Raw genomic sequence first — 115,343 nt, 5'->3', positions numbered from 1 at the left:
ACACTCCGGAAATCGAGCAGGGCCTGTCCAACGCGGCGGGGGAGCAGGTCACCGTATCGTTCACGCCCACCCTTGCCCCGATGAGCCGCGGCATCCTGACCACCGCCACGGCCAAGGTCAAGGCCGGCACCACGGCGGCCGAGTTGCGCCTGGCCTGGGCGGAGGCGTACGAGGATGAGCCGTTCGTCCACCTGCTGCCGGAAGGCCAGTGGCCCACGACCAAATCGGTCCAGAGCTCCAACCATGCCGCCATGCAGCTGGCCTTCGACGCCCACACCGGACGGGTGATCGTCACCTGCGTGATCGACAACCTCACCAAGGGCACTGCCGGCGGCGCCGTGCAGTCCATGAACATTGCACTCGGCCTGCCGGAAACCGCCGGCCTCAACCTGCAGGGAGTAGCCCCGTGACCATCACCGCACCCCAAGGATTCCGCGCTGCCGGCGTCACCGCCGGGCTCAAGGCCTCCGGCAACCCGGACCTCGCCCTGGTCGTCAATGACGGACCGTCCAAGGCCGCCGCCGCCGTCTTCACCAGCAACCGGGTGGCAGCAGCCCCCGTGCACTGGTCCCGCCAGGTGGTCTCCGACGGCCGGGTGGACGCCGTCATCCTCAACTCCGGTGGAGCCAACGCCTGCACCGGCCCCACCGGTTTCCAGAACACCCACAGCACTGCGGAAAAGGTGGCAGAGGTCCTGGGGATCTCCGCTACCGACGTCTTCGTCTGCTCCACCGGGCTGATCGGCGAGCAGCTGCCCATGGACAAGATCCTGCCAGGGGTGGAGGCTGCCGCAGAAGCGCTCAGCACCGACGGCGGACCGGACGCAGGCACCGCCATCATGACCACCGACAGCGTGCCCAAGTCCGCCCTCTTCATCGGTACCGACGCCGACGGCCAGGAGTTCAGCATCGGCGGCATCGCCAAGGGCGCCGGCATGCTGGCACCCGGGCTGGCCACCATGCTGGTGGTGCTCACCACCGACGCCGATGTGCAGCCGGAAATGCTCGACGTCGTCCTGCGCGATGCCACCCGCGTTAGCTTTGACCGCGCAGACTCGGACGGATGCATGTCCACCAACGACACCGTGGTCCTGCTGGCGTCCGCGGCTTCCGGTGCCGTCCCCTCCGCCGAAGCCTTTGGAGCCGGGCTCACCCAAGTCTGCGCCGAGTTGGCCAGGAAGCTGATCGCCGATGCCGAGGGCGCCAGCCACGACATCGCCATCCGGACCTTCAACGCGGCCAGTGAAGCCGACGCCGAGACGGTCAGCCGCTCCGTGGCCCGCTCCAACCTCTTCAAGGCCGCTATCTTCGGCAAGGACCCCAACTGGGGACGTGTGCTCTCCGCCGTGGGCACCACCGACGCCGCCTTCGAGCCGGACAAACTCAACGTGGCCATGAACGGCATCCAGATCTGCCGGAGCGGCAGCATCGGCGATGACCGCAGCCTGGTGGACCTGGAACCCCGCGAGGTCCTGGTGGAGATCGACCTGCAGGCAGGCGACGCCGAGGCCACCATCTGGACGAACGACCTCACCCACGACTACGTCCACGAAAACAGCGCCTACTCCAGCTAGCCAGGGCCCGGGTACCAACCGCTGTGGAAAGTGACTCCATGAACACCCAGACGCGTGAAACCACCACCATGTCCGCCGCGCAGGACAAGGCTGAAACCCTGATCGAGGCCCTGCCCTGGATCCAGCGGTTCGCCGGCAGCATCATGGTGGTCAAGTACGGCGGAAACGCCATGGTCAACGACGACCTCCGGCGCGCCTTCGCCGAGGACATCGTCTTCCTCCACCACGTGGGCATCCACCCCGTTGTGGTCCACGGCGGGGGCCCGCAGATCAACTCCATGCTGGGCCGGCTGGGCATCGAGTCCGAATTCAAGGGCGGCCTCCGGGTCACCACACCAGAGGCCATGGAAGTGGTCCGCATGGTCCTCACCGGGCAGGTGGGCCGCGAACTGGTGGGCCTCATCAACTCCCACGGGCCCTACGCCGTCGGCATGTCCGGGGAAGACGGCGGCCTGCTCCGCGCCGTCCGCACCGGCACCGTGGTGGACGGCGAGGAAGTGGACCTTGGGCTGGTGGGCGAGGTGGTCGGCGTCGACCCCGCCGGCATCATGGACATCCTCGACGCCGGACGCATCCCCGTGATCTCCACCGTCGCCCCGGAGATTGTCGACGGCGGAGAAGGCGTAGCGGGCGCCGTCCGGTTCCAGCCCACCGGCCAGGTCCTGAACGTCAACGCGGATACCGCAGCGGCAGCCGTCGCCTCGGCGCTCGGTGCCACCAAGCTGGTGATCCTGACCGACGTCGAAGGCCTTTACGCCAACTGGCCGGACAAGTCATCCCTGATCTCCTCCATAACGGCCTCCGAACTGCGGGAAATGCTGCCAAGGCTCCAATCCGGCATGATCCCCAAGATGGCCGCCTGCCTGAAGGCCGTTGACGAGGGCGTGGAGCGGGCACACATCGTGGACGGGCGCCTGGCGCACTCCATGCTTCTTGAAACATTTACGACGGCGGGCATCGGCACCCAGGTAGTCCCGGACGAGGAGATCAACGGATGAACACCGTGGAAAAATCATCAGTGAATGAGCTGGTGGAAACCACCGGCCACGCCGGCTCCGAGTGGCTGGCCCGCTACTCTTCTTCGCTGATGAACGTGTTCGGAACGCCGCAGCGCGTCCTGGTCCGCGGCGCCGGTTGCCTGGTGTGGGATGCCGACGGCAAGGAGTACCTGGACCTCCTGGGCGGTATCGCCGTGAACGCGCTGGGCCATGCCCACCCCTTCGTGACGTCGGTCATTGCCAGTCAGCTGGCCACGCTGGGCCACGTCTCCAACTTCTTTACCAGCCCCACCCAGGTGGCGCTGGCCGAAAAACTCCTGGAACTGGCCCATGCCCCGGCGGGCTCCAAGGTGTTCTTCAGCAACTCCGGCACCGAAGCGAACGAGGCCGCTTTCAAATTGGCCCGCCGCAACACCGGGGATGGCCAGATAAAGCGGACCAAAATCATCGCCCTCGAAGGCGCCTTCCACGGCCGGACCATGGGCGCGCTGGCGCTGACCGCCAAGGAGGCCTACCGGACGCCCTTCGAGCCGCTGCCCGGCGGCGTGGTGCACATCCCGTTCGGCGACATCGCCGCGCTGGAGGCAGCCGTGGACGAAACCGTCGCTGCCGTCTTCCTTGAGCCCATCCAGGGCGAGGCCGGCGTCCGGCCGCTGCCGCCGGGCTACCTGAAGGCCGCGCGGGAAGCCACCAGCAAAGCGGGTGCCCTGCTGATCCTGGACGAGGTCCAGACCGGCATCGGCCGGACCGGGAAGTGGTTGGCCAGCGAGGATGCCGGGATTGTTCCCGACGCCATCACCCTGGCCAAGGGACTGGGCGGCGGGTTCCCCATCGGTGCCCTGATCACCTTTGGTGAGGCGGCGTCGTCGTTGTTGTCCGCCGGCCAGCACGGCACTACGTTTGGCGGCAACCCGGTGGCAACGGCCGCCGCCCTCGCCACCCTCCACGCGCTCGAAAGCCAGAATGTGCTCGCCAACGCCGTGGACGTGGGGGAGCACCTGCGCTCGGCGCTGGCTGCAATCCCCGGCGTCACCGAAGTCCGGGGCGAAGGACTGCTCATCGGCTTCGACCTGGACGCTGACGTTGCCCCGGCCGCGGTGCAGGCTGCCCTCGACGCCGGTTTCATCATCAACAGCCCTGGCCCTCGCACCATCCGCCTGGCACCCCCGCTGATCCTCACCACCGCGCAGGCCGACGCCTTCCTGACCGCATTCCCGGCAATCCTCCAAGCAGCAAAGGACGCCCAGTGACAACCGCAACCCGGCACTTCCTCAAGGACACCGACCTCAGCCCCGCCGAACAGGCAGAGGTGCTGGAACTCGCCGCCCGCATGAAGGCCGCCCCCTACAGCGTCCAGCCGTATGCCGCGGAGGGCAGCGGCCGCAAGACCGTGGCCGTCATCTTCGACAAGACCTCCACCCGGACCCGCGTCTCCTTTGCCACCGGGATCGCGGACATGGGCGGCAACGCCCTTATCATCAACCCCGGCGAAGCGCAGATCGGGCACAAGGAATCCGTGGAGGACACCGCCAGGGTGCTCGAACGGATGGTGTCCACCATCGTGTGGCGCACCGGAGCGCACGCCGGCCTGGTGGCCATGGCGGAGAACTCCAGGGTGCCGGTCATCAACGCCCTCTGCGACGACTACCACCCATGCCAGCTCCTGGCGGACCTGCTCGCCGTCAAGGAACACAAGGGCGAACTCAAGGGGCTCACCATGAGCTACCTGGGCGATGCCGCGAACAACATGGCCAACTCCTACATGCTGGCCGGCGTCACGGCCGGCATGCACGTCCGGATCGCCGGACCGGAGGGTTACCTGCCGGCTGCGGAGATCGTGGCGGCCGCCGAGGAGCGTGCGGCGGAAACCGGCGGCTCCGTGCTCATCACCGCTGATGCCAGGGAAGCCCTGAAGGGCGCCGACGTCGTGGCCACCGACACCTGGGTCTCCATGGGACAGGAAGCCGAGAAGGAAGCCCGGCTGCAGCTGTTCCGGGACTACTCCGTGGACTCGGGCGCCATGGCACTGGCTGCGGATGACGCCGTCGTACTGCACTGCCTGCCTGCCTACCGCGGCTACGAGATCTCGGCGGACGTCATCGACGGCCCGCAGTCCATCGTCTGGGACGAGGCGGAAAACCGCCTGCATGCCCAGAAGGCGCTGATGGCCTGGCTGATGCACCGCTCCGGGCTGGCTTTCGTTGACGGCCTTTCGCCGGTGGAAGGCACCGGAGAGAGCACGTTCTAGTGTCCGCGCAGCCGTCCTCCCCGGGCACCAGCCCGGCCACCAAGACCGCCCGGCAGGCGCGCATCACGGCCATCCTCACCGGGCAGTCCGTGCGTTCCCAGGCGGAGCTTGCGGCGCTGCTGGCGGACGACGGCGTGCAGGTCACCCAGGCCACCCTGTCCCGGGACCTCGTGGAACTGGGCGCCGTCCGAGTCCGCGGCAAGGAAGGCGTGCTGGTGTACGCCGTCCCTGGTGAAGGCGGCGAACGAGCGGCGAAGAGCGGGGTGACGCAGGAAATCCTGGACGCGCGGCTGGCCCGGCTGTGCAGCGAACTGCTGGTTACGGCGGAAGCCTCCGCCAACATCGCCGTCCTGCGGACCCCGCCGGGAGCCGCCAACTTCCTGGCCCTGGCCATCGACCACTCGGTGATGCCGTCCATCCTGGGCACCATCGCCGGTGACGATACCGTCCTGCTGGTCTCCCGCGACCCGCTGGGCGGCCCGGACCTCGCCGCCCGCTTCCTGCAGCTGGCCGAGGAAGCCGGGCAATAAGCTTGAAGACAAACAATCAACCAAACCCCAACAAGGAGCATTTAAAGTGACTGAACGCATTGTGCTGGCCTACTCCGGCGGCCTGGACACGTCCGTCGCCATCGGCTGGATCGGTGAAGCCACCGGTGCCGAGGTCATCGCCGTGGCGGTGGACGTCGGACAGGGCGGCGAATCGCTGGAAACCATCCGCCAGCGCGCCTTGGGCTGCGGCGCCGTGGAGGCCTACGTGGCCGACGCATCGGACGAGTTCGCCAACGAATACTGCGTCCCCACGCTGAAGGCCAACGCCCTCTACCAGGGCCACTACCCGCTGGTCTCCGCCATCTCCCGCCCGGTCATCGTCAAGCACCTGGTGAAGGCAGCCCGCGAATTCGGCGCCACCACCGTGGCCCACGGCTGCACCGGTAAGGGCAACGACCAGGTCCGCTTCGAAGTGGGCATCCAGACCCTGGGCCCGGACCTGAAGTGCATCGCACCGGTCCGCGACCTCGCCCTGACCCGCGACAAGGCCATCGCCTTCGCCGAGGAAAAGGGACTGCCCATCGAGACCACCAAGAAGAACCCGTACTCCATTGACCAGAACGTCTGGGGACGCGCCGTGGAAACCGGCTACCTCGAGGACATCTGGAACGCCCCCACCAAGGACATCTACGACTACACCGCCACCCCGGAGTTCCCGCCGGCACCGGATGAGGTCACCATCTCCTTCGAAGCCGGCGTGCCGGTCGCGATCGACGGCGTCAAGGTCACCCCGCTGCAGGCCATCAAGGAACTGAACCGCCGCGCCGGTGCCCAGGGCGTGGGCCGCATCGACGTCGTCGAGGACCGCCTGGTGGGCATCAAGTCCCGCGAAATCTACGAGGCCCCCGGCGCCATGGCGCTGATCACCGCCCACAAGCACCTCGAGGACATCACCGTCGAGCGCGAGCAGGCCCGCTTCAAGGCAACGGTTGGCCAGCGCTGGGCCGAGCTGGTCTACGACGGCCAGTGGTTCTCCCCGCTGAAGCGCTCCCTGGACGCCTTCATCGAGGACACCCAGAAGTACGTCACCGGCGACATCCGCATGACCCTGCACGGCGGCCAGGCCATCGTCAACGGACGCCGCTCCGACACCTCGCTGTACGACTTCTCGCTGGCCACCTACGACACCGGTGACACCTTCGACCAGTCCCAGGCCAAGGGCTTCATCGAGCTGTGGGGCATGTCCGCCAAGGTCGCCTCCGGCCGCGACATCCGCGTCGCAGGGAAGTAGCCCCTGTGGCTGAGCAAAAAACCGAGGCGACTAACGCAGGTGCCCTGTGGGGAGGCCGGTTCGCCGGCGGCCCTGCGGACGCCCTCGCGGCGCTGAGCAAGTCCACCCACTTCGACTGGCGGCTGGCACGCTACGACATCGCCGGCTCCAAGGCGCACGCCCGGGTGCTGCACAAAGCAGGCCTGCTGGACGACGCCGAGCTGGAAGGCATGCTTGCCGCCCTGACGCAGCTGGACGAGGACGTGGCCTCCGGCGCCTACCTGCCGGCGGAGTCCGATGAGGACGTGCACGGTTCGCTGGAGCGTGGGCTGATCGAGCGAACCGGCGCCCAGCTGGGCGGCAAGCTCCGGGCCGGCCGGTCCCGCAACGACCAGGTGGCAACGCTGGGCCGCATGTTCCTGCGCGACCACGCCAGGATCATCGCCCGCGGCGTGCTGGCCACGGTCGACGCGCTCGTGGAGCAGGCCAAGGTGCACCATGGTGTTGCCATGCCGGGCCGCACCCATCTGCAGCACGCCCAGCCGGTCCTGCTCAGCCACCACCTGCTGGCCCACGCCTGGGCGCTGCTGCGCGATGTGCAGCGGCTGCAGGACTGGGATAAGCGGGCAGGGGTGTCGCCCTACGGTTCCGGTGCGCTGGCCGGTTCCTCGCTGGGCCTGGACCCGGAAGCAGTGGCTGCGGATCTCGGATTTTTCTCCGCCGTGCACAACTCGATCGACGGCACCGCGTCCCGCGATGTCTTCGCCGAGTTCGCGTGGGTCTGCTCGATGATCGGCGTTGACCTGTCGCGGATCTCCGAGGAAGTCATCTTCTGGGCTACCAAGGAGTTCTCCTTCGTCACGCTGCATGACTCCTACTCCACGGGGTCCTCGATCATGCCGCAGAAAAAGAACCCGGACGTCGCCGAGCTGGCCCGCGGCAAGGCGGGGCGCCTCATCGGCAACCTGACCGGTCTGCTGGCCACGCTCAAGGGCCTGCCGCTGGCGTACAACCGAGACCTGCAGGAGGACAAGGAGCCGGTGTTCGATGCCGCAGACACCCTGGAGCTGCTGCTCCCGGCCGTGTCCGGCATGATCGCGACGCTCAAGTTCAACACGGAGCGGATGGAATCGCTGGCCCCGCAGGGGTTCGCGCTGGCCACCGACATCGCCGAATGGCTGGTCCGCCAGGGCGTGCCGTTCCGCGAGGCGCACGAGCTGTCCGGTGCCGCCGTCAAGCAGGCCGAGTCCCGCGGCGTGGAGCTGTGGGACCTGACGGACGACGAGTACGCGGCGATCTCGGAGCACCTCACTCCCGAGGTCCGCACCGTCCTCTCCACCGAGGGCTCGCTCAACAGCCGCAACTCCCAGGGCGGGACGGCGCCGGCCGCCGTCGAACGCCAACTGGCCGCGCTGGAAGGCGAACTGGCCGGGGTCCGGGAGTACGCCGGCTGAAACGCCCACTCACTTCCTGCATATTTTGGGCCAACGCCCGCTCACTCTCCTTAGGAAAGTGAGCGGGCGTCGTCCTTTAACCTGCGATACCTGAGCGGGCGTTGGGGGTTGAGGGCCGTTACCCGCCGCTAGGCTGGGGCCATGAGCGAAACCTTCCGCAAGTTCCTTCGCACCCTGCCCGACTTTCCGTCAGACCTGCCTGGCTTCGACCCGGAGAACGCACCGCAGGACCCGGCATTGCTCTTCAAGCAGTGGCTGGACGAGGCGCTGGACGCGGGGGAGCAGCAGCCGCACGCCTTCAGCCTGGCCACAGTTGGGGAGGCCACCGACGGCGGCACGCAGCCGTCCTCCCGGATGCTGATCCTGAAAAACATTGGCGACGACGGCTGGCACTTCGCCACGTCCCGCACCTCCCGCAAGGGCCGGGAGCTGGAAAAGTCACCAAGGGCAGCGATGAATTTCTACTGGGCAGGCCTGGGCCGGCAGGTCCGGGTGGCAGGTACCGTCACCGAGCTCTCCGCCGAGGCGTCCGCCGTCGACTGGCACGAGCGGCCGCGGGCAGACGGCAGCGACAATCCGGGGTGGCAGCTCTACGCCGTTCAGCCGGTTGAGATCGAGTTCTGGCAGGCCAGCAATGACGGCCGGCATGTGCGCCACCGGGTTGGGCCTGACGGAAGCCCCTTGGACGAACCGCTCGGCTAGGCTGGCCGCATGACCTCTCCTTCCCCTGCAGACCTGCTCGCCGGAATCCATCAAGCCGCCGTCGCCGTCGCCTCCGATGTCTCCAAGCTCACCGACGAGGACGTGAAGGCTCCGTCAGCCCTGCCCGGCTGGACGCGGGGGCACATTCTGGCCCACCTGACGGGCATCTCCAATGCCATGGCGCGCCAACTTGAGTACGCCGCGCGGGGAGAGACCATTGAGCTGTACGACGGCGGCATGGAGGGCCGGAACAAGGCCATCGACATGGCTGCCGGCCACGATGCCGCCACTCACCGGGAAGACCTGTCCGCCGGCCTCAAGCGTGCACTGCACGCGTTCGATGCGTTGCCCGGCGTCAAGGATTCGTCCGCGAACCAGACCGGCTGGTGGGCGCCCATTTCCTTCAGGCGGGGAGTGGTCCTGGACGGCGGACTGGCGCTGTGGCGCGAGCTGGTCATCCATAATGCCGACCTGCTGACGGGCCGGGGACCGGAGACCTGGAGCCGTCCGTTCTGTGAGCACCTGTTCGACTTCCTGGCCGCCCGCGTGCCCCAAGAGGAGAAAGTGTTGCTGCAGCCGCTTGGCCTGACTCCGGTGAGTATCGGCAGCGGCACCCGCTCTACCGTAGTCAGCGGCATGATCACCGACATCGCGGCCTGGCTCGCCGGGCGGCAGCCGTCGCTGGACAGCCTCCGGGCCACCGCTGCCGGGGACGGCGCAGACCTTCCCGGCCTGCTGCCCTGGCCCTCGGCGATGCCGGACCCCAAGTAGCGATTCGTTGCTCCAGCACTTCTGGTCCCTAAACCGGGGTTTTAGGGACCAAAAGTGATGGAGCAACCCAGGGGGCAGGGGAGGGAGTGGTCAGGCGGCCTCGCGGGCCAGCAGGCTTTCCTTGATGCGCAGGCCCCAGCGGAAGCCGCCCAGTGAACCGTCCGTCCGGATCACGCGGTGGCAAGGCACGAACAGGGCCGCTGCATTGAACGCGCAGGCGCTGGCGGCGGCCCGGACTGCACGCGGGTTACCGGCCAGGGCCGCGTACTCGGTGTACGTGACGGGTGAACCGGGCTTGACCTGCCGCAGCACGTCCCAGGCGTGGGCGCGGAACGGGCCGGACTGCTGAAGGACCGGCACGGCCATGGCCGGTTCAGGGTCACCGGCATAAAAGGCCTCGACGGCGGATGAGATCCCGCCCAGGTCTGTCACCTCTTCGACGGTGGCGGGCCGGAGCGTGGGGTGGACCTGTCCGGTCAGTTCGGCAAGGCTGGCGGTCCAGCCCGAGGCCAGGACCATTCCGTCCCGGGCGAGGACGGTGAAGGGCCCGTCCGGTGTGGCCAGCTGCAGGAGTTCGGCTTTCATGGCATTCCTTTCTCAGGAACGGTGGTTGTCGGGGCGGGCAGGGCCGCAGCGCGCCAGAGGTGCATGGTGGCGTAGGAACGCCACGGGCTGGTTTCGCGGAAGTCGGGGCTCAGGGCGTTGTTCCCATTATCGAGGGCGCGCATTCCGTTCCGGACCGCGGCGTCGTTGGCAAGGAAGATGTCCGGGGCGCCGAGGACGCGCATCGCCACATACCCCACGGTCCATGGCCCCACCCCGGGCAACGGCAGCAGTTTCGTGCGAAGGCTGGCAAGGTCGTCGCCGTACCCGAACTCGAGGTGCCCTTCAGCCATCCCTGCCGCGGCCTGCAGCAGCGACTCGATCCGGCGCCGGGGACCGCGCAGCAGGTGTCCGGCCGCCGCGATTTCCGGGGGAGTGGGAAACATCCGGTCCAAACCCTCGCCGGGAGCACTGGAAGGACTGCCGGCCGCCGACAGCTGAGTCAACGCCGTCCGGGCTGCCGCCACCGTGATTTGCTGGCCCACCATGGCCCGGACCAGCAGTTCCTGTGGATCCAGCGCGCCCGGCAGCCGCATCCCCGGGGCATCAGCTACGGATGCGGCGAGCCTGGGATCGGCGGCGAGGGCGCTGTCGATCGCTTCCGGGTCGGCATCGAGGTCGAAGAGCCTGCGCACGCGGCTCAGCAACGCCGGAAGGTCGCGCAGGTCCACCGCGCCGACGGTGAGCGTCAGCGGCCGTTCCCGGCTGCCGCCGTCGTACTCCACCTTGAAGCGCGCGTCGCCGTGGGGGAGCCGGAGGGTCCGGCCGTAGGAGGTGGCGGTGCCCTCCTCAATCCCTGGGACGGCGCGGACTGCAAGGAAGGAGAAGATGCCCGGGTCGAAGGGTGTGCGGTAGGGCAGTCCCAACGTCAAGGCAGTGCTGCCGCCGCCGGGCGCCGGATGCCGGACCGTTTTGCGCACTGCCGTGGGCGTCATGGCAAACACCTCGGCAATGGTCTCGTTGAACTGCCTGATGCTGCTGAAACCGGCCGCAAAGGCGACATCGGCGAGTTTCATGGAGGTGGAAACCAGCAACGTGCGGGCTGTCTGGGCCCTTGCCGCGCGGGCCAGGGACAGCGGACCGGCGCCAAGTTCCTGGCCCAGGATCCGGTTGAGCTGCCGCGGTGAATAGCCCAGGCGGGAGGCAAGGCCCGCCACCCCGTCCCGGTTGATGACACCGTCGTTGATCAGCCGCATCGCGCGCCCCGCCACGTCCTGCCGTACGTTCCATGCCGGTGTGCCCGGCACCGCCTCCGGCAGGCAGCGCTTGCAGGCGCGGTAGCCCGCTTCATGTGCCGCGGCGGAGGTCTCGTAGAACGTCACATTCGCCGCCTTGGGGGTCCGGGCCGGGCAGGAGGGGCGGCAGTAGATCCCGGTGCTCCGGACGGCGGTGAAGAACTGGCCGTCAAAGCGGGGATCACGGGCATCGATTGCCCGGTAACGCTGCCAGAAGTCCATTCCTCCATCCTGCCAGCCAGGGTCCCCTGCTACTAGCGGAAATCGGACATGGCCGTGGCAGCGAAAACCTCCGCCGGGCCGCGCTTCAACGCAGATGAAATCCGCAGCATCTGGGTAAGGTCACATGGTGAACGAAAGCACTCTTGGCGCGGAACGGCTGCGGGACTTCCTCTCTGCGGACGCCCGCGAGCTCGCCCCGCAGCTGCTGGGCGCCGTGCTGACCCATGAGTCGCGCGACGGCGCCGTGTCCGTCCGGCTTACCGAGGTGGAGGCCTACATGGGGCCCGAGGACTCCCTGCACCCCGACCCCGGCTCCCATACCTACCGCGGCCCGACACCCCGCAACGCACCCATGTTCGGTCCCGCCGGGCACCTCTACGTCTATTTCACCCTACGGCATGCACCACTGCACCAACATCGTGTGCGGTCCGGCCGGCGTCGCCTCCGCTTTACTGCTCCGGGCAGGGGAAATCGTAGACGGACTTGAGCTGGCGCAGCGGCGCCGGCCGACGTCGAAAAGTCCTTCCGACCTGGCCAGCGGTCCCGCCCGCCTTGCCAAAGCGCTGGGATTGACGACGGCGGACAGCGGCCGGGATGCGCTGGCTCCGCCTTTCGGCCTGGAGCTTCCGTCCGGGCCAGGGAGTCCCGTCAGCGCCGGCCCGCGGGTGGGCGTGGCAGGAGCGGGAGGATCCGACGAATACGCCTGGCGGTTCTGGTTAACCGGCGACCCCACAGTCTCCAAGTACAAGGCCGCGAAGCCGCGGAACCGCAAGCGGACGGCCAGTGCGCCGCCCGGTGCAATGTGACAGCGGCGTTAATCGAAATGGTAGTAGAATGGACGGTCTGTCTTTCGCGATAGGGGAACGTTAATGCTCGACGCCGAATTGGCCCACGAACGGGAGTATGTAGCCGGGTTGTACGCCCGGCTGGAGGAACTCCGGGAGGAAAAGCGCCGGCAGCTGGCGCAGGTCCGTCGTGCCGGAGCCGTGGGCACCATGCAGAACGTTTCGGAACGTGACGCGTTCGCCGCACTGTATGAGGACCGCCTGGCGCAACTGGACGCGGTGGATGACCGGCTGGTCTTCGGCCGCCTGGACCTTGACTCCGGCGAAGCGCAGTACATTGGCCGCATCGGACTCACCACCGAGGACCTGCAGAGGCTGATGGTGGATTGGCGCGCCCCCGAAGCCGGGCACTTCTACCAGGCCACCGCCTTCGACCGCCAGGGTGTACGCCGCCGCCGGCACCTGATCCTGCAGGGACGCGACGTCAAAGCCATCGAGGACGATGTCCTGGACGCCTCCATGCTCACGGACGCCGATGCCCTGCAGGGCGAAGGCGCCCTGCTGGCCGCGCTGAACTCCAAGCGGACCGGCCGCATGTCGGACATCGTCAGCACCATCCAGTCCGAGCAGGACCGCATCATCCGGTCCTCCATCTCCGGTGCCGTCGTGGTCCAGGGCGGGCCCGGTACCGGTAAGACCGCCGTAGCACTGCACCGTGCCGCCTACCTGCTCTACACGCACCGTGACCGGCTCAAAAGTGCGGGCGTGCTGCTGGTGGGGCCGTCGTCGTCGTTCATGAAGTACATCGAACGGGTGCTGCCCTCGCTCGGCGAGACCGGCGTGGTCATGGCCAGCCTGGGCCGCCTGATGCCCGGCATCAACGCCGTCCCCGAGGTGAACCCGGACGTGGCCGCCATCAAGGGACGGCTGGACATGGCCGCCATCGTGGCCAACGCCGTCTCCAACCGCATGCGCGTGCCCGCCCAGAACCGGATCCTCGAGGTGGACGGCCGCAAGCTGACCCTTACGCCCCGGCAGGTGCGCCGCGCGCGGGAACGCGCCCGCGCCACCGGAAAGCCCTACAACGAGGCACGGGTGACGTTCGTCAAGATCCTGCTGCGCGAACTGACCGAGCAGATGACTGAACTCGTCGAAGCCGGAAACATCGGCAACAACGCTGACCGCTCGTACCTTGCGGAGGACGTGCGGACCGCCCGGGACGTCCGGATCGCGCTGAACCTGTGCTGGATGCCGATGACGCCGGAGAAGCTGATCTCCGACCTTTTCAGCAAGCCGGAGATCCTGGAATTCTGCACCCCCAGCCTGACCCCGGCTGAGCGGGCACTGCTGCAGCGCCCCGCCGACGCCCCGTGGACCGAATCCGACGTCCCGCTGCTGGACGAGGCCGCCGAACTGCTTGGCGAGCTGGACCCTGCGGCCGGGCGCGGGCTGGCGCAGCAGGAGCACGACCGTGCCCGCGACCTGGCCAACGCAAAGCAAACCCTGGTGAACATGGAGGCCGCCGGCGTGGATCCGCTCATGTCCGCTGAAGAACTGGCGGAGCAGAACCGTGAGCAGGAAGCGCGTCAGAGCGCAGCCGAGCGCGCTACCAGCGACCGCACCTGGGCCTACGGGCACATCGTGGTGGATGAGGCCCAGGAGCTCTCGCCCATGCAGTGGCGGCTGCTGGTGCGCCGCTGCCCGCTGAAGTCCTTCACCATCGTGGGCGACATCGCGCAGACCAGCTCCGTGGCAGGTGCCAATTCCTGGCAGGGTGCGCTGGCCCCGATGTTCGGTGACCGCTGGCAGCTGGAGGAGCTGACGGTCAATTACCGCACGCCGTCGCAGATCGCCGAGGCAGCCGTCCGGATGGCCAACGCGGCCGGGCTGGTGGTCTCCGCCCCCAAGGCTGTCCGCGAGGGCCGCTGGGAACCCATCATCGACCAAGTGCCTGCCGGTGCCGTGGTGGACCGGCTCGTTGAGGTCCTCCCCGAGGAAATTGAAGCGCTCGACGGCGGACTGCTCGCCGTGATTGCCGACGGTGACCTCCTGCCCCAGGCCACCGCAGCCCTGCGTGCTGTCTACGGACGCAGGATCGGCAGCGGTGCCGGCAGCTACGAGCAGGACATCGTGGTCATCAGCCCACGTGAGGCGAAGGGCCTGGAGTTCGACGGCGTGGTGGTCCTGGAACCGTCCGTGATGCTCAACCACGAACACGGCAAGGTGGGGGACCTCTACGTGGCCATGACCCGCGCCACGCAACGGCTGCGCCTGATTGCGGCGCAACCCGTCCCTGCCGGCATTGCCCGCTGACAGGGCCCTTCAGCGTTACTGCTAACTTAGGAAGCGTGCCAGAACTGAACAACCTCGAACCGCAGCGCAACGACCCCACTTTCGCCAACATTTGGCAGGAACTGAAGTGGCGTGGGCTGGTCCATGTCTCCACCGACGAAGCAGAGCTCGAAAAGCTCCTCGCCAACGGGCCGGTCACCTACTATTGCGGCTTCGACCCCACCGCGCCGAGCCTGCACCTGGGCAACCTGGTCCAGCTGCTGGTCATGCGCCGGCTCCAGCTGGCCGGACACAAACCGCTGGGCCTGGTGGGCGGATCCACCGGCATGATCGGCGACCCGCGCCCGACGGCGGAACGCACCTTGAACACCAAAGAGACGGTGGCGGAATGGGTTGGCTACCTCCACGCCCAGGTCAGCCGCTTCCTGAGCTTTGAGGGAGACAACGCTGCCAGGATGGTGAACAACCTGGACTGGACGGCGCCTTTGAGCGCCATCGACTTCCTGCGTGAGGTGGGCAAGCACTTCCGGGTGGGCACCATGCTGCGGAAGGACGCCGTGGCGTCGCGCCTGAACTCCGATGAGGGCATCAGCTACACCGAGTTCAGCTACCAGATCCTGCAGGGCATGGACTACCTGCAGCTTTACCGCGACTACGGTTGCATGCTGCAGACCGGCGGCTCGGACCAATGGGGCAACCTCACCAGCGGCACCGAGCTGATCCGCAAGGTGGAGGGCAAAAGCGTCCACGCGTTGGGAACGCCGCTCATCACCAACTCGGACGGAACCAAGTTCGGCAAGAGCGAGGGCAATGCCATCTGGCTCGATGCCGGCATGTGCAGCCCGTACGCGTTCTACCAGTTCTGGCTCAACACGGCCGACGCCGACGTGGTGGACCGGCTCAAGGTGTTCACTTTCCTGACCCGCGCCGAGATTGAAGAGATCGCGGTGTCAGTGGCTGAGCGGCCCTTCGCGCGGGAAGGGCAGCGGAAGCTCGCGTTCGAGGTGACGTCACTGGTCCACGGCGTGGAGGCCACCGAGAAGGTCATCGCAGCTTCGGCGGCACTCTTTGGCAACGGCGATTTGGCTGCCCTGGACAAGGCGACCCTGCAGGCGGCAACCTCCGAACTTCCCTCCACCACAGTGCAGGTGGATGAAATGGGGATCGTGGACCTGCTGGTGGCGTCGGGCCTCTCCGAAAGCAAATCCGCCGCCCGCCGCACAGTGGGGGAGGGGGGCGCCTACGTGAACAACGAGAAAGTGTCGGATCCCGAGGCCGTGATTTCTGAATCTGAACTTCTGCACGGGCAGTACCTGCTCCTGCGCAGGGGCAAGAAGAACCTTGCCACTGTTGAGGTGCTGGTTCCCTAGCACCTTCGGGTCCTTGATGCACGCCTCCCGGCAGCCGATTTGCACGGTCGCTGGGGGGCGTGTATTGTTTTCTGAGTCGCCGCCGCTGAGTGGTGACAAACCCCCAACTAATGAGAAGCAATTCTCACCGCGCAGTGCGTGGGTCGAGAAAATTGCTTCGCATTCTGCTGGGCGGATTCATTCCACCGAGTAAATTCCGGGAAAACAACCGGATTTGCAAAAGTGAATATGAATGAAATAAGATAAAAACATCGCAGCGAAGAAATACGGAATAGAAATTCAATTCTGAATTGTTTCCGGGAATATTCGAATGTGTCTGTTGTTTGAGAACTCAATAGTGTGCCAAGTTTGTTGATACCGATTATGTAATGTGATTGGTTGAATTTGCCGAATCGTGCCGCCCCTGTGGTATTGGTTTGGTGTTTTTGGCTGGTTTCAAATTTTGTGCAGCCTGGTTCCGCGTTATTTCCGTGGTGCTTGGTTGTGTCTGTTTTTCTTCAACGGAGAGTTTGATCCTGGCTCAGGATGAACGCTGGCGGCGTGCTTAACACATGCAAGTCGAACGATGAAACCAGCTTGCTGGTGGATTAGTGGCGAACGGGTGAGTAACACGTGAGTAACCTGCCCTTGACTCTGGGATAAGCCTGGGAAACTGGGTCTAATACCGGATATGACCTTCCATCGCATGGTGGTTGGTGGAAAGCTTTTGTGGTTTTGGATGGACTCGCGGCCTATCAGCTTGTTGGTGGGGTAATGGCCTACCAAGGCGACGACGGGTAGCCGGCCTGAGAGGGTGACCGGCCACACTGGGACTGAGACACGGCCCAGACTCCTACGGGAGGCAGCAGTGGGGAATATTGCACAATGGGCGCAAGCCTGATGCAGCGACGCCGCGTGAGGGATGACGGCCTTCGGGTTGTAAACCTCTTTCAGTAGGGAAGAAGCGAAAGTGACGGTACCTGCAGAAGAAGCGCCGGCTAACTACGTGCCAGCAGCCGCGGTAATACGTAGGGCGCAAGCGTTATCCGGAATTATTGGGCGTAAAGAGCTCGTAGGCGGTTTGTCGCGTCTGCCGTGAAAGTCCGGGGCTCAACTCCGGATCTGCGGTGGGTACGGGCAGACTAGAGTGATGTAGGGGAGACTGGAATTCCTGGTGTAGCGGTGAAATGCGCAGATATCAGGAGGAACACCGATGGCGAAGGCAGGTCTCTGGGCATTAACTGACGCTGAGGAGCGAAAGCATGGGGAGCGAACAGGATTAGATACCCTGGTAGTCCATGCCGTAAACGTTGGGCACTAGGTGTGGGGGACATTCCACGTTTTCCGCGCCGTAGCTAACGCATTAAGTGCCCCGCCTGGGGAGTACGGCCGCAAGGCTAAAACTCAAAGGAATTGACGGGGGCCCGCACAAGCGGCGGAGCATGCGGATTAATTCGATGCAACGCGAAGAACCTTACCAAGGCTTGACATGAACCGGTAATACCTGGAAACAGGTGCCCCGCTTGCGGTCGGTTTACAGGTGGTGCATGGTTGTCGTCAGCTCGTGTCGTGAGATGTTGGGTTAAGTCCCGCAACGAGCGCAACCCTCGTTCTATGTTGCCAGCACGTGATGGTGGGGACTCATAGGAGACTGCCGGGGTCAACTCGGAGGAAGGTGGGGACGACGTCAAATCATCATGCCCCTTATGTCTTGGGCTTCACGCATGCTACAATGGCCGGTACAAAGGGTTGCGATACTGTGAGGTGGAGCTAATCCCAAAAAGCCGGTCTCAGTTCGGATTGGGGTCTGCAACTCGACCCCATGAAGTCGGAGTCGCTAGTAATCGCAGATCAGCAACGCTGCGGTGAATACGTTCCCGGGCCTTGTACACACCGCCCGTCAAGTCACGAAAGTTGGTAACACCCGAAGCCGGTGGCCTAACCCCTTGTGGGAGGGAGCTGTCGAAGGTGGGACTGGCGATTGGGACTAAGTCGTAACAAGGTAGCCGTACCGGAAGGTGCGGCTGGATCACCTCCTTTCTAAGGAGCACCTACAACCATCCGGCCTGGATGTATGTCCGGGTGTGGGGGTTGTCAGGAAGCAAGCCCGTTGCGCAGGCGATTGTCCTGCGGCGGGTGCTCATGGGTGGAATATCAACAAATAGCGGCTGTTTCTTTCTGCGCTCTTCTCTAGTACGAACCCTGGTGGTTCTGGAACGGTGGGGTGCGGGGTGGGGATGGTTTAGTGTTTGGCACACTGTTGGGTCCTGAGACAACAGGGCCACGGGTTCGCTGTCTGCGCCTTTCGGGGTGTGGGTGGTGTTCTGGTGGGTTTGTTTGTTTCTGGTTTCCCTGCCATGACGGTCCACGCGTGTTGATCCCTTTGGGGGTTTGTGTGTGGGGTGTGTGGTGTGGGGTTGTTGTTTGAGAACTACATAGTGGACGCGAGCATCTTGTATAAGAAGCAATTTCCAAGATATATGAACCTGGATCTGGCTGCGCGTGGTGGTGCTGCTCCTTTGTGGGTGGTGTTGATTGTGCGTGGTTGGTTTCTGTGGTTCTCTCGAAAATGTTTTTGATCTTTGTGGTCAAGTTTTTAAGAGCACACGGTGGATGCCTTGGCATTAGGAGCCGAAGAAGGACGTAGGAATCTGCGATAAGCCTGGGGGAGTCGATAACCGGACTGTGATCCCAGGGTGTCCGAATGGGGAAACCCCGTCAAGCGCGCGAGTGACTTGGTGACCCGTACCTGAACACATAGGGTGCGTGGGGGGAACGCGGGGAAGTGAAACATCTCAGTACCCGCAGGAAGAGAAAACAATAGTGATTCCGTTAGTAGTGGCGAGCGAACGCGGATCAGGCTAAACCGTTCCATGTGTGATAGCCGGCGGGCGTTGCATGGTCGGGGTTGTGGGACTTTCCATACCAGTTCTGCCGGGCTGGTGGGGTGTGATGTGCGCGCATAGGTGAACGGTTTTGAAAGGCCGGCCAGAGAGGGTGTTAGTCCCGTAACCGTAATGTGTAGCACCGCCTGTGTGAGTATCCCAAGTAGTACGGGGCCCGAGAAATCCCGTGCGAATCTGTCAGGACCACCTGATAAGCCTAAATACTCCCTAATGACCGATAGCGGACCAGTACCGTGAGGGAAAGGTGAAAAGTACCCCGGGAGGGGAGTGAAACAGTACCTGAAACCGTGTGCTTACAATCCGTCGGAGCAACCTTGTAGTTGTGACGGCGTGCCTTTTGAAGAATGAGCCTGCGAGTTAGTGTTACGTCGCGAGGTTAACCCGTGTGGGGCAGCCGTAGCGAAAGCGAGTCTGAATAGGGCGTGTGAGTGGCGTGATCTAGACCCGAAGCGAAGTGATCTACCCATGGCCAGGTTGAAGCGACGGTAAGACGTCGTGGAGGACCGAACCCACTTCAGTTGAAAATGGAGGGGATGAGCTGTGGGTAGGGGTGAAAGGCCAATCAAACTTCGTGATAGCTGGTTCTCCCCGAAATGCATTTAGGTGCAGCGTTGCGTGTTTCTTGCTGGAGGTAGAGCTACTGGATGGCTAATGGGCCCTACAAGGTTACTGACGTCAGCCAAACTCCGAATGCCGGTAAGTGAGAGCGCAGCAGTGAGACTGTGGGGGATAAGCTTCATAGTCGAGAGGGAAACAGCCCAGACCACCAACTAAGGCCCCTAAGCGTGTGCTAAGTGGGAAAGGATGTGGAGTTGCGAAGACAACCAGGAGGTTGGCTTAGAAGCAGCCACCCTTAAAAGAGTGCGTAATAGCTCACTGGTCAAGTGATTCCGCGCCGACAATGTAGCGGGGCTCAAGTACACCGCCGAAGTTGTGGCATTCACATATTCTCCAAGCCTTCGTGGTTCAGGAGTGTGGATGGGTAGGGGAGCGTCGTGTGGGCGGTGAAGTCGCGGTGTAAACCAGCGGTGGAGCCTACACGAGTGAGAATGCAGGCATGAGTAGCGAAAGACGGGTGAGAAACCCGTCCGCCGAATGATCAAGGGTTCCAGGGTCAAGCTAATCTGCCCTGGGTAAGTCGGGACCTAAGGCGAGGCCGACAGGCGTAGTCGATGGACAACGGGTTGATATTCCCGTACCGGCGAAAAACCGCCCATGCTGAGCGGGGGATACTAACTGCCCGAAACCTGCCCGACACCCCTTGTGGGTGAAGGGTTTTGGTGGAGCGCAGGACCTGATCCCGGGAGGCAAGCGTATTAACAGGTGTGACGCAGGAAGGTAGCCGAGCCGGGCGATGGTTGTCCCGGTCTAAGGATGTAGGGCGAGTGGTAGGCAAATCCGCCACTCACATAGCCTGAGATCTGATGGGACCCCCGTTTGGGGGGATTTGGTGATCCTATGCTGCCGAGAAAAGCATCGACGCGAGGTTTTAGCCGCCCGTACCCCAAACCGACACAGGTGATCAGGTAGAGAATACCAAGGCGATCGAGAGAATTATGGTTAAGGAACTCGGCAAAATGCCCCCGTAACTTCGGGAGAAGGGGGGCCCCAACCTTGAACACCACATCGCTGGTGGGAGGGGATCGGGGCCGCAGAGACCAGGGGGAAGCGACTGTTTACTAAAAACACAGGTCCGTGCGAAGTCGCAAGACGATGTATACGGACTGACTCCTGCCCGGTGCTGGAAGGTTAAGAGGACCGGTTAGCCGCAAGGCGAAGCTGAGAATTTAAGCCCCAGTAAACGGCGGTGGTAACTATAACCATCCTAAGGTAGCGAAATTCCTTGTCGGGTAAGTTCCGACCTGCACGAATGGAGTAACGACTTCCCCGCTGTCTCAACCATAAACTCGGCGAAATTGCAGTACGAGTAAAGATGCTCGTTACGCGCAGCAGGACGGAAAGACCCCGAGACCTTTACTATAGTTTGGTATTGGTGTTCGGAGTGGCTTGTGTAGGATAGGTGGGAGACGTTGAAGCCCGGACGCCAGTTCGGGTGGAGTCATCGTTGAAATACCACTCTGGTCACTTTGGACATCTAACTTCGGCCCGTAATCCGGGTCAGGGACAGTGCCTGATGGGTAGTTTAACTGGGGCGGTTGCCTCCTAAAAAGTAACGGAGGCGCCCAAAGGTTCCCTCAGCCTGGTTGGCAATCAGGTGTCGAGTGTAAGTGCACAAGGGAGCTTGACTGTGAGAGAGACATCTCGAGCAGGGACGAAAGTCGGGACTAGTGATCCGGCGGTACATTGTGGAATGGCCGTCGCTCAACGGATAAAAGGTACCTCGGGGATAACAGGCTGATCTTGCCCAAGAGTCCATATCGACGGCATGGTTTGGCACCTCGATGTCGGCTCGTCGCATCCTGGGGCTGGAGTAGGTCCCAAGGGTTGGGCTGTTCGCCCATTAAAGCGGTACGCGAGCTGGGTTTAGAACGTCGTGAGACAGTTCGGTCCCTATCCGCTGCGCGCGCAGGAAATTTGAGAAGGGCTGTCCTTAGTACGAGAGGACCGGGACGGACGAACCTCTGGTGTGTCAGTTGTACTGCCAAGTGCACCGCTGATTAGCTACGTTCGGATGGGATAACCGCTGAAAGCATCTAAGCGGGAAGCTCGCTTCAAGATGAGATTTCCATACACATTTATGTGTGAGAGGCCCCCAGCCAGACCACTGGGTTGATAGGCCGGATGTGGAAGCGAGGACTAACGACTCGTGAAGCTGACCGGTACTAATAGGCCAACAACTTACACCACACAGAAACATACAAATTCTGCTTGCGTCCACTATGTGGTTCCCAACCAACAACCCCCGCAACACACGGGTTGCACAGGGAACCAACACAACTGAATACAACACCACATGTTGTAACCACAGTCTTCCCACCCCCAAAGCAACACCAACGCGGGGGAGCGGGTGAAAGGGTTACGGCGGTCATAGCGTGGGGGAAACGCCCGGTCCCATTCCGAACCCGGAAGCTAAGACCCACAGCGCCGATGGTACTGCACCCGGGAGGGTGTGGGAGAGTAGGTCACCGCCGGAACAATCATTGAGGTCGAGGCCCCAACCACACGGTTGGGGCCTCCCACATTTAACAACACACCACCCAAAACGAACCCAATACCGGGACCAGCCCCAGGACCCCCGCTCACCCCTGACAGCTAAACGATCAACCCCCGCTCACCCCTGACAGGTAAACCATCGACACCCTCTCATAGCTATCAAAGCCATGAGAGCCTGCGTTCAAGATGAACCTGCCAGACATGAGCGGGCGTCGGGGAGGAACCTGCCAAACGTGAGCGGGCGTTCGTTGAGCTGTGAAGCTGGCCACGATGCCGCTCCCAGGGCTTCCGCTGTCCCGCGGCATTTTGCGGCTCCACTAGAATTGATGAAGATGTACGGACTTCGAAGCGCTTGATTTCGGGTCGCGTAGGAAACGAAACGAGCGGCTGCAGTTGCGCCAGTGGTCGGCTCACAACAGGAGGAATCCATATGGCCGAGCACAACGGTGGCAACCGCGGCAACGACCGCGGCGCGTTCCGCGGCAACAACAACTCCGGCGGTGAGCCGCGTGGGTTCAGGTCCCGGTCGGACCGTGAGGGTAACAACTTCTCCCGCGGAGGAGCTACCGGTGGCGGGGAGCGTAAGTCTTTCGACGACCGGGACCGTAAGCCGTTTGGTGATCGTCCGCGTCGTGATGGGGAAGGTGATCGCCGTGGTTTCGGCGGCGGTGCCGGCGACCGTGAGCGCAAGCCCTATGGCGATCGTCCGCGTCGTGATGGGGAAGGTGATCGCCGTGGTTTCGGCGGTGCCGGTGACCGTGACCGTAAGCCGTTTGGTGATCGTCCGCGTCGTGATGGGGAAGGTGATCGCCGTGGTTTCGGCGGTGCCGGTGACCGTGAGCGCAAGCCGTTCGGTGACCGCGACCGCAAGCCCTACGGCGACCGTCCCCGCCGCGACGGCGAAGGCGATCGCCGTGGCTTCGGCGGTGACAACCGCAAACCGTTCGGTGACCGTCAAGAGCGGGCGCCCCGCAGCTTTGACCGCGACAACAACCGCGGCGACAGCCGTGCTGACTCCGGCCGCGGATCCGGTCCCCGCAGTTTCGGCCGCGACCGCCAGGAGGAACGCCCCGCCCGCGTGCCCAACGCTGCCGACCTTCGCAGCGCCAACCGGCCGGACCGTGAACGCTCGCCCGAAATCGACGAGGACGTCACGGGCAAGGAATTGGACCGCGCCACGCAGCACCAGATCAAGACCCTCGAGTCCAAGAGCGCGGAGTGGGTGGCTCGCCACCTGGTCATGGCCGGCCGCCTCATCGACGACGAGCCCGAACTGGCCTTCCAGCACGCACTTGCCGCCAGCCGTCGTGGCGGTAGGCTCGCTGCTGTTCGCGAAGCCGTTGGCCTGACCGCCTACGCTGCCGGCCACTACGGTGAGGCGCTGCGCGAGTTCCGGACCTTCCGGCGGATCAGCGGCTCCAATGTGCATCTGCCCGTCATGGCCGACTGCGAACGTGGCCTGGGCCGCCCCGACCGGGCCCTTGATGTTGCCCGTTCCGAGGAAGCCCAGGATCTCGACGCGCCCGGGAAGGTAGAGCTGGCCATCGTGGCCGCCGGAGCACGTACCGACCTCGGCCAACTGGATGCAGCGGTGGCGGAACTTGAGATCCCGCAGCTGGACATCAACCGCGCGTTCTCCTACAGCCCGCGTCTCTTCCGTGCCTACGCCGACGCCCTGGCAGCGGTGGGACGCGACGAAGAGTCGCAGAAGTGGAGCCGTCAGGCCGTGGTGGCGGAAAATGCCCTGGGCCAGGGTGTGGACCAGGAACCCGAGATTATCGACCTCGGCTGGGACGAGGAAGAGGAGGCCCGGGAAGAGGCTGAGCGCCGCCGGATGCTGGACCGTGCTTCCACTGCCTCCGCCCCGGAAGCCGAAGCCGGAGCCGAAGCCGGAGCCGAAGTCACGGCAGCGGCTCCCGCTGCCCCTGCCGCCGAAAGCGCCCGCGTTACAGACGCAAGGGAAGCCCAGGACAGCAGCTTCGATGACCAGGACGCCGACTACTTCGTTTCGGACGACGCGGAATCGGACCAGGACTCGGTGGAACACGACGAGCTTGAGGCTGCGGCACCGGAAGAGGCAGGCGACGACGTCCTCGAAGACTCGAACACCCTGGACGATGAAGAACGGCGGGACTGACCGCCCATGAGTGAGGCTTCCCTGGTTTCCCGCTTCGATGCCCTGCTGGCAGACCTGGACGGCGTGGTGTACGCAGGTCCGCACGCAATTCCCGGAGCTGTTGAATCGCTGAAACAGCTCGCCGGGCTCGGCATCGGCTTGGGGTACGTAACCAACAACGCCTCCCGTTCGCCGGCAGAGGTTGCAGCACACTTGCGTGAACTCGGTGCACCCGCCGAGGACAACCAGGTGGTCAGTTCCTCGCAGGCGGCGGCGGACCTGCTTGCTTCGCTGCTGGCGCCCGGGTCGCGGATCCTGATTACCGGCAGCCCGGCGCTGGCCCGGGAAATCGAGCTGGCGGGCCTGGTCCCGGTGGGCAGCCAGGACGAGGAGCCGGTGGCCGTGGTCCAGGGCTTCAGCCCCGCCATCGGCTGGAAGGACCTGGCCGAAGCCACCTATGTTGTGAACGCCGGCGCCCTGTGGGTGGCCACCAACACGGACATGTCCATTCCCCAGGCACGCGGGATCGCCCCCGGGAACGGCACCTTGGTGGCCGCCGTCGCTGCCGCCACCGGGCAGCAGCCCCAAGTCGCGGGTAAACCCGAGGCGCCGCTGTTCCACTCCGCCGCCAAGCGCCTGGGGGCCGAGCGCCCCCTGGTGGTGGGGGACCGGCTGGACACAGACATCCTGGGCGGCAACAACGCCGGCTTCGCCACCGTGGCGGTGCTGACCGGCGTCGACACCCGCGAAACCATCCTTGCAGCCCGCTCCCCGGAACGGCCCAACTACATCATCGCGGACCTGGGGGACCTGCACCGCCCGTACCCGGAGGTGACGCTCGACGACGGCACCTACATTTGCGGGGAAGCGACCGCGCGCGTAGCCAACGGAGCGGTGGGCATCATTGGCAGCCAGGACGACCTGAACTCCTGGCGCGCTGCGTGCGCGGCCTGGTGGGCGGAGACACCGGAGGCCGCAACTGCCCAGGCACCCAAGCTGGTGTGGCTGGATCACTAGACTGGTTCAATGACTGAGCTGACCGAACCGGACGACTCGACAGCCCAGCCCGCCCCGGAGTGGCCGAACGCGGCCATGCGGGACATCGGGCAGGACGGCGCTGATCCGCAGGTGGGACGGGCCATGGCCAGGCTTCTCGACATACCCGGCCTTCCCGCCGCGGACCACGAAAGCGTCTACAACGAACTCCACGACGAGCTGCTGGCGGCACTCAACAGCGATCCTATCGACCAGGTCCGGGCGGCAGCCAATCGCGCCGGCGGGGCAGCCTGATGCCCGTCCGCCTCGACCAGGCGCTGGTGGCCCGCGGCCTGGCGAGGTCGCGGACCCACGCGGCCTCGCTCATCGCCGACGGCAAGGTCACCTCCGGTGGCCAGGTCCTGGCCAAAGCCTCCCAGCAGGTTGACGACAGCCGGGACCTCGCCGTCGAACTCGATGACAACGACACCTACGCCAGCCGTGCCGCGCACAAGCTGGCCGGCGCCCTCGACGCCTTCCCCCAGGTCTCGGCGCAGGGCAAAAGGTGCCTCGACGCCGGTGCCTCCACCGGGGGCTTCACCGACGTCCTCCTTCGGCGAGGTGCCGCGCAGGTGGTGGCGGTCGACGTCGGACACGGCCAGTTGGTGCCGCACCTCCGCAACGACCCCCGCGTGGACGTCCATGAGGGCATGAACGTCAGGTACATGGACCCGGCTGACATCGCCGGCCCTGCCGCCCTGACCGTGGCGGACCTGTCCTTTATCTCCCTCACCCTGGTGGTGCAGCCGCTGGCCGACTGCACCGAACCCGGCGGTGACCTGGTGCTGATGGTCAAGCCGCAGTTCGAAATAGGAAAGGACCGGCTGGGCCGCACGGGGGTGGTTACGTCGGAACGCGAGCGGCGGATGGCCGTCCAGAAGGTTGCCGGCGCAGCGCTCGACGCCGGGCTGGACCTGTGCGGGCTGGCGGCAAGTCCGTTGCCGGGACAGGACGGAAACGTCGAATACTTCCTGTGGATAAAACGCAGGATCACCAAAGACTTGCCTAAGATCGAAGAGCGAGAGGCAGCAGCAGCTGCATTGCTCGGACAAATCTGGCCGAACCACTAGAGAGCGGAACCTGATGAGCAGGCGTGTACTGGTCCTTGCCCACACCGGCCGCGAGGAGTCACTGAAGGCCGCCTGGGAAGCCTGCGCCCTGCTGCAGGCGTCGGGCATGGTCCCCGTGATGCAGGAGTCCGAACTGGGTGACATGGAGCGGTTCTTTGGCCACCTCGCCCAGCCGGTGGAGGTGCTCCACGACCACGTCCAGCTGCCCGACGTCGAACTCGTCATGGTCCTGGGCGGCGACGGAACCATCCTGCGGGCCGCCGAACTGGTCCGGGAAGTTGATGTGCCCCTGCTGGGCGTCAACCTGGGCCACGTGGGGTTCCTGGCCGAAAGTGAGCGGGCGGACCTGGCCCAGACCGTCGAGTGGATCGCCAGCCGGGAATACACGGTGGAAGAGCGGATGACCATTGATGTCCAGGTCTGGGTCCGCGGCCAGAAGATTTGGCACACCTGGGCTTTAAACGAAGCCGCCATCGAAAAAGCCAACCGCGAACGGATGCTGGAAGTGGTGACGGAGGTGGACGAGCGACCGCTGACCTCCTTCGGCTCCGACGGCATTGTGCTCGCAACCCCCACGGGTTCCACTGCCTACGCGTTTTCCGCCGGTGGACCGGTGGTATGGCCCGAGGTGGAGGCGCTGGTGATTGTGCCCATCAGCGCCCATGCGCTCTTCGCCAAGCCGCTCGTCGTGTCGCCCAGGTCCAAGCTCGCCGTTGAGGTGCTGGGCCGGACTGACGCCCAGGGGGTCCTCTGGTGCGATGGCCGGCGCTCGGTTGACCTGCCGCCCGGCGCACGCGTGGAAGTGACCAAGTCGGCCACCCCTGTCCGGCTGGCCCGCACGCACCAGACCCCGTTCTCAGCCCGCCTGGTCCGCAAGTTCCAGCTGCCAATCCACGGCTGGCGCGGCCCGGTGCCCAAGTCCGACGCCGTGCACACGGGCCCCATTCCCGTGGTGCGGACGCCCCGGCCCGTGCCGCCGCTGCCCGCGCGTCTTGAGGGCCCCGACAGCGATCCCGATCCGTCGACTGCGAAGTGAATCAATGCTTGAAGAACTGAGAATCCGTGATCTCGGCGTCATCACCGACGCAACGCTTCCGCTCGGCCCGGGGCTGAGCGTGGTCACCGGCGAAACCGGGGCGGGGAAGACCATGGTGGTCACCGCCGTCGGACTGCTGCTAGGCGCCCGCTCGGACGCAGGGGCTGTCAGGAGCGGTGCCAAGAGCGCCACCGCCGAAGCGGTGCTTAAGCTCGACATCGGACACCCAGCCGTCGCACGTGCCCTGGATGCCGGCGCTGACGCCGAGGAGTTCGACGGCGGCACAGAGCTGATCCTGGCCCGCCGGCTGGGCGCGGACGGACGGAGCCGCGCGTTCCTGGGTGGCCGGGCCGCCCCGGTGGGTGTCTTGGCAGAAATCGGTGAATCACTGGTGGTGGTGCACGGCCAGTCGGACCAGATCCGGCTTAAGGGTGCCACGGCGCAGCGCGAAGCCCTGGACAAGTTCGCCGGGGAGACGCTGGCCGGGCCGTTGGCGGCGTACCAGGAGCTCTACGGCCGCTGGAAGGCGAGCCAGGCGGAACTGGACAGCCTGCGCAGCGCCGCGCGGGACAGGCTCCGGGAAGCCGAATCCCTGGAGGCCGCCCTTGCTGAGATCGATGACGTGGACCCCCAGCCGGGGGAGGACGAACTGCTGAAGGCCGAGGCCGTGAAGCTGGCGAACGTCGAGGAGTTGCGGATCGCCGCCAGCACTGCGCACCAGGCCCTCATTGCCGAGGACTTCGGTGAGGCAGGTGACGCCACCACCTTGGTGGACTCCGCCAAACGGACCCTGGAGCACGTGGCGGAGCACGACGCCGAGCTGGGGTCCGCTGCCGCCCGGCTGGCGGAGGTGGGCTTCCTGCTCAACGACATCGCCACCGAGCTGGCGAGCTACCAGGCGGGCCTGGACTCCGAGGGCCCGGAACGGCTCGCCGAGATCGAGGACCGGCGCGCCGCCCTGGCCAAGCTGGTGCGCAAATACGCCCCCACCATTGACGAGGTGCTGGAATGGGCGGAGAAGGCACGCATCAGGTTCGACGAGCTGCAGGACGATTCCTCCCGCATCGAGTCCCTGGACGCGGAGGTGGTCCGTGCCGAAGCGGAGCTGAAGAAGCAGTCGGCAGCCATCAGCAGGATCCGGGCCAAGGCCGCCAAAGACCTGTCAGCCAGGGTCAGCGCCGAGCTCAAGGCCCTGGCCATGGCCGACGCCACCCTGGTGATCAACCTGGATTCCGCAGGGCAGCTGGGCCCGTACGGCGCGGACGAGATCAGCTTCCTGCTGCAGCCGCACTCCGGCGCCCCGGCCCGGCCGCTGGGCAAAGGTGCGTCCGGCGGTGAGCTGTCCCGCGTGATGCTGGCCATCGAAGTGGTGCTGGCCGCCGTCGATCCCGTCCCCACGTTCGTCTTCGACGAAGTGGACGCAGGCGTGGGCGGGCGCGCCGCCGTCGAGATCGGCCGCCGCCTTGCCATGCTGGCACGCCACGTGCAGGTGCTGGTGGTGACGCACCTGCCGCAGGTGGCCGCCTTCGCGGACCAGCACATCACCGTGACCAAGACCTCAGTCAGGGGAGCCGACGGCGGCACCTCCACCGGGTTCACCTCCAGCGACGTCCGCCTCCTCGACGAGGCGGAGCGGGTGCGTGAGCTCGCCCGGATGCTGGCCGGCCAGGAGGACTCGGAGTCGGCCCAGGCGCACGCCCGGGAGCTGCTGGACGACGCCAAGCTCCTGCCGCAGCGGGCCTGACCGGCACCCACGGGAAGGCGCAAATGATGATAGGCTCGAACTCCGTGGTGCAGCGATCAAATTCCCGTGTAAATTCCCGGTTCCCGGGTTCCTCCAAGATGACAAAGCACATTTTCGTTACCGGTGGTGTGGCGTCCTCGCTCGGTAAGGGTCTGACGGCGTCCAGCCTCGGTCACCTGCTCCGGGCACGCGGCCTGTCCGTCACGATGCAGAAGCTCGATCCCTACCTCAACGTGGATCCGGGCACGATGAACCCCTTCCAGCACGGTGAGGTCTTCGTCACCGACGACGGCGCCGAGACGGACCTGGACATCGGGCACTACGAGCGTTTCCTCGACGAGAACCTCGAAGGTTCCGCGAACGTGACCACCGGCCAGGTGTACTCCACGGTGATCGCCAAGGAACGCCGCGGCGAATATCTGGGGGACACCGTCCAGGTCATCCCGCACATCACCGATGAGATCAAGCGCCGCATGCGCCTGCCCGCCGAGGGCAAAAACGCCCCGGACGTGATCATCACCGAAATCGGCGGCACCGTTGGCGACATCGAATCCCAGCCGTTCCTCGAATCCGCCCGCCAGGTCCGCCAGGACGTGGGCCGCGGCAATGTCTTCTTTGTCCACGTCTCGCTGGTCCCGTACATCGGGCCCTCGCAGGAACTGAAGACCAAGCCCACCCAGCACTCGGTGGCAGCCCTGCGCTCCATCGGCATCCAGCCGGAAGCAATCGTCATCCGGTCTGACCGCGAAATTCCCGAGGCAATGCGTGCCAAGATCGGCCGCATGTGCGACGTCGACCTTGAAGCCGTCATCGGGTGCCCGGACGCCCCCAGCATCTACGACATCCCCAAGACCCTGCACACACAGGGCCTGGACTCCTACATCGTCCGCGCCCTGGACCTGCCGTTCAAGGATGTCGACTGGACCAGCTGGGACCGCCTCCTCGAGGCTGTCCACAACCCCAAGCACCAGGTCGAGATTGCCCTGGTGGGCAAGTACATCGACCTGCCGGATGCCTACCTCTCGGTCACCGAAGCGCTGCGCGCCGGCGGCTTCGCCAACGAGACCAAGGTGAAGATCCGCTGGGTCCCGTCGGACGAGTGCGAGACCCGTGAAGGCGCCATCAAGGCGCTCGACGGCGTGGACGCCATCTGCGTGCCGGGCGGCTTCGGCATCCGCGGCCTCGAAGGCAAGCTGGGCGCCCTGAAGTTCGCCCGGGAAACCAAGCTGCCGGTCCTGGGCCTGTGCCTTGGCCTGCAGTGCATGGTCATCGAGTACGCCCGCAACGTGGTGGGCCTGGAAGGCGCCTCCTCCAGCGAGTTCGAGCCGGACTCCAAGTACCCGGTGATCGCCACCATGGAGGAGCAGCTGGAGTACGTCGAGGGCCGCGGCGACCTGGGCGGAACCATGCGCCTGGGCCTCTACGAAGCCAAGCTCGACGAAGGATCGGTCATCGCCGGAACCTACGGCAAGACCACAGTCAGCGAACGCCACCGGCACCGCTACGAGGTCAACAACAAGTACCGCCAGCAGATCGCGGACAAGGGCCTGGTCTTCTCCGGAATGTCCCCGGACGGCAAACTGGTGGAATTCGTCGAGCTGCCTGCCGACGTCCACCCGTACTACGTGGCCACGCAGGCCCACCCCGAGCTGAGCTCGCGGCCCACCCGCCCGCACCCGCTGTTCGCCGGACTGGTGAAGGCTGCCCTGGACCACCAGAACGCGAACCACCAGGACACGGGTCAAGCCCCTGCCGACACGGCTGCGCCCGCGGACGGCGAGGCTGCAGCATCGGGTAGCGTTACCGCTAAGTAGCCAAGAGATGAAAAAGGACGGCGCGATGCCTGGTACACCTGAAGCCACCCCTGCGAAACAGGTTTCGGATGCACCAAGCCCGCGCCGTCTTTTGTCTACGGAGAAGGTCTACCAGGGCCGGATCTGGGACGTCGTCAGCGACACCTTCCAGCTCTCCGAGTCAGGGGACGCCCTCACCCGCGACTACATCGACCACCCCGGCGCCGTCGCCATCCTGCCCATGAACGCCGAAGGCGAGATCCTCCTCCTGAAGCAGTACCGGCACCCGGTGGGCATGGACCTCTGGGAGGTCCCCGCGGGCCTGCTGGATGTTGAAGGCGAAGACTTCGTCGTGGGGGCAGCCCGCGAACTCGCTGAGGAGGCCGACCTCGCCGCCGGGACGTGGAACGTGCTGGCAGATGTCTTTAACTCCCCGGGATCCTCCAGCGAGGCCATCCGCATCTACCTGGCCCGCGACCTCACCGAGGTGCCGCACCACGAACGGCACGAGCGCACGGAAGAGGAAGCGGAGATCGAATTCCACTGGATCGCCCTGGACGATGCCGTGGCATCCGTCCTGGCGGGCCGCCTGCACAACCCGTCCGCCGTCGTCGGAATCCTTGCCGCCGCGGCCGCCCGGACCGGCAACTATGAAGACCTCAGGCCCGCCGACGCGCCCTGGCCCGCACACCCAAGCCAGCGCTGATGGTCCCGGGTCCCGCGGCTGAAGCGGCACCGTCTGTCCAACCGGCTGCGGAAGTGCGTTCTGCCGGCGCGGTCCCTGCGGACATTCCGCCCGCCATCGACCGGGCCATCACCGATTACCTGCAGCACATGGGCGTGGAGCGCGGCCTGGCCGTGAACACGCTGGCCGCCTACCGCCGTGACCTGGCCCGCTACGCCCGATACCTCACCGCCGCCGGCTGCACCCGGCCCGAGGAAATCACCCGCCACCACGTCACCGGTTACGTCCGTGCGCTCTCCGACGGGTCCGACGGCGGTTCCACCCTTGGCGTACGCTCGGCAGCCCGGACCGTCGTGGCTGTCCGGGGGCTGCACAAGTTCTGGGCCCTCGAGGGGTACACCCCGGCCGATCCGGCCAGCGAGGTCCACCCGCCGATGGCCGGCAAGCGGCTGCCGAAGGCCATCAGCGTTGATGAGGTGACGCGCATCCTGGAGGCCGCTGGAACGGACACCGCCACGGGACTGCGGGACCGGGCACTCCTCGAATTCCTTTACTCCACCGGCGCCAGGATCAGCGAAGCCGTGGGGCTGGACGTGGACGACATCTCTCTGGCGGAACCGGAGTCCGGGCCAGCCGTTGTCCGGCTGTTCGGAAAGGGTTCGAAGGAGCGGCTGGTCCCGTTGGGTTCCTATGGGGCCCGAGCGCTGGACGCCTACCTGGTCCGCGGCCGGCCGCTCCTCGCCGCCAAGGGGAAGGGCACGCCGGCGCTGTTCCTCAATGCCCGCGGCGGCAGGATCAGCCGGCAGAGTGCCTGGACCATCCTGAAGGCGGCCGCGGAGAAGGCCAACATCACCCGGGATGTTTCCCCGCACACGCTGCGGCACTCGTTCGCCACCCACCTGCTCGAAGGCGGGGCGGACGTCCGGGTGGTGCAGGAACTGCTGGGCCACGCCTCCGTGACCACCACCCAGGTGTACACGCTGGTCACTGCCGATACCCTGCGCGAGATCTACGCCGCGGCGCACCCGAGGGCGTTGGGCTGAGGCGAGTCCTGCCCCTGACGCTGCAACCAATCCCCAGAATAATTTTCCCCCCGCTGTAAGAACCAGCCCCGCCCGGAACACTTAGTCTTCAAGAAGAAGTCATCACGTGTCCGGGGGGAAATACCATGTTGACAGCGGAAGAGCAGGCATTCATCGATCTGCATTCCCGGCATTCGGGGCGGGTCTACCGGTACATCGCGTGCCGCATCAGCGACACGGGACGGGCCGAGGAATTGGCGGCCGATGTGTTCCGAATTGCCTGGCAGAAACAACTTCCCGAGCCACCCGGCATCGGCTGGCTGATCGCCACGGCCCGGCATGTGCTCGCTAACGAATACAGGGGGCGCCGTCGCCGCCAGGAACTCCTTGACCGGTTGCAGGACGAGGCAGGCCGCAACGTCCTGCAGGAAGAAACCGGGGAACAAGCCGCGGTAGCGGAAGTACTTGGCCACCTTCGCGAGCGGGACCGCGAGATCCTCATGCTCAGTTATTGGGATGACCTCACCATCCCCGAACTTGGCCAGGCCCTTGAATGTTCCCCCTCAACTGCTGCCGTACGGCTGCACCGTGCACGCCGGGCATTCGCCAAGGCGGCACCGGCACATCTCATGACCGAACGGAAGGACTAGCCATGGATCGCATCGAGCAGTTGATGAAGGCCGCCAAACCCCGGCCGACGCCACCGAACACGGTGGCCGGAAGCGAAGCTGCCCCGTCCGTTGCGCCAACTGCGGAAACCGAAGTCATCCGTTTGGCGGCACCGGCACCGGAACGCGGCAACCAGCGGGGACGGACAGCCGTCCGGACAACGGCCGCGACCGTCCTCGCAGCCGCAGCTGTGGCTGGTGCGGTGTACGTTGGCGGAACCATGACACAGCGGCCCATGCCGACACCCGGCGTGGCGCCCTCGGAGTCAGCCGGAAACCCTGCGCCCGCCAGTCCGCATGCCACACCTTTTGCGAGTGAACAACCCACCGCCACCGCATCACCCTCCACGGCTCAACCTGGGAACCCTGCGGCCGGTGGCTTGAGCACCGGCGGCGTGCCCTGCACCATGGACAACGTGGACCTGCAGCGAAGCGACCAGCAGCGCATAATCTTTCCGATCCCCGCCGACCAACAACATCTCTACACCGTCCTGGGTTGTGCCGGCGGGTGGCTGGCCTTCTCCATCTCGGATGAGGGAGCCAAGGCCCTCCAGCTCGATGGGGGCAACGCGTGGTACCAGATTGCCAAACTGCGGGATGGCCGGTTCCTTTGCGACTTCCAGCAGACCTACTCCAGTGTCTTCAACTGGGAATTCCAAGCCTTGAACAACCAAAGCCTGACCCCCCAGCAGGCGATGGACAAAGAATTCGGGCAAAAAGGAATCCCGGTGGAACTCCGGCCGGAACTCGTTGGCGACGGCCCTGCGGCTGGATAGCCTCGCCGCCTCGTACCCGGCTATAGGGTTGGGCACATGGAATTCGCTTCTGTCACACTCTGCTTCCTCCTGCGGGAAGGTCCCACCGGGACCGAGGTATTGCTGGGATTGAAGCAAACCGGGTTCGGCAAAGGAAAGATAGTGGGCATCGGTGGCCATGTGGAGCCGGGGGAGACTCACGCGCAGGCGGTGATCCGTGAGGTGCTTGAAGAAACCGCCGTGGTGCTCCGCCACGAAGATTTGGCGGATGCCGGAACCGTCCGGTTCGTCTTCCCCGCGCGGCCCGAATGGAACATGGCCACCCGGCTCTTTACCGCGCGCACCTGGCAGGGCGAACCGGAACCCAGCGACGAGATCCTGCCCGAGTGGTTCCGGGTGGACACCCTGCCGGTGGACCGCATGTGGCAGGACGCCGACCACTGGCTGCCGGTGGTGCTGGAGGGCCGGAGGGTCAACGTGGTGGTCACCATGCACACCGACAACGAATCCGTCGCTTCGTCTGAAAGCCTCCTGGGTTAGCTGCCAACCGCCAAGCCGTTAAACGCCCGACGGCGGGAGGGCACCAAAGTGCCCTCCCGCCGTCGGGCGTTCCTGCCCGGCGCTACGGAAGGTGCCGTTCCTCCACGCCGTTGTACTCACTCAGCGGCCTGATCAGCGAGTTGGCATCGAGCTGCTCCATGATGTGCGCGGTCCAGCCGGTGATCCGGCTGGCCACGAACAGGGGAGTAAAAGTGGGTGTATCGAAGCCCATGAGGTGGTACGTGGGCCCGGCGGGGTAGTCGAGGTTCGGCTTGATGGCTTTGGCCTCGTCCATCGCCGTTTCCAGGCCGTTGTACAGCCCCAGCAGCTCGGGGCGGCCGTAGTGGGCGATCATCTTGTCCAGGGCGGCCTTCATGGTGGGGACCCGGGAATCGCCGTGCTTGTAGACGCGGTGGCCGAAGCCCATGACCTTTTTCTTCTGCGCCAGGGCATCCTCCATCCAGGCCTTCGCCCGCGCGGCAGCCTCCTCGAGGGACTCCTCCTGCCGGATGCCGATCTCGTCGAAAGTGTGCATCACGGCTTCATTCGCACCGCCGTGCAGCGGACCCTTCAAAGCCCCGATGGCTCCTGTCACTGCTGAGTGCAGGTCGGACAGTGTGGACGTGATGACGCGGGCGGTGAACGTTGACGCATTGAAGGAGTGCTCGGCGTAGAGGATCATCGAGACGTTGAAGGCCTCCACCACTTCCGGCACCTGTTCTTCTCCGAAGGCCATCCACAGGAAGTTCGCCGAATAGCCCAGGTCGTCGCGCGGCTCCACGAGTTCCTGGCCGTGGCGGCGGCGCTGGTCATAGGCCACCACCGCTGGCATGGCCGCGAACAGGTCCACGGCCTTGGCCATGTTCGCTTCCCGGGAGGAGTCCTCGGCCAGCGGGTGCCGGGCGCCCATCACGGATGCCGCGGTCCGGCAGACATCCATCGGGTGCGACGTCACCGGCAAGGCGTCGATGACCTGCTTGACCACGGGGTCAAGAGCCCTTCCGGCCCGCTCCCTCGCGGTGAATTCGGCCAGCTGCTCCTTGGTGGGCAGCTCGCCGTTCCAGAGCAGGTAGGCGACTTCCTCGAAGCTGCACTTGGCCGCCAGCTCCTGGACGGGATAGCCCCGGTACAGCAGCGAGTTCGTGTCCGGGTTGACCTTCGAAACCGCGGTGTAGTCAACCACGACGCCGGCAAGGCCCTTTTTGATCTCATTTTCAGCCATGCTGAAACTCCTTCGTTCTTGCGGGGATCCCGGGTCCTACCGGACGCCGGGGATCCGGAAGTTGAACACCCCGGTGTCAAAGTGGTTGTAGGCCTCGTAGTCAACGAGGTCATAGAGCCGGGCACGGGTCAACATGCTTGGGACCTGTGCCTCCTGGGTGCCGTCGGACTTGATCGATTCCAGAGTACGCTCAGCAGCGCCCATGGCACTACGGAGCAGGGTGACCGGATAGATGATCATGTTGACGCCGACGCCGGCCAGCTGGTCCACGGAGAACAGGTCACTTTTGCCGAACTCAGTCATGTTGGCCAGGATGGGTACGTCCACCGCGTCCCGGATGGCCTGGAACTCGCTGAGGTCCTTCATGGCTTCCGGGAAAATCGCGTCCGCCCCGGCTTCCACGAGAGCCCGGGCCCGCTCCTGGGCTGCTTCCAGGCCGTCGGTGGCGCGGATGTCGGTCCGCGCCATGATCAGGAAGTTCGGGTCACGCCGCGCGTCAGCGGCGGCCCGGATCCGCTTGGTAGCGGTGTCCAGGTCCACCACGTTCTTGCCGTCCAGATGGCCGCAGCGCTTGGGGTTGAACTGGTCTTCGATGTGGCAGCCGGCCAGGCCGGCGTTTTCGAGTTCCTGCACGGTGCGGGCCACGTTCATGGGCTCGCCGAACCCGGTATCGGCGTCGACGATCGAGGGCAGGTCCGTCATGCGGGCGATTTGGCCGGCGCGGGTGGCCACCTCCGTCAGCGTGGTCAGCCCGATGTCCGGCAGGCCCAGGTCGTTGGCCAGGACGGCGCCGGAGATGTAGACCCCGGCGAAGCCTTTTTCCTCGATCAGGCGGGCCGAGAGCGGGTTGAACGCGCCCGGGAACTGCTGGATGGTGCCGGAGGACAGCAGCTCCCGGAAACGGATCCGTTTCTGCTCCGGGGTGGTCTTGGAGTACAGCATCAGAAGAGTCCCTTCGGTGCCGCGGCCAGGTCGATGACGCCCGGGGCGGCTGTGATGTTCAGCTGGTCCAGTTCGCCCGCGGCGAGGTGGGGGAGGCGTTCGACGGCGGCGAGGAACCTTTCGATTTCGGCCTCCTCCACCAGCCCCGCGGCGAGGGTGCGGAACTTGTTGACATACTGTTCCCGGGCGAATGGCCGGGCACCCAGCGGGTGCGCGTCGGCCACGGCGATCTCGTCGGTGATGACTGAGCCGTCCTTGAGCGTAATCTCCACTGACCCGCCAAAGGCCTTCTCGGCGATGTCCAGGGAGTGGTACCGGCGGGTCCATTCGGGATCCTCCACGGTGGTCACCTTGTGCCAGAGCTCCACGGTGTCCGGCCGTGCAGCGCGCTGCGGAGCGTAAGAGTCCACGTGGTGCCAGGCGCCGTCCTGCAGGGCGACGGTGAAGATGTACGGGATGGAGTGGTCCAGGGTTTCCCGGCTCGCGGTGGGGGAGTATTTCTGGGGATCGTTGGCGCCGGAGCCGATCACGTAGTGGGTGTGGTGGCTGGTCTTGATCAGGACTGATTCGACGTTGGCCGGGTCCGTCACCTCAGGGTGTTCGCGGTGCAGCTTGCGGGCCAGGTCGATCCAGGCCTGCGCCTGGTACTCGGCCGAGTGTTCCTTGGTGTAGGTGTCCAGGATGGCGCGCTTGGCTTCGCCCGGAGTGGGGAGCGGCACCATGTAGGACGCGTCCGGGCCGTCCAGCATCCAGGCGATGACGCCGTCTTCGCCTTCGTAGATGGGCACGGGAGAGGTCTGGCCGCGCATGGCCCGGTCTGCGGATTCAATGGCCATCTTGCCGGCGAACGCCGGGGCGTGCGCCTTCCAGGTGGAAATCTCGCCCTTGCGGGACTGCCGGGTTGCGGTGGTGGTGTGCAACGCCTGCCCCACGGACTGGAAGATGGTTTCGACGTCGAGTCCCAGCAGGCTGCCGATTCCGGCAGCCGCGGAGGGGCCAAGGTGCGCCACGTGGTCGATCTTGTGCTTGTGCAGGCAGATCGCCTTGACCAGGTTCACCTGGATCTCATAGCCCGTGGCGATGCCGCGGATCAGGTCGTGCCCGCTGGAGCCGACGTGCTGGGCCACGGCGAGAATTGGGGGAATGTTGTCGCCGGGGTGGGAATAGTCGGCGGCGAGGAAGGTGTCGTGATAGTCCAGCTCGCGGACGGCCACTCCGTTGGCCCAGGCGGCCCATTCCGGTGCCACGCGCTCGCCGATGCCGAAGACCTTGGAGCCCTTGCCGCCGGTGCTGGGGCCATGGGTCAGCGCCTGGGCGCGGGCCGCGACGATGGGAGCCCGGTTCAGGGAGGCGATGGCCACCGACGCGTTGTCGATGATGCGGTTGATCACCATGTCGGTCACTTCACCGGAGACAGCAACGGGGTCCGCCGCGACCTGGGCGATCTTGTAGGCAAGCTGGTCCTCGCGGGGCAGGTTTTCTTCGCTCTTGTAGACGCGGACGTGGTGTTCCTTAACCATGGTGCTCCTTCGGGTGGGGTGTGTGCGTTGCTTTGACGTGGGAGAGGCTGCGGTGCAGGTGGACGATGGTGGCCGCCTCGGCGAGCTTCGGATTGCCGGCTGCGATCGCTTCTGCGATGGCGGCATGCTCGGCGGCTGCGGCCGTGAGGCGGCGCGCGTCGTCGGCTGCCAGCCGCCGGATGCGGACCAGGTGGACGCGCAGGCTGCGCATGGCCTGGGCCAGGTAGGAATTGGAGATGGCGGCATCAATGGCAGCGTCCAGCCTGCCCACCAGTTCGTAGTAGTCGTGGAGTGCCGGCTCGTCGCCGCTGACAAGCTCCGGGGCCCGGAGCAGCTCGTGCTGCAGGCGCTCGAACGTTGCCGCGTCCCCGCGCCGGGCGGCCAGTGCCGCGGCCCTGCCCTCAAGTGTTTCGCGCAGCTCGAAGAGCTCATCGATGTCCTCAAGGGATATATCGGTAACGACGACGCCGCGGCCGCCCGCCGTCGTCAGCCCTTCCGCTGTAAGGCGGCCCAGCGCTTCCCGCAGCGGCGTGCGCGAGACGCCGAGGCGTTCGGATTGTTCCACTTCGGCGAGGACCGTTCCGGGGGCCAGGCGCCATTCGATGATGTCGTCGCGCAGGGCGGCGTACGCCTTGTCACTGGCACGCATGGCTGGCTCCTTCCACTGATAACCCAACCAGTGTATACAGGAGCGGCCGCTTGGGACAGTACTTTGGGCAGAAGAGTCCCGGGTGGTGGCATTTCTGTATACAGACCTCTTGTCGGCCGCACTGTCTTGCCACTACCATGAGCTGCATCACAATGTCGTGGATGGGATTACCTCATGGTCACCAACAGCTATCGGGACAGCTACCAGCGCAGCGTTGAACAGCCCGAATCTTTCTGGCTGGAGGCAGCGCATAGCATTGCCTGGACTTCTCCGCCAAGCAACGCCCTGGATTCCAGCCGGGCGCCACTGTACGGCTGGTTCCCGGACGGCATCCTGAACACCTGCTACAACGCGCTGGACCGGCATGTCGCCGAGGGGCGCGGAGGGCAGGACGCCCTGATCCACGACTCCGCCATGCTGGGGACCCAGCAGCGTTATACCTACGCGGAACTCCTGGACCTGGTTGAGCGCTTTGCCGGTGTGCTCCGCGGCAACGGCGTGGGCAAAGGGGACCGGGTGGTGATCTACATGCCGATGATCCCGGAAGCGGCCATCGCCATGCTGGCCACTGCCAGGCTGGGCGCGGTCCATTCCGTGGTTTTCGGCGGCTTTGCGCCCAAAGAGCTTGCAGCCCGGATCAGGGACGCCGCACCTGCCGCAGTGGTGACCGCTTCGGGCGGCATTGAACCGGCCCGCCGGATCGAGTACCTGCCGGCCGTCGCCGAGGCGCTTGAGCTGGCGGGGACGCGGGACATTCCCGTGCTGGTCAAAGCGCGCGGGGGATTTGCGTCAGCGGCGGCGGACCACGCCGGCTGGCTGGACTGGGACGAGGCCATGGCCTCGGCTGAGCCCGCTGGCCCGGTCGACGTGAAGGCGACGGACCCGCTGTACATCCTCTACACGTCCGGAACCACCGGTACGCCCAAGGGGGTGGTGCGGGACAACGGAGGCCACGCCGTCGCCCTGCGCTGGACGCTCGAGAATATCTACGACGTCGGGCCCGGCGACGTTATGTGGACCGCCTCGGATGTCGGCTGGGTAGTGGGGCACTCCTACATTGTGTACGGACCGCTGCTGGCTGGAGCCACCACGGTGATGTACGAAGGCAAGCCGGTGGGGACCCCGGATGCCGGTGCTTTCTGGCGGGGTTGTCCAGGACCACAAGGTCAGCGTGCTCTTTACCGCGCCCACGGCGCTGCGGGCCATCCGCAAGGCGGACCCGGACGCGTCCTTGCTCACGAACTATGACGTGTCCAGCCTGCGGACGCTGTTCACGGCCGGTGAGCGGCTGGACACGGACACGTTCCACTGGGCCTCGCGGGTCCTGAGTGTGCCGGTGGTGGACCACTGGTGGCAGACCGAAACCGGCTGGGCTATATGTGCCAACCCGCGGGGGCTGGAGCCGCTGCCCATCAAGGCCGGGTCCCCGAGTGTTCCGATGCCCGGCTTCCGGCTGCGGATCCTTGATGGCGCCGGCATGGAAGTGGAGCCCGGCACCGAAGGCAACATCGTGCTGGGCCTGCCGCTGCCACCGGGCACCCTCACCACCCTGTGGGGAAACGACGAACGCTTCATCTCCTCCTATCTCCAGGCCTTTGAAGGCTGCTACGCCACCGGCGATTCCGGGTACCGCGACGAGGACGGCTACCTGTTCGTCATGGGCCGCACCGATGACATCATTAATGTCGCCGGCCACCGGCTCTCCACCGGCGCCATGGAACAGGTGATCGGGCAGCACCCGGCCGTTGCCGAGTGCGCCGTGGTTGGCCTCGCAGACCCCCTCAAAGGCCAGCGTCCCAGCGGCTATGTGGTGCTCAAATCCGGGGTCGACATCCCTGAAGACGTCCTCGCCAAGGATCTGGTGGCACTGGTCCGCCGGGACATCGGTGCCGTGGCGGACTTCAAGCATGTAACCGTGGTGGATGCCCTGCCCAAGACGCGCTCCGGCAAGATCCTCCGAAAGACCATGCGGCAGATAGCCGACGGCGAGGAGTATACGGTGCCCTCCACCATCGAGGATCCAGGGGTCATCGAGCAGTTGGTTGGAGTGCTGCGGGTGGGACGGGGCCAGGCCGGCTGAGGGCACGGCAAGAGTGTTCTGGCCGCCGATACGGGGTCAGCGGGCGTTCCAGCGGTATTCGTTCTCCGGCCTTCCCGGCGTGCCGTAACGGGCAGTCCGGGACACCGTGCCGGCGTCGGCAAGGTACTCGAGGTAGCGCCGCGCCGTGACGCGGGACATGCCCAGGGCGTCCATGACCTCGGTGGCGGATACAGCCTCGGGTTGTTGGCGCAGGAACTCCTGGACGGAGCCGAGGGTCGAGGTGGAGAGGCCCTTGGGCAGCGGGAGTTCGGACGGTGCCCTAAGGCTGGCGAACGCCCGGTCAACCTCACTCTGGGAGGCGCCTCCTTTGCCGGGGCCCACGCTGGAACCGGCCAGCTGCTGACGGAACTGGCGGTAGTTTTCCAGCTTGTCGGAGAACGTGGCGAACGTGAAGGGCTTGATCAGGTACTGGACCACGCCGATGGCGACGGCGCTGCGCACAATTGCCAGCTCCCGGACGGCCGTGATGGCGATGATGTCCGCAAGGATCCCAGCAGAGCGCATCCGCCTGGCGATGTCCAGGCCGTGGAGGTCCGGCAGGTTCATGTCGAGCAGGACCAGTTCCACGGGCTCGCCCGCGGCCACGAATTCGTTCAGCAGCCGCAGGGCGGACTGGCCGTCGGGTGCAGTCCCTGCAAGCTCAAACCCTTCCAGCCGCCCCACGTATGCGGCGTGGGCCGCCGAAGCGATGGCCTCGTCTTCGACAACGAGGACACGGATGTTGCTCACTGTCTTTGCTCCTTCTCCACGGACACCGCCGCAGGCAGGAATACTTCGAACTTGGCGCCGCGCCGACCATTAGTGGCCAGCGTACCGCCCAGTCGCTGCACCGCCTGCCGGACCAGCGCCAGGCCAATGCCCCGGCCGCCCGTCCCTGCGGGCTTCGTGCTGTATCCATGCCGGAAGATCTTCTCGGAATCCCCGGGATCGATGGCCGCCCCGGAATCGTTGACGGCGATGTCCAGGCCTTCCTCGTCCGCCTCCAGGGTCAGCACCACCCGCCTTGGCGGCGGTGCCTCGGCGGCAGCATCGATGGCGTTGTCCAGCAGGTTGCCCAGAATCGTCACCAGGTCCTGGACAGCCAGGCCGGGGGCGGTGCCGGAGTTGAGGGTGGACACCTCCAGCTGGACACCGCGCTCGTGGGCCTCGGCCACCTTCCCCATCACCAGGGCGCCCACCACCGGCTCGTCGATCGATCTCACCATGTCGTCGGTCAGCTGCTGGCTCAGGGCAAGGTCCTGCGTGGCAAAGTCCAGGGCTTCCCCGGTCCGGCCCAGCTCCAGGAGCGAAACCATGGTGTGCAGCCTGTTGGCGTGTTCGTGGGTCTGTGCCCGGAGCGCATCCGAAAGGGTCCGCATGGTCTGCAGTTCGTTGCCCAACGCTTCGATCTCTGTCCGGTCCCGGAGGGTTGCCACGGTTCCGTACACTGGCACTTTCCCGCGTGACCCGGGGGTGTCGGGACCCCGCGCCGGGCCCTGGTTCACCACCAGCACCCGGGATCCGGCCAGGACCATCTCGTCCTTGGTGGTCCGCCCGGAGTCGAACAGGCTGCGCAGTTCACTGTCCAGGGGCAGTTCCGCCAGCGAGGGAGGACGGGTGGGATCGTTGCTGCCCGTCTCCGGCAGGCCGAGCAGTTCGGCAGCCTGGTCGTTGTACATCACCACGCGCTTCCTGGCGTCGATCAGTATGAGGCCTTCGCGGACCGAGTGCAGGACGGATTCGTAGTACGCGAACAGCTGGGCGAGTTGTTCGGGCCCCCACCCGCGGGTCACCTGCCGCAGGTAGCGGCCCAGCAGCCAGGATGCCAGGGAACCTCCCACCAGCAGGGCGATGCCGACGGCCAGCAGGACCGGGAGGCGGCCGGCCAGGGCGACGTCGACGTTGCGGACGGTAACCCCGGCCGCCACGAGGGCCTTGACCGTCCCCGTGGAGTCTTTGACCGGCACGATGGTCCGGACGGAGGGTCCAAGGGTGCCTGCCGTCACTTCCGTGAACGCCTGGCCCCGCAGCGCGGCGTTAATGGAGCCGATGTAGGGGCGGCCCAGCTCCTCGTCCCGCGGGTGCGTCCACCGGGTCCGGTCCGGAGCCATGATGGTAATGAAATCGATGTGCGCCGCAGTGGATACATCGCTGGCGTAGGGCTGCAGGAGGGCGGACGGATCCGGCGTCGTTGCGGCCTGCAGCACCAGGGGATTGGCGGCGATGGAGGCGGCCACCCCTTCCATCCGGCGGCCTGCTTCGTCGTAGGTGCGGTCCCTGGCGTCCACGTACGCGGCCGTTCCCACAATGGCGATAAAGGAGACGACGATCAGCAGGTTCGCCAGGAAGAGCCGGCGGGCAATGCTCCAGCGGTGGATCATGCGTACCTCCAGTTGACCCTGCGGGTGCCGCGACCAATATGAACGCAACGGTGAGCTGAATCACGGGGTGCCGAATGATGGGTATCACATTGCAAGGACGTGTTGAGCCCAGAGACTGCGCCGCAGCGTCTATCAGAATATCCACAAGGAGACACACATGGCTTCTCAACGAGGAGAGTCGCTCGAGACCGCGGCCCCGCGGCGCAAGGGACTGGACAAGTCCCACTACCTCTACATCGCCGTTATCGCGGCCGTCATTCTGGGCGCGCTGGTTGGCCTGATCTTCCCCGAGGTCGGCAAATCCCTCAAGCCCCTGGGCGACGGCTTCGTCAAGCTCATCAAGATGATGATCGCTCCGGTCATCTTCTGCACCATCGTCCTGGGCATCGGCTCCATCGCCAAGGCAGCCACCGTGGGCAAAGTCGGCGGCCTGGCGCTCGGTTACTTCATCATCATGTCCACCTTCGCCTTGGCCATCGGCCTGGTGGTGGGCAACCTGATCCACCCGGGTGAGGGCCTGAAGCTCACGCCCTACGATCCCAACAAGAAGGCCGCCACGGACAGCACCGTGGACTTCCTGATGGGCATCATTCCCGGCGACATCCCCGTCCTGCCCACCCTCCTTGCCGCCATCCTGGTTGGCTTCGCACTGCAGAAGATGGGCGCCCAGGGCACACCGATCCTCAAGGCCATTGGCCACGCCCAGGCCCTCGTGTTCCGCATCCTCATCATGATCATGTGGCTCGCTCCGGTGGGCGCCTTCGGTGCCATCGCCGCCGTCGTCGGCGCTACCGGATTCCAGGCCATCGTGAGCATGTTCACCCTCATGATCGCCTTCTACATCACCTGCGCACTCTTCATTGTGGTCATCCTGGGCGGCCTGCTCCAGGTGGTTGCCGGGGTGAACATCTTCAAGCTCATGAAGTACCTGGCCCGTGAGTACCTCATTATCTTCTCCACCTCGTCCTCCGAAGCTGCCCTGCCGCGCCTGATCGCGAAGATGGAGCACCTGGGCGTCTCCAAGCCTGTTGTTGGCGTCACCGTCCCCACCGGCTACTCCTTCAACCTGGACGGCACGGCCATCTACCTGACCATGGCCTCCCTCTTCGTGGCCAACGCCATGGGAACGCCGCTGGACCTCGGGGCCCAGATCTCCCTGCTGGTCTTCATGATCATCGCCTCCAAGGGTGCGGCCGGCGTGACCGGCGCGGGCCTGGCCACCCTCGCCGCCGGCCTGCAGGCACACCGTCCGGAACTGCTGGGCGGCGTGGGCATGATCGTGGGTATCGACCGCTTCATGTCCGAGGCCCGCGCCCTGACCAACTTCACCGGCAACGCCGTAGCAACGGTCCTGGTGGGAACCTGGGTCAAGGAGATCGACGGCGGGCAGGTCGCCCGGGTCCTCTCCGGCGAAGTGCCTTTCGACGAGCAGACCATGATCGCCGGGCACGGCGAAATGGCGCCGAAGGAAGAAGGCGCACGCGAGGCAGCAAAGGCCTAGCACCACGCACCCAGCCGATCCGAAACCGCCCCTGCAGCCACGCTGCGGGGGCGGTTTTGTGTTCCCGTCCGCCTCAACCTTCGACCTCAGCTAGAGGGTCAAGGCTCAACATCCGGGGAAAGTCAAGTTCCGTCGAATACCGTGTCGGGCGCTGTAACCTAGGGAGCAGAACGATCGGCGCTGGCGAGCCAGCGGCAGGAAATCACCGTCATCGAAAGTGTGGACAAATACGTGAGCAGCGAACAGGGTTCAGCAACTCTGGAGGGCACGGAATTCGACCTCGAAAACACGGTGATGGGGCCCACGGGGCGCCCATACCGTGAGTTCCCGGACCCCGCGCCGCTGTCCTCCCACGGTCCGGCCCGCGTGATCGCCATGGTCAACCAGAAGGGCGGCGTGGGAAAGACCACCTCCACGATTAATCTCGCGGCGGCGCTCGCCGAATACGGCCGCCGCGTCCTGCTGGTGGATTTCGACCCCCAGGGTGCCCTGTCCGCCGGTCTGGGCGTCAACCCGCACGAGCTGGACCTCACGGTGTACAACGTCCTGATGGACCGCAAGGTGGACATCCGCGACGCCATCCACCAGACCGGCGTGGAAAACGTGGACCTGCTGCCGGCCAACATCGACCTCTCCGCCGCGGAAGTGCAGCTGGTCAACGAGGTGGCGCGTGAACAGGTCCTGGACCGTGCGCTGAAGAAAGTCGAAGACGACTACGACGTCGTCCTCATCGACTGCCAGCCGTCCCTGGGCCTCCTGACCGTCAACGCCCTCACCGCGGCCCATGGCGTCATCATCCCGCTCATCTGCGAGTTCTTCGCGCTCCGCGCCGTGGCCCTCCTCGTTGAAACCATCGACAAAGTCCAGGACCGGTTGAACCCCCGCCTTCAGGTGGACGGCGTGCTGGCCACCATGTATGACGCACGGACCCTGCACAGCCGTGAAGTCATTACCCGGCTGGTGGAAGCGTTCGGTGACAAGGTCTTCGAAACCGTCATCAAGCGCTCCATCAAGTTCGCGGACGCCACCGTGGCCGCGGAGCCCATCACCAGCTACGCCGGGAACCATGTGGGTGCTGACGCCTACCGCCGGCTCGCCAAGGAGCTGATCTCCCGCGGCGGCGCACCCTAACCACGCCGTGGCCGAAACCAAGCCCGGCTTCGAGGTGCGGCTGGCCAACTTCACGGGTCCGTTCGACCTCCTCCTCGGGCTGATCGCCAAGCACCAGCTGGACATCACCGAAGTGGCCATCGCCACCGTCACGGATGAGTTCATCAAGTACATCCGGAAGCTGCAGCAGCTCGGCGAGGAATGGGCGCTGGATGAGGCGAGCGAGTTCCTGGTGATTGCCGCCACCCTGCTTGACCTCAAGGCGGCACGGCTGCTCCCCGCCGGTGAAGTCGAGGACGACGAGGACATCGCGCTGCTGGAGGCGCGCGACCTCCTCTTTGCCCGGCTGCTCCAGTACAAGGCCTTCAAGCAGGTGGCAGGCATCCTGGGCGAAACCCTGCATCAGGAAGGCCGGCGCTTTCCCCGGCAGGTGGCGTTGGAGGAACACTTTGCCGCGATGCTGCCCGAGCTGGTCTGGAAGCACACGCCCCAGCAGTTTGCGGCTTTGGCTGAAGCCGCGCTCCGGCCCAAGGCGCCCGCGCAGCCACCCCAGGTGGGGCTTGGCCACCTGCACGGCAGCAACGTCAGCGTCAAGGAGCAGGCAGAAGTGCTGGGCCTCAGGCTCCAGCAGGAGTCGCCGCTGACCTTCCGTTCCCTGATCGCAGACGCCGGGTCCACCCTGGTGGTGGTGGCCCGGTTCCTGGCACTTCTGGAACTGTTCCGGGACCGGGCTGTCTCGTTCGACCAGCTCTCCCCGCTGGCGGACCTTGCCATCCACTGGACGGCCGACCGCCGGGACTGGTCGGCGGAAAACCTAAGCGAAGAATTCGAGGAGCAACTGTGAACCCGTCGCAGGATACGCAGCAGCAGGACGACACCGGCCACGGGCCGGACTTCGCCGACCTTCCCGGGGGAGCCAAGGCTGCCCTGGAAGCCGTCCTCATGGTTTTGGACGAGCCGGCCACGGAGGAGGAGCTGGCCGCAGGGGTGGGGCTGACGGTGGACTCGGTCCGCTCCCTGCTGGCCGAACTGCAGCGTGAGTATAACGGCTATACTGTTAAAGCCCCGGAGATGGAGAGTGCCAGCCACGCTGGTATCGGTTCCAGCCCCCGGGGTTTTGACTTGCGGAACATCGCCGGCGGCTGGCGGATCTACTCCCGCGCCGAGTTTGCCGACATTGTGGGCAAGTACGTGCTTGAGGGGCAGACGGCCAGGCTCACCCAGGCGGCGTTGGAAACACTGGCGGTCATCGCGTACCGCCAGCCCGTTTCCCGGGCGCGCGTGTCCGCAATTCGCGGGGTCAATGTTGACTCTGTCGTACGGACGCTGGCCCAGCGCGGGCTGATCGAGGACGCGGGAACAGATCCCGAGTCCGGCGCAATCCTTTACCGAACTACTTCCTACTTCCTCGAACGGATGGGAATTGGTTCAGTGGAGGAGTTGCCCCAGCTGTCACCGCACCTTCCGGGGCTTGACGGGATCGCAGAGTTCTACGACGCCGACACCATGTAGGCAGGCCACCCCTGCCTGCAGCACGTATTTACCAGTTTTAGTTATCAGGGCAGACGAAGTCTGCGCGGCTGGCTAGGGTTGTCCTTGGACATCGCTGCCGGCCAAAACACATTGAAGGACGGGTCATGACACAGGCGGGACGCCAGGGTTCACCACGTAACAGTTCGGGACGCGGCGGAAACGAACGCAACAACTCCCAGCAGCGCAGCCCACAGGGCGGCAGCTTCAGCGGGGGCTCCCGCGGGGGCACAGGAAAACGGGTTGCAGGATTCGGTGGGGACCGTCCCCACCGCGCTCCCAAGCCCCGCGAGGAACGCTTCATCGACCCCGACCTCGCCGGGAGCCAGCCCGGACAGGGGACGGAGGGCACCAGGGGTGCCAAGCCGTCGTCGCGCAAGCCTGCCGCCCGCAAGCCCGGCGCCAAGAAGGCCCCGGGTACTCCCGGCGCCCCCAAGCCCAAGGCCCGCACCGGCGCCCCCAAGCCCAAGGCCCGCACCGGCGCCCCCGGCGCAGCCGCTTCCCGCGCGTTCGGCAGCGAACGCTTCGGCCAGAACCTGGGCCCGGTCCGCAAACCGGCCCGGAAAAAGCACCCCCGCGGCAACGTTCCCCAGTCGGACCTCCACGATTCCGACGGCGTCCGCCTCCAGAAAGTCATGGCGTCAGCAGGAGTCGCCTCCCGCCGCGTCTGCGAGGAGATGATTGCCGAGGGCCGCGTGGAGGTGGACGGCCAGGTGGTTACCGAGCTCGGCGTCCGCGTCGACCCCAAGACCGCCGTCATCCACGTTGACGGCCTGCGGATCCAGCTGGACGAGAACCTGGTGTACATGGTGTTCAACAAGCCCAAGGGCGTGGTGTCCACCATGGAGGACCCCGAGGGGCGGCCCTGCATCAGCGACTTCCTGAAGAGCAACAAGAACACTGGCGAACGCCTCTTCCACGTTGGCCGGCTCGACGTCGCCACCGAAGGCCTGCTGCTGCTGACCAACGACGGCGAACTGGCAAACCGGCTGACCCACCCGTCCTACGAGGTGCCCAAGACCTACCTGGTGCAGGTGCGCGGGCCGTTCCCGCAGGGTGTCGGTGCCCAGCTGAAGGCAGGCGTTGAGCTGGAGGACGGCGTCGCTGCCGTGGATTCCTTCCGCCTGGTCGATTCCACGCCCGGCCACGTGCTGATCGAAGTTGTGCTCCACTCGGGCAAGAACCGCATCGTGCGCCGCATGTTCGATGCCGTCGGCTTCCCGGTCCAGCGGCTTGTGCGCGTCAAGGTGGGCCCGATCGGGCTCGGCGACCAGCGCCAGGGCAGCATCCGCAACCTGGGCAAGCAGGAAGTCGGCCACCTGCTGGCATCCGTAGGACTCTGACGCATGTCGGCGTTCAAAAGCCAGGGCCGCGGCCACCTGGACGGCCCGGTGGTGGTCATCGGTACCGGGCTGCTGGGCACCAGCATCGGGCTGGGCCTGCGGGGGCGCGGTGTGCCCGTATTCCTTTCCGACCCGTCGCCCACCAACCAGGCGGTGGCCGTGGACATCGGTGCCGGCCGCCCGTTGTCCGAACTCGGCGACGCGTCGCCGCAGCTTGTGGTGGTGGCTGCTCCGCCTGACGTGACGGCCGACGTCGTCCTCGCCGCCTTGTCCACCTACCCGGATGCTGTGGTCATCGATATCGCCAGCGTGAAGGCGCACATCCTGGCCCGGCTGCGGGAATCCGGCGTGGACCTGTCCCGCTACGTGGGGACCCACCCAATGGCGGGACGGGAAAAGTCCGGCCCGGTGGCGGCACGCGGTGAACTTTTCACCTCCATGCCCTGGGTGCTCTGCCCCTCGGAGGAAACGTCCGGTGCCGCCTTGCAGGTGGCCCGCTCGCTCGCCTCGGACCTTGGGGCCGTCGTCTCGCAGTTCACGGCGGACGAACACGACGAAGCTGTTGCGCTGGTCTCGCACCTGCCCCAGGTGATGTCCTCGCTGCTGGCCAGCCGGCTGCAGGGAACTCCGCTGCATGCGCTGTCCCTGGCGGGCAACGGCCTGCGCGACGTCACCAGGATCGCAGCCAGCGACCCCACCCTGTGGGTCCAGATCCTTGGCGGCAACGCGGACAAGGTGGTGGAGATCCTTTACGGTGTCCGGGAAGACCTGAACCGGTTGATTGGAACCCTGGAGGACCCCACCGCACCCGGGGCACGGCTGGACCTCGCGCAGCTGATGAGCGAGGGCAACGCCGGACAGGCGCGCATCCCCGGGAAACACGGCGGCCCGCCGCAGGCCTACGCGTGGCTTACCGTCCTGGTGGATGACAAACCCGGCCAAATCGCCCGGCTGCTCACCGAGATCGGGGAGATCGGCGTCAACCTGGAGGACCTGCGGCTTGACCACTCGTCGGGCCAAAACGTGGGTATGGTGGAAATCTCCGTGTTGCCGAACAAGCACGACCACCTGATCGAAGCTCTCAACGACCGCGGATGGCGGGTACTTCAGTAATGACACAGGAACTCCTCGAATCCATGCGCGCCCTGCGCATCGGCCGGCCGCTGGTGGTTGCCATCGACGGGCCCTCAGGCTCCGGAAAGTCCAGCGTGAGCAAGGAAGTTGCCCGCAGGCTCCGGCTGGCCTACCTGGACACCGGCGCCATGTACCGTGCCCTGACCTGGTACTGCGTCACCGAAGGCGTCGACCTGGAAGACGGCGCTGCGGTGGAGCAGGCGTCCCGCGACTTCGTCCTGGAACTGAGCACCAGCCCCTTGGAGGAATATGTCCGGGTCGGTGGCGTGGACGTCACTGATGCCATCCGGGAGCCGGCCATCTCCTCCGCCGTCAGCGCCGTCGCCACCACGCTCGGTGCCCGCACCGAACTGATCCGGCGGCAGCGGGACCTGATCGAAAAGCACCACCGCCGCATGGTGGTGGAAGGACGTGACATCACCACCGTCGTCGCCCCCGGGGCCGAGGTGCGCATGCTCCTCACCGCCAGCGAGGAAGCCCGCCTGCGCCGCCGGGGCATCCAGCTGGGCGGAACGCAGAACGCCGAGCAGCTGGCAGCCCAGGTAACGCACCGCGATGCCCAGGACTCCCACCGTGGTTAACTTCACGCAGGCCGCTTCCGGGGTAGTGACGCTGGATTCCTCTGACCTGGACTTCGAGCAGACCGTCGATGCCGCCCTCGTGATTGTCACCAAGGTCCTCAACCGTGACTGAGTCCGTGGCCGTCCTGCCGTCCAACCTGACCATGGCGTGGAGCAGGCCGGTGGGCTGGATCCTCGACCATCTGGTCTACCGGACCAGTGTGACCGGCAGAAGCAACGTGCCCACCGGCGGCCCGGTGATTTTCGCGGCCAACCACATCAGTCTCCTGGACGGGCCAGTGATGTTCGGCGCCGCGCCCCGGCCCATGCACATCCTGGTGAAGCAGGAGATGTTCAAAGGTCTCCTGGGCAAGGTTCTGACCGCCTCCGGCCAGCTTCCGGTGGACCGCCGGGGCGACCGCGCTGCGCTGCAGCGCTGCAAGGACGTGCTCGACGCCGGGCGGTGCGTTGGGATCCTCCCTGAAGGAACCCGGGGGAGCGGGGCAGCCGCGGACATCAACGGCGGCGTGGCCTGGCTGGCGCTGAACTCCGGGGCGCCGGTGGTGCCGGTTGCCATCCTGGGCACCCGCCGGGGCGATGAGCACCTGGACTTTGTTCCGCGGCCCGGGCGCCGTTTCCACGTCAGCTTTGGGTCCGCCCTCACATTGGCCCGCCGGGCAGGCGAAACCGGGCGTGCTTCAATGGACAGGGCGGCGCGGGAGATCCGTGCAGCGCTGGCAGGGCACGTCCAGGACACCATCCAACTCAGCGGGCAGCCCCTGCCTTTCGCTGACACCAAAGATTTGACAGCAGTAGCCGGGACGCCGGCAGATGACCACTAAGGACTTGCAATGAGCGACACCACCCAGACCTCCGGGCATTCCGGCGCCGAAGACGAATACAGGCCCGCAGGCACCGACCAGGTTGCCGAGCGCCTGGCAGCGATTGACGACGACGAAGCGGAGCTGCGTGCCGCCTCCCTCAGGGCCGGCCTGGAGGACTATGAGCTTGACGAGGACGACGCCGCCCTGCTGAGCGGGGAGTACGGCGACGAGGACCTCGAAGGCCCCCTCAAGCTGGACCCCGTCCTTGCCATTATCGGCCGTCCGAACGTGGGCAAGTCCACGCTGGTGAACCGCATCCTGGGCCGCCGTGAAGCGGTGGTGGAGGATACCCCCGGCGTTACTCGCGACCGCGTGATGTACTCCGCGAACTGGAACGGCCGGAACTTCACTCTGGTGGACACCGGGGGTTGGGAACACGACGCCCGCGGCATCCACGCCAGGGTTGCCGAGCAGGCCGAGATGGCAGTCGAACTCGCCGATGCCGTCCTTTTCGTGGTTGACTCCGCCGTCGGCGCCACCGCCACCGATGAAGGCGTCATGAAGATGCTGCGCCGCAGCAAGAAGCCGGTCATCATGGTGGCTAACAAAGTGGACGACTTTGCCCAGGAAGCCGACAGCGCAGCACTGTGGGGCCTTGGTTTCGGCGAGCCGTACCCGGTCTCGGCACTGCACGGCCGCGGGGTGGCCGACCTCCTGGACCATGTCATGGATGTGCTGCCTGAGTTCTCCACCGTTGAAGGTGTGGAGCGTTCCGGCGGTCCCCGCCGCATTGCCCTGATTGGCCGCCCCAACGTGGGCAAGTCCTCGCTGCTGAACAAGCTGGCAGGATCCGAACGCGTGGTGGTGGACAACACCGCCGGCACCACCCGGGACCCCGTGGACGAATTCATCGAACTTGGCGGCCGCACCTGGCGCTTCGTGGACACAGCCGGCATCCGCCGCCGCCAGCACATGGCCCAGGGCGCGGACTACTACGCCTCCCTCCGGACGCAGGCCGCGCTCGAGAAGGCGGAGGTCGCCGTCGTGCTCCTTGCCGTGGACGAGGTCCTCAGCGAGCAGGACGTGCGCATCCTTCAGCTGGCCATCGAGTCCGGGCGCGCCCTGGTCCTGGCCTTCAACAAGTGGGACCTGCTCGACGACGAACGCCGCCGCTATCTGGAGCGCGAGATCGAGCAGGACTTGGCCCACGTCGACTGGGCTCCGCGCGTCAACATCTCGGCAAAGACCGGCTGGCACAAGGACCGCCTGGTTCCTGCGCTGGACCTGGCCCTGGAGAACTGGGACCGGCGCATTGCCACAGGACGCTTGAATGCCTTCCTGGGTGAACTTGTGGCCGCGCACCCGCACCCGGTCCGCGGCGGCAAGCAGCCGCGCATCCTCTTCGGCACCCAGGCCTCCAGCCGGCCGCCGAAGTTCGTGCTGTTTACCACCGGATTCCTCGACCCCGGCTACCGCCGGTTCATCACCCGCCGGTTGCGCGAAACATTTGGATTCGAAGGCACGCCCATTGAAGTCAGCATGCGCGTGCGTGAGAAGCGGGGCCGGAAGCGTTAAATCCGACACACCTGGGAGCTGATCACGGGAAAGTGTCACAGGCACCCCTCCGGATCGTGTAAGCTCTTCTAGGTGGTTCGGCCGGACTGCTGATGAAAACCTACGGGTTGAGTTCAGCGGAGAACGGCGGAACCAGCGGGCTGTAGCGCAGCTTGGTAGCGCACTTGACTGGGGGTCAAGGGGTCGCAGGTTCAAATCCTGTCAGCCCGACCACAAAGCCGCGGAAACTTAAGGGTTTCCGCGGCTTTTGCGTTGTCGGGATTAAACCACCCGGCCAAGCCCCTTCCACGCGTGGCCAGCCCCGGGGGCCAGCTAACCGAGGGCGGCGTCGAGGGTGACGAAGCCGTAACCTGCCGCCCGGAACTGGGAGATCACCTGGGGGAGGGCTGCGGCGTCGAGTGTAGAGCCGTCGTCGGGGTTCGAGCCGAGGTGCATCAGGATGATCTCCCCGGGCTGTGCTGATGCCATGACGCGCTGGACGATGAAGCCCGGGCCGCGCGTTCCGTTCATGGTTCCTTGCCAGCCCAGGGTGTCAACGGTCCACCGGATTCCCGTGTAGCCGGCGGCGTTGACGTCTGCGATCGTGCGGGAGTCCCGGGCGCCAAACGGGAAGCGGAAGAACGGGAGCGGGTTGCCTCCGGCCGTCTCGATCGTCCTCTGCGCGTTGCCGATCTCGGCCGCAATCTGGGCGTCGGTCAGGGTCGTGAAGTCCGGGTGGGTCATGGAGTGGTTGCCGATCCGATGTCCTGCGTTGTAGATCAGCGCGGGGTCGGAGGGGAACTGGTTGACCCAATCTCCGGTGAGGAAGAACGTACCCGGGACGCCGTTCGCTGCGAGGGTGGCAAGGATCGATCGGAGAGCGGCGTCCTTGGCGCCGGCGTCGAACGTGAGCGCGACAACCTTCTGCGTTGTGGGAATGCGCTCGAGGTCAACGCCCAGGAGCGCCGACGGGACGGTGGTGTAGATGACCTCGGTCCTGCCGCTGGCCCCGTGCCACAGGATCGAACCGTGCGCGAAGTCGTTGCGGCGCCCGTCCGTGATGCCATACTCGCCGGTTGTCGGGTAGCCGAGCCGGCTGCGCTCCCAACCGAGGGCCGCCCACTGGGCCCGGATGGCTCCATACACCTCGTGGGCTCCCGTGGTGGGCGACCAGTAGATCGATGAGCCGGCGCTCGTGCCGCTGAAGTGGTTGTACCGGCCGACCCCGTCCGGGGTGCCGGTCTCGTCCGTCGCGGGGAATCCGAGCGCGCCGGACGGGCCGCCGAGCTCCAGGTAGCGTCCGCGGACCGCCCCGTGCACCTCGTGCGCCCCAGTGGCGGGGCTCCAGTAGATCGTTCCGCGGGCGAAGTCGTTGTACTGGCCAACGGCGCCCGGAGTGGCGGTCTCGTCCGTCACGGGGAAGCCAAAGAACCCCGCTGGCCCGCCGAGCTCCAGATAGCGTCCGCGGATCGCCCCGTGCACCTCGTGTGCGCCGGTGCCGGCGCTCCAGTAGATCGTGCCGCGGGCGAAGTCGTTGTACTGGCCGGCGGCGCCCGGGACGTTGGTCTCGTCGGTGAGCGGGAAGCCCAGGTACCCGGTTGGTCCGCCCAAGGCGAGATAGCGTCCGCGGATTGCCCCGTGCACCTCGTGCGCCCCGGTGCCGGGGCTCCAGTAGATCGTGCCGCGGGCGAAGTCGTTGTACTGGCCGGCGGCGCCCGGGGCGGCGGTCTCGTCCGTCAGGGGGAAGCCAAAGAACCCGGCTGGGCCGCCCAAGGCGAGATAGCGTCCGCGGATTGCCCCGTGCACCTCGCGCGCTCCGGTGCCGGCGCTCCAGTAGATCGTGCCGGCGGTGTAGTCCTGGGCGCGGCCCCCGGCGATGTCGTACGCGCTCCCCACTGGCGGGCCGAGAAACGATGCGCTGCCGCCGAGCTGCTCATAATGCTGGACGATCGCGTCGTCGCCGGCCTGCTGCACCGCCATGGATGCCGGAACGCTCTGCTGCGCAACCACCGCTGATGCAACGGCCCCCGCCGGGGCCAGGCCAGTGCCCCCGGGTCCACCGCCGAGGGCGAGGGCCAAGGCCATTACCAGGACGGCGGGACGAGAGCTGCGCATTGTGGCCCCCTTGTGCTGATCGAGAGTTGCGAGCCTTGATCAAGACGCTACGCTCCGAGGGCGTGCCCGGGCAGGACCGGAAGTCCCGAATCGCAATCCTTTCACCCGGGATACTGTCCGCTCGGCTGCCACAGTCGCCGGATGACGCCCCGGGTGCCGGATCTTGTTACTTCAGGAACTTCGACGTCCTGCGGTCCGCCAGCATCTTGCCTTTGGTCTGGCAGGTGGGGCAGTACTGAAGGGCGGTGTCCGCGAAGGACACCTCCCGGACGGTATCACCGCAGACCGGACAGGCCTCGCCGGTGCGCGCGTGCACGCGCATGTGGCTCCGCTTGACGTCCTTAAGGTCCTTGGGCGGCTTGCCGGCCGCTTCCGCCAGCGCCTCCCCAAGCACGCTGTGGATGGCGTCGTACAGCACCTGCACCGTGCCACGGTCCAGGGACTTGGCGACGGCGAACGGCGAGATTCGCGCGGCGTGCAGGATTTCATCGCTGTAGGCGTTGCCGATGCCCGCGATGACGCTTTGGCTGCGCAGGAGTCCCTTGATCTGCTGGGAACTGCCGGCCAGGATCTCTGCCAGCATGTCGGCGTCGAACGCCTCGGTAAAGGGATCCGGGCCCAGCGCGGCGATGCCCGGCACCTCCTGCGGATCCCGCACCACGTAGACGGCCAGGCTCTTCTTGGTGCCCGCCTCGGTCAGGTCCAGCCCGCGCGGCCCCTGGGGACCCGAGAACGCTGCCCGGACCGCGATGAGGCCCTTGCCCATCCTGAGCTGGCTGTCGGCAGGGGAGTCGGTGAAACGCACCCATCCTGCCCGTGCCAGGTGGAACACCAGGGAAATACCGTCCGTGTCGACGCTGATGAACTTCCCGAACCGGCGCACGCCTGACACCGTCCGTCCCTCGATGGCGTTGTAGGGCGGGTCGGCGGTCTTGAGCACGGCAAAGGAGACGATCTGCAGTTTGGTGACCACGCAGCCCCGCAGCTGTTCGTCCAGGAACCCAGCGAGGCCGGCGACTTCAGGAAGTTCCGGCATGGCCTACCCGCCCAGTTCCAGGGACGCTGCACCGATGCTTGCATTCATGGCCCCATCTTGTCAGAAAGCCCCCGTGCCGGCCCCGGCAGATATGCCTATACTTTCAGCGGCGGCCCGTTTTGCGTGCCCCTTTTGACATTGGCGTGTACCCCGATGAAAGGCCTCCCATGAGCAACATTCCCGAAGACCTGTCCTACACCGCCGAGCATGAGTGGGTCACCGCCCCGAATGCCGACGGCGTGGTCCGCGTGGGAATCACCGACTTTGCCCAGGATGCCCTGGGAGATGTCGTGTACGCCCAGATGCCTGAGGTCGGCACGAAGATTACGGCAAACGAAGTGGTGGGCGAAGTCGAGTCCACCAAGAGCGTCAGCGACATCTACGCGCCCGTTTCCGGTGAAGTCGTGGCCAAAAACGACTCCCTCGACACCGATTCGGCCCTGATCAACACCGATCCCTACGGTGACGGCTGGCTCATCGAGGTCAAACTCGCCGAACCTGACGCCGTTGAGTCTTTGCTCAGTGCATCCGAGTACGAACAACAGGTAGGCTAAAGCTAACGGGTAATTCCGGTCCGGCCCCGCGCCGCAGGCAATGCGTCTCCGCACGTCAAAGCCGGGAACGGGTGCCGGTGCCGGACCTGCAGGCAGGGCCGGAGAGCAAATGTTGGTTGCGGGTTCGATGCCCGCAACGTCTAAGAGGAGGAATCCATGGCTGGCCACAGACACAACCCTGCCGATGGGGATTACGGCACGGGTGCGGCTAGGGCGTCGGAGACCACCTCGATCCATCTCACCCCCGTCACCGACGAACCCACCATCGCCCCCAAGTTGTCCTCGGACGAGCGCAACTCGGTTGAAGCGCTGCCCGCCGGTTCGGCGCTGCTCGTGGCCCACAGCGGCCCGAACGCCGGTGCCCGGTTCCTGCTGGACTCCGATGTCACCACCGCAGGCCGCCACCCGGACGCGGATATTTTCCTGGACGACGTCACGGTATCGCGGCGCCACGTCGAATTCCGGCGCACCCCGCGCAGCTTCGAGGTCGTTGACAAGAACAGCCTCAACGGCACCTACGTCAACCATGACCGGGTGGACCGGGTTGAGCTGAAGTCCGGCAGCGAAGTCCAGATCGGCAAGTTCCGCCTCACCTTCTACCTGAGCCCTGCCACGGCGGCAGGCCGCAGCTGACCGGGGGACCGCTGCCTGTGGCAATGGCACAACCGGAACGCCGGGGTCCCCAGGTCCTGAACATCGGCGAAGTCCTGGCCCAGCTGAGCGCCGACTTCCCGGGCATGACCGCGTCGAAGATCCGGTTCCTCGAGGAGAAGGGGCTCATTAACCCCCGCCGCACGCCTGCAGGCTACCGGCAGTATTCCGACGGCGACGTCGAGCGGCTGCGCTTCGTGCTGGCGCTGCAGCGGGACCAGTACCTGCCCCTGAAAGTCATCAAGGACTACCTTGACGCCATCGACAGGGGAGAGAGCGGCCGGAGAACCTGCCGCCCGGCGTCGTGGTGTCCCCACGCATCGTCTCCGATGAGCTGGCCGCCGAGCTGCAAAACCGCGGCCGCAAGCTCAGCGAGGAACAGCTCCGCACCGAATCCGGCGCCAGCGTTCCCCTGCTGCAGTCACTCCTGAGCTTCGGCCTCATCAGCCACAGCAACGGCCAGTTCGACGAGCACGCCCTCCAGGTTGCCCGGGCCTGCGTACAGCTGGAAAGCCACGGCCTGGAACCCCGCCACCTGCGGCCCTTCCAGGCGGCGGCCGAACGGGAATTCGGCCTGGTGGAACGTGCAGTCGCGCCGCTTGCCTCCCGCAAGGACTCGGCATCGCAGGCGCGGGCAGCGGAGGCCGCCCGTGAAATCAGCGACCTCTGCCTCACCCTGCACAGGGCCCTGGTGCAGGACCACATCTCACGCATGGACATCTGATGATCGAAGTCGAGATTGTAGGCGTTCGCATCGAACTGCCTTCCAACCAGCCCTTGGTCCTGCTCAAGGAGATGCACGGCGAACGCCATGTGCCCATCTGGATCGGCACACCGGAGGCCAGCGCCATTGCCCTGGCACAGCAGGGCGTCGTCCCGCCCCGGCCCATGACGCACGACCTCCTCGTGGATGTCGTGGAGTCCCTGGGCCACTCCGTGGTCAGCGTCAATATTGTGGCCGTGGAGGACAACATCTTCTACGGGCAGCTGCAGTTTGAAAACGGAACCACCGTGAGCTCGCGGGCCTCCGACGCGCTTGCGGTTGCGCTGCGCGCCAAGTGCCGCATCTGGTGTGCTGATTCCGTGATGGACGAGGCCGGGGTCCGTATCACCGAGCACGACGAGGGTGAGGACGCCGAGCCCGGCCCCACGGTTGACGAGGAACGCGAGCTGCGCCGCTTCCGCGAGTTCCTGGACGACGTGGAACCCGAGGATTTCGACGGTTAAGGTCACGTTAAGGTTAAAGTTAAGGCTGAAACTTTCGACACGCCTCTTCCAAGCCCCGAAGGTCTTTGACCTCGGGACCCGCCGGGCCTAACGTCGAAGTATCAAGTTTCCTTGCTAACGGCAGCCGCGCAAGTCACACTGGAAAGTGCGCCCCGCGGAAAAATTACACGCATGGTCTTCATGCACATGCTGCCGTATCAGTACCAAGGGAGCGTACGACAAGGAGGATCCAGGTGAGTCCCAAAGGCGAAGCAGGCGGGCTAAAGCAGCCCAAGGCTGGTGTTGCTGTGCCCGTGAGTGGTGCCCAGGGCCTCCTGTTCACCGAGGATCTTCCCGTACTCGACGAAGACGCCGGCTACCGCGGCCCCACCGCCTGCAAAGCCGCCGGAATCACCTACCGCCAGCTCGATTACTGGGCCCGTACCGGTCTCGTTGAACCTGCCGTCCGTGGCGCTGCAGGATCCGGTTCGCAGCGGCTCTATGGATTCCGCGACATCCTGGTGCTCAAGGTGGTCAAGCGGCTCCTGGACACCGGGGTATCCCTCCAGCAGATCCGTACCGCGGTGGAACACCTGCGGGAGCGCGGGGTTGAGGACCTGGCCCAGATCACGCTCATGAGCGACGGCGCCAGCGTCTACGAGTGCACGTCCGCCGATGAGGTCATTGACTTGGTCCAGGGCGGCCAGGGAGTTTTCGGCATTGCGGTTGGGCGGGTTTGGCGCGAGGTGGAGGGCAGCCTGGCTTCGCTGCCCAGCGAACACGCGGCCGAGCAGTCCTTTCCCGACGACGAATTGAGCAAGCGCCGGGCCGCGCGGAAGATCAGCTGACCCGAACAGCCAAGCAGATAAGGGGCGCCCTCCGGCTGGAGGGCGCCCCTTATCGTTCAAGTGTCGTTGCGCGCTGCGGGCGTTGCAGCCGCTTCAGCGGGCGCGGCTCCGCAGGCCGCTGCCGGTGGCCATCAGGTTGGACAGCAGGTCGTCAAACAGGCCGGCAGCCGACTTGGCCGAATCCCCGGGCCAGTGGTGGACGGGGTGCGCAGCGCCCTGGATCTGCTGCCAGTTGGCCTGTTCCGGAATCCGCGGACTCAAGAGGAGCTCGCCGAACATAGACTCCATCTCGGCCAGGCGGTACGTGTGCTCGGACGAGCCGCTCCGGACCCGGTTTGCCACGATCCCTGCCGGTGAGAGGCTCGGGGCGAACTCCTGCTTGAACAGCTGGATGGCCCGCATGGTGCGTTCGGTGCCGGCAACCGAAAACAGGCCGGGCTCGGCAACCAGGGCAACTTTGTCGCTGGCAGCCCACGCCATCCGCGTCAGCCCGTTAAGGGACGGCGGGCAGTCGATCAGCACCAGCTGGTAGTCATTGGCGCCGGCCAGCACGGCGGAAAGCCGGCGGAGGTCACGGCGGCCCAGGTCCGGCCGGTCATAGATACCCGTGTAGGCGGAGCCGACGGCGACATCCAGGACGGCGGGCCCGGAACCGTTCGAGGCGGTGCGGTCAGCCCAATTGCTGCGGACCACGTTCTCCGCCAGTTTTGCCCTGCGGGGGCTCTTGAGCATCCTGCCAATATCCAGCTGTTCGCCGGGCTGGACACCCAGAGCGGTAGTGGCATCAGCATGTGGATCCAGGTCCACCACCAGCGCGCGTACTCCCGCGGACAGCGCCGCAGACGCCAATCCTGTGGTGACGGAAGTCTTGCCGACTCCACCCTTAAGGCTGCTGATGCTGACTACTTGCACTTGAGAGACCAAAACCTAACGCCGGATGCCGTGTTGGGGGTAATGTTTGCCTCGGCAGAGCCAAAGCCGGACGGTCCTGCCGCCCTACACATCATATGTTGATGCGCCGGCGAATCCTGCTTTATCGGGCGTCGGCATGGCACCGGCTGTGCTGCCGGGGCCGTTTCCGCCAGCCAGGCTGAAAGCGTTCAGGACATGACGGAAAAATCTGTGACCGTGACCACAAAGATTTGTGTTTGTCCTTGTAGGTCCTAGACACTGTGACCACTCATCGATCCACCCGCAATGATGCAGGAGAAGTATGTTTTCCAAAGTTCTGGTGGCCAACCGCGGTGAAATCGCGATCAGGGCCTTCCGCGCCGGCTACGAGCTGGGCGCCAAGACCGTTGCCGTCTTTCCCCAAGAGGACCGAAACTCGATCCACCGCCAGAAAGCGGACGAGGCCTACCTGATCGGCGAGGAAGGACACCCCGTCCGGGCATACCTTGACGTCGCGGAGGTGGTACGGGTGGCCAAGGAGTCCGGTGCGGACGCGATCTACCCCGGCTACGGATTCCTCTCCGAAAACCCGGAACTGGCCCGGGCAGCAAAGGAAGCAGGCATTACCTTCGTGGGCCCGCCCGCCGAAGTGCTGGAGCTTGCCGGAAACAAGGTTGCGGCCCTGAAGGCCGCCCGCGCGGCCGGCGTACCGGTCCTGAAGTCCAGCGAGCCGTCCAAGGACCTGGACGAGCTCCTGGCCGCGGCCGACGAGATCGGATTCCCTATTTTCGCCAAGGCTGTGGCCGGCGGCGGCGGCCGCGGTATGCGGCGGGTGGATACCCGCGAGGCACTGCCCGAAGCCCTGAAGGCGGCCATGCGCGAAGCCGACGCCGCATTCGGTGACCCCACCATGTTCCTTGAGCAGGCGGTCCTCCGCCCCCGGCACATCGAGGTGCAGATCCTCGCCGACGCCGAGGGCAATGTCATGCACCTCTTTGAGCGCGACTGCTCCATCCAGCGGCGGCACCAGAAGGTCATCGAGATCGCTCCTGCCCCCAACCTGGACGAAGGCATCCGCCAGGCCCTCTACCGGGATGCGGTCAAGTTCGCCCAGGCCCTGAACTACGTCAACGCCGGTACGGTCGAGTTCCTGGTGGACACCGAGGGTGAGCGGGCAGGCCAGCACGTCTTCATCGAGATGAACCCGCGCATCCAGGTGGAGCACACTGTCACCGAGGAAGTCACGGATGTGGACCTGGTCCAGGCCCAGATGCGGATTGCCTCCGGTGAAACCCTCGCCGACCTGGGCCTCTCGCAGGACACCGTCAAGCTGCGCGGCGCCGCCCTCCAGAGCCGCATCACCACCGAGGATCCCGCCAACGGGTTCCGTCCGGACGTCGGAAAGATCACCGGGTACCGCTCGGCCGGCGGCGCCGGTGTGCGGCTCGACGGCGGCACCGTCTACTCCGGCGCCGAGATCAGCCCCCACTTCGACTCCATGCTGGTCAAGCTCACCTGCCGCGGCCGGGACTACCCAACGGCGGTTGCCCGTGCCCGCCGCTCCCTGGCCGAGTTCCGCATCCGCGGTGTCTCCACGAACATTCCCTTCCTCCAGGCTGTGCTGGATGACCCTGATTTCATCGCCGGCGACGTGGCAACGAACTTCATCGACCAGCGCCCGGAACTGCTCAAGGCCCGCGTCTCCGCGGACCGCGGTACCAAGCTCCTGACCTGGCTGGCCGACGTCACCGTCAACAAGCCCAACGGCGAGCTGACCCTGCATTCCGATCCCGCCCACAAGCTGCCCGACGTCAAGGACAAGCAGGCGGCACCCGGTTCACGCCAGAAGCTCCTTGAGCTGGGCCCGGAAGGTTTCGCACGCGCGTTGCGGGAGCAGAACGCCGTCGCCGTCACCGACACCACCTTCCGCGACGCGCACCAGTCCCTGCTGGCCACCCGTGTCCGCACCCGGGACCTCGTTGCCGCCGGCCCCGCCGTGACGGCCCTCATGCCGCAGCTGCTGTCCGTCGAGGCGTGGGGCGGTGCCACCTACGATGTGGCGCTGCGCTTCCTGGGCGAGGATCCCTGGGACCGTCTCGCTGCCCTGCGCAAGGCCCTGCCCAACGTCTGCATCCAGATGCTGCTGCGCGGCCGCAACACGGTGGGCTACACGCCCTACCCCGAAGAGGTCACCGAAGCCTTCGTCAACGAGGCTGCGGCCACCGGCATCGACATCTTCCGCATTTTCGATGCCCTGAATGACGTCAACCAGATGGCTCCGGCCATCCGCGCAGTCCGGGCCACCGGTACCGCGGTGGCGGAAGTGGCGCTCTGCTACACCGGCGACCTGCTGGATCCGGCAGAGAAGCTCTACACCCTGGACTACTACCTGGGGCTGGCGCAGAAGATCGTTGACGCCGGAGCGCACATCCTGGCCATCAAGGACATGGCAGGACTGCTGCGGCCCGCCGCCGCCGCCAAGCTCGTTGCTGCGCTCCGCGAACGCTTCGACCTGCCCGTGCACCTGCACACGCACGACACCGCAGGCGGCCAGCTGGCCACCCTGCTGGCGGCTGTAGACGCAGGCGTGGATGCTGTGGACGTGGCATCCGCGTCGCTTGCCGGCACCACCAGCCAGGTGTCGGCGTCGGCCCTTGTTGCTGCCCTGGCCCACACGCCGCGGGACACCGGCCTCAGCCTGGAAGCCGTCAGCTCGCTTGAGCCGTACTGGGAAGCTGTCCGCCGCGTCTACGCGCCCTTTGAGTCCGGCCTGCCCGGCCCCACCGGACGCGTGTACAAGCACGAGATCCCCGGCGGCCAGCTGTCCAACCTGCGCCAGCAGGCCATGGCCCTGGGCCTGGGGGAGCGGTTCGAGGCCATCGAGGACATGTACACCGCCGCCGACCGGATCCTGGGGCACCTGGTGAAGGTGACGCCGTCCTCCAAGGTGGTGGGCGACCTCGCCCTGCACCTGGTGGGCCTCAACGCCGATCCCGCCGACTTCGAAGCCAACCCGCAGAACTACGACATCCCCGACTCCGTCATCGGCTTCCTGTCCGGCGAACTCGGAGATCCTCCCGGCGGCTGGCCCGAACCCTTCCGCACCAAGGCCTTGCAGGGCAGGAGCGTGAAGGTACGCGACGTCGAGCTAAGCGCGGAGGACAGCGCTGCGCTCAAGTCGGATTCCAAGACCCGCCAGCACACGCTGAACCGGTTGCTCTTCGACGGTCCCACCAAGGACTACCTGAAGAGTGTGGAGACGTACGGCAACATCTCCGTCCTGGACACCCGCGACTACCTATACGGCCTGCAGCGCGGCACCGAGCACGAAATCCAGCTGGAGCGCGGCGTCCGCCTCATCGCCTCCCTGGAAGCTGTCTCGGAGCCGGACGAAAAGGGCATGCGCACCGTCATGTGCACCCTCAACGGACAGTCGCGCCCGGTCATGGTCCGCGACCGATCCGTGGTGAGCAACGTCAAGGCCGCCGAAAAGGCCGATCCCGCCCAGCCCGGCCAGGTGGCCGCCCCCTTCGCCGGCGCCGTCACCGTCACGGTCAAGCCGGGCGACACGGTCAAGGCAGGAGACACGGTGGCAACCATCGAGGCAATGAAGATGGAAGCATCAATTACGACGCCGGTAGCCGGCAAGGTGTCCCGCCTCGCCATCTCCGCAGTCGAGCAGGTCCAGGGTGGCGACCTGCTGCTGGTCATCGAACAGTAAGCAGCACTACGGACGGCAATATCGTCCACGCGTGCTGGACTGTTCCCCGTAAGTTGGACTGAAATTCTCCAACTTACGGGGAGCAGTCAGACCAGCCAGCGCCACCATCGTGGCTGCTCCGGTTCCGGCGGCTCTGTCGGTTCCGGCTCCGGCTCCTCGCCCAAAGCCAGCGCGGCCTCGACGATGTCCTCCGTGGTGAGCGTCATGACGGCCTCGCGGTCGAGCGCGTCCAGGCTTTGTTCCTCGTCCCGCGACAGCCGCAGCGCCTGCCGGTTGAGCGCCTGTTCAAAAAGTGTTCGGGCGAACCGTGCGTTGCCGGAGTCCTCGCCCGCGTGGAGCCCGGTGAGGATGCGGCGCAGCATCTGGTCCGCACCCGGCTCCAGCGTGTACTCGTGCTGGGCCAGCATTTGGTGGAAGATCGTCTGGAGTGCCTCGACTGAGTAGTCGGGGAAAGTGATCTCGCGGGCGAACCGGGAACGCAGCCCGGGGTTTGAGAGCAAGAAGGCCTCCATCAGCCGCGGGTACCCGGCCACGATCACCACCAGGCGGTGGCGGTGGTCCTCCATCCGCTTGAGCAGGACCTCGATCGCCTCGGGGCCGAAGTCCATCCGGCCGTCCTCCGGGGCCAGCGCATAGGCCTCATCGATGAACAGGACGCCGTCCAGGGCACGCCTGATGACCCGGTCCGTCTTGATGGCAGTCTGCCCGACGTACTGCCCCACCAGGCCCGAACGGTCAACCTCCACCAGGTGGCCTTTCTGCAGCAGGCCGACCGCGCGGTACATCTCGGCCAGGAGCCGCGCCACGGTGGTCTTGCCCGTGCCCGGGTTTCCGAGGAAGACCAGGTGCTGTGATGTGGCAACCTCCGGAAGGCCGTGCGCCTTACGGCGGGCCTGGACCTGGAGCAGCGCGACGAGGGCGCGCACCTGTTCCTTCACGGTCTCCAGTCCGACCAGCGCATCGAGTTCGGCCTGCACCTCGGACAGCGGCCGGGCCGGACCGGGCCTGGTGCCGATGAGATCGCCCACCAGGTCGTCAACGCGCTCCGAATTGGGCAGCTTGAGTTGATCGGCCAGATGGCCGATGGTTTCGCGCAGGTCGTCGAGCGGACGGCGGCTGGGAGCCATGCATCCACTGTAGTACCCGGCTCCAAACCGCAGTGGCGATGTCAGTGAAACAACGAAAGGGACCTCCCGTGGCGGGCGGTCCCTTTCGCTGTCATGGGCCTCAGGAGCGCGGTGCTGAGTACATTTCCTCGATGACTGTTTCGAAGTCCTTCATCACCTGCGCCCGCTTCACCTTCATGGAGGGGGTGAGGTGGCCGGAGGCTTCGGTAAAGTCGGCCGGCACGATGCGGAAGGACTTGATGGCCTCGGCCTGGGAAACGGAGGTGTTTGCCGCGGTGATGAGATCCTGCACTGCTGCCTTCACCACCGGATTGGCGGCGGCCTGCTCCAGCGTGGTGTCCGCGGGCAGCCCGTGGCGCTGGAGCCAGCCCGGAAGGGCTTCCTGGTCAAGGGTTACCAGGGCCCCGATGAAGGGCCGGTTGTCGCCCACAACCAGCACCTGTGACACCAGGGCATCAGCCCGGATCTGGTCTTCGAGCAGGGCGGGGATGACGTTCTTGCCGCCTGCGGTGACGATGATTTCCTTCTTGCGGCCGGTGATCCAGACGAAACCCTCGTCATCCAGCCGGCCGATGTCCCCGGTGTGGAACCAGCCGTCCGTGAAGGCTTCCCCGGTAAGGTCGTCCCGCTTGTAGTAGCCCTGCATGACGCAGACGCCCTTGGCCAGGATCTCGCCGTCGTCGGCAATCTTGACGGCGTTGCCGGGCAACGGTTTGCCCACCGAGCCGATCTTGATCCGCGACGGGGTGTTCACGGTGATGGGTGCGGTGGTCTCGGTGAGGCCGTATCCCTCCAGCACCTGCAGGCCGATGCCCTGGAAGAAGTGCCCCAGCCGCTCGCCCAGGGGGCCGCCGCCGGACACTGCGTGTGCCACATGTCCGCCCATCGCCGCACGCAGCTTGCCGTAGACCAGCTTGTCGAACAGTGCGTGCCGCAACTTCAGGCCCAGCCCCACCCGTCCGTCCTGCCGGGCCTTCGAGTAGGCAATGGCGGTTTCGGCAGCCCGGTGGAAGATGGCACCCTTGCCGCCGTCCTCGGCCTTGGTCAGCGCGGAGTTGTAAACCTTCTCGAAGACCCGGGGCACCGCCAGGATGAATGTCGGTTCGTAGCTTTGAAGGTCGGCAAGGAGATTCTTGATGTCGGGGGTGTGGGCCACGGTGGTTCCTGCGGCCATGGCCAGGACCGAGATGAAGCGGGCGAACACGTGGGCCAGCGGCAGGAACATGATGGTCTTGGCGTTCTCGTGGACAATCTCGCCGATGATGGCCAGGGCGTTGTCCGAGAGCTCCACGAAGTTGCCGTGCGTGAGTTCGCAGCCCTTGGGGCGTCCTGTGGTTCCGGAGGTATAGATAATGGTGGCCACATCGCGGAGGCCGGCGGCGCTGCGGCGGGACTCCAGTTCTTCGTCGCTGACACCGCGGCCCGCCTCGCGGAGGGTGTCCAGGCCCTGGCCCTCGAGCTGCCACACGTGCTGGACCGCGGTGAGCCCCTCGGCGGTAACGGCTTGGCGGATGACGTTCTCATGGTGGGCGGACTCGCCGAAAGCGGCCACGGCGCCCAAGTCCCCCAGGTTCCAGGCAACCTGGGAGGGGGAGGAGGTCTCATAAATCGGCACTGACACGGCGCCGGCAAACCAGATGGAGAAGTCAACGAGGGACCATTCGTAACGGGTGCGGGACATGATGCCAACGCGGTCCCCGGCGCCCACTCCGCTGGCGATCAGGCCCTTGGCCAGCGCCGTGACGTCAGCGAGGAACTCGGTGGCGGGCACGTCGCGCCAGGCACCTGCCGCGTCCAGGCGGGAAAACAGTGCCGGGTTGCCCGGCTTGGCCGCCTGCCGCAACACCAGGTCGGTGATGTTGGTTTCCGGTGGGACAACAACCAGGGGCGGAACACTGAATTCGCGCACTATAGCTCCTTTGATATCTGAAGTCCCGCGCAGGGGGTTGCCTAAAGACTAGTACCCCCGGCGGAACCGTGCAGTACATAAACCTACTGGCGAGTAACTTAGTCGTCAATGGACGCCGCGTGCGGGGTTATATGTCAAGACAATCCTGCCGCCCGCCTAGAATGGTGGACTATGTACGGACCGTTGCCCGGCGATCAGGCCGGCCCCCTGAAAAGACCAGCCCCCTGGCGCCGCCGTCCCGCTTCCTACCGGGCCGGGCAGCTCCATGGCGGTACGGGCGGACACCTTCGCCTGGGCCGCAAGGGACTGGCTATCGGGATAGATATCGGCGGTACCAAGGTGGCCGCGGGAGTGGTGGACGCTGAAGGAAGGATCCTCAGCGAGGCCCGCCGCTCCACCCCCGGAACGGATCCACGCGCAGTGGAACAGGTCATCGTGGAACTGGTGGAGGAACTCAGCCGGGGCCACCGCATCTGGTCGGTGGGCATCGGTGCCGCCGGGTGGATGGACCTGGCCGGCGGAACCGTTCTTTTCAGCCCGCACCTGGCCTGGCGCAACGAGCCGCTGCGTGAAAACCTCCAGCGGCTCCTTCGCCGCCCGGTGCTCCTGACCAACGACGCCGATGCAGCAGCGTGGGCTGAGTGGCGCTTCGGCGCGGGCCAGGGGGAGGACCGGCTGGTGTGCATCACCCTTGGGACCGGCATCGGCGGCGCCATGGTGATGGACGGCAGGGTGGAGCGCGGCCGGTTCGGCGTGGCAGGGGAGTTCGGCCACCAGATCATCATGCCGGGCGGGCACCGGTGTGAATGCGGCAACCGCGGATGCTGGGAACAGTACGCGTCGGGCAACGCCCTGGGCCGTGAAGCAAGGCTCCTGGCCCGGTCCAATTCCCCGGTGGCCCAAGACCTGCTGGCAGCCGTGGGCGGACATCCGGAAGCCATCACGGGAGCCATCGTGACCGACCTGGCACTGGCCGGCGACCGGGCCTCGCGCGAACTGATCGAGGAAGTCGGGGAGTGGCTGGGGCTTGGGCTGGCCAACCTGGCAGCGGCCCTGGACCCGGGCCTCTTCGTGATCGGCGGCGGCCTGTGCTCAGCGGGTGACCTGCTGGTTGAGCCGGCCCGCAAGGCCTTCGCCCGGAACCTGACGGGCCGGGGGTTCCGCCCCGCTGCGGGAATCGAGCTCGCGGCACTGGGCCCCAACGCGGGCCTCATCGGTGCGGCGGACCTTTCGCGCGTCAGCAGCCGCGTCCGCAGTTAACGACCAGGGCAGTTAACGACGACGGCGGGCCGCCGGGTGTGTTACACTCTGGCGCCGTCGTCGTCCCCGTTCTTTTCCTGCGGCAGCTTCATGATCAGGTACACCGTCCCCAGGACGAACGCGGCAACGATGCCCACGATGGCAAGCAGGGGCGCCGAGCGCCAGAACATGGCCGACAAGAGCAGCGCCACCGGGCCCCCCACGGCCCCGAGCCAGGCCAGCATGGTCAGCGGCTCCGTGCCGGCCAGGCTGGGTGGCTCCTCCGGCACGAACTCTTCGTCGCCGTCGTCCACCTCATAATCCCTGGGGCCCTCCGTGGACCCTGCCGCACCGTGGCTGTCCTGCCCTCCCGCCTCCGCCTGGCGTTGCGCCGCCGACGGTTCGGCAGGCGGCCGTCCCGCCAGGCCCAAGGGATCGAAGTCGCCGAAGGAGGCCCGCGTCGGTGTTTCCGGAGCCGCTTCCGCCCCCGCGGCCGGTCGTTGTTCCGTGCCGGGGGAATCGGGGCGTGTCGCCACCGTGTCTGATTCCAGCCGGGCCACCAGGTCCAGCCATACGGCGTCGTCCTGGTTGGCGCCCTGGTCGGGCTGTTCCGAGTCAGGCCTGTTCACGGTGGACCTCCTGTCCTGAACCCGCAGGGCTGGCCGGCGTTTCCTGCAGCACCCGCCGGATAAAGTCCACCGACCCCTCGAAGATCCGGTCGGCGTCGTTGTCCAGCGTGGCGACGTGGTAGCTGTTTTCGAGCCGGACCACTTCCAGGGGAGCATGCTCCAGCCCGCGCCGAAGGACGTCCATGCTGGAGTCGGACACCACGTGGTCCACGGCGGAACGGTAAACCTGGACGGGCGCTGTGACCCGGGGAAGCAGCCGGACCGTGTCCTTGAACATCTTGTTAAGTTCATGGGCAGCGGCCACGGGGGTGCGGGCGTAGGCGCCTTCGTCCACACCCGCCTTGAGGATGTCGTTGCCGATGGACGGGGTGCTCTTCAGCACCAGCTTGAGAATTCCGGCCAGCGGTGCCCGCGGATCGTCAATCACCAGCCCGGGGTTCACCAGCAGCACTCCGGCCACCGGGCGGGTGGCGGCAACGCGCAGGGCCAGTGCACCGCCCATGCTCAGGCCGGCTGCGAAGACCTGGTCGCACTCGGCGTCCAGTTCCAGGAAGGCATCATCCAGGGCGCCGTGCCATTGCTGCCAGCGGGTGCGTGCCAGGTCCTGCCAGGTGGTCCCGTGCCCGGGCAGCAGCGGCATCCGGACGGCGAAGCCGGCCGCGGCGAAGGCCGTGGCCCAGGCGCGCAGGCCATGCGGGCTGCCCGTAAACCCGTGGGACAGCACTACTCCCGTGCGGGGTCCTTCGCCGCTGAAGGCGCTGCTGAACGGGCTGTGGTCCGGACCGGAGGTCATGGCGTCTCCAAGGAAGTGGTGCGGCGGGCGTGTGCGGCGAAAAATTCGCCCGACCTGGCGAAGATCGCAGGCGCGTCAACGTCCAGAGTAGCCACATGTCCGCTGCTGGCAAGGTCCATCACTTCCGCCAGGTTCGCGCCCAGTCCTTTCCGCAGCAGCGCCATTGATGTGGGCGGGACCACGCCATCGGTGCGTGACTTGAAGACCTGGACCGGGGCATCCACCCTGGGCAGGCCGCGTACGGCGGCGGCGAACAGCTTCTTAAGCTCGTGCACGGCAGACAGTGGAGTCAGCGAGTAGTCGCCGTCATCCGTTGCAGGGGCGTTGGTCTGGTCCTCCTGGAGGGGGACGGTGGTGCGCTGGACGTACTTAAGGAGGCCGATGATCCGCACCCGCCAGTCGTAGAAGCTCAGACCCGGGTTGACCACGCTGACCCCCGCCACTGGATAACGGGCTGCCGCGAGCAGTGCGATGGCACCGCCCATCGACAGGCCCGCGGTGAAACACGCGTCCGTCCGGCCGGCAAGGTCGAGGAAGGCCTTTTCGTAGCTGCGGTACCAGTCCTTCCAGCCGGTCAACGCAAGCTGGCGCCAGTCCGTCCCGTGGCCCGGGAGCAGGGGGACGGTCACTGCGTACCCCAGGTCCGCCAGGTGCTGCGCCCACGGCATGATGCTCAGCGGGCTGCCCGTAAACCCGTGGCACAGGGCGACGCCGATGCGGGCGTTGGGGCCGTGGCCTGGATAGCTGAAAGCGGCCGGACGGGGCGGAAGGCTGCTTTCAGTCATGACTCCATCGTGTCACTGTTCCACCCAAATCTCACTAGAGTAGGGTTGCATTGAATCGCTGGCCAGGCCCGACGCGGGGACTGGAAGCCGCCTTCCGGAGAGGTTCGCCACGTGTTCTATTGGGTCATGAAAAGGATCTTCCTCGGTCCGGTGATCAAGCTGCTTTTCCGGCCCTGGGTCAAAGGCCTGGACAACATCCCGGCGCAGGGAGCTGCCATCATCGCTTCCAACCACCTGTCTTTTTCCGATTCCATTTTTATGCCGCTCATGGTGCACCGGCCCGTGGTCTTCCTGGCAAAGTCGGAATACTTTACGGGCACGGGCATCAAGGGCAGGCTGACGGCCGCGTTCTTCCGCCTCACCAACCAATTGCCCATGGACAGGTCCGGAGGCGCGGCCTCCGCGGCGTCGTTGAATGCAGGAATGGAAGTACTCAACGCAGGCGGCCTGCTGGGCATCTACCCGGAGGGTACGCGGAGCCCCGACGGGCGGTTGTACCGCGGCAAGGTGGGTGTGGCCAGGCTGGCGCTGCAGGCCGGGGTCCCGGTGATTCCCGTTGCCATGATCGGCACCGACAAAGTCCAGCCCATCGGCAAACGGCTGCCCAACATCCGCAGGATCGGCATGATCTTCGGTGAACCCCTTGACTTCAGCCAGTACCCGGAGCAGGCAGAGGACCGGGCGGTCCAGCGCAAGGTCGCCGATGAGATCATGTCCAGCCTGCTGCGGCTTTCCGGGCAAGAGTACGTGGACGAATACGCGGCCGTGGTGAAGCTTCGGCTCGTCGGCAAGCCCGGGGAACCACGGGCCGCAGCGGAGCCCCTGGCGGCCCCGGTGGCTGACGGGGGCGGATTTGTACAGGACGGCATGCCCGGCAGTCCGACCGCCGGGCATGATGGCGCAGAGGACGACGCCGGCACCACAGCCGCCGGATAACCGAACCTTCGAAGAGGACGCACCCCAGTTGTGACGGGGAGACGCGGCAGCGTGACGGCCCGGTGCCCTCCGGTGCCGCCCTGCCGTTAGTCTTAGAGGGTGACTGAGCTATCTGCAAAACCCGCCTTTTCGCTGTCCAGTACCGCCCAGAGCGGAGCGGCCAACTATCCCGGACTCGACAACTGGCGGGACCTTCCCATTTCCCAGCAGCCCAGCTGGCAGGACCGGGATGTTTTTGAAGCTTCCGTAAAGGAATTGTCCGTCCTTCCGCCGCTGGTATTCGCAGGCGAAGTGGATGTGCTCCGCGAGCGGCTTGCTGCTGCAGCCCAGGGCAAGGCGTTCCTGCTGCAGGGCGGCGACTGCGCAGAAACCTTCGAGGCTGCCACCGCGGACAAGATCAGTGCCCGCGTCAAAACCATCCTCCAGATGGCAGTGGTCCTCACCTACGGCGCGGCCATGCCCGTCATCAAAATGGGCCGGATGGCAGGCCAGTTCGCCAAGCCGCGCTCCTCCAACGACGAAACCCGCGACGGCGTTACCTTGCCCGCCTACCGCGGCGACATCGTCAACGGCTACGAGTTCACCCCCGAGTCACGGGGCCACGACGCCGCCCGCATGCTCCGCGCGTACCACACGTCCGCCTCCACCCTGAACCTCATCAGGGCCTTTACCCAAGGCGGCTTCGCGGACCTTCGCTCCGTGCACCAGTGGAACAAGGGCTTCACCGAGAACCCGGCGCACGCCCGCTACGAGTCGCTGGCCCGGGACATCGACCGTGCCATCAAGTTCATGGACTCCTGCGGCGCCGACTTCGAAGCCCTCAAGCGCGTCGAGTTCTTCGCAAGCCACGAGGCCCTGCTGCTGGATTACGAACGTGCCCTGACCCGCATCGACTCCCGCACCGGTTTCCCCTACGACACCTCCGCGCACTTCCTGTGGATCGGGGAGCGGACCCGCGAACTTGACCACGCGCACGTCGACTTCCTCTCGCGGGTGCGCAACCCCATCGGGGTCAAGCTCGGCCCGTCCACCACCGGCGACGACGCCCTGCGCCTGATCGACAAGCTGGACCCGGACCGCGAGCCCGGCCGCCTGACTTTCATCACCCGCATGGGCGCCGGAAACATCCGCGGGAAGCTGCCCGCCGTCGTCGAAAAGGTCACTGCCTCCGGCGCACAGGTCCTGTGGGTTACCGACCCCATGCACGGCAACACCGTCACCTCGCCCAACGGCTACAAGACGCGCAATTTCGACGACGTCATTGACGAAGTGCGGGGCTTCTTCGAGGTGCACCACGGCCTGGGCACGGTACCCGGCGGCCTGCACGTTGAAATGACCGGCGACGACGTTGCCGAATGCCTGGGCGGCGCGGACCCGATTGACCAGGAAGCGTTCCTGGACCGCTACGAGTCAGTCTGCGATCCGAGGCTGAACCACATGCAGTCGCTCGAAATGGCCTTCCTGGTGGCCGGCGCCCTCGCCAGGCACTAGGGACAAAGCCATACGGCTCAGGTGGGCCGGCAGCGCCGGCCCACCTTGCCTACACCACGGTGATGGTGACGACCGAGCCCTCCGGGACTTCCCGGTCCACCGGTGACTGGTCCCGCACGGTTCCGAAGAAACCGCCCAGGATGTTGTTTACCCGGACCTGGAAGCCCAGCGCCTCCAGCGCCTTGCGTGCCTCGGTGGCCTGCTTGCCGATGTAGCTGGGGACATTCACCATCTTGGGGCCCTTGGAGATGGTCAACGTGACCGTGCCGCCCCGGGTCAGTGTCCCGTTGGCAGGGGACTGGCGGACGACGTCGCCCGCCGGGACGTCCCGGTCGAACACCTCGTCCGGGGCCACTTCGGCAGTAAGCCCGGCTGCCTCGACTGCCGCCACGGCGTCATCCTCGGACTTCCCGATGACTGAGGGAACGGCGATGGGCTGTGGACCCTTGGAAACAACAATCGCCACGGGGGTGCCGTGGCGGGCGGGGGTGCCGGCTGCCGGGTCCTGCGACAGGACGATGCCCGCCGCCGCATCCTCGTCAAACTTTTCGGTCACCGTTCCCATCGCCATCTCCGCCGCGTTCAGCGAGCCCTTCGCTTCCTCCAGCGTGCCACCGCTCAGTGTGGGCAGGGGGAACAGCTGCGGACCCTTCGAGACCAGCAGTGAGACGGGCTGGAACTTCCGGATCTGGGTCCCCGCGGCGGGCTCACTGCCCACCACCAGCCCGGTGGGAACCTCGTCGTCGAACACGTCGCTCGTTGTTGAGCGGAAACCAACTCCGCTGAGCACCTGCTGGGCCTGGGCTACCGTCTTGTTGGCCACCGCCGGTACCGCGGCTGCCGCACCGGGACCCATGCCGAAGAACCATCCGGCGCCCGTGGCCAGGAGCGCGGCGACGATCAGGACCAGGATCCAGAGGACGCCGCGGCGGCGTGGATTTCCCTCCCGGAGCGTACGCACCGGCGTTGCGGCGGCCAGGGCCCTCAGCTTCTCGTCTTCCTTGTCGGCGCGCCGCTGGGCCCGCTTCCCCAGCCGGGGCGGCGGGGGAGACCAGCCGCCGTCGGAATCGTCGTCGTCGGGCAGCGCCAGACCCGGCCGCTGATAGTGGGCCACCTGGGCGGCTGGAACCTGTCCTGCGTCCGACCGGTCCTGCGCCCGCACCGAGTGCCCGGGCGGGTAGGCGGGCGCGGCGGGCCGCGAAGGGGGCAGCAAGGTGGTGGGATTGCTGGCGCGCCCCAGGACCTCGGTCTGGTGCTGGGAGGCGGAAGCCACTGCTGCAGGGGGCTGCAGGTCAAGCTCCGCATCCGTGAGGTGGGTCCGGATATGCCGCAGCTCCTGGAGCAGCGCATTGCCGTCCACCGGCCGGTTTTCGGGATCATTGGCAGTACACCACTGCACCAGTTCATCGACCTCGCCGGCCAGCCCGGGTACCTGGTCCGACGGCGGACCCACAGCGCCGTTGACATGCTGGTAGGCCACCTGGATGGGCACCTCACCCTCGAACGGCTGCCGGCCAGTCAGCATTTCATACAGCATGATCCCCACGGAGTAGACATCGCTGCGAGCGTCCGCGGGTTTGCCCAGAACCAGTTCCGGCGAGATGTAGGCCACTGTTCCGATCAACGCACCGGTGCTCGTTGAGCTGGTGACGGCGCGTGCCAGGCCGAAGTCGCCGATCTTGATCCTGCCGTCATCGGCGATCAGGACATTTTCTGGCTTCACGTCACGGTGGATGAAACCGGCTGCGTGCGCTGCGCCCAGCCCCTCCACCACCGGATCGATCAGTGCCAGGGCGAGCCTGGGCGGGAGGGCGCCCCTGTCCCGGATGACATCCCTGAGCGTATGGCCCTTGATGTACTCCATGACGAGGTAGGCCGTGTTGCCGTCGTGGCCCTGGTCGAGGACCCCCACCACGTGGGGGTGGGACAGCCGGGCAGCGGCTTTGGCTTCCCGCCCCAGCCTGTCCAAAAAGTTCTCGTCGGCAGCGAGGTGGGGGTGCAGCACTTTCAGTGCCACTTCGCGGTCCAGCCTCTGGTCCACTGCGAGATAGACGGTGGACATTCCGCCACGGGCAAGCCTGGAGGTGACGGCGTAGCGGTTGTCCACCAGCGTCCCTGCAACTGGGTCTGACACGTGTTCCTGCACCTTACGATCCTAATCCCGCAGCAAAACGCGGCCGAAACGAAAACGGGTCCGAACCGGTAACGGTTCGGACCCGTGCCACTGAAATGGTCAGGGGCAGGAGCTCAGCGGAAGCTCTTCTGGTGTGCCCTGATCGCGGCAACATATGCCTTGGTGTCGTCGTACAGGCCGTACTTGCTCACCGAGTACTGGCCCTGGTAGTAACCGGCGATTGCTGTGTCCTGGTCCTTGCTGGTGGCCAGCAGCTGCCGGATGATGGCCACGCCGGCCGCTGCATTGTCGTACGGATCCAGCAGGTTCAGTTTCCGTCCCACGAGGTCTGATGCCCACTGGCCGGAGCTGGGAATGACCTGCATGGTGCCGATCGCGTTGGCGGGTGACACGGCCCGCTGGTTGAAGCTGGACTCCTGGAAGGCAAAAGCAAGGGCCAGGGAGGTGTCCACTCCCATGCGGCGGGCCGTATCGGCAACGATGTTCTTCATTTCCTCCCGTGAGGGAACGGGAGAAGCATTCAGCAGGGCCTTGTTCTCATTCGCCGAACTGACCACGGCGGCCGGGTAGCTGAATCCCAGGAAGGAACTGGGCACCAGGGGAGCGGCGGACGGCTGCGCTGCCGCGGGCTGCGGGGCCGGCTGGCCGGAGCCGCCAGGGATGACCAGTTTGCTGCCCGGGTAAATAATGGAGGCCATGCCCAGCTTGTTCGCGGAGAGCAGGTCGGACAACTTCACCCCGTGCCGGGATGCGATCGCCGAGAGTGTATCGCCGGGCTTGATGGTGTAGGAGCCTGCCGCCGGAGCCGAGGTGTTTGCCAGCGCGGGTGCAGGTGCCGGTGCCGCGGGGGCCGCCGGGGCGGGCGCGGAGCCGCCGCCCACCTTGATTTTCTGTCCCGGATAGATGATGGAACGCATGGAGAGGTTGTTCCAGTTGAAGAGATCAGAGAGGGCCACGTTGTGCCTCGCGGCGATGGCGCCCAACGTATCGCCGGACTTTACCGTGTAGGTTGCCCCGCCGGCAGGTGCCGGCGCCGGAGCGGCGGCGGGTGCGGGTGCGGGTGCCGCCGGCGCGGCCGAGCCGGAAAGCTTGAGCTTCTGGCCGGGGTAGATGATGGTGTTGGCCTGCAGGTTGTTCAACTTGAGGATTTCCCCGGTGTCCAGGCCGAAACGGCCCGCGATGGCGCTGACCGTATCGCCACGGACGATCGTGTACTCCGCAGGCGCCGCCGGCTGTGCAGGTTGGAAGGCTGCCGGAATGGTGGTTGAGACGACTGCAGCGGGGATAACTGCCCCCGCCGTCTTTGCGGCCGCCTGGGCCTTCATGGCTGCTGCGAGGCTGCTGGGGATGCTCCGCACCGGCTGCTGCGCTGCGGCCGGCTGGGCAAGGGCCAGGGATGACAGGACGACCGCTGGCAGTGCCGCAGTAGTGGCGGCAATCATTGGCAGACTCGGTTTGGGGGGCTGCTTGGGCGAGCGGGACATCGTCATCGGAAGGAATCCTCTTCTCAACTGCGGGTGCGGACGCGGGCGGGGATGCCGCTGTCAATCTTGATACTACTGTGACTTAAGTTATCAGTGTTACAACTGTGATGAATGTGAATCTCTCACGAATTTCGCGTTAGCACAAGAAATTCATGAACTCCCGCAATGCCTTCTTTTCGGGAGTGTCCGCAGGCCAGGGGCGGAACGGGTTGGCTCGACTAGGCGTCGGGCTGGGCTGCGTGGCAACCTTGATCCGTGAGTAATGTAGAAAACCTGGTGGGCGAGTGGTTGCCACTGCCCGATGTCGCCCGTTTATTAGATGTCTCCATCACCAAGGTCCACAGCCTGATTGACGAAAAGTCCCTGGCGGCACTGCGGGTCGGGGAACGCAACATCCGGTCCGTTCCCGCCGAATTCATCCAGGACGGCCAGGTGGTGGACAGCCTCAAGGGGACCATTGTGGTCCTGGCAGATGCCGGCTACTCGGATGAGGACCTGATCGTCTGGCTGTTTACGGCCGATGAGTCACTGCGTGGGCGCCCCATTGACGCGTTGCGGGAAGGCCGCAAAACCGAAATCAGGCGCAGGGCCCAAACCCTGGCCTGGTAGGTCCCGGCTTCAGGAGGCTCGGCTGACGGTTGCTTCAGTCAGCTTCCGCAGCGCAGTCTTGGCCAGATCATCCAAGGGGAGCCCGTCAAGGGCATCGAATGCCGCGGCACCGAATTCACCAATGAGGACTTCGGTGGCCTGCAATGCTCCCGAATCCTCGATGATGCGCCGGATCTCCACGATGTCAGCTTCGGACAGATCGGGGCTGCCCAGGCGCGCGTCAATGAACGCGGACTCTTCAGGGGAAGCCTGGTCCAGGGCCAGCGCCACCAAAACAGTGCGCTTTCCTTCACGCAGATCGTCCCCTGCCGGCTTGCCGGTGGTCAGCGGATCGCCAAACACGCCCAGGACGTCGTCGCGGAGCTGGAAGGCTTCACCAAGCGGAAGGGCGAATGCCGAGTAGCCGCGAAGCAATTCATTCGACGCTCCAGCCAGGGCTCCGCCGAGCGCCAGGGGGTGCTCCGTGGAGTACTTGGCGCTCTTGAACCGGATGATGGAGTGCGCCCTGCTGACCGCTCCCGCCCGGTCCCGGACAGGACCGGCCACTTCTTCCAGGATGTCCAGATACTGTCCGGCCATGACCTCTGCGCGCATGAGGTTGAAGATCAGCCGTGCCCTGCTTCCCGCCGCCGCCCGTTCACCGATGTCGGTGAAGGCCTCCTCGCTGAAGGACAGGCAGAGGTCGCCGGCAAGGATGGCTGCGGCCTGGCCGAACCGCTCGCTGTCCAGTGCCCAGCCCTGGGACGTGTGCAGCTGGCTGAAGCGGCGGTGGACACTGGGACCGCCCCGCCGGGTGTCGGAGCGGTCGATGATGTCGTCATGGATCAGGGCAGCAGCTTGGAACAGCTCCAGCGCGGCCCCCGCCGTGACAACCTGGCCGGCCCCGGCTTCCCCGCCGGCGCCCCGCCAGCCCCAGTAGCACATCAGGGCACGGAGGCGCTTCCCGCCGGTGACCAGGTTGGAGATTGAACCCATAATCGGTTCAATGTCCGGGGAAATGCCGGACATCACGGACTGCCGTGCGGCCAGGAAGCCGGTAAGCTCGCCGGCTACCCCTGCCACGAAGTCGGCTTGTTCATTCCGTAGCTGCTCTGCCGCTGTCACTTGGCTGACTCAGCTGCCACGTTGGCACCGATGGTGAAGGTGGAAACACCTGCGGCCTCCACCACCGAAAGGTTCACAGTTTCGTTGTCACCGCGGACGAAATCCTTTGAAGCCACCCCGCCTACCTTGTCACCGGGCACGGCCTTGAAGCCCTGGCCTTCCAGCGCCTTCGTATAAAAGTCCACGACGGAGGCGGTGGGGGCGGTTACAGTCCCGACCAGGGCGGCTGTGGCGGGGGCAGAGGCTTTGTCGAAGCTGCTGGACACCACTGACGCCCCCGTCATGAGGGGGAGGAGCTGTTGCGGAAAGCCCGCCACGACCGCGCCGACAGTGGCGGAGGTATGGGGCGACGCCGAAGGGCTGGGGGAGGCCGTGAGGCTGGACTGGGTGGCAGCAACGGACGCGGACTGGGATGGCTCTGCCTGCCCGGACGGGGTCTGGCTGCAGGCGGCCAGGGCCAGAACCGCTGCCGCGGCAAGCGCGGCCAAGCCGGCGGGCCTGAAGTTTCCAATAGCCGTCACAGAGACTTTCCTCCTGGTGTTGTTGGCGAACCAGCCTCCAGTGTAGCCAGCCTCCATAACGCTCCTGACAAACGGTGCTGCGCCTGCAAGCCGATAGGATTGCAGGCGTGGGGCCCGCAGGTATGAACCAGCCATCGGCCGCGCGGTCCCAGGGCCGCCGGCGCACGTGCATCATGCACGTGGATATGGATGCCTTCTTTGTTTCGGTGGAGCTCAGGACACGTCCCGAACTTCGCGGCAAACCTGTGATCGTGGGCTTCCCAGGGGAGCGGTCCGTTGTGCTCTCCGGCTCCTACGAAGCCCGCGCGTTTGGCGTCAAGTCCGCCATGCCCATGGCAGTGGCAATGCGGATGTGCCCGCAAGCCGTTGTCATTGAACCCCGGCACAAGCTCTACTACGAGGTGTCCGGGCAGTTGATGGCCATCTTCGAATCCATCACCGGCCTCGTGGAGCCCCTCAGTGTGGATGAGGCCTTCCTGGACGTCACCGGTGCGCTCCGGCGGCTGGGTCCCCCTCGGGGAATCGGCGAGCTGATCCGCCGTCGGGTGGCAGCCGAACTGGGCATCACCGCCTCCGTGGGAATCGCGGAAACCAAGTTCGTGGCCAAGATTGCCTCCACCCGGTGCAAGCCGGACGGGCTGTTGCTGATCGGACCGGATGAAACCGTTCCTTACTTGCACAGCCTCCCGGTGGGGGCCCTCTGGGGTGTGGGCGCCAAGACCGGGGAGGTTTTGGCAAAGATGGGAATCAGGACGGTAGCGGACGTTGCGGCAACACCCTTGTCCTCATTGAAGAAGGTCCTTGGGGCCACCGGGGAGCATGTGCACCAGCTTGCCTGGGGAATAGATCCCCGGCCGGTCACACCGGTGCGGCTGGAGAAGAGCATTGGGGCAGAAGAGACCTTTGCCACCGATACCGGCGACGAAGCCCTCCTCCGCCGCGAACTGCTGCGGCTCTCACACCGCACCGCAGCCCGGTTGCGCAGTGCCGGAATGGTGGCCAGGACGGTGGCGCTGAAGCTGCGCTTCGCCGACTTTTCCACCGTCGCCCGCAGCAGGACGGTGCAGACCCCGGTGGACAGCGCCCAGCTGATCTACGCCGTGGCGCTCCAGCTCCTGGAGTCCCTCGGGACAAGGTCCATGGCGGTACGGCTCGTGGGCGTCAGGGCGGAGCAGCTCGAGGAGGCGGCGCGCACCTCCCTGCAGCTGAGCTTCGACCGTCGGGACGAAAACTGGAGGGCGGCGGAACAGGCCCTGGACCAGGTGACCCGCAGGTTCGGCAGCAAGTCCGTCCTGCCCGCCCGGTTGATGGAGCCGGAGAACCGGTCCGGAGACGGCGCACAGCGACCCGCCTGAAGCGTCCGCCGAAGTCATTGCCGTCTTTCAGATCGGCCCTCAACAATCTATCCTTAGAGGTACATAGTTTCGAGTGAATGGACTTACTGCCGGACCCCTCTTGGACATGCTCCCGCTCCGCGAACGCATGCTGAAACCCCGTTTTTGCCACGGCCGGCGAAAACGGGAACTTCCCAGCAATGGAAGGCGTTCTACGGAGTAGAAGTAGTGGCTGGGATCAGCCCGGACGTTGGCCTACAAAAGGAGGTCGTGATGCCGCTGTCGGAGCACGAACAGAAGCTGCTTGAGCAGCTTGAGAAGCAGCTTCACGAGGACGACCCGAAGTTCGCGAACTCGATGGGTTCGGACCCCGGGCGTTCATGGTCTACGAGGCATGTAGTTATTGGGGTCCTCTGCGCGCTTGCCGGTGTCTTCCTGTTGCTGGTCGGTGTCACCCTCCAAAACATCTTCGTCGGAGTCCTGGGCTTCGTTGTCATGGGTGCCGGAGTGTATTTCGCCACCATGAAAAGTTCCCGCGGGGGCGCCGGGGCCAAGGCCGGGGGAACGAAGCCAGGCAAGCAACGGAGTTCGTTCATGAGCAGCCTGGAAGAGCGCTGGGACGAGCGCCGCCGGGGAGAGCCCTAGGAGGTTTGGCGCGTGGTCATTTAGGCCCCTCCATTCCGCTCCCCCTTGATAGGGGAATTGCACGAAAAGACCCGCTGCGGCGGGTCTTTTCGCATTTAAGGAACATTTTCGAGGGCGTAGACCGGTCGAGGGGGGCTGATCAAATGCGCCAGCGCTGGCGATGCCAAAAGTCCTCCACTTTCCACCACTGCCGTAAATCCGCGCCATTTCACGCCTCTTTTCCCATAATCGCAGCGCCGCGCGGCCCTTTCTGCGTTGACTGTGGTGGAAAGTGGAGTAATGTGGAGGACATAAGAGGGTGGTTGCAACATAGGGGATGTGCAGTTCCTGACAGCGGACAGGCGGTGGGCCAGTGTTTCTGGGCACTCACTCGCCACGTCTGGATGAAAAGGGGCGGATCATTCTCCCCGCTAAGTTCCGCGAGGAACTTGCCAGCGGCTTGGTGCTCACAAGGGGCCAGGAACGTTGCATCTACGTCTTCAGTGAGAAGGAATTTGCACGGGTCCACGAGCAGATGCGGGAGGCGCCAATCTCCTCCAAGCAGGCACGTGACTACATCCGCGTATTTCTCTCTGGAGCCTCTGACGAGGTACCTGACAAGCAGGGGCGCGTGACCATTCCACCGGCGCTCCGGGAGTATGCAGGACTCGGAAGGGAACTTGCCGTTATCGGCGCCGGTACCCGCGCCGAGATCTGGGACGCCCAGGCTTGGAATGAATACCTTGCGGAGAAGGAGACGGCCTTTTCCGAAACTGACGATCCCATTCCCGGCATTCTCTGAGTGCCGGAGCGGGGCTGCGTGGTTTCTTGGATGAGATCTCCAGCCGGCCCATCGGCTGCCAACCTGGCTCACCTTCCCCGGAGCCAGGCGGGCGGAACGGTAGGCGCGGATGGGGATCTGGTCCCAGAAGCATCAGGTGACAACGACGGCGGGAAAGGACCAGGCGTGACCGATCAACCCAAACCCACGTCCGAACGCCATGTGCCGGTCCTCCGCGACCGGTGCATTAATTTGTTGGCACCGGGATTCGAAGCGGCCAGACTGCGCGGCGAGACCCCCGTCGCGGTAGATGCGACGCTGGGGATGGGCGGGCACTCGGAAGCCATGCTCCAGAGGTTTCCCGACCTCCACCTCATCGGCATTGACCGTGACGAGGAAGCGCTGGCCCTCGCGGGGGAGCGGCTGGCTCCTTTCGCCGCCCGGACCGACCTGGTCCATGCGGTCTATGACGAGATCCAGGACGTCCTGGCAGACCTCGGCGTGGCCGAAGTACACGGCATCCTGATGGACCTGGGTGTCTCCTCCCTCCAGCTGGACGAACGTGAGCGCGGCTTCGCCTACTCTTTCGATGCCCCGCTGGATATGCGGATGGACACCAGCAAGGGCCAAACGGCAGCCGATGTGGTCAATACCTACAGCGAAGCGGACCTGGTCCGGATTATCCGCAAGTGGGGCGAGGAGAAGTTTGCCGGACGGATCGCCAACAGGATCGTCACAGCGCGTGCCGTCAAGGAATTCGCCACCACGGGCGAACTCGTCGAGCAGATCCGTTCCGTAGTGCCTGCCTCCGCCGCGAAATCCGGCGGACATCCTGCCAAACGTACTTTCCAGGCCCTGCGCATCGAGGTCAACGAAGAACTTGATGTCCTGGAACGGGCCGTGCCCGCCGCCGTGGACTCCCTGGCTCTCGGCGGCCGCATCGTGGTCATGTCCTACCACTCCCTGGAGGACAAGATCGTGAAGGGAGTTCTCCAGGCCCGCTCAAAATCTTCCGCTCCGCTTGGCTTCCCCGTCGAGCTGGAAGAGCACAAGCCGGAACTCAAGACCCTGACCAAAGGCACTGAGGTGCCCACCGCCGCCGAAATCGCCGAAAATCCGCGCGCTGCCTCCGCCAGGCTCCGCGCAGCAGAACGAATCAGAGCCAGGAGAGCTGCATGAGCACCGCCGCCGTCAAGAACTTTCCCGTTGTTTCCGGCACATCGGCGGCCGATGCCAGGCCTGCCGCCGAGCCGGGCGGGGGACGGAAGGGGCGTACCCCGCTCTCCGTGGTCCGCACGGCGCCGAAAAAGCGCCGGGCCCCCTTCGTCGTGCTGTGCTTCGCCATGCTCGCCGTGGCTTTGGTTGCGGTGCTGGTCCTGAACATCTCGGTGTCCACCGCCCAGTACCAGCTGGTGGAGCTGCGGGCCAAGCAGAGCTCATTGACCAAGGCAAACCAGGACCTCACCCAGCAGGTGCAGAGCTACGAAGCCCCGCAAAACCTGGCGGCTAAGGCATCGGAGCTTGGCATGGTGGCATCCACCGTAAAAGGCCAGATCGATCTGTCCACCCTGTCAGTCACAGGAAAAGCAACCCCCGCGGTTAAGGGTGCAGCCGGCGGAGCCGTGATCCCGGCACCGGCAGTTGCCGGCCAGCTCATTGTCCCGCCGGCTTCAAGCGGAACAGCTTCCAAGGGCACAGACCCCAATGCCGCAGCCGCGGATAAGGCAACGACGCCGGACGCCGGCAAGGCCGCTGAGGCTGCTCCTTCCGCCAACCCGGCACAGTCCGGAGCGGCCCGCGGGGCTGCCCAGGCGGCAGCAGCCGCCCAGGCCGCCGCGGCGGTCCCGGCACGCGAGCTTCACGGCGGTTCCGTGCCGGCACCCCAGCAGAAGGTCCCCGGACAGTAGCCCAGGGGGCAGGACAGGCAACAGCGTCGAGCAGCAAGGAATATTACGGTGGCGGAGAAGACCGGCAAGGCAGGACAAAGCAAGGTACCCAACGCCACGAAGCGCTTGCGGCTGGGCCTGGGTGTCATGCTCACACTCCTGCTGGTGGTGGGCGGAAAGCTCTTCCTGGTCCAAGGTCTCGACGTCGGCGGCATGGCCGAAGCAGCATTGAACAGCCGGATGACCTCTGCGATCCTGCCCGCTGAGCGCGGCAGCATCCTGGACTCCCGCGGCACTGTCCTCGCCAACAGCGTGATCCGCTACAACATCGTGGTGGACCAAAGGGTCAATACTAAAACGGACTCCTACAAGCGCCTCGAGCAGACAGACGGCCACGAGAAGCTGGTGGACGTCAGCCGCGACCAGGCAATCTCCGAGCTTGCCGCCGCCCTCGGCATGGACACGAATGCCGTTCGTGATGCCGTCACGGGCCAGCAGCCGTACTACATCGTGGCCAAGGACGTAAAGCCTGACGTGGAGGACCGTATCTCCAAGCTCCAGGTGCCCGGCATCGTGGCCGAGGGCGTCAGCAAGCGTGTTTACCCGAACGGCGCTGTGGCCGGGGGAGTGGTCGGTTTCCTCCAGGACGGCACCACGGGCCTGGCCGGCATCGAGCAGACCCAGGACGACCAGCTCAAGGGCAAGGACGGCAAGCGCCTGTTTGGAGATTGGCGCCGACGGATTGCGCATCCCCGTGGGCCTTGACGAGCTGACCCCGCCGCAGAACGGCAAGGACGTCAAGCTCACGCTCAACTCTGATCTTCAGTACTTTGCCCAGCAGGCCATCCAGAGCCAGGCGGACAAACTCAGCGCCGAGTGGGGCGTCATCATTGTGATGGACGCCAAGACCGGCAACCTTATTGCCCTGGCCGACACCAACTCCCCGGACCCCAACAACCCCGGACTGGTGGCAGCCAAGGACAGGGGCGTTCGGTCCGTGACAGCAGCGTACGAGCCCGGTTCCGTGGAGAAGATGATGACGGCTGCAGCCGTGATAGAAGAAGGACTTGCCAAACCGCTGGACACCTTCACCATCCCGCCCACCTACACCGTCGACGGCCAGACGTTCAGCGACGCGTTCACCCACGGCACCGAGGAACGGACCCTGGCGGGCATCATCGGCTATTCAATGAACACCGGAACAGTCATGGCGGGCCAACGGCTCAGCAAGGAACAGCGGTACGACTGGCTGAAGAAGTTCGGCATCGGCGAGGCCCCGGACATCGGACTTCCCGCGACCGCCGCCGGTATCCTGTCGCCCCCGGACCAGTGGGACGGGCGCCAGCAGTACACGGTGCTGTTCGGGCAGGGCGTTTCCCAGTCAACGCTCCAGACAGTGCGCGCCTACCAAAGCATCGCCAACAACGGCGTCATGCTGCAGCCACGGCTGATCGACTCCTACATTTCCCCCGACGGCACCGAGGAGAAAGTGCCCGCCCAGCCGTCGCGGCAGATCGTCTCCGACAGCACGGCCCAGCAGGTCCAGGACATCCTGGAAAGCGCCGTCACCGAGGGCGAAATCAAGGACGCCGGCATCGACGGCTACCGGGTGGGGGCGAAGACCGGCACCTCGGAATCACCCTGCGACGACGGCAAGTCCGGCTACTGCGGCTATACCGCCTCCATCGTGGGAATGGCGCCAATGGATGATCCGCGGTTTATTGTGGAGGTGGTGCTCCAGCGGCCGAAGGGCAGCATCTACGGCATCACCAACGGTCCGGTGTTCCGGTCCGTCATGAGCCAGGCGCTGCGGACCTACAACGTCCAGCCTTCAACCGGCCAGCCGGCCAGGATGCCCCAGTACGCCAAGTAGCCGCTGCGCCACGCGGCCGGGAGTACCAGCAGCATCCAGCGCATCACAGTGCCCGGGGCGAACCACGCCGGGCGCGCACTAGCACCATCGGAGATCCCCTTGTCAGAGTTCACCACGCCCGGCAGCGGCGCTGCCCGGGACGAAAGCCCAAGCCGCTTCCGGCCCGCAACCGTCGCCGCCGTCCCGCTGGCCGACGTCGGGCAGGCCCTTGGCGTAGCAGTGCCCGTTCCCGGCGCCGCCGCGGAGATCACGGGCATATCCCTCAACTCACGCACGGTGGAGCCCGGCGACCTTTACGTAGCGCTCCCGGGAGCCAGCAGGCACGGCGCTGACTTCGCCACGGACGCCATAGCTGCGGGGGCGGTGGCGGTTCTCACCGACGCCGCCGGGGCGCGGCTGCTGGCACTGGCAGCGGACACGCCGGTGCCGGTGCTCGTCGTCGGGAATCCACGCAACGAGGTGGGGCCCCTCTCCGCCATGATTTACCGCAGCCAGGCTCCGGACGGACGCCCGCTGCGGCTCTTCGGCGTTACCGGAACCAACGGGAAGACCACCACCACCTACTTCATCACCTCCCTGCTGCGCGCCCTGGGGCAGCGCACGGGCCTGATCGGGACCATCGAAATCCTGGCCGGCGGGGAGCCCATCCCCAGCCTCCTCACGACGCCGGAATCGCCCGAGGTCCACGGCCTCCTGGCGCTGATGCACGATCGCGGACTCGACGCTGCCGCGATGGAAGTGTCCTCGCACGCCATCTCCTACCAGCGGGTGGACGGCCTGCTCTTTGACGTCGCGGGCTTCACCAATCTCACCCAGGACCATCTGGACCTGCACAACACCATGGAGGAGTACTTTGCCACCAAGGCAGAGCTCTTCACCCCCGGCCGCTCGCGCCGCGCCGTGGTAACGGTCGACGACGAGTGGGGACGCCGCCTGGCCGGCAGCACCCAGGTGCCGGTCACCACGCTCAGCACCAGCGGCAGCAACCAGGCTGACTGGACGGTGACGGCGGCGGCGCCGCGCGGGCTCGGTACCGACTTCACCCTCACGGGTCCCGCCGGTGCCACCTTGAAGGTCCACACGGGCCTGCCCGGCAGTTTCAACGTCGCCAACGCCGCCCTGGCCGTGCTCATGGTCCTCACCTCCGGTGTGGACCCAGCTGGGCTCCAGGCCGCCCTGGACAGTGCCGACCCCTTCACGGTTGCCGTGCCGGGACGGATGCAGCTGATCGCCGAACAGCCGGCCGCCGTGGTGGACTTCGCCCACAACACCGACGCCCTGGCCCGCGCCCTGGAAGCAGTCCGGTCGCCGGAACCGGGCTCCCGCCTGATCGTCGTTTTCGGCGCCACAGGACAACGGGACCAAGGTAAGCGCCCGGCAATGGGTGCCATCGCCGCCCGCCTCGCGGACACCGTGATCATCACCGACGACGACCCGCACGACGAGGACGCGGCAGCGATCCGCGCCGACGTGCTGGCCGGGGCCCGTGATGCCCTCGACAACGAGTCGCTGGAGGCCGAGCTGCTGGAGGTCTTTCCCCGGGACGAAGCCATTCGCCATGCCGTTGCCCTGGCCCGCCCGCAGGACACCATCCTCGTGGCAGGCCGCGGGCACGAGGTCTGGCAGGAAGTGAAGGGCGTGAACCTCGCACTGGACGACAGGGTTGAGCTGCGCAGCGCCTTGACAGCCAGGGGATTCAACGTTCTCCATGACGACCGGATAGAGTCCTAGACCGAGATGATTGCATTTACTGCGGCGGAAATCGCCGAAATCACCAGCGGGCGCCTGGACGCCGATCCCGGACTGACGCCCCTCTCGGTGGTGACGGATTCACGCGAAGCCACACCTGGTTCGCTGTACGTCGCGAAGCCGGGCGACCACGCCGACGGCCATGACTTCATCGACGCCGCCTTTGCCGCCGGCGCCGTCCTGGCACTGGTGGAGCACCCGGTGACGGCAACGGACGGCAGTGCTTACCCCTCCGTGGTGGTACCCGACGCCGTCCTGGCCATGGGCGCCCTTGCCGCCGAAGCCGTCCGCCGCATCCGCGCCGCACGTGCGGCAGCAGGAGACCAGTTGACAGTCGTAGGCATCACCGGTTCCGCCGGCAAGACCACCACCAAGGACCTCCTGGCCGGGATTTTGGCCACACAGGGCAACACTGTGGCGCCGCAAGGCTCCTACAACGGCGAGGTGGGCGTCCCGCTTACGGTCTTCCGGGCCGGCACCGATACCCGCTACCTGGTCATCGAGATGGGTGCCACCGGCATCGGCCACATCCGCTACCTGGCCGAAATGGTCAAGCCGGACATCGGAGTGGTCCTGACAGTAGGCACGGCGCACGCGGGCGAGTTCGGGGGAGTGGAGAACATCGCGCTGGCCAAGGGCGAGATGGTCGAAGGCCTCACCGCCGCCGGCACCGCCATCATCAACCTCGACGACGAACGCGTCGCCGCAATGCGCAGCCGTACCTCCGCCGCCGTCCTGGGCTTCTCCGCCGAAGGACGTCCGGAGGCACACGTCCAGGCGCTCAACGCCGACACCAATGCCGGGGGCAGCCCCGAATTCGACCTCCAGCTTCCCGACGGCGCCGCTCCCCGGCATGTCAGCAGCAGGCTCATCGGAGCACACCACGTGGGAAACCTGCTGGCAGCCGCCGCGGCCGCTTGGGCCGCCGGAGTGCCGGGGGACCACATTGCAGGTTCGCTGAGCAACCAGGCCGCTGCCAGCCGCTGGCGCATGGAACGGACGGAACGGCCGGACGGCGTCACCATCATCAACGATGCGTACAACGCCAACCCGGAGTCCATGCGGGCCGCCCTCCGGACCCTTGCCGATCTTGGCCGCGGACGCCGCACCTGGGCAGTCCTGGGGGCAATGCTGGAATTGGGCGGCGACTCCATCCGTGAGCACACCGCCGTCGGCACCCAGGTGGTGCGCCTCAACATCTCCCGGCTGCTGGTGGTGGGCCGCGAAGCCAGGGCCCTCTACGTCTCAGCGGTGCAGGAAGGCTCCTGGGGAGACGAGTGCCTCTTCGCCGAGACCGTGGATGAGGCCTACGACATCCTGGACGCCGAACTCCAGACCGGCGACCTGGTGCTGTTCAAGTCCTCCAACAGCGTTGGGCTTCGCCATTTGGGCGATCGGATAGCATTACCCCCAACCCCCACCCCTGCCGACGAAAGGAGCACTCTGCTGTGATTGCTCTATTGATCGGCGCAGGCCTGGCCCTGCTGTGCTCCCTGGTGGGCACCCCGCTTTTCATCCGCCTCCTGGTGCACCGCGGCTACGGCCAGTTCATCCGCGACGACGGCCCCACATCGCACCACACCAAGCGTGGAACCCCCACCATGGGTGGAACCGTGGTGGTCGCCTCCGTCCTTTTGAGCTACGGACTCACGCACCTCATCATGCTGATGATGAACCCTGACTCGCCGGGGCCCTCCGCCTCGGCCCTGATCCTGCTGTTCCTCATGGTGGGCATGGGCCTGGTGGGCTTCCTGGACGACTTCATCAAAATCTCCCGGCAGCGCAGCCTTGGCCTCAACGCGAAGGCCAAGCTCATCCTCCAGGCCGCCGTCGGCATCATCTTCGCCGTCCTGGCGCTCAACTTCCCCAACAATGCCGGGCTGACGCCGGCGTCGACGAAGATCTCCCTGGTCCGCGACCTTCCCTGGCTCGACCTTGCCTTCGGCGGCACCGTCCTTGGCGCCATCCTGTTTGTCATCTGGTCAAACCTGATTGTCACCGCGGCCACCAACGGCGTGAACCTCACCGATGGCCTCGACGGCCTGGCCGCCGGGGCATCCATCATGGTTTTCGGGGCGTACACACTCATGGGCATCTGGCAAAGCAACCAGGCCTGCGGATCGCCGAGGGAGGCCGGCAGCGGCTGCTACTCCGTCCGGGATCCCCTGGACCTTGCGCTCCTGGCAGCCATCCTCAGCGCCGCCCTGGTGGGATTCCTCTGGTGGAACACATCGCCGGCGAAGATCTTCATGGGCGACACGGGCTCGCTGGCCATTGGCGGCGCGGTGGCCGGTTTTGCCATCCTGTCCAGGACCGAACTCCTGCTGGGCATCGTGGGCGGCCTCTTCGTGCTGATCACCCTGTCCGTCATCATCCAGGTTGGCTACTTCAAGGCGACCGGCGGAAAACGCGTGTTCAAAATGGCACCACTCCAGCACCACTTCGAACTGAAGGGGTGGGCCGAGGTGACCGTTGTGGTCCGTTTCTGGATCCTCGGCGGCCTGTTCGTCGCCGTGGGCCTGGGCATCTTCTACGCTGAATGGGTTGTACTGCTGTGACCGTTTCCCCCCGCCTGGCCAACCTCGTCTCCTGGGACTCCGACTGGGCCGGCCTGCGCGTCGTCGTCACCGGCATCGGGGTGTCTGGCTTCGCCGCAGCGGACACCCTGATCGAACTGGGTGCACGCGTCGTGGTGGTTGATGCTGCCACCAGTGACACGGCACGTGCGCACGCGGACACTCTGAAAATCGTGGGTGCCGCCGACGTGCTGTTGGGCCCGGACGCGGTCACGCATATCCCGCGCATCGACGGCGAACTCCCGGAACTGATCGTGACCTCGCCCGGATGGCGTCCGGACCAAGCCCTGCTGGCAGCAGCGGCACGGGCCCACATCCCGGTGTGGGGCGACGTCGAACTCGCCTGGCGGGTGCGCGTCCGGGAAGGCCGGAAGACCGCTGACTGGCTGGCGATCACCGGCACCAACGGCAAGACCACCACGGTGGGCCTCACCGAATCAATGCTGCGGGCCGCCGGCCTCAAAGCCATCGCCGTCGGCAACGTGGGCACCCCCATCCTGGACGCCCTTCGCGACCCCGTCGAATACGACGTCTTCGCCGTCGAACTCTCCAGCTTCCAGCTGCACTGGGCGGAATCCGTTTCGCCGGTAGCCAGCGTCTGCCTGAATGTGGCCGAAGACCACGTCGACTGGCACGGCTCCTACGATTCGTACCTGGCGGACAAGGCCAAGGTGTATGAGCGGACCCAGAAGGCCTGCATCTACAACGCAGAGCAGATCGAAACCGAGCGCATGGTGGAAAACGCCGACGTCGTGGAGGGCTGCCGCGCGGTGGGCTTCACCACTGTCACGCCTGCCATCAGCATGCTCGGAGTAGTGGAAGGGCTGCTGGTGGACCGCGCCTTCATCGAGGAGCGCAGGAACAGCGCGGCTGAACTGGCCTCCATGGCAGACCTCGGGCCGCTCGCCCCGCGCCACATGGTGGCAAACGCCCTCGCCGCAGCCGGGCTGGTGCGCGCCTACGGCGCGGACGCCAAGGCAGTCCGCCAAGGCATCCTCGACTACGTCCCCGGCGATCACCGCATCCAGCCCGTCGCCCGCCTGCAGGGCGTGCTCTGGGTCAACGATTCCAAGGCCACCAACCCCCACGCGGCCTCGGCATCCCTGTCGGCCTTCAGCAAAGTTGTCTGGATCGCCGGTGGCCTGTCCAAAGGCGTCAGCTATGACGAGCTGGTGCGGGACCACGCGGCCCGGCTCAAGGCCGTGGTACTGATCGGAACCGACACCTCCCCACTCCGCGAAGCCCTCCAGCGACACGCGCCCGATGTCCCGGTGATCGAACCGGAAGCGGGTGACACTGAAGAAGTGCAGACTGCTTCCGCGCCCGGCGGCACCTCCGCCGGTTCCCCCGGCAACGGAGAACAGGTGATGTCCCGGGCGGTTGCGTCAGCAGCACGGATCGCCGAATCGGGCGACACCGTGCTGATGGCTCCGGCAGCTGCTTCCATGGATCAGTTCTCTTCCTACGCTCACCGTGGTGGTACTTTCATCGACGCTGTCCGCGAGCTGGTGGAAGGGCAGGCCCAGACCGGCGAGGAGTAACAATGGTCAGCACGCCCACCCGCCAGCAGGGTGCCAAGCCGAACGGTGGCAAAGCGGGCCCCGGCTCCAGCGCCATCCGGCGGCCGGCTGACGCCGGCGCAAAACTGCGCTCCTTGCACCGCCGGTTCTGGTCCGCATTGGAAGGCACAGGCAAGTCCCGGAACGGCTCCACCTACTACCTCATCCTTGGCGCCACCCTCGCGCTGACGGCCATCGGCATCATGATGGTCCTCTCCGCCTCCAGTGTTGAGTCCATCGCGGCCGGAAAGTCGCCCTACGGCGACGCACTGAAGCAGGGCGTCTTCGCCGCAATCGGCATCTTCACCATGTTCGTGCTCTCGCGCATCAACGTCATCTGGCTGAAGCGGCTCGCCTGGCCCGCCGTCGGGGTTGCCGTGGCGCTCCTTGCCCTCGTACAGGTGATAGGCGACGAGATCAACGGCAACCGGAACTGGATCGACCTGGGCGGCATCACCTTCCAGCCGTCCGAGGCCGCCAAACTGGCCCTCGCCCTGTGGCTCGCCACGGTGCTGGCCAGGAAGGGCAGGCTGCTCAGCCGGTGGCAGCACGTGCTGGTCCCCGCCGTGCCCATGGCGGCCGTCATCATCGTGCTGATCCTGGTGGGCAACGACCTTGGCACCGCCATGATCATCATGATGATCATGGCTGCAGCCCTGTTCTTCGCCGGCGTTCCCCTCTATCTTTTCGGCATCGCAGGCCTCATCGCCGCCGCCGGCGCGGCAGTCATGGCTGTCACCAGCTCCAACCGCATGTGCCGCATCACCTCATGGTGGACCGGGCAATCCTGCGCCGACGGCATCGACGCCAACTACCAGGCCACCAACGGCATGTACGGCCTTGCGTCCGGAGGCTGGCTCGGGGTGGGGCTGGGACAGAGCCGGCAGAAGTACAGCTGGATCCCCGAAGCCCACAACGACTTCATCTTCGCCATCATCGGCGAGGAACTCGGCCTGGTGGGCACCGTCGTCGTACTGGTCCTGTTTGGAATCCTCGGCGCCGCAATCTACCGCGTGGTGGTGGCGCAGGAAGACATGTTCCACCGGGTCCTGGCCGGAACCATCATGGTGTGGCTGCTGGGCCAGGCCACGGTGAACATGTCCGTAGTCACCGGCCTGATGCCCGTCATTGGCGTGCCCCTTCCGTTCATCTCCTACGGCGGCTCCGCCCTGCTGATGTCGCTGTGTGCCGTCGGGGTGGTCCTGTCGCTGGCCCGGGAACAAATGGCCCCGGCCATGCGCCCCAAGCGGATGCTGAAATTCAGGACCCGGCCAGGGCGGGACAAGAACCAACCAAAGAATTCCAGAAAGCGTGCCTAACCCCCGATGACTCCGACACACCCCTCCATCGTCCTGGCGGGCGGCGGAACAGCCGGCCACATCAGCCCGCTGCTCGCCATCGCCGCTGCCATCCGCAGCGAATCCCCCGACGCAGCCGTCCTGGCCGTCGGCACGCCGGCGGGAATGGAAACCCGCCTGGTTCCCGCCGCGGGCGTGGACCTGGCCACGATTGACCGCGTTCCGTTTCCCCGGAAGCCGTCCGCGGACCTGCTCCGCCTGCCCGGCAGGCTGGCCGGCGCGGTGCGCCAGGCCGGGAGCATCCTCGACCAGGCCAGGGCCGACGTGCTGGTGGGCGTGGGCGGATATGTCTGCACTCCCATGTACCTGGCGGCGCGGAAGCGCCGCATCCCCATCGTGATCCACGAAGCGAACGCCCGCCCGGGGCTGGCTAACCGCGTGGGGGCCTTCCTGGGCGGCCGGGTGGCCGTGGCCTTCGAGGGCACCCCCCTCCGCAACGCCGTGCACGTGGGCATGCCCATGCGCACGGAAATTTCCGGCCTGGACCGAAAGGCTGCCCGTACCGCCGCCCGGGAGGCTCTTGGGCTTGATCCCCAGCAGCCGACCCTGATCGTTACGGGCGGCTCCTCCGGGGCACAGAGCATCAACCGGACCATCGCCGCCGCCGTGTCCCTGCTCGCCGGGGCCGGTGTCCAGACCCTCCATGTCACCGGCCGCGGCAAAACCGTCCTGGACCAGGCCGGCCAACCCCTCGCAGCCAAGGGGTACCGGCAGGTGGAGTACATCGACGGGATGGAGCTTGCCTACGCTGCTGCTGACGTGCTGCTGGCAAGGTCCGGGGCCGCCACGGTTTGCGAGGTTGCCGCCGTGGGCGTTCCCGCGGTCCTGGTGCCACTTCCCATCGGCAACGGGGAGCAGGCGCTGAACGCCAAGGGCCTGGTGGCGGACGGCGGCGCGCTCCTGGTGGCCGACCGCGACTTCACGGTGGAATGGGTTGAGCGGGAGCTGATTCCGCTGATCACCGACAAAGCGCGGCTCGCCGCCATGGAAGCCAAGTCCTACCGGCTCGGTATCCGAAACGCCGACCAGCGCATGGCTGGTCTTGTCCTGGAAGCGGTGTCAGCATGAGCCCCAACAACACGCCCGGCCTGGACACCCTTGGAAAGGTGCACTTCATTGGCATCGGGGGAGTAGGCATGTCTGCCGTGGCCCGCATCATGGTTGCACGCGGCGTCCCCGTCAGCGGCTCAGATGCCAAGGACCTGCCCGTCATGGCGGACCTCGCGGCGGCCGGTGCGCGCATCGCGGTGGGATACGCAGCCGGCAACCTGGCGGACGCCCAGACCGTGGTGGCCGGATCGGCAATCCGGGAAGACAACCCCGAACTGGCGGCGGCGCGGCAGGCTGGGCTGCCGGTGCTGCACCGTTCGCAGGCGCTGGCCGCCACCATGGGCGATGACGTTGTGGTGACCGTGGCCGGAACGCATGGCAAGTCCACCACGACGTCGATGATCACCGTCCTGCTGCGGGCGGCCGGCCTGGATCCCTCCTTTGCCGTGGGAGCCAACATCCCCGCGCTCGGGGTCAATGCAGCCAACGGAACCGCCGGAATCTTCGTCGCCGAGGCAGATGAATCGGACGGCTCCTTCTTGAATTACCGGCCCCGCATCGCCGTCGTCACCAACGTGGAGCCTGACCACCTTGACTTCTACGGCACCGCTGAAGCCGTGTACCGGTCCTTCGACCGCTTCACCGAGCTGCTGCCCGCCGAAGGCGTGCTGGTGGCCTGCGCCGACGATCCCGGCGCCCTGGCCCTCGCCGAGCGGACCAGGGCACGGGGCAACACGCGGGTGGTCCTGTACGGCACCGGCGAGACGGTGGACCTCCGGCTGCACGACGACGGCCCGGGCCAGGCAGCGGTGTCAACAGGAGGTGCCCGGTACAGCCTGTCGCTGCAGGTTCCCGGCAGGCACAACGCCCTGAACGCCGCGGCCGCCTTTGCCGTGGCCCTGGAACTCGGCGTGGAACCGGCAGCCGCGGCAGAGGGCCTGGCCCGCTTCTCCGGGGCGTCCCGGCGCTTCGAGCTCAAGGGCGCGGTGCGCGGGGTCCGGGTGTTTGACGACTACGCCCACCACCCCACGGAAGTCCGGGCCGCCCTGACCGCAGCCCGGCTCGGTGGCAGGCGGCAACAAAGTCCATGTCCTGTTCCAGCCGCACCTGTTTTCCCGCACCCGGGAGTTCGCGGCAGAGTTCGCCGAAGCCCTCAACCTGGCCGATACCGCCCTGGTCCTGGACATCTACCCCGCCCGGGAGGACCCCATTCCCGGGGTCACCAGCCAGCTCATCGCAGACCACCTCACCAAGGGCGGCCGGCTGGTCAGTGCCGGTGACGCGGTGGACACCTTGGCCGCCACAGCTGCGGACGGGGACGTTGTCCTCACCGTCGGCGCGGGCGATGTCACGACGTATGGGCCCCAAATCGTGGAGGCGCTGCGTGCCTAGCTCCCGCCGTCCCACCTACGCCCCGCCCAAGCGGACCAGCCGCCCCGCCCCCGCGCCCGGAAGCGACGCGCCGGAAGAGGCCCCCCGCCGCAACCCCGGCGGGGACGTCATCACCGCATCGCGCAGCATAACGGACCAGCAGCCAACGCTGAACGCGCCGCAGGGGCACTCGCAGGAGAAGCCCGCCGGGGCGACCGTCCTGGCATTCCCCGAGCCCAAGGGCCGGCGCCGGAGGAAGAGAGTCCTGCTCGCCGTCGGGACGGTGCTTGTGCTGGTGGCTGCGCTGCTCGCAGCCGCCGTCTACTCACCGGTCCTTGCCCTCAAGACCGTTTCGGTCACGGGCACGCGCCTGGCCACTCCGGAGCAGGTGCAGGCCGCGCTGGAACCCCTGCGCGGAAAGCCGCTGCCGCAGATCAGCGATGATGAGGTCCGCGGCCTGCTCGACTCCCTGGTGCAGGTGAAGTCCGTATCCGTGGAGGCGCGTCCGCCGTCAACCCTTGCCGTCGCCGTGCATGAGCGGGTGCCGGTGGCGTTGGTCAAGCAGGGGGAGCAGTACCAGCTGGTGGACGTCGACGGCGTCCAGCTGGCTACGACAGATGATCCGGCGTCGGCGTCGCTGCCCGTGATTGACGGCGGTGCCGGGGCGATCGGGCAGGACCTCTTCCGCGCCACCGCGGCGGTCCTGGGCGCCCTGCCGGCCGACGTCCTGGCCAAGCTGTCCAACGCGTCCGCACAGTCCGTGGATGCCGTGGAACTGAAGCTGGTGGACGGCCAGACCATCGTGTGGGGCAACGCCTCGGAGAAGGAGCTCAAGGCCAAGGTCCTGGCCGCGCTCCTCAAGGCCCCGGCGGATCCGAAGAACCCGGTCAGGGTCTACGATGTCAGTGTGCCCCGGCACCCCGTGACGCGCTGAGCGCTTTCTTTCCCGGTATTAATCCGACACGCGGACCCGGTTATTGAATGTGTGAACCAGAGGAAATACCGTCACAGACAAGAGTTACTTGACATAACTATAACCTTCAACTCGAAGGTTAAGGTTTCAAGGTTGAAGCTCTCCATCAGTTTTCGCAATAAGACACGAACAAGGGACACGTAACGTGGCAGCTCCGCAGAATTACTTGGCCGTCATCAAAGTCGTCGGCATCGGCGGCGGTGGCGTGAACGCAGTCAACCGCATGATCGAGGTCGGCCTCAGGGGTGTTGAATTCATCGCCATCAACACCGACGCCCAGGCCCTGCTCATGAGCGACGCCGACGTGAAGCTTGACGTCGGACGCGAGCTGACCCGCGGCCTGGGTGCCGGCGCCAACCCCGAGGTGGGCAAGCAGGCCGCCGAGGACCACGCGGACGAAATCGAGGAAGTCCTGCGGGGCGCCGACATGGTCTTCGTCACCGCCGGTGAGGGCGGCGGCACGGGCACCGGCGGTGCGCCGGTTGTCGCCCGGATCGCACGCTCGCTTGGTGCGTTGACCATCGGCGTGGTCACCCGCCCGTTCACGTTCGAAGGCCGCCGCCGTGCCGGCTCCGCCGAGGCAGGCATCGACGCCCTGCGCGACGAGGTGGACACCCTGATCGTGATCCCCAACGACCGCCTGCTCTCCATCAGCGACCGCAACGTCTCCGTCCTTGACGCGTTCCGCTCCGCTGACCAGGTCCTGCTGTCCGGTGTCCAGGGCATCACAGACCTCATCACCACCCCGGGCCTGATCAACCTGGACTTCGCGGACGTCAAGTCCGTCATGCAGGGCGCCGGCTCGGCCCTGATGGGCATCGGCTCCGCCCGGGGCGAAGACCGCGCCGTCAAGGCAGCCGAACTCGCCATCGCCTCGCCGCTGCTGGAAGCATCCATCGACGGCGCGCACGGCGTGCTGCTGTCCATCCAGGGCGGCTCCGACCTGGGCCTGTTCGAAATCAACGAGGCCGCGCGGCTGGTGCAGGAAGTGGCCCACCCCGAAGCCAACATCATCTTCGGTGCCGTCATCGATGATGCCCTCGGCGACGAAGCCCGCGTTACCGTGATCGCAGCAGGCTTCGACGACGTCAAGGCCACCTCGCCCTCCATGGACCAGTCCCAGCCGCAGGCCGCTCCGCAGCGGCCCGCTGCCCCCGCTGCCGCCCCCGCCTCGGCCCACCCCCAGGCCGGCAACCACCAGAGCAATGGAAACCACCAGCAGAACGTCCAGCCGCTCCATGCGGGCGTCGGCGCTGCCGGGCTCAGCAACTGGGGGCAGCAGCGTCCCTCTGCCGTCCCCGCCGACTCAGGCTTCGACGTCGACCTGCCTTCCGTGGTGGAGCCGGACATGACCGGAACCCACCCGGATGACCTGGATGTCCCCGACTTCCTGAAGTAGGCACCGGCTTGTTCCATTGGCGCGCCGACATCCTGCCCGGGGTGTCGGCCGCATTTACCGACGCCGGTGCAGGAAACCTGGCCCTGCATGTGGGAGACGATCCTGCCGCGGTCCAGGGGCGCCGGGCGCTCCTGGAGCAGGCGATCGGCGTGGGCCCGCAGTCGCTGCGTTTCATGAACCAGGTCCACGGCACCACCGTTGTCCAGATGGACGCGGGGTCGCCGGTACCGGAAGCCGATGCCATGGTGTCCTGCGGCCTGCCTTTGGCGGTCATGGTGGCGGACTGCATCCCGGTGCTGCTGGCCGGGCAGTCCGGCAGCGGACCGGTCCTTGCCGCCGTGCACGCCGGCCGGCCCGGCGTCGCAAAAGGTGTCCTGCCAGCCGCGGTGGAGAGTATGAAGTCCCTCGGCGCCTCCGGGATCCGCGCCTGGCTGGGGCCGTCAATTTGCGGGTCCTGCTACGAGGTTCCCGCCGCGCTGCGCGATGAAGTTGCCGCCCTGGTTCCCGCCACTTGGAGCACCACCTCCTGGGGAACCCCTGCCTTGGACCTTCCCGCCGGCGCAAGGAGCCAGCTTGAGGACGCTGGGGTGGACGTGGAGTACGCAGGCGCCTGCACGCGCGAGACCGAAACACTCTATTCCTACCGCCGGGACCGGAACACCGGCCGTTTCGCCGGGTTGGTCTGGTGCCATGACTGAGCTTTCGGCTTCGGGGCAGGGCCAGGCTGACGCCCGCACCGCAGAGCTCGCCCAGCGGCTTGCCGCGGTGCGGTCCCGTATCGCTTCGGCCGCCGTAGATGCAGGGCGGGGCGGGCGGCTGCCGGCCCTGATCGTGGTCACCAAATTCCACCCGGCGGAGGACATCCGGCGGCTGGCCTCCCTTGGAATCAGGGACGTCGGTGAAAACCGGGACCAGGAAGCCGCCGCCAAGGCTCTTGAACTGGCCGACCTTGCCCTGACGTGGCATTTCGTTGGCCAGCTGCAGACCAAGAAAGCCAAGTCTGTGGCCCGCTACGCGTCGGCAGTCCACTCAGTGGACCGGCCCCAGCTCGTGGATGCCCTGGCAAAGGCGGTCCGGAATGAGAGGGAGGCCAGCGGCCGGGCGCCGCTGGACTGCTTCATCCAGGTCAGCCTTGAAGACCAAAAACACGACGGCGGTGCACACCGTGGTGGAGCCGCCCCAGCCGAGGTACCCGCCCTGGCGGAACGGATCGCCGGGTCCGAAGGCCTGAACCTGGCCGGCGTGATGGCGGTTGCCCCGCTGGGCGCGCCGCCGGAGCCGGCGTTCGAAAAACTTGCAGGGATCTCCGCCGGGCTAGTGGCGGCGTTCCCGGCGGCCACCGCGATTTCGGCGGGCATGAGCCAGGACCTGGAGGCCGCTATCAAGTTCGGTGCGACACACCTGCGAATCGGTTCCGATATTCTCGGTTCCCGTCCCGCCGTGGGGTAGCGTCGGACCTATTGGAAGTGATGGGCGGGGGACTCCAGTGCTGTCAAATCATTGGGCGGCCCGCTTACGGGACACGATTAGGAGTCGACCATGGCCGGCGCTCTGCGCAAGACAATGATCTATCTTGGGCTCGCCGACGGCGACGAGCATTACGAGCCCGAGCAACAGACCACACATAAGGATGAGGACGAACCGATGGAAGTTGACCGCGAGGAACGCCGCGCCCCTGCGCCGGTGCGCGAAGTCAGCCGCGAGGCGTCCTACGCCCCCGAAGAGGAATACCGCGCCCCTGTGACCCCCATTAAGCGTGCGGCCTCGAGCCGCGAAGAGAACACTGGTCTCCGCCAGATCACTACCATCCACCCCCGCTCCTACAATGATGCCAAGCTCATCGGCGAGAGCTTCCGGGACGGTATTCCGGTGATCATGAACGTCACGGACATGGGTGAAGCTGACGCCAAGCGCCTGGTGGACTTCTCGGCAGGACTGGTGTTCGGCCTGCGGGGAAGCATTGAACGGGTGACCAACAAGGTGTTCCTGCTCTCACCGTCCTACGTCGAAGTGATCGGCGACGACAAGAAGGCCAGTGATACGCAGGCCAGTTTCTTCAACCAAAGCTAAGATCAGGGCTCGTCAGATGCCAGGCAGGGACACCTGTCTGGCATCTGTGCTGAAATAGACAAGACACCAGCAGTACAACAGGCGGCGCCCTAACGCTCCGCACGAATATGGAGATATGAAATAAGTCATGGGAATTGTTTTCGGACTTCTCTATCTCGCCCTGCTGCTGTTCTTCGTCGCCCTCATCATCCGCCTGGTGTTCGACTGGGTGCAGATGTTCGCGAGGGAATGGCGCCCGCGGGGCGCGGGCCCTGGTGGTGGCACATGCCGTGTACTCCATCACGGATCCGCCGCTGAAGGGACTGCGGCGGCTGATCCCGCCGCTCCGGCTCGGCGGCATCTCCCTGGACCTCGGCTTCCTGATCCTGTTCATCGGGGTCAGTGTTGCGATGGGCGTCACCAGGAGCCTGGCCTGAGCCAGCGACCAGACGCGGCAATGCAGTTTGTTCCGCCCTGAAGCGGCTACTGTAAAGCAAAGAAACCTCCGGTTTGACACTGCGGTGTTGAATTAGAGTAAGCAGACCAAATTTAGGTACCGTAGTTTTGACGGCCGGAAGGCCTACTGACTAACCAGACCAGTGAGGTGACCAGATGGCTTTGACGCCAGAAGACGTTGTCAACAAGCGCTTTCAGCCCACCAAGTTCCGTGAGGGCTATGACCAGGACGAGGTTGACGACTTCCTGGACGAAATCGTCGTTGAACTCCGCCGCCTGAACCAGGAAAACGATGAGCTTCGCAAGAAGCTCGCTGAAGCTGGTTCCAGCGTGCCGGCAAGCTCCGCTGCCGCACCTGTGGTGGAGAAGGTCCCCGCGCCGGTCAAGGCCGACAAGGACGAGGCCCGCGAAAAGGCAGAGGCAGAGGCCAAGGCCGCCGAAGCCAAGAAGAAGGACGTCCAGCCCGCAGCCCCGGCGGCAGCCGCACCGGCCGCCCCCGGCGCTGTCTCCACTTCCGCTGAGTCCGCAGCCGGGCTGCTGGCCATGGCGCAGCAGATGCACGACCGCCACGTTGCAGACGGCCAGGCGCAGAAGGACAAGATCATCGCCGAAGCGCAGATCGAAGCCAGCAGCCTGGTCAACGACGCGCAGGAAAAGTCCCGCAAGATCCTCGGTGCACTCGAGCAGCAGCGCTCCGTCCTGGAACGCAAGGTGGAACAGCTCCGCGGCTTCGAGCGCGATTACCGCTCCCGCCTGAAGGCCTACATCGAAGGCCAGTTGCGCGATCTGGACGCCCGCGGATCGGTTGCGACGCCGGAAGTCAGCGAAGCCAACTAACCCTGGCAGCACGTATTCTGAAAGCCGGTGGCTGAGGATTCCTCGGCCGCCGGCTTTTGGCATTGACGCCCAGTTCCACACGAATTGAAAGCACCATGACTGACGAACTCGCCGCAGGTGCGGCACGCCCTGTCCCGCCCCCACCCCGCCCGCGCCGCGCCGTCCTGCTGTCCCTGTTCGCCGGCTTCGCGGTCTTCGCCTACGTCCTGGACCAGCTCACAAAACTTTGGGTGACCTCCACCATGGTGGAGGGGGAGCGTATCCCCGTGCTTCCGCCACTTCTCCACTGGTACTTCATCCGCAATTCGGGCGCGGCGTTCTCCATCGGCGAGAACGTCACCTGGGTGTTTTCCATCATCATGGCCGCTGTTGCCATCGCCATCCTGCTCCAGGTCCGCAGGCTTGGCTCGGCGTGGTGGTCGCTGGCTTTGGGCCTGCTGCTTGGCGGCGCACTGGGCAACCTTACGGACAGGCTCTTCCGCGAGCCTTCCTTTGGCATGGGACACGTGGTGGACTTCATCCAGCTGCCCAATTTCGCCATCTTCAACATCGCCGATTCAGCCGTGGTGTCCGCCGTCGCCATCATCTGCATCCTCACCGTGCGGGGCATTGCCCTTGACGGAACCCGCCTGGGGAGCGGGCACAAGGACAAGCCCGGCCATGACTGAACGCATCGTCGTCGCCGAAGAGTTCGGTGGAACACGGGCCGACGCCGGGCTGGCCGGCATCCTGGGGGTGTCCCGTTCCGTGGCCGCGTCCCTGCTGGCGGAGGGCCACGTGCTTAACAGGGGCAAGGCGTTGGCAAAGTCGGCAAAACTCGTGGCGGGGGAGACCCTTGATGTCACCGTCCCGGAACGGCGGGACCCGCTGGAAGTCGTGGAGGAAGCTGTGGAAGGCCTGAACATCCTGCTCGACGACGACGATTTCGTCGTCGTCGACAAGCCCGTCGGCGTGGCAGCCCATCCCTCGCCCGGCTGGGTTGGGCCAACCGTGGTGGGAGGGCTCGCAGCCGCCGGCTACCGCATCTCCACCTCAGGCGCCCCGGAACGGGCGGGAGTCGTCCACCGGCTCGACGTCGGGACCTCCGGCGTCATGGTGGTGGCCAAGTCCGAGCGCGCCTACACGGCCCTCAAGCGGGCCTTCAAGGAGCGCACCGTGGACAAGGTGTACCACGCGGTGGTGCAGGGCCTTCCCGACCCCCTGACCGGGACCATTGATGCGCCCATCGGCCGCCACCCCGGACACGACTGGCGCTTCGCCGTCATCGAGGACGGGCGCCCCTCGGTGACCCACTACGAGGTCCTGGAAGCATTCGGCAAGGCCACCCTGGTGGAGGTCCATCTTGAAACCGGGCGTACGCACCAGATCCGGGTCCACTTTTCCGCGCTCCGGCACCCCTGCGCCGGGGACCTGACGTACGGCGCCGATCCGCGCCTCGCCGCCAACCTGGGGCTTACCCGGCAGTGGCTGCACGCGCGTGAACTTGCCTTCGACCACCCGGTGACGGGGGAGCGCGTCACGGTCACCAGTGATTACCCGCAGGACCTTGCTTATGCCCTGGAAGTGCTTGAATCCGGCCAGGCCTGACACGGACGCCCCTGGCGGGACTGCGGAGGGGCAGCGCTTAGAATAGTGCGGTGAGTTCCAGCAATGATTCGTTTGTCCACCTGCACACCCACACCGAATATTCCATGCTGGATGGAGCTGCCCGCCTTGGGGAGCTGTTCGATGAGACCGAGCGCCTGGGCATGCCCGCGCTTGCCACCACCGACCACGGCTACCTGTTCGGCGCGTTCGACTTTTGGCGCAAGGCTACGGACAAAGGCATCAAGCCGATCATCGGCGTCGAAGCATACGTGACTCCCGGGACGGCCCGGACGGACAAGGAACGGGTGCGCTGGGGCGATGAATCGCAGCGCAAGGACGACGTCTCCGGCGGTGGCTCCTACACCCACATGACGCTCCTGAGCTACAACAACGTGGGCATGCGGAACCTCTTCCGGGCCTCGTCCATCGCCTCCCTTGATTCGGTCTTCGGCAAGTGGCCGCGGCTGGACCGGGAACTGCTCAACACCTACTCCGAGGGGCTCATCGCCACCACGGGCTGCCCCTCCGGCGAGGTCCAGACCCGGCTCCGGTTGGGCCAGTACCGCGAAGCGCTGGAGGCCGCGGCCGAGTTCCGGGACATCTTCGGCGCGGAGAACTACTTCTGCGAACTGATGGACCACGGGCTGGACATTGAACGGCGCGTCACCGGCGACCTGCTGCGGCTGGCCAAGGACCTGAACCTGCCGCTGGTGGCCACCAACGACCTCCACTACACCCACGAGCATGACGCCAAAGCGCACGAGGCGCTGCTGGCCATCCAGTCGGGCTCCACGCTGCTGGAACCCACCTACGACAACGGCGGTTCCCGCTTCGCCTTCTCCGGCAGCGGCTACTACCTCAAGTCCCCGCAGGAAATGCGGGAGCTGTTCCGCGACCACCCTGAGGCCTGCGACAACACCCTGCTGATCGCCGAGCGCTGCGAGGTGTCCTTCAACACGGACGCCAACTTCATGCCCCGGTTCCCCTGCCCGCCGGGCGAGGACGAGACCTCCTGGCTGGTCAAGGAAGTGGACAAGGGTCTGCAGTACCGCTACCCCGGCGGCGTCCCGGACGAGGTCCGCAAGCAGGCGGACTACGAACTCGGCGTCATCACCTCCATGGGCTTCCCGGGCTACTTCCTGGTGGTTGCCGACTTCATCAACTGGGCCAAGAACAACGGCATCCGCGTTGGCCCCGGCCGTGGTTCGGGTGCAGGCTCAATGGTGGCGTACGCGATGCGCATCACCGACCTGGACCCCTTGCGCCACGGCCTGATCTTTGAACGGTTCCTCAACCCTGACCGCGTCTCCATGCCCGACTTCGACGTCGACTTCGATGACCGGCGCCGTTCGGAGGTCATCGACTATGTGACCCGCAAGTACGGCGATGAGCGCGTGGCGATGATCGTCACCTACGGCACCATCAAAACGAAGCAGGCCCTCAAGGACTCCTCCCGCGTGCTGGGCTACCCCTTCAGCATGGGCGAGACGCTGACCAAAGCCCTGCCTCCCGCAGTGATGGCCAAGGACATTCCCCTGGCGGACATCCAGAATCCGGAGTCCAAGCGCTACGGCGAAGCAGGGGACTTCCGGCAGCTGATCGCCACGGACCCCGAAGCCGCCAAGGTCTTCGAAACCGCGCTGGGCATCGAAGGCCTGAAGCGCCAGTGGGGCGTGCACGCCGCCGGCGTCATCATGTCCTCGGACCCCATCATCGACGTCATTCCCATCATGCGCCGTTTCCAGGACGGCCAGGTCATCACCCAGTTCGACTACCCCACGTCCGAGGGCCTTGGCCTGATCAAGATGGACTTCCTGGGCCTGCGGAACCTGACGATCATTTCCGACGCCCTCGAGAACATCAAGATGAACCGGGGCATCGACCTGGACCTGGAAAACCTCGAGCTTGATGACGCCCCGTCCTACGAACTCCTGGCCCGCGGCGACACCCTGGGCGTGTTCCAGCTCGACGGCGGTCCCATGCGGTCGCTGCTCAAGCTCATGAAGCCTGACAACTTCGAAGACATCTCCGCCGTCCTGGCGCTCTACCGGCCGGGCCCCATGGGCGCCAACGCGCACACGGACTACGCGCTGCGCAAGAACGGTATCCAGGAGGTCATCCCCATCCACCCCGAGCTGGAGGAACCCCTCAAGGAGATCCTCGGCGGCACGTACGGCCTGATCGTGTACCAGGAACAGGTCATGGCCGTGGCGCAGAAGCTGGCCGGGTACTCGCTGGGCCAGGCCGACATCCTTCGCCGCGCCATGGGCAAGAAGAAGAAATCGGAACTCGATAAACAGTTCGCCGGCTTCTCGCAGGGCATGCAGGACAACGGCTACTCCATGGAGGCGGTCAAGACCCTCTGGGACATCCTGCTTCCCTTCTCCGACTACGCCTTCAACAAGGCCCACTCGGCCGCGTACGGTGTCATCTCCTACTGGACCGCGTACCTGAAGGCGCACTACGCGCCCGAGTACATGGCCGCCCTGCTGACGTCGGTGGGCGATGACAAGGACAAGTCCGCCATCTACCTCAACGAGTGCCGCCGCATGGGTATCACGGTGCTTCCGCCGGACGTCAACGAGTCGGCCCTGAACTTCACCCCTGTGGGCAACGACATCCGCTTCGGCATGGGCGCCATCCGCAACGTGGGCGCCAACGCCGTGGAGGCCATGGTCACCGCACGCGAGAGCGAAGGCGCCTACACGTCCTTCAAGGACTACCTGATGAAGGTGCCGGCGGTGGTCTGCAATAAGAGAACCATCGAATCCCTCATCAAGTCCGGGGCCTTCGACTCCCTGGGCCACCACCGGCGCGCGCTGGCCATGATCCACGAAGAGGCCATCGACTCCGTCATCACCTTGAAACGGAACGAGGCGATCGGCCAGTTCGACCTCTTCGCCGGTTTCGAGGAGGCCGAGTCGGAGGCATCCCTCAGCATCGAGATCCCGGACCTGCCCGAGTGGGAGAAGAAGGACAAACTCTCATTCGAACGCGACATGCTGGGCCTGTACGTCTCCGACCACCCGCTCCAGGGCCTCGAAGGCCTCCTGGCCCAGCACGCCGAAATGAGCATCACCACCATCCTGGGCGAGGACGGGCCACAGGACGGCGCCATCATCACCATCGCGGGCATGATCACCTCCCTGAGCCGCCGCATCGCGAAAGCCAGCGGCAACGCCTACGCCCGGGCAGAGATCGAGGACCTGGGCGGTTCCATCGAAGTCATGTTCTTCGGCCAGGTCTACGGACCCATCGCCTCCGTGCTCGCCGAGGACCTGATCGTGGTGGTCAAGGGCAGGCTCCAGAAGCGCGACGACGGCGCCATCACTTTGAACTGCATGGAGCTTTCCGTTCCGGACCTGAGCGAGGGCCTGAACGGGCCGCTGGTCATCACCATGCCCACCCACAAGGCCACCGAGGCCGTCGTCACGGAGCTTGGGGACGTGCTGCGCACCCACCGCGGCAACTCCGAGGTCCGGCTGCACCTGCAAGGTGACACCCGCACGGAGATCATGGGACTGCCCGTCCACCTCCGGGTGAACCCCAGCCCGTCCCTGTTCGGCGACCTGAAGGTCCTGCTGGGCCCGGCCTGCCTGGACGCCTGAAAGACCAAGACACCTGACAAACAGGCGGCCGACGGCGGGAATCACCTCCCGCCGTCGGCCGCCTGTTTGTGACGGGCCGGCCCGCCGGCGTCAGATCTCGTAGTCCAGCGGCACCGGCTGCCCGTAGGCGCCGCCGTGGTACAGCAGCGGTGAACCCTCGCCGCCCACCTGGCCGTCCATCACCTGGACCACCACCACCGCGTTGTTCTCGAAGGAGAGTCGCATCTGGATCTCGCCAATCAGCCACCCGGCGACATCCTTCAGGATGGGCACCCCGTGCGGGCCGGTCTCCCAGTGGTTGCCTTCGAAACGGTTCCCGGGCCGCGCGAAACGTGCTGCCAGTTCCTGGTTCTCCAGCCCCAGCATGTGCACTCCCAGGTACTGGGTGTTGGCTACCGCGGGCCACGACCTGGAACTGCGCGCCATGTTAAAGGTGAAGCGCGGCGGCTTGGCGGACAGGGAGGCGACGGAGGTGGCGGTAAAGCCGTAGGGCTCGTCCTGGTAGTTCACGGTAATGATGGCGACGCCCGCGGCGTGCCGGCGGAACATCTCCCTGAAGGTCTGCTCAAACGGCTCGCTGTTGTCGGTCACCGAAACTCCTGGACTAGGTGGCTTATCTCTTCCTCCAAGCGTATTGGCCGTCGGTCGCACCGGGAAAACCGGCGGCCCCTGCAGCAGGCAGGGATGGCGTTGGGGGAACCTTTGTTAAGGTGTGTTGCATGACGAACTTCGCCCGCCCCTCCCGGCGGCTGCTGCCATGGTCCCTGCTGCTGGTTCCGGCGGCGGCGGGAATTCCGGCAGGCATCCTGTGGTGGCTCCTGGCCCCGGGCGGGCTCAACCTGGTCACGCGCGACCCGGCACTGGCCTCCGGCAGCGCACCCCTGGTCTGGCTGCCGCGTGACCTTACCCTTGCCGGCATCCTTGTGCTGGCCGGGTGCCTGCTTGCTGTCTTCCTGGCCGACGGCAAGCGTCCGGACCCCCAGGCAGCACTGCTGACCGGCCTGGTGGGGGCGTTGGCCGGCAGCGTGGTGGCATGGGGGACAGGCGTCCTGGCGGCCCGGCTTTGGGGCCCGGCGGTCGATGCCTCTGCCAACGCGAGCATTGCCTTCTCATTGCGCGCGTGGCCGGTGCTGCTGCTCTGGCCAGCCGCGACGGCAGTGTCGGTCTTCGTCCTGGAACTCATAGGCGCCGGCGGCAGGAAGGGCGATGCCGGCAGGGCCGGAACGGCAGACGCGTTCGGCGCCGTAAAATAGGCCGGTGACCACTTCCCCGGACTTTCCCGCTCCCGTAACAGCCGCCGTCGACTTCCGCACCATCGATCTCCGCGGCCGCAACCTGACCCTCGCGGCCCTGCGTGCAGCTGTTCCCCGCGCCAAGGGCCAGACCGTGGCGGATGCCGAGGACAAGGTCCTGCAGATCATTTCCGCCGTGCGGCAGCGCGGCTTCACGGCGCTGGCCCAGCTCGCGGACAAGTTCGACGGCGTGGCGCAGGAACACCCGCTGGTTCCCCGGGAGGCCATTGCCGAAGCCCTGGACCAGCTGGACCCGGCCGTGCGGGCTGCCCTGGAGGAATCCATCAGCCGGGCCCGGAAGTTCGCCGACGGCCAGCGTCCCCGGAACGTCGACGTCGAGCTGGGCGACGGCGCGGTGGTGAGTCAGAACTGGGTGCCCGTGGCGCGCGTGGGCCTTTACGTTCCCGGCGGACTTGCCGTGTACCCGTCGTCGGTGATCATGAACGTGGTACCCGCCCTGGCCGCAGGCGTGGAATCCATTGCCCTGGCCTCGCCCCCGCAAAAGGAATTCGGGGGGCTGCCGCACCCCACCATCCTCGCGGCAGCAGCGCTGCTGGGCATCTCCGAGGTCTACGCCATCGGCGGGGCCCAGGCCATCGCCGCCTTCGCGTACGGCATTGAAGCCACGGACGCTGGTCCGGCACTGGAGCCCGTGGACGTCGTCACCGGGCCCGGCAACATCTTCGTCGCCACGGCCAAACGCCTGGTCAAGGGCGTCGTCGGCATCGACTCCGAGGCAGGAACCACGGAAATCGCCATCCTTGCTGATGATTCGGCGCAGCCGGCACTGGTTGCCGCGGACCTCCTCAGCCAGGCTGAGCACGATCCGAAGGCAGCCTCGGTCCTCATCACCGATTCCGAGGACCTTGCCGCGGCGGTGCGTGCGGAACTGGCGCTGCAGGCCGCGGCCACGAAGCATTCGGCCAGGGTCCAGGAGGCGCTCTCCGGCCCGCAATCCGGCGTGGTCCTGGTGGACGGCCTGGAGCAGGGCATCGCCGCCTGCGACGCCTACGCCGCCGAGCACCTGGAAATCATGACCCGGGACGCAGCCGCCGTGGCTGCACGCATCCGCAATGCCGGCGCCATCTTCGTCGGCGACTACAGCCCTGTCAGCCTGGGGGACTACTGCGCCGGCTCCAACCACGTCCTGCCCACCAGCGGCACCGCAGCGTTCTCATCCGGACTGAACGTCACCACCTTCCTGCGCGCCATCCAGGTCATCAACTACAGCAGGGATGCCTTGGCGGAGGTCAGCGGGCACATCGTGAGCCTGTCCCGCGCCGAGGACCTTCCTGCCCACGGCGACGCCGTGACGGCCCGATTCCCCCGCCTCGGGTGACACCACTACATGTAGTAATTACAGGATTGTTATTACCCCAGATATGCCCGTAAACTGGGAGACGCCACGGCATCGCCCCCCGGCGGTGCTGATGGCCTCTACTGACGTTGCACACCACGAGCGAAAAGGGGGAACGCCATGTACTGCCCGTTCTGCCGTAACCCCGATTCCCGCGTAGTGGACAGCCGCATGGCGGACGACGGCTCGGCCATCCGCCGCCGCCGGCAATGCCCCGAATGCGGCCGCCGGTTCACCACCGTGGAAACCACCAGCCTCTCCGTCATTAAGCGGTCCGGCGTGGGCGAACCCTTCAGCCGCAGCAAAGTCATCAACGGCGTGCGCAAAGCCTGCCAGGGGCGCCCGGTCAGCGAGGACGACCTCGCCATGCTGGCGCAGGAAGTGGAAGAGCAGATCCGCGCCTCCGGTGCTGCCGAGATCGACGCCCACGAGGTTGGGCTGGTAATCCTCGGGCCGCTGCAGAAACTCGACAAAGTGGCGTACCTGCGCTTCGCCAGCGTCTACCAGGCGTTCGAGTCCCTCGAGGATTTTGAAACCGCTATTGCCCTGCTGCGCCACGAGGCCGAGGAAGACGCCAAGGGCGCGGCCAGCGCCAAGAGCTCCGAGAAGACCCCCCTCTAGACTCCGGTGGCGGCAGCGGAGGGGAAGCCGCAGCCGCCACCGGCACCACTCCTATTTGGCCAGCTTGTGCTGCAGCGCGATTTCCAGCGCCGCGCCCACGATCCCTGCCTCGTTGCGCAGGACGGCCGGGACGATCGGCGTGCGCAGCTTGAGGTTGGGAAGGTACTCGTCCGCGCGCTTGGAGATGCCGCCACCCACAATGAACAGTTCCGGCGAGAACAGGAACTCCACGTGCGAGAAGTAGCGCTGCAGCAGGACGCTGTACTCGTCCCACGACAGCCCGTCCCGTTCGCGGGCCACGGCGGACGCCTTCGATTCAGCGTCGAAGCCGTCAACCTCCAGGTGGCCAAGCTCTGCGTTGGGGACGAGCTTCCCGTCGAAAATGAATGCTGAACCGATGCCGGTGCCCAGGGTGATTACCAGGACTGTGCCGGACACGCCGGCGCCGGCGCCGTAGCGGGCTTCGGCCAGGCCGGCGGCGTCGGCGTCGTTGATGACCTCCACGGGCCGGCCCAGCCGGGCGGTGAGGAGGGCGTCGATGTCCGTATCAAGCCAACTCTTGTCCACATTGGCGGCCGAGTGGACCACGCCGTGCTGGATGATGCCCGGGAAGGTCACCCCCACAGGGGAGCCGGCCTCCGGTGCTTCCGGACGCGCCGAAAGTTCCGCCACCACCAGGGCCACGGCCTCGGCCACGGCTTCCGGGGTGGCAGGCTGCGGGGTGGGAACCCGGAAGCGTTCTCCGAGCAGCTTGCCCTTCTTCAGGTCGACAATGCCGCCCTTGATGCCCGTACCACCGATGTCGATGCCGATCAGCGGTGCGTTCTTGTGCGACTTCTCGTCCTTCTTGGCCAATGGGATTCCGTTCTTGACAGGGGCGGGCAGGAAAAGGGGCCGGCTTGCGCGGCCCGTAACAGGGGTCCGGTCTGCACCGGCAGCCATGCCACTTCGGGCATGGAACAGGCTACGGCAGGGTGAGGATCTCGGCGCCGGTCTCGGTAACCAGCAGGGTGTGCTCGAACTGGGCGGTGCGCTTGCGGTCCCGGGTGACGACGGTCCAGTCGTCGCTCCACATGTCCCACTCCACGGTGCCCAGGGTGAGCATCGGTTCAATGGTGAAGACCATTCCGGTTTCGATCACCGTGTTGTAGGCGGGGGCCGCGTCATAGTGGGGGATGATCAGCCCGGTGTGGAAGGCCTCCCCGACGCCGTGGCCGGTGAAGTCACGCACCACGCCGTAGCCGAAGCGCCTGGCGTAGGACTGGATGGCCCTGCCAATGATGTTGATTTCGCGTCCCGGCGCCACGGCCTTGATGGCACGGTTCAATGACTCCTGGGTGCGCTCCACCAGCAGCCGGGACTCCTCGTCCACGTCCCCCACCAGGAAGGTGTAGTTGGTGTCTCCGTGGACGCCGTTGATGTAGGCCGTGATGTCGATGTTCAGGATGTCACCGTCCTGGACCACGGTGCTGTCCGGAATGCCGTGGCAGATGACTTCATTCAGCGAGGAGCACAGCGATTTGGGGAAGCCACGGTAGCCGAGCGTGGACGGGTACGCCTGGTGGTCCAGCAGGAATTCGTGGCCCACTTTGTCCAGCTCATCGGTGGTGACGCCCGGCTGGATGTGCCTGCCCACTTCCACGATGGCCTGCGCTGCGATCTTTCCGGCGAGCCGGATCTTCTCGATGGTTTCGGCGGACTTGACCTCGGAGCCGGTGAACTTGGCGGGGCCGGGCTTGCCAACGTACTCCGGACGGGGGATGGACGCCGGAACGGGACGCTGCGGACTCAGGGTACCCGGGGTGAGGGTGCCAATGGGTGCAGTCGAGGCAAGGGAAGGCATAGATTGATCATATAAGGCACCACAGAACGCCTAACAACCGACAAGCGGCGGAGGGGACCCGTAAGTGTTTGTGTTACGTGGATCACCTGCTTTCCCCGTCGCCGGAACGAGGAGCAACGATGACTGAGTACTGGTTCAACATCAACACCCACGAAGTGGAAGAGGACCGGCTCTCGGACTGGAGCCAGCTCATTGGGCCCTACAAGACCCGCGAAGAAGCGGAGCACGCCATCGAGAAGGTCAGGGCCCGCAATGAGGCCTGGGAGAAGGGCGACGACGACTGAGGCCGGGTGCATCCGGCCGCCTGTCGGTGCTCCGGAAGCGGACGTCAAGGTGAGGCCGCCAGCGGCCGAGGCAGTCCGCGGAGGAGTGCCGACAGGCGGCACCCGCGGGCAGCAGTTCCGGGGTCGTCAGGGGAAGTTAGAAGGAGTGTTCCGGGCCGGGGAACCCGCCTGACCGGACGTCGTTGCCATAGGCGGTGGCGGCGTCGTGCAGTGTGCTGCGCAGGTCTGCGTACTGCTTGACGAACTTGGCCATCTTTCCGCCGCGCAGTCCGGCCATGTCCTGCCACACCAGCACCTGGCCCGTGGTGGCCTTGCCGGCGCCGATCCCCACCGTCGGGACGTCCACTGCTGCATCGACCGCTGCTGCCGTCTCCGCGGGGACCATTTCCATCAGCACGCAGAACGCGCCCGCCTCGGCCAGCGCCACGGCGTCGTCAATCAGGCGCTGGGCGTCGTCGCCGCGGCCCTGGACGCGGTAGCCGCCCAGCGCGTGTTCGCTCTGCGGCGTGAAGCCGATGTGCGCCATGACCGGAATGCCCGCCTGCACCATGGCCCGGACGGTGGGTGCGTAGTACTGCCCGCCCTCGATTTTAACGGCGTGCGCCAGGCCTTCCTTCAGGAACCGGACACCGGCTGCAACGGCGTGTTCCGCACTGACCTCGTAGCTGCCGAACGGCAGGTCCGCCACCACCAGTGCGCGCTTGGCGGACCGTGCCACGGCGCGGCACAGGGGCAGCAGCTCGTCCACGGTGACAGGGAGGCTGGTCTCGTTGCCAAAAACGTTGTTGGAGGCTGAATCACCCACCAGGAGCACTTCGATGCCTGCCGCGTCAAAGATCTCGGCCGTGTACTGCTCGTACGCGGTCAGCATGGCGAACTTGGTGCCGTCGCGCTTGGCCTGTTGGAGGTGGTGGATCCGGACCTTCGCCGGCTTCCGTTCAGCCGGGGCAGGCACACCCGGACCACTGCCGTAGGGGGCGGGTACTTCTGCGGACGCGCTGGAGTCAGAGCTGTTGGAGGCCATGGGATGAGCGTAGTGCGGTACCCGCCGTCCTAGCTACCACGGTCACGGCCGGGCAGCGGTGATGAGCGTCATAACGGCAGCCGTGCGGGCCATCGGATGTGGCGCCAGGAACAGGAGTTGGCGGCTGTCCGGAGCAGCCACGCATGAACGGCCAAGTTAATGCTGTGTTACGCACGGCGCAGGCTTCAGCATCGGCGCAGAATGATTAGTACAGTGTTGATGAACTGCTGCCGGCTTTCCCCTTGCGCGGACCCGGAGCATGGACGTTGACCGGAGAAGAGGGCCATCATGGACCGCCAGCAAGAGTTTGTCCTGCGCACAATCGAAGAGCGCGACGTACGTTTCGTACGCCTGTGGTTCACCGACGTGGTGGGGTCGCTGAAGTCCGTGGCGCTGGCACCGGCGGAAGTCGAGGGCGCGTTCGAGGAAGGCCTCGGCTTCGACGGCTCCTCGATCGAAGGCCTGGCCCGCGTGTTTGAGTCGGACATGCTGGCCCAGCCGGATCCCGCCACCTTCCAGATCCTGCCGTGGCGCGGCGAGACCGAGCAGACCTCGCGCATGTTTTGCGACATCCTCACCCCCGACGGCGAGCCCTCCGCGGCCGACCCCCGCAACGTGCTTAAGCGCACCCTTGCCAAGGCCGCGGACATGGGCTTCACCTGCTACACCCACCCGGAGATCGAGTTCTACCTGCTCAAGTCCCACGAGCCAGGTCCAAACGGCGCGCCCGTGCCCGTGGATGAGGGCGGCTACTTTGACCACGTGCCCGGCGGCGTGGCCCAGGACTTCCGCCGAACCGCGGTGACCATGCTGGAATCCGTGGGCATTTCCGTGGAGTTCAGCCACCACGAGGCCGGCCCGGGCCAGAACGAGATCGACCTCCGCTACGCAGACGCGCTGCAGACCGCGGACAACATCATGACGTTCCGCACCGTCATCAAGGAGGTGGCACTGCAGCAGGGAACCTACGCCACCTTCATGCCCAAGCCGTTCACCGACCACCCCGGCTCCGGCATGCACACGCACTTCTCGCTGTTCGAAGGTGACAGCAACGCGTTCTTCGAGGCGGGTGCGGAGTTCCAACTGTCCAAGACCGCACGCCAGTTCATTGCCGGGATCCTTAAGCACGCGCCCGAGTTCACGGCCGTCACCAACCAGTTCGTCAACTCCTACAAGCGCCTGTGGGGCGGGGGAGAGGCCCCCAGCTACCTCAGCTGGGGCCACAACAACCGTTCAGCGCTGGTCCGGGTGCCGCTGTACAAGCCCGGCAAGGGCCAGTCTGCACGGATCGAATACCGCGGCATTGATTCAGCCGCCAACCCCTACCTGGCCTACGCTGTTCTGCTCGGCGCAGGCCTGAAGGGCATCGAGGAAGGCTACGACCTGCCGGCTGCCGCCGAGGACGACGTCTGGTCGCTGAGCTCTGCCGAGCGCCGCGCCATGGGCCACGATCCGCTGCCCGCCAGCCTGCATGATGCCATCCGCTCCATGGAGGACTCGGAGCTGATGCCGCAGATCCTGGGTGAACAGGTCTACGAGCACTTCCTGCGCAACAAGCGCGCCGAATGGCAGGACTACCGGCTGCAGGTGACGCCCTACGAGCTGCAGCGCAACCTCGGCATCCTCTAGGTGCCTGCCGTGAGCCTGGCACGGCGCCTCATCGCGGCCGGATTCAGCGACCTGGAAAAGGGCGAGCGGTTCCTTGCCGCGCCCGAACTCGAGGGGCTGGACCAGGACAGCCTCTTTGCCGGGCTGCAGCTGGCGGCCAGCCCTGACACTGCCCTGCAGTCCCTGGTCCGGCTGATCGAAAAGCACCCGCAGCTGCGCGACCTGGCCGCCGCGGAGCTGGAGGCCAGCGAGCCGATGTACCGGGTTCTCGGCGCGTCGGAGGCCCTGGGGGAGTTCCTCATCAGGCACCCGGAGCACCTTGAGGCCTTCCGGGTCCGGGCCAGCCCCGAGCCGTTGCCCGCCGACCCGGACCGGCTGCGCACCACGCTCCTGCAGTCGGTGGGCGCAGACCCCCGGACTGCCCGTCCCGTTGCTGCCGCCACCGGCATGGACGCCTACGCCGCCCTGCGCACGGCCTACCGGCGCGGGCTGGTGGACCTCGCCGTCAAGGACCTGTGCGCGGCGGATCCGCTGGACTTCCTGCCGTCAGTGGGCGGTGAACTGGCGGACCTGGCCGCAGCCGCCATCGAGGCCGCCCTCGCGGTTTCCCGTGCGGAGGCGGCGGAGCAGCACGCCGCAGGGGACATCGCCGACGTCGGCCTTGCCGTGATCGGCATGGGCAAGTGCGGAGCCCGGGAGCTGAACTACATTTCCGACGTCGACGTCATCTACGTGGTGGACCCGGGCGGCCTCGAGGACGCACACGCCAACACTATCGGGACAGCCCTGGCCAGCGGCATCTCGCGGGCCATATCGTCGGTGGCCAGGGAACCCGGGCTCTGGGAGGTGGACGCCAACCTGAGGCCCGAAGGGAAGTCGGGGCCGCTGGTCCGCACCCTCGCCTCCCACGAGGCGTACTACGCCAGGTGGGCTGAGAGCTGGGAGTTCCAGGCGCTGCTCAAGGCCCGTTCCATCGCCGGCGATGCCGCGCTGGGCCGGGCCTATGAGGACGCCGTGGCGCCGCTGATCTGGAGCTCCGCGGGGCGGGAGGGATTCGTGGAGTCCGTCCAGGCCATGCGCCGCAGGGTGACCGAGCATATCCCCGCTGCGGAGGAGCAGCGCCAGATCAAGCTGGGCCGCGGCGGGTTGCGCGACGTCGAGTTCACCGTGCAGTTGCTCCAGTTGGTGCACGGCAAGGCAGATGAGTCATTACGACGGCGGGACACCACCTCCGCGATCGCCGCACTGTCCGCCGGAGGTTACATCGGCCGTTCCGATGCGGCAGCCTTCGACAACGCCTACCGGTACCTGCGGCTGCTGGAACACCGCATCCAGCTGTTCCAGCTGCGCAGAACCCACCTCATGCCAGTGGCTGAGCCGGCACTGCGCTCCCTGGCCAAGGCCGTGCTGGGGCCGTTCTCCAACGAGCGGCCCACCCCGGACTCCCTGCTGTCCGCGTGGCAGCGCACCAAGCGCTCCGTCCGCGAACTGCACGAACGCATCTTCTACCGGCCGCTGCTGAATTCGGCGGCCAAACTCAGCAGCGAGGACGCCCGACTGACGCCCGAGGCCGCGCAGGGCCGGCTTGCCGCCCTGGGATACCGGGACCCCCAGGGGGCGATGCGCCACATTGA

Annotated in this window: 92 protein-coding genes, 1 tRNA gene, 3 rRNA genes and 7 pseudogenes (2 of these 103 running past the window's edge); 78 read left to right on the top strand and 25 right to left on the bottom strand. The window is 66.1% G+C overall.

Annotated elements, in window-relative coordinates; all coding sequences use genetic code 11:
- The 10 genes from argC to QF031_RS12560 all read left to right on the top strand — a co-directional run.
- Positions 1-410: the final stretch of an N-acetyl-gamma-glutamyl-phosphate reductase gene (gene argC / locus QF031_RS12605; RefSeq protein WP_307428469.1), read on the top strand. It extends 622 nt beyond the left edge of the window; the window shows 410 of its 1,032 coding nt (coding positions 623-1,032); its start codon lies beyond the left edge, outside the window; it ends in the stop codon at positions 408-410.
- Positions 407-1,573: a bifunctional glutamate N-acetyltransferase/amino-acid acetyltransferase ArgJ gene (gene argJ, locus QF031_RS12600; protein ID WP_307428466.1), complete on the top strand. Its 1,167-nt coding sequence runs from the start codon at positions 407-409 to the stop codon at positions 1,571-1,573. Before argC ends, argJ begins: the two co-directional genes overlap by 4 nt.
- Positions 1,574-1,611: 38 nt before the next feature.
- The gene (argB, locus tag QF031_RS12595) at positions 1,612-2,571 is read left to right on the top strand and encodes an acetylglutamate kinase (RefSeq protein ID WP_307428463.1); all 960 of its coding nucleotides are present in this window, start codon (positions 1,612-1,614) and stop codon (positions 2,569-2,571) included.
- Complete coding sequence (locus tag QF031_RS12590; protein WP_307428460.1) at positions 2,568-3,821, top strand: acetylornithine transaminase; 1,254 nt, start codon at positions 2,568-2,570, stop codon at positions 3,819-3,821. The genes argB and QF031_RS12590 overlap by 4 nt, the downstream gene beginning before the upstream one ends.
- The gene (gene argF, locus QF031_RS12585) at positions 3,818-4,819 is read left to right on the top strand and encodes an ornithine carbamoyltransferase (protein ID WP_307428457.1); all 1,002 of its coding nucleotides are present in this window, start codon (positions 3,818-3,820) and stop codon (positions 4,817-4,819) included. Before QF031_RS12590 ends, argF begins: the two co-directional genes overlap by 4 nt.
- The gene (locus tag QF031_RS12580) at positions 4,819-5,349 is read left to right on the top strand and encodes an arginine repressor (RefSeq protein WP_307428454.1); all 531 of its coding nucleotides are present in this window, start codon (positions 4,819-4,821) and stop codon (positions 5,347-5,349) included. Before argF ends, QF031_RS12580 begins: the two co-directional genes overlap by 1 nt.
- 46 nt (positions 5,350-5,395) lie before the next feature.
- Positions 5,396-6,601 carry an argininosuccinate synthase gene (locus tag QF031_RS12575; protein ID WP_214941290.1) on the top strand — a complete coding sequence of 402 codons (1,206 nt, stop codon included), beginning with the start codon at positions 5,396-5,398 and terminating at the stop codon, positions 6,599-6,601.
- A 5-nt stretch (positions 6,602-6,606) separates the two neighbouring features.
- The gene (argH, locus tag QF031_RS12570) at positions 6,607-8,034 is read left to right on the top strand and encodes an argininosuccinate lyase (RefSeq protein WP_307428449.1); all 1,428 of its coding nucleotides are present in this window, start codon (positions 6,607-6,609) and stop codon (positions 8,032-8,034) included.
- Positions 8,035-8,175: 141 nt separating this feature from the next.
- Positions 8,176-8,736, top strand: coding sequence for a pyridoxine/pyridoxamine 5'-phosphate oxidase (locus QF031_RS12565; RefSeq protein ID WP_307428447.1), 561 nt, complete (start codon positions 8,176-8,178; stop codon positions 8,734-8,736).
- A gap of 9 nt (positions 8,737-8,745) precedes the next feature.
- Positions 8,746-9,507: a maleylpyruvate isomerase family mycothiol-dependent enzyme gene (locus QF031_RS12560; protein WP_307428445.1), complete on the top strand. Its 762-nt coding sequence runs from the start codon at positions 8,746-8,748 to the stop codon at positions 9,505-9,507.
- A gap of 90 nt (positions 9,508-9,597) precedes the next feature.
- On the opposite strand, the gene QF031_RS12555 is transcribed toward QF031_RS12560, so the two are convergent.
- Both QF031_RS12555 and QF031_RS12550 read right to left on the bottom strand, forming a co-directional pair.
- A complete protein-coding gene (locus QF031_RS12555) occupies positions 9,598-10,092 on the bottom strand; it encodes a methylated-DNA--[protein]-cysteine S-methyltransferase (protein ID WP_307428441.1) in 495 nt (164 codons plus the stop codon).
- Entirely contained in the window at positions 10,089-11,567 is a 1,479-nt protein-coding gene (locus tag QF031_RS12550; RefSeq protein WP_307428438.1) for a DNA-3-methyladenine glycosylase 2 family protein, read from the bottom strand. The genes QF031_RS12555 and QF031_RS12550 overlap by 4 nt, the downstream gene beginning before the upstream one ends.
- 124 nt (positions 11,568-11,691) lie before the next feature.
- Between QF031_RS12550 and QF031_RS12545 the strand changes: the two are divergent.
- The 6 genes and pseudogenes from QF031_RS12545 (at position 11,692) to rrf (ending at position 21,994) form a co-directional block, all read left to right on the top strand.
- A pseudogene (locus QF031_RS12545) lies at positions 11,692-12,373 on the top strand (DNA-3-methyladenine glycosylase).
- Between the two features lie 63 nt (positions 12,374-12,436).
- Positions 12,437-14,665 (top strand): HelD family protein, encoded by a 2,229-nt coding sequence (locus QF031_RS12540; protein ID WP_307428435.1) that lies wholly within the window; start codon positions 12,437-12,439, stop codon positions 14,663-14,665.
- A gap of 35 nt (positions 14,666-14,700) precedes the next feature.
- Positions 14,701-16,014, top strand: a complete 1,314-nt coding sequence (gene tyrS / locus QF031_RS12535) for a tyrosine--tRNA ligase (RefSeq protein ID WP_307428432.1) — start codon at positions 14,701-14,703, stop codon at positions 16,012-16,014.
- Between the two features lie 497 nt (positions 16,015-16,511).
- Positions 16,512-18,033, top strand: a 16S ribosomal RNA gene (locus tag QF031_RS12530).
- A gap of 546 nt (positions 18,034-18,579) precedes the next feature.
- A 23S ribosomal RNA gene (locus tag QF031_RS12525) occupies positions 18,580-21,707 on the top strand.
- A 170-nt stretch (positions 21,708-21,877) separates the two neighbouring features.
- Positions 21,878-21,994 (top strand): 5S ribosomal RNA (gene rrf / locus QF031_RS12520).
- Together the 16S, 23S and 5S rRNA genes form the textbook arrangement of a ribosomal RNA operon.
- A 200-nt stretch (positions 21,995-22,194) precedes the next feature.
- Here rrf and QF031_RS12515 read toward each other — a convergent pair.
- On the bottom strand, positions 22,195-22,971 hold the full coding sequence (locus QF031_RS12515) for a hypothetical protein (protein ID WP_307428427.1): 777 nt from the start codon (positions 22,969-22,971) through the stop codon (positions 22,195-22,197).
- Between the two features lie 120 nt (positions 22,972-23,091).
- Here QF031_RS12515 and QF031_RS12510 point away from each other — a divergent pair, with 120 nt between their 5' ends.
- The 12 genes from QF031_RS12510 (at position 23,092) to QF031_RS12455 (ending at position 34,477) form a co-directional block, all read left to right on the top strand.
- Entirely contained in the window at positions 23,092-24,150 is a 1,059-nt protein-coding gene (locus QF031_RS12510; RefSeq protein ID WP_307428425.1) for a hypothetical protein, read from the top strand.
- A 6-nt stretch (positions 24,151-24,156) separates the two neighbouring features.
- Positions 24,157-25,146, top strand: coding sequence for an HAD-IIA family hydrolase (locus QF031_RS12505; RefSeq protein ID WP_307428422.1), 990 nt, complete (start codon positions 24,157-24,159; stop codon positions 25,144-25,146).
- A 9-nt stretch (positions 25,147-25,155) separates the two neighbouring features.
- Complete coding sequence (locus QF031_RS12500; RefSeq protein WP_307428419.1) at positions 25,156-25,419, top strand: hypothetical protein; 264 nt, start codon at positions 25,156-25,158, stop codon at positions 25,417-25,419.
- A complete protein-coding gene (locus QF031_RS12495) occupies positions 25,419-26,234 on the top strand; it encodes a TlyA family RNA methyltransferase (RefSeq protein WP_307428417.1) in 816 nt (271 codons plus the stop codon). The genes QF031_RS12500 and QF031_RS12495 overlap by 1 nt, the downstream gene beginning before the upstream one ends.
- Before the next feature lie 13 nt (positions 26,235-26,247).
- Positions 26,248-27,270, top strand: a complete 1,023-nt coding sequence (locus QF031_RS12490; RefSeq protein ID WP_307428414.1) for an NAD kinase — start codon at positions 26,248-26,250, stop codon at positions 27,268-27,270.
- A gap of 4 nt (positions 27,271-27,274) precedes the next feature.
- Positions 27,275-29,014, top strand: a complete 1,740-nt coding sequence (recN, locus tag QF031_RS12485) for a DNA repair protein RecN (protein WP_307428411.1) — start codon at positions 27,275-27,277, stop codon at positions 29,012-29,014.
- 26 nt (positions 29,015-29,040) lie between these two features.
- Positions 29,041-30,828, top strand: coding sequence for a CTP synthase (locus tag QF031_RS12480; RefSeq protein ID WP_307428408.1), 1,788 nt, complete (start codon positions 29,041-29,043; stop codon positions 30,826-30,828).
- A 25-nt stretch (positions 30,829-30,853) separates the two neighbouring features.
- Complete coding sequence (locus QF031_RS12475) at positions 30,854-31,513, top strand: NUDIX domain-containing protein (RefSeq protein ID WP_307428406.1); 660 nt, start codon at positions 30,854-30,856, stop codon at positions 31,511-31,513.
- Positions 31,513-32,535 carry a site-specific tyrosine recombinase XerD gene (gene xerD / locus QF031_RS12470; RefSeq protein WP_307428403.1) on the top strand — a complete coding sequence of 341 codons (1,023 nt, stop codon included), beginning with the start codon at positions 31,513-31,515 and terminating at the stop codon, positions 32,533-32,535. Before QF031_RS12475 ends, xerD begins: the two co-directional genes overlap by 1 nt.
- Before the next feature lie 125 nt (positions 32,536-32,660).
- Positions 32,661-33,164, top strand: coding sequence for an RNA polymerase sigma factor (locus tag QF031_RS12465; protein WP_307428401.1), 504 nt, complete (start codon positions 32,661-32,663; stop codon positions 33,162-33,164).
- Positions 33,165-33,166: 2 nt separating this feature from the next.
- Positions 33,167-33,958: a hypothetical protein gene (locus QF031_RS12460; RefSeq protein WP_307428397.1), complete on the top strand. Its 792-nt coding sequence runs from the start codon at positions 33,167-33,169 to the stop codon at positions 33,956-33,958.
- Positions 33,959-33,994: 36 nt separating this feature from the next.
- Positions 33,995-34,477 (top strand): 8-oxo-dGTP diphosphatase, encoded by a 483-nt coding sequence (locus QF031_RS12455; RefSeq protein WP_307428394.1) that lies wholly within the window; start codon positions 33,995-33,997, stop codon positions 34,475-34,477.
- A gap of 82 nt (positions 34,478-34,559) precedes the next feature.
- Here QF031_RS12455 and QF031_RS12450 read toward each other — a convergent pair whose 3' ends face one another.
- The 4 genes from QF031_RS12450 to QF031_RS12435 are packed head-to-tail and all read right to left on the bottom strand — an operon-like array spanning position 34,560 to position 38,810.
- Positions 34,560-35,699, bottom strand: a complete 1,140-nt coding sequence (locus QF031_RS12450) for a bifunctional 2-methylcitrate synthase/citrate synthase (RefSeq protein ID WP_307428392.1) — start codon at positions 35,697-35,699, stop codon at positions 34,560-34,562.
- A gap of 36 nt (positions 35,700-35,735) precedes the next feature.
- Entirely contained in the window at positions 35,736-36,641 is a 906-nt protein-coding gene (gene prpB / locus QF031_RS12445; RefSeq protein ID WP_307428389.1) for a methylisocitrate lyase, read from the bottom strand.
- On the bottom strand, positions 36,641-38,161 hold the full coding sequence (locus QF031_RS12440; protein ID WP_307428386.1) for an MmgE/PrpD family protein: 1,521 nt from the start codon (positions 38,159-38,161) through the stop codon (positions 36,641-36,643). The genes prpB and QF031_RS12440 overlap by 1 nt, the downstream gene beginning before the upstream one ends.
- On the bottom strand, positions 38,154-38,810 hold the full coding sequence (locus QF031_RS12435; protein ID WP_307428383.1) for a GntR family transcriptional regulator: 657 nt from the start codon (positions 38,808-38,810) through the stop codon (positions 38,154-38,156). Before QF031_RS12435 ends, QF031_RS12440 begins: the two co-directional genes overlap by 8 nt.
- 174 nt (positions 38,811-38,984) lie before the next feature.
- Here QF031_RS12435 and QF031_RS12430 point away from each other — a divergent pair.
- Positions 38,985-40,890 (top strand): annotated as a pseudogene (locus QF031_RS12430) (propionyl-CoA synthetase).
- Positions 40,891-40,926: 36 nt separating this feature from the next.
- Here the strand turns inward: QF031_RS12430 and QF031_RS12425 are convergent.
- Together QF031_RS12425 and QF031_RS12420 are read right to left on the bottom strand one after the other, a co-directional pair.
- The gene (locus QF031_RS12425) at positions 40,927-41,640 is read right to left on the bottom strand and encodes a response regulator (protein ID WP_307428379.1); all 714 of its coding nucleotides are present in this window, start codon (positions 41,638-41,640) and stop codon (positions 40,927-40,929) included.
- The gene (locus QF031_RS12420) at positions 41,637-43,271 is read right to left on the bottom strand and encodes a sensor histidine kinase (RefSeq protein ID WP_307428376.1); all 1,635 of its coding nucleotides are present in this window, start codon (positions 43,269-43,271) and stop codon (positions 41,637-41,639) included. Before QF031_RS12420 ends, QF031_RS12425 begins: the two co-directional genes overlap by 4 nt.
- A gap of 157 nt (positions 43,272-43,428) precedes the next feature.
- Here QF031_RS12420 and QF031_RS12415 point away from each other — a divergent pair, with 157 nt between their 5' ends.
- The 10 genes and pseudogenes from QF031_RS12415 to QF031_RS12370 all read left to right on the top strand — a co-directional run bounded on the left by QF031_RS12415 (position 43,429) and on the right by QF031_RS12370 (position 53,061).
- Entirely contained in the window at positions 43,429-44,772 is a 1,344-nt protein-coding gene (locus QF031_RS12415; RefSeq protein WP_307428374.1) for a cation:dicarboxylate symporter family transporter, read from the top strand.
- 231 nt (positions 44,773-45,003) lie between these two features.
- Positions 45,004-45,903, top strand: coding sequence for a ParA family protein (locus tag QF031_RS12410; protein WP_307428371.1), 900 nt, complete (start codon positions 45,004-45,006; stop codon positions 45,901-45,903).
- A gap of 7 nt (positions 45,904-45,910) precedes the next feature.
- Complete coding sequence (locus QF031_RS12405; RefSeq protein ID WP_307428368.1) at positions 45,911-46,726, top strand: segregation and condensation protein A; 816 nt, start codon at positions 45,911-45,913, stop codon at positions 46,724-46,726.
- Positions 46,723-47,394, top strand: a complete 672-nt coding sequence (gene scpB / locus QF031_RS12400; RefSeq protein ID WP_307428367.1) for an SMC-Scp complex subunit ScpB — start codon at positions 46,723-46,725, stop codon at positions 47,392-47,394. The genes QF031_RS12405 and scpB overlap by 4 nt, the downstream gene beginning before the upstream one ends.
- 125 nt (positions 47,395-47,519) lie before the next feature.
- Positions 47,520-48,755 carry a pseudouridine synthase gene (locus QF031_RS12395; protein ID WP_307428365.1) on the top strand — a complete coding sequence of 412 codons (1,236 nt, stop codon included), beginning with the start codon at positions 47,520-47,522 and terminating at the stop codon, positions 48,753-48,755.
- 3 nt (positions 48,756-48,758) lie between these two features.
- Positions 48,759-49,868, top strand: coding sequence for a prephenate dehydrogenase (locus tag QF031_RS12390; RefSeq protein WP_307428362.1), 1,110 nt, complete (start codon positions 48,759-48,761; stop codon positions 49,866-49,868).
- Positions 49,868-50,582, top strand: a pseudogene (gene cmk, locus QF031_RS12385) ((d)CMP kinase). The gene QF031_RS12390 and the pseudogene cmk overlap by 1 nt, the downstream one beginning before the upstream one ends.
- A gap of 31 nt (positions 50,583-50,613) precedes the next feature.
- Positions 50,614-51,291: a lysophospholipid acyltransferase family protein gene (locus QF031_RS12380; protein ID WP_307433324.1), complete on the top strand. Its 678-nt coding sequence runs from the start codon at positions 50,614-50,616 to the stop codon at positions 51,289-51,291.
- Between the two features lie 9 nt (positions 51,292-51,300).
- Entirely contained in the window at positions 51,301-52,848 is a 1,548-nt protein-coding gene (gene der / locus QF031_RS12375; protein ID WP_307428359.1) for a ribosome biogenesis GTPase Der, read from the top strand.
- Between the two features lie 136 nt (positions 52,849-52,984).
- Positions 52,985-53,061: transfer RNA gene (locus QF031_RS12370), tRNA-Pro, on the top strand.
- 99 nt (positions 53,062-53,160) lie between these two features.
- On the opposite strand, the gene QF031_RS12365 is transcribed toward QF031_RS12370, so the two are convergent.
- Complete coding sequence (locus tag QF031_RS12365) at positions 53,161-54,942, bottom strand: polysaccharide deacetylase family protein (protein WP_307428356.1); 1,782 nt, start codon at positions 54,940-54,942, stop codon at positions 53,161-53,163.
- Positions 54,943-55,108: 166 nt separating this feature from the next.
- Entirely contained in the window at positions 55,109-55,978 is an 870-nt protein-coding gene (locus QF031_RS12360; protein ID WP_307428353.1) for an Fpg/Nei family DNA glycosylase, read from the bottom strand.
- Positions 55,979-56,145: 167 nt separating this feature from the next.
- Between QF031_RS12360 and gcvH the strand changes: the two genes are divergently transcribed.
- From gcvH to QF031_RS12335, 5 genes and pseudogenes are all read left to right on the top strand, one after another.
- Positions 56,146-56,532 (top strand): glycine cleavage system protein GcvH, encoded by a 387-nt coding sequence (gene gcvH, locus QF031_RS12355; protein ID WP_307428350.1) that lies wholly within the window; start codon positions 56,146-56,148, stop codon positions 56,530-56,532.
- 156 nt (positions 56,533-56,688) lie between these two features.
- Entirely contained in the window at positions 56,689-57,165 is a 477-nt protein-coding gene (locus QF031_RS12350) for an FHA domain-containing protein (protein WP_307428347.1), read from the top strand.
- A gap of 23 nt (positions 57,166-57,188) precedes the next feature.
- A pseudogene (gene ftsR, locus QF031_RS12345) lies at positions 57,189-57,907 on the top strand (transcriptional regulator FtsR).
- Entirely contained in the window at positions 57,907-58,410 is a 504-nt protein-coding gene (locus QF031_RS12340; RefSeq protein ID WP_056331728.1) for a bifunctional nuclease family protein, read from the top strand. Before ftsR ends, QF031_RS12340 begins: the two are co-directional and overlap by 1 nt.
- A gap of 233 nt (positions 58,411-58,643) precedes the next feature.
- Positions 58,644-59,237 carry a MerR family transcriptional regulator gene (locus QF031_RS12335; RefSeq protein ID WP_142134380.1) on the top strand — a complete coding sequence of 198 codons (594 nt, stop codon included), beginning with the start codon at positions 58,644-58,646 and terminating at the stop codon, positions 59,235-59,237.
- Positions 59,238-59,330: 93 nt separating this feature from the next.
- On the opposite strand, the gene QF031_RS12330 is transcribed toward QF031_RS12335, so the two are convergent.
- Positions 59,331-60,149, bottom strand: coding sequence for a ParA family protein (locus tag QF031_RS12330; RefSeq protein WP_307428343.1), 819 nt, complete (start codon positions 60,147-60,149; stop codon positions 59,331-59,333).
- Between the two features lie 301 nt (positions 60,150-60,450).
- Between QF031_RS12330 and QF031_RS12325 the strand changes: the two genes are divergently transcribed.
- Positions 60,451-63,849 carry a pyruvate carboxylase gene (locus tag QF031_RS12325; RefSeq protein WP_307428340.1) on the top strand — a complete coding sequence of 1,133 codons (3,399 nt, stop codon included), beginning with the start codon at positions 60,451-60,453 and terminating at the stop codon, positions 63,847-63,849.
- A gap of 86 nt (positions 63,850-63,935) precedes the next feature.
- Here QF031_RS12325 and QF031_RS12320 read toward each other — a convergent pair whose 3' ends face one another.
- Complete coding sequence (locus tag QF031_RS12320) at positions 63,936-64,976, bottom strand: AAA family ATPase (RefSeq protein WP_307428336.1); 1,041 nt, start codon at positions 64,974-64,976, stop codon at positions 63,936-63,938.
- A 100-nt stretch (positions 64,977-65,076) separates the two neighbouring features.
- Positions 65,077-66,885, bottom strand: coding sequence for an AMP-dependent synthetase/ligase (locus QF031_RS12315; RefSeq protein WP_307428333.1), 1,809 nt, complete (start codon positions 66,883-66,885; stop codon positions 65,077-65,079).
- A gap of 171 nt (positions 66,886-67,056) precedes the next feature.
- On the opposite strand from QF031_RS12315, the gene QF031_RS12310 reads away from it, so the two are divergent.
- Positions 67,057-68,145, top strand: a complete 1,089-nt coding sequence (locus QF031_RS12310; RefSeq protein ID WP_307428331.1) for an ROK family glucokinase — start codon at positions 67,057-67,059, stop codon at positions 68,143-68,145.
- A gap of 41 nt (positions 68,146-68,186) precedes the next feature.
- Here QF031_RS12310 and QF031_RS12305 read toward each other — a convergent pair whose 3' ends face one another.
- The 3 genes from QF031_RS12305 to QF031_RS12295 are packed head-to-tail and all read right to left on the bottom strand — an operon-like array spanning position 68,187 to position 70,331.
- On the bottom strand, positions 68,187-68,753 hold the full coding sequence (locus QF031_RS12305; protein WP_307428328.1) for a hypothetical protein: 567 nt from the start codon (positions 68,751-68,753) through the stop codon (positions 68,187-68,189).
- Positions 68,740-69,546, bottom strand: a complete 807-nt coding sequence (locus QF031_RS12300; RefSeq protein WP_307428325.1) for an alpha/beta hydrolase — start codon at positions 69,544-69,546, stop codon at positions 68,740-68,742. The genes QF031_RS12305 and QF031_RS12300 overlap by 14 nt, the downstream gene beginning before the upstream one ends.
- Positions 69,543-70,331, bottom strand: coding sequence for an alpha/beta hydrolase (locus tag QF031_RS12295; RefSeq protein WP_307428322.1), 789 nt, complete (start codon positions 70,329-70,331; stop codon positions 69,543-69,545). Before QF031_RS12295 ends, QF031_RS12300 begins: the two co-directional genes overlap by 4 nt.
- Before the next feature lie 111 nt (positions 70,332-70,442).
- On the opposite strand from QF031_RS12295, the gene QF031_RS12290 reads away from it, so the two are divergent.
- Positions 70,443-71,267, top strand: a complete 825-nt coding sequence (locus tag QF031_RS12290) for a lysophospholipid acyltransferase family protein (protein WP_307428320.1) — start codon at positions 70,443-70,445, stop codon at positions 71,265-71,267.
- A gap of 99 nt (positions 71,268-71,366) precedes the next feature.
- Positions 71,367-72,758 carry a class II 3-deoxy-7-phosphoheptulonate synthase gene (locus tag QF031_RS12285; protein WP_307428317.1) on the top strand — a complete coding sequence of 464 codons (1,392 nt, stop codon included), beginning with the start codon at positions 71,367-71,369 and terminating at the stop codon, positions 72,756-72,758.
- Between the two features lie 49 nt (positions 72,759-72,807).
- Here QF031_RS12285 and pknB read toward each other — a convergent pair whose 3' ends face one another.
- Together pknB and QF031_RS12275 are read right to left on the bottom strand one after the other, a co-directional pair.
- Positions 72,808-74,904, bottom strand: a complete 2,097-nt coding sequence (pknB, locus tag QF031_RS12280) for a Stk1 family PASTA domain-containing Ser/Thr kinase (RefSeq protein WP_307428314.1) — start codon at positions 74,902-74,904, stop codon at positions 72,808-72,810.
- 101 nt (positions 74,905-75,005) lie between these two features.
- Positions 75,006-76,382, bottom strand: a complete 1,377-nt coding sequence (locus QF031_RS12275) for a lytic transglycosylase domain-containing protein (RefSeq protein WP_307428310.1) — start codon at positions 76,380-76,382, stop codon at positions 75,006-75,008.
- 249 nt (positions 76,383-76,631) lie between these two features.
- Here QF031_RS12275 and QF031_RS12270 point away from each other — a divergent pair, with 249 nt between their 5' ends.
- The gene (locus tag QF031_RS12270) at positions 76,632-76,985 is read left to right on the top strand and encodes an Rv2175c family DNA-binding protein (RefSeq protein WP_307428307.1); all 354 of its coding nucleotides are present in this window, start codon (positions 76,632-76,634) and stop codon (positions 76,983-76,985) included.
- Between the two features lie 9 nt (positions 76,986-76,994).
- Here the strand turns inward: QF031_RS12270 and QF031_RS12265 are convergent, their stop codons facing one another.
- A complete protein-coding gene (locus tag QF031_RS12265; protein ID WP_307428304.1) occupies positions 76,995-78,089 on the bottom strand; it encodes a polyprenyl synthetase family protein in 1,095 nt (364 codons plus the stop codon).
- Positions 78,086-78,610, bottom strand: a complete 525-nt coding sequence (locus QF031_RS12260) for a hypothetical protein (protein ID WP_307428301.1) — start codon at positions 78,608-78,610, stop codon at positions 78,086-78,088. Before QF031_RS12260 ends, QF031_RS12265 begins: the two co-directional genes overlap by 4 nt.
- A gap of 122 nt (positions 78,611-78,732) precedes the next feature.
- Between QF031_RS12260 and dinB the strand changes: the two genes are divergently transcribed.
- The 23 genes and pseudogenes from dinB (at position 78,733) to dnaE (ending at position 105,680) form a co-directional block, all read left to right on the top strand.
- Positions 78,733-79,965 carry a DNA polymerase IV gene (gene dinB, locus QF031_RS12255; RefSeq protein WP_307433321.1) on the top strand — a complete coding sequence of 411 codons (1,233 nt, stop codon included), beginning with the start codon at positions 78,733-78,735 and terminating at the stop codon, positions 79,963-79,965.
- A 252-nt stretch (positions 79,966-80,217) separates the two neighbouring features.
- Complete coding sequence (locus tag QF031_RS12250) at positions 80,218-80,589, top strand: DUF3040 domain-containing protein (RefSeq protein WP_307428298.1); 372 nt, start codon at positions 80,218-80,220, stop codon at positions 80,587-80,589.
- Positions 80,590-80,941: 352 nt separating this feature from the next.
- Positions 80,942-81,370, top strand: coding sequence for a division/cell wall cluster transcriptional repressor MraZ (gene mraZ / locus QF031_RS12245; RefSeq protein ID WP_018763545.1), 429 nt, complete (start codon positions 80,942-80,944; stop codon positions 81,368-81,370).
- 165 nt (positions 81,371-81,535) lie between these two features.
- Positions 81,536-82,528, top strand: coding sequence for a 16S rRNA (cytosine(1402)-N(4))-methyltransferase RsmH (rsmH, locus tag QF031_RS12240; RefSeq protein ID WP_307428296.1), 993 nt, complete (start codon positions 81,536-81,538; stop codon positions 82,526-82,528).
- A complete protein-coding gene (locus QF031_RS12235) occupies positions 82,525-83,256 on the top strand; it encodes a hypothetical protein (protein WP_307428293.1) in 732 nt (243 codons plus the stop codon). Before rsmH ends, QF031_RS12235 begins: the two co-directional genes overlap by 4 nt.
- 48 nt (positions 83,257-83,304) lie before the next feature.
- A pseudogene (locus tag QF031_RS12230) lies at positions 83,305-85,108 on the top strand (peptidoglycan D,D-transpeptidase FtsI family protein).
- Positions 85,109-85,207: 99 nt separating this feature from the next.
- Positions 85,208-86,839, top strand: coding sequence for a UDP-N-acetylmuramoyl-L-alanyl-D-glutamate--2,6-diaminopimelate ligase (locus QF031_RS12225; protein WP_307428291.1), 1,632 nt, complete (start codon positions 85,208-85,210; stop codon positions 86,837-86,839).
- A 6-nt stretch (positions 86,840-86,845) separates the two neighbouring features.
- Positions 86,846-88,309, top strand: a complete 1,464-nt coding sequence (locus QF031_RS12220; protein WP_307428289.1) for a UDP-N-acetylmuramoyl-tripeptide--D-alanyl-D-alanine ligase — start codon at positions 86,846-86,848, stop codon at positions 88,307-88,309.
- Positions 88,306-89,415 (top strand): phospho-N-acetylmuramoyl-pentapeptide-transferase, encoded by a 1,110-nt coding sequence (gene mraY, locus QF031_RS12215; RefSeq protein ID WP_307428286.1) that lies wholly within the window; start codon positions 88,306-88,308, stop codon positions 89,413-89,415. Before QF031_RS12220 ends, mraY begins: the two co-directional genes overlap by 4 nt.
- Positions 89,397-90,974, top strand: coding sequence for a UDP-N-acetylmuramoyl-L-alanine--D-glutamate ligase (murD, locus tag QF031_RS12210; protein WP_307428283.1), 1,578 nt, complete (start codon positions 89,397-89,399; stop codon positions 90,972-90,974). The genes mraY and murD overlap by 19 nt, the downstream gene beginning before the upstream one ends.
- A 2-nt stretch (positions 90,975-90,976) precedes the next feature.
- Complete coding sequence (gene ftsW / locus QF031_RS12205) at positions 90,977-92,311, top strand: putative lipid II flippase FtsW (RefSeq protein WP_307428279.1); 1,335 nt, start codon at positions 90,977-90,979, stop codon at positions 92,309-92,311.
- 6 nt (positions 92,312-92,317) lie between these two features.
- Positions 92,318-93,418, top strand: a complete 1,101-nt coding sequence (gene murG / locus QF031_RS12200; RefSeq protein ID WP_307428276.1) for an undecaprenyldiphospho-muramoylpentapeptide beta-N-acetylglucosaminyltransferase — start codon at positions 92,318-92,320, stop codon at positions 93,416-93,418.
- A pseudogene (gene murC, locus QF031_RS12195) lies at positions 93,415-94,792 on the top strand (UDP-N-acetylmuramate--L-alanine ligase). The gene murG and the pseudogene murC overlap by 4 nt, the downstream one beginning before the upstream one ends.
- Positions 94,785-95,705 (top strand): cell division protein FtsQ/DivIB, encoded by a 921-nt coding sequence (locus QF031_RS12190; protein WP_307428273.1) that lies wholly within the window; start codon positions 94,785-94,787, stop codon positions 95,703-95,705. The pseudogene murC and the gene QF031_RS12190 overlap by 8 nt, the downstream one beginning before the upstream one ends.
- Before the next feature lie 184 nt (positions 95,706-95,889).
- Entirely contained in the window at positions 95,890-97,143 is a 1,254-nt protein-coding gene (gene ftsZ, locus QF031_RS12185) for a cell division protein FtsZ (RefSeq protein ID WP_307428270.1), read from the top strand.
- A gap of 8 nt (positions 97,144-97,151) precedes the next feature.
- Entirely contained in the window at positions 97,152-97,841 is a 690-nt protein-coding gene (locus QF031_RS12180; protein ID WP_307428268.1) for a polyphenol oxidase family protein, read from the top strand.
- Complete coding sequence (locus QF031_RS12175; RefSeq protein ID WP_307428265.1) at positions 97,834-98,592, top strand: YggS family pyridoxal phosphate-dependent enzyme; 759 nt, start codon at positions 97,834-97,836, stop codon at positions 98,590-98,592. The genes QF031_RS12180 and QF031_RS12175 overlap by 8 nt, the downstream gene beginning before the upstream one ends.
- Before the next feature lie 90 nt (positions 98,593-98,682).
- Positions 98,683-99,213: a cell division protein SepF gene (locus QF031_RS12170; protein WP_307428262.1), complete on the top strand. Its 531-nt coding sequence runs from the start codon at positions 98,683-98,685 to the stop codon at positions 99,211-99,213.
- Between the two features lie 127 nt (positions 99,214-99,340).
- A pseudogene (locus tag QF031_RS12165) lies at positions 99,341-99,629 on the top strand (YggT family protein).
- 175 nt (positions 99,630-99,804) lie between these two features.
- Complete coding sequence (locus QF031_RS12160; RefSeq protein ID WP_307428259.1) at positions 99,805-100,485, top strand: DivIVA domain-containing protein; 681 nt, start codon at positions 99,805-99,807, stop codon at positions 100,483-100,485.
- Positions 100,486-100,580: 95 nt separating this feature from the next.
- The gene (lspA, locus tag QF031_RS12155) at positions 100,581-101,153 is read left to right on the top strand and encodes a signal peptidase II (protein ID WP_307428256.1); all 573 of its coding nucleotides are present in this window, start codon (positions 100,581-100,583) and stop codon (positions 101,151-101,153) included.
- Positions 101,146-102,072, top strand: coding sequence for an RluA family pseudouridine synthase (locus tag QF031_RS12150; RefSeq protein WP_307428253.1), 927 nt, complete (start codon positions 101,146-101,148; stop codon positions 102,070-102,072). Before lspA ends, QF031_RS12150 begins: the two co-directional genes overlap by 8 nt.
- A 50-nt stretch (positions 102,073-102,122) precedes the next feature.
- Entirely contained in the window at positions 102,123-105,680 is a 3,558-nt protein-coding gene (dnaE, locus tag QF031_RS12145) for a DNA polymerase III subunit alpha (RefSeq protein ID WP_307428250.1), read from the top strand.
- Positions 105,681-105,770: 90 nt separating this feature from the next.
- Here the strand turns inward: dnaE and QF031_RS12140 are convergent, their stop codons facing one another.
- Positions 105,771-106,271: a flavin reductase family protein gene (locus tag QF031_RS12140; RefSeq protein WP_307428247.1), complete on the bottom strand. Its 501-nt coding sequence runs from the start codon at positions 106,269-106,271 to the stop codon at positions 105,771-105,773.
- Between the two features lie 128 nt (positions 106,272-106,399).
- On the opposite strand from QF031_RS12140, the gene QF031_RS12135 reads away from it, so the two are divergent.
- From QF031_RS12135 to nrdR, 3 genes are all read left to right on the top strand, one after another.
- Positions 106,400-106,933, top strand: a complete 534-nt coding sequence (locus tag QF031_RS12135; RefSeq protein WP_307428244.1) for a hypothetical protein — start codon at positions 106,400-106,402, stop codon at positions 106,931-106,933.
- A 4-nt stretch (positions 106,934-106,937) separates the two neighbouring features.
- A complete protein-coding gene (gene hisD / locus QF031_RS12130; RefSeq protein WP_307428241.1) occupies positions 106,938-108,311 on the top strand; it encodes a histidinol dehydrogenase in 1,374 nt (457 codons plus the stop codon).
- 138 nt (positions 108,312-108,449) lie between these two features.
- Positions 108,450-108,950 (top strand): transcriptional regulator NrdR, encoded by a 501-nt coding sequence (gene nrdR, locus QF031_RS12125; protein ID WP_307428238.1) that lies wholly within the window; start codon positions 108,450-108,452, stop codon positions 108,948-108,950.
- 51 nt (positions 108,951-109,001) lie between these two features.
- Here nrdR and ppgK read toward each other — a convergent pair whose 3' ends face one another.
- Both ppgK and map read right to left on the bottom strand, forming a co-directional pair.
- Positions 109,002-109,805: a polyphosphate--glucose phosphotransferase gene (gene ppgK / locus QF031_RS12120; RefSeq protein ID WP_307428235.1), complete on the bottom strand. Its 804-nt coding sequence runs from the start codon at positions 109,803-109,805 to the stop codon at positions 109,002-109,004.
- Positions 109,806-109,914: 109 nt separating this feature from the next.
- Positions 109,915-110,793, bottom strand: coding sequence for a type I methionyl aminopeptidase (map, locus tag QF031_RS12115; protein ID WP_307428232.1), 879 nt, complete (start codon positions 110,791-110,793; stop codon positions 109,915-109,917).
- A 119-nt stretch (positions 110,794-110,912) separates the two neighbouring features.
- Here map and QF031_RS12110 point away from each other — a divergent pair, with 119 nt between their 5' ends.
- The gene (locus QF031_RS12110; RefSeq protein WP_255175160.1) at positions 110,913-111,077 is read left to right on the top strand and encodes an SPOR domain-containing protein; all 165 of its coding nucleotides are present in this window, start codon (positions 110,913-110,915) and stop codon (positions 111,075-111,077) included.
- Between the two features lie 136 nt (positions 111,078-111,213).
- Here the strand turns inward: QF031_RS12110 and panB are convergent, their stop codons facing one another.
- Positions 111,214-112,101 (bottom strand): 3-methyl-2-oxobutanoate hydroxymethyltransferase, encoded by an 888-nt coding sequence (gene panB / locus QF031_RS12105; protein WP_307428228.1) that lies wholly within the window; start codon positions 112,099-112,101, stop codon positions 111,214-111,216.
- Positions 112,102-112,389: 288 nt separating this feature from the next.
- Between panB and glnA the strand changes: the two genes are divergently transcribed.
- Together glnA and QF031_RS12095 are read left to right on the top strand one after the other, a co-directional pair.
- The gene (gene glnA, locus QF031_RS12100; RefSeq protein WP_141160830.1) at positions 112,390-113,730 is read left to right on the top strand and encodes a type I glutamate--ammonia ligase; all 1,341 of its coding nucleotides are present in this window, start codon (positions 112,390-112,392) and stop codon (positions 113,728-113,730) included.
- A 9-nt stretch (positions 113,731-113,739) separates the two neighbouring features.
- Positions 113,740-115,343, top strand: partial view of a bifunctional [glutamine synthetase] adenylyltransferase/[glutamine synthetase]-adenylyl-L-tyrosine phosphorylase gene (locus QF031_RS12095; protein WP_307428225.1) — the 5' portion only. Its footprint extends 1,408 nt past the window's final position; only the first 1,604 of its 3,012 coding nucleotides appear in the window; its start codon is at positions 113,740-113,742; its stop codon lies off the right edge, out of view.

Source organism: Pseudarthrobacter defluvii, from assembly GCF_030816725.1.
GTDB lineage: Bacteria > Actinomycetota > Actinomycetes > Actinomycetales > Micrococcaceae > Arthrobacter > Arthrobacter defluvii_A.
This window is presented reverse-complemented; position numbering and strand designations above follow the sequence as displayed.

What these genes read in the sequence shown, in the direction of transcription:
- ftsW (WP_307428279.1), top strand. Translation starts at nt 90,977, where the DNA reads ATGGTCAGCACGCCCACCCGCCAGCAGGGTGCCAAGCCGAACGGTGGC.
- map (WP_307428232.1), bottom strand. Translation starts at nt 110,793, where the DNA reads ATGCCTTCCCTTGCCTCGACTGCACCCATTGGCACCCTCACCCCGGGT.
- QF031_RS12590 (WP_307428460.1), top strand. Translation starts at nt 2,568, where the DNA reads ATGAACACCGTGGAAAAATCATCAGTGAATGAGCTGGTGGAAACCACC.
- QF031_RS12455 (WP_307428394.1), top strand. Translation starts at nt 33,995, where the DNA reads ATGGAATTCGCTTCTGTCACACTCTGCTTCCTCCTGCGGGAAGGTCCC.
- QF031_RS12360 (WP_307428353.1), bottom strand. Translation starts at nt 55,978, where the DNA reads ATGCCGGAACTTCCTGAAGTCGCCGGCCTCGCTGGGTTCCTGGACGAA.
- nrdR (WP_307428238.1), top strand. Translation starts at nt 108,450, where the DNA reads ATGTACTGCCCGTTCTGCCGTAACCCCGATTCCCGCGTAGTGGACAGC.
- glnA (WP_141160830.1), top strand. Translation starts at nt 112,390, where the DNA reads ATGGACCGCCAGCAAGAGTTTGTCCTGCGCACAATCGAAGAGCGCGAC.
- QF031_RS12295 (WP_307428322.1), bottom strand. Translation starts at nt 70,331, where the DNA reads ATGACTGAAAGCAGCCTTCCGCCCCGTCCGGCCGCTTTCAGCTATCCA.
- QF031_RS12340 (WP_056331728.1), top strand. Translation starts at nt 57,907, where the DNA reads ATGATCGAAGTCGAGATTGTAGGCGTTCGCATCGAACTGCCTTCCAAC.
- recN (WP_307428411.1), top strand. Translation starts at nt 27,275, where the DNA reads ATGCTTGAAGAACTGAGAATCCGTGATCTCGGCGTCATCACCGACGCA.
- QF031_RS12550 (WP_307428438.1), bottom strand. Translation starts at nt 11,567, where the DNA reads ATGGACTTCTGGCAGCGTTACCGGGCAATCGATGCCCGTGATCCCCGC.
- QF031_RS12250 (WP_307428298.1), top strand. Translation starts at nt 80,218, where the DNA reads ATGCCGCTGTCGGAGCACGAACAGAAGCTGCTTGAGCAGCTTGAGAAG.
- der (WP_307428359.1), top strand. Translation starts at nt 51,301, where the DNA reads ATGAGCGACACCACCCAGACCTCCGGGCATTCCGGCGCCGAAGACGAA.
- QF031_RS12170 (WP_307428262.1), top strand. Translation starts at nt 98,683, where the DNA reads ATGGCCGGCGCTCTGCGCAAGACAATGATCTATCTTGGGCTCGCCGAC.
- QF031_RS12110 (WP_255175160.1), top strand. Translation starts at nt 110,913, where the DNA reads ATGACTGAGTACTGGTTCAACATCAACACCCACGAAGTGGAAGAGGAC.
- QF031_RS12465 (WP_307428401.1), top strand. Translation starts at nt 32,661, where the DNA reads ATGTTGACAGCGGAAGAGCAGGCATTCATCGATCTGCATTCCCGGCAT.
- prpB (WP_307428389.1), bottom strand. Translation starts at nt 36,641, where the DNA reads ATGCTGTACTCCAAGACCACCCCGGAGCAGAAACGGATCCGTTTCCGG.
- QF031_RS12495 (WP_307428417.1), top strand. Translation starts at nt 25,419, where the DNA reads ATGCCCGTCCGCCTCGACCAGGCGCTGGTGGCCCGCGGCCTGGCGAGG.
- QF031_RS12390 (WP_307428362.1), top strand. Translation starts at nt 48,759, where the DNA reads ATGTCGGCGTTCAAAAGCCAGGGCCGCGGCCACCTGGACGGCCCGGTG.
- murD (WP_307428283.1), top strand. Translation starts at nt 89,397, where the DNA reads ATGGGTTGTACTGCTGTGACCGTTTCCCCCCGCCTGGCCAACCTCGTC.
- QF031_RS12150 (WP_307428253.1), top strand. Translation starts at nt 101,146, where the DNA reads ATGACTGAACGCATCGTCGTCGCCGAAGAGTTCGGTGGAACACGGGCC.
- QF031_RS12415 (WP_307428374.1), top strand. Translation starts at nt 43,429, where the DNA reads ATGGCTTCTCAACGAGGAGAGTCGCTCGAGACCGCGGCCCCGCGGCGC.
- QF031_RS12505 (WP_307428422.1), top strand. Translation starts at nt 24,157, where the DNA reads ATGAGTGAGGCTTCCCTGGTTTCCCGCTTCGATGCCCTGCTGGCAGAC.
- dinB (WP_307433321.1), top strand. Translation starts at nt 78,733, where the DNA reads ATGAACCAGCCATCGGCCGCGCGGTCCCAGGGCCGCCGGCGCACGTGC.
- QF031_RS12435 (WP_307428383.1), bottom strand. Translation starts at nt 38,810, where the DNA reads ATGCGTGCCAGTGACAAGGCGTACGCCGCCCTGCGCGACGACATCATC.
- QF031_RS12395 (WP_307428365.1), top strand. Translation starts at nt 47,520, where the DNA reads ATGACACAGGCGGGACGCCAGGGTTCACCACGTAACAGTTCGGGACGC.
- QF031_RS12450 (WP_307428392.1), bottom strand. Translation starts at nt 35,699, where the DNA reads ATGGCTGAAAATGAGATCAAAAAGGGCCTTGCCGGCGTCGTGGTTGAC.
- QF031_RS12320 (WP_307428336.1), bottom strand. Translation starts at nt 64,976, where the DNA reads ATGGCTCCCAGCCGCCGTCCGCTCGACGACCTGCGCGAAACCATCGGC.
- QF031_RS12440 (WP_307428386.1), bottom strand. Translation starts at nt 38,161, where the DNA reads ATGGTTAAGGAACACCACGTCCGCGTCTACAAGAGCGAAGAAAACCTG.
- QF031_RS12135 (WP_307428244.1), top strand. Translation starts at nt 106,400, where the DNA reads ATGACGAACTTCGCCCGCCCCTCCCGGCGGCTGCTGCCATGGTCCCTG.
- QF031_RS12560 (WP_307428445.1), top strand. Translation starts at nt 8,746, where the DNA reads ATGACCTCTCCTTCCCCTGCAGACCTGCTCGCCGGAATCCATCAAGCC.
- QF031_RS12540 (WP_307428435.1), top strand. Translation starts at nt 12,437, where the DNA reads ATGCTCGACGCCGAATTGGCCCACGAACGGGAGTATGTAGCCGGGTTG.
- QF031_RS12565 (WP_307428447.1), top strand. Translation starts at nt 8,176, where the DNA reads ATGAGCGAAACCTTCCGCAAGTTCCTTCGCACCCTGCCCGACTTTCCG.
- xerD (WP_307428403.1), top strand. Translation starts at nt 31,513, where the DNA reads ATGGTCCCGGGTCCCGCGGCTGAAGCGGCACCGTCTGTCCAACCGGCT.
- QF031_RS12325 (WP_307428340.1), top strand. Translation starts at nt 60,451, where the DNA reads ATGTTTTCCAAAGTTCTGGTGGCCAACCGCGGTGAAATCGCGATCAGG.
- QF031_RS12275 (WP_307428310.1), bottom strand. Translation starts at nt 76,382, where the DNA reads ATGACGATGTCCCGCTCGCCCAAGCAGCCCCCCAAACCGAGTCTGCCA.
- QF031_RS12310 (WP_307428331.1), top strand. Translation starts at nt 67,057, where the DNA reads ATGTACGGACCGTTGCCCGGCGATCAGGCCGGCCCCCTGAAAAGACCA.
- argB (WP_307428463.1), top strand. Translation starts at nt 1,612, where the DNA reads ATGAACACCCAGACGCGTGAAACCACCACCATGTCCGCCGCGCAGGAC.
- QF031_RS12500 (WP_307428419.1), top strand. Translation starts at nt 25,156, where the DNA reads ATGACTGAGCTGACCGAACCGGACGACTCGACAGCCCAGCCCGCCCCG.
- murG (WP_307428276.1), top strand. Translation starts at nt 92,318, where the DNA reads ATGACTCCGACACACCCCTCCATCGTCCTGGCGGGCGGCGGAACAGCC.
- QF031_RS12175 (WP_307428265.1), top strand. Translation starts at nt 97,834, where the DNA reads ATGACTGAGCTTTCGGCTTCGGGGCAGGGCCAGGCTGACGCCCGCACC.
- QF031_RS12220 (WP_307428289.1), top strand. Translation starts at nt 86,846, where the DNA reads ATGATTGCATTTACTGCGGCGGAAATCGCCGAAATCACCAGCGGGCGC.
- QF031_RS12420 (WP_307428376.1), bottom strand. Translation starts at nt 43,271, where the DNA reads ATGATCCACCGCTGGAGCATTGCCCGCCGGCTCTTCCTGGCGAACCTG.
- QF031_RS12235 (WP_307428293.1), top strand. Translation starts at nt 82,525, where the DNA reads ATGAGCACCGCCGCCGTCAAGAACTTTCCCGTTGTTTCCGGCACATCG.
- QF031_RS12365 (WP_307428356.1), bottom strand. Translation starts at nt 54,942, where the DNA reads ATGCGCAGCTCTCGTCCCGCCGTCCTGGTAATGGCCTTGGCCCTCGCC.
- lspA (WP_307428256.1), top strand. Translation starts at nt 100,581, where the DNA reads ATGACTGACGAACTCGCCGCAGGTGCGGCACGCCCTGTCCCGCCCCCA.
- QF031_RS12380 (WP_307433324.1), top strand. Translation starts at nt 50,614, where the DNA reads ATGGCGTGGAGCAGGCCGGTGGGCTGGATCCTCGACCATCTGGTCTAC.
- QF031_RS12490 (WP_307428414.1), top strand. Translation starts at nt 26,248, where the DNA reads ATGAGCAGGCGTGTACTGGTCCTTGCCCACACCGGCCGCGAGGAGTCA.
- QF031_RS12300 (WP_307428325.1), bottom strand. Translation starts at nt 69,546, where the DNA reads ATGACCTCCGGTCCGGACCACAGCCCGTTCAGCAGCGCCTTCAGCGGC.
- panB (WP_307428228.1), bottom strand. Translation starts at nt 112,101, where the DNA reads ATGGCCTCCAACAGCTCTGACTCCAGCGCGTCCGCAGAAGTACCCGCC.
- QF031_RS12160 (WP_307428259.1), top strand. Translation starts at nt 99,805, where the DNA reads ATGGCTTTGACGCCAGAAGACGTTGTCAACAAGCGCTTTCAGCCCACC.
- QF031_RS12475 (WP_307428406.1), top strand. Translation starts at nt 30,854, where the DNA reads ATGCCTGGTACACCTGAAGCCACCCCTGCGAAACAGGTTTCGGATGCA.
- QF031_RS12460 (WP_307428397.1), top strand. Translation starts at nt 33,167, where the DNA reads ATGGATCGCATCGAGCAGTTGATGAAGGCCGCCAAACCCCGGCCGACG.
- gcvH (WP_307428350.1), top strand. Translation starts at nt 56,146, where the DNA reads ATGAGCAACATTCCCGAAGACCTGTCCTACACCGCCGAGCATGAGTGG.
- QF031_RS12480 (WP_307428408.1), top strand. Translation starts at nt 29,041, where the DNA reads ATGATAGGCTCGAACTCCGTGGTGCAGCGATCAAATTCCCGTGTAAAT.
- QF031_RS12555 (WP_307428441.1), bottom strand. Translation starts at nt 10,092, where the DNA reads ATGAAAGCCGAACTCCTGCAGCTGGCCACACCGGACGGGCCCTTCACC.
- QF031_RS12350 (WP_307428347.1), top strand. Translation starts at nt 56,689, where the DNA reads ATGGCTGGCCACAGACACAACCCTGCCGATGGGGATTACGGCACGGGT.